This is a genomic window from Bacteroides sp. 3_2_5 (assembly GCF_000159855.2).
GTDB classification, from domain to species: domain Bacteria; phylum Bacteroidota; class Bacteroidia; order Bacteroidales; family Bacteroidaceae; genus Bacteroides; species Bacteroides fragilis.
On the sequence record NZ_JH636044.1, the window covers coordinates 845841 to 961183 of the forward strand.

Consider the following 115343-nt stretch of genomic DNA (forward strand, 5'->3'; position numbering starts at 1 on the left):
CGATATACATCGGAAAACGGGAATTCTGCATTCCGATGAACCAGCCGGCAAAACCGTAAAGGCCGAGCATGGCAGGAGCCCCCCAGATGCAGATACGAAAGTAGAGAGTGGCCAGACGTTCTACTTCGTCGGAAGTCTGTATGAAAGCAAATGCGGCTTTTTGGATGGGATATTGCAGAGTCATCAGACAGAGTGCGATAAACAATCCCACGCCGACTGAACGTAGAAGCAGTTTTGTTACTTCTTCCAGATTACGTTGTCCGAATGCTTGGGAAGTCATGCCGCTGGTGCCCATCCGTAGAAAGCCGAATATCCAGTAAATGATGTTGAACAGCATGCCACCTACAGCAATGGCTCCGATGTAGGCGGCCGATCCCAGATGTCCTACAATAGTGACATCGACCAGTCCCAATAACGGGACTGTGATATTGGAAATAATAGAGGGAACGGCTATTTGCAGAATCCGTTTGTTTCCGTTACTGATGTGCATTTGTTTATTCATTGACATGCAAAGTTACATGAAAAACAGAGAATATGAAAATGATGTGAACAATCATGTAATTATATTGGTTCGCAACGTTCTCGATACAGGAATTAATATTATTTTTGTCTGCATATTGAAAGATATCTTACAGACAATTAACAAACATCGCAGCGAGGTAGCATTATCAATTTGAATTTAATAACTAAATGAAAAACATATGAAGCAATTTATTCTAATAATGATTTGTATATTACTACAAGTCATTCATGTGCATGCAGGGTCTAAGGACATAACGTGGAAATGGGATTATTCCGAAGCGGATGATATTTTTATTGATTTGCTTGGCAAGGCGGCTACTGGATTTATGGAAACGAATACGCCTAACTGTTATGGGGGGAAATTAGTAGTAAAACTTCCCGAGGGATTACATTTTAAGCAAACAGAGGCACCTGCTTTTTTGTTGATTGGCAATGCGGAAGAAATAGCTTTTAACGTTGACGTAAATGATAGTATGGCTATTCTTTCATTAAAGACATCTTCAGTACAAACTGTTCCGTCAGAAGCTATTAATATTACACTTAATCCTAAAGCGATTAAAGGCAAACTCAGAAAAGGTATGAACACAACCGGTAGGTTGAGTTTTCATCCATCAGAGATTCCTACCGTATTTAAATCGCCGATAACGGGTAGAACGTATCATTTAGTGTTTAATGATGAGTTCGATGATGGAGTGATAGATACTTTAAAATGGGATACGAGAAGTAGAAGAAGTCCTTTTACCCGTAGAGGTATGTATCAAGAGAAACCTTACTATGTGCTGTGTCATGAGGATTGGACCAAAGAGTTGCATGGCGAACTTCGTTTGGAAGTCTCTAAATACCCGACACAAAACAATGTTGTGATGACCGGTGGGATTTTATCACTGGGCAGGTTCATGGCACGTTATGGTTATTATGAGACAAAGGCTTCATTTAGAGACTGTATTGGTGAAGGTTACTGGCCTGCTTTTTGGATACATTTTGATGAAGCCGATAAGTATGGAAAAGGAACTGAAATTGATGTTTTTGAATATATTCCTAAAGATAAACAAATCTTTCAGACACTTCATTGGTATAAAAAACAAGCAATGGAGGAGCAGCAATCAGAAGTGCAACATGCAGCTCTGGATTACGATAAAAGTGGGCAATTTAAAGAACACCGTTCGTCTACCAAGTATTTTGTATTGGATGAAGCTCAGAGTAAAGAGCATACATTTGCTGTGGAATGGACCCCCGAAGAACTGATTTTTTACACAGATGGTAAGGTTACCCGTCGGGTGAATCGGAAAGATGATCCCAAACAAGTGCCAAGTGCTTACCAAATGGTTTATTTCTCTTGTTCCGCAGGAGAATGGGGAGGTAATGTGATGGAAAATCAAGTACCTGCCTATGTCTATTTTGATTATTGCAGATGTTATCAGGAAAGTGATCAGGATGCTATTTACACCGTTAAAGGTAATGGGATGAAAGTTCCGGCGAGCCGGCGTGTGGGAAAGCTCTGAATATAACAAAGAGTCAGGCTCACAAATATTGAAAATAATAGTGAGTATGTGACTTGGGAATACACAATATAAATACTATCTTTGTAGGGACCTAACTAAATAAAAATGAAGAAGATGAAAACCTTGACTTTATTTCTTTCCTTGCTCTTTTCTTTCCCGTTTGTGCTTTCGGCTCAGATGGTGGGAGAGACTTTGCAGAAGGTCTCTGCTGCCCTTGATAACAGACAGTGGGACCAAGCTGTTACTTTGTTCCGCCAAGCGGTAAATACCAATGTAGAGAAAGCCGAAATGTTCTATTGGACAGGTGTGGATAAGAGTCTGGAAGTATCATCCAGGATAGGGCGGGAACTGGCTGCTTATTACAAAAAATCACGCAGCTATGACAAAGCGTATCTTTTTTACAAAGAGTTGCTTCAAAAATCTCCGAATGATGTTAATTGTCTTGTGTCATGTGCTGAGATGGAAGTATGCCGTGGGAGGGAGTCTGAAGCTTTGGAGACTTACCGGAAAGTACTGTCATTGGATGCGGATAATCTGGCAGCCAATATTTTTATCGGTAATTATCTTTATTTGAAGGCGGAGAGAGAGAAAAAACAGTTAGAAGCAGATTATAAAAAGATTAGTGCTCCCACTCGGATGCAGTATGCACGCTATCGTGATGGTCTTAGCCGTGTGATGAGTACCGGATACGGAAAGGCAAGGGAATATCTTCAAAAGGTGATCAGTCAATTCCCTTCTACTGAAGCTCAAAAGACATTAGAAAGAATAAAGCTTATAGAAAAAGAGGTGAACAGATAACTGTTCACCTCTTTTTCTATATGTTGTTACCGGGCTGTGCGTATGGGTAAATCAATAGGTCCTTCGACAACGGAACGCGTTTGTGTTTGTCCTTGTTTGGGGCCGGGTATCAGTGGACTGTATGTCAGGACGTGACGGATACGGGAACGTTGGTCGTTGGTAAACCGGTCTGAGTAACTTACGGAATAATCCATAATATTAGTAGAAGTAAATGTCTGATTGGTCTTACAATTTTTACGTTTTACCAGATAGTCAAACGTGAAGTTTGCCGGATCATTCTTCGCGGTGTAGGCGTAATCAGCGTCATACTCCACTTTATTATAAGTAGGGGTGTCGTCACAATAATCCGAATCAAAGCAACCGTCATAAATACCTTCGTCATTTTCAGAAAAAGCATGGTGTAAGCCCAGATAATGACCTAATTCGTGAGCTAATGTTACGGTGATGTCTGCTGTACTATATTGGGTTGAAGTTGACTGGTCATTAATGAATAAACTGTTGATGGAGACACTATATGGAAATTTCAGATTTTGTTTCTCTAAATAAGATTTTTGTGTTTTGCTCAGTCCTTCCAGATAATTGCTTCCTACTGTGGAAAAAGGTATATGTGCAATTCCCAGTGTGGTACTGTTTGTACTCTCATCGTCCTTGAAGTTGTATACCATTACGTTGATATAGTTATTCGGTTCCCAGATGTATTTTACATATTTACCTGTTTCGTCATTCATGAAGACATCACAGTCGATAGGGTAACTTTCCTCCCATAACACATATTCCATTCCCGGAGTTGATAAGGGTTTCCCATCTTCATCAGTAGTAGCCAGCGTAAAAGTCAAGTTCATATCCACACTTTTGGTTTTATCTTTATAAAGCTTGTTGACTGTATCTAGTATTTTGGCTAAACGGTCTTGTTTAACGTATTGTAAAGGATTGTTTTTATCCTTATATAGTACATGGAAAATAACCGGGAGGTTATAGTGATACTCACCTGCTGTTGTACTTCTTCCTTGCTGGCTAATGCTGATGGTTTTCTTGATTCCGCCGGAAGTAACGACAACTGTCATATTTCTTTCGGCTTCATCCAGGTTAGCTTCCACAACAATGCTGAGTGATTGATTGCTCGTTCCTTGATTAGGAACGGGATTACATGCTGTAGAAGAACTTGCTGCTGTCCAGGAGTCACTACTGGTAATGTTTACGGTTAAAGTGGCCCCGTCACTGCTGATGTTTTCAAAAGTTGATTGGGATAATTCAAGTGTAGCATCGGAGGTGGAATCCTCACAACTACTGAAACCAATAAGTACTAAAAGTATAACGAATAAATATTCTGTTTTCCTAAAAGAATGTTTTTTTATAAAGAACACAGGGGCAAAGATAATGGTTTAAACTTTAAATCTCAATTTTAAAGAATGTATTGTACTTCTTTAAATAGATATCGACGGATCTTACCCGTCTCGTCTTGTAGAACTAAATGACCATCGGCTTCTACTTCTACAATTCCGGCATTAAATGTTCCTTCTGAATCTTTATAAAAGTGTATGCCTTCTTTGCGGAAGAGAGCTGCCTGATAACGATCGGTGATAAATTCAATATCTCCTTCCTGTAAGATCTTATAGTATTCTTTTATCCGCTGAAGAACTTGTGCGAGTATTTCCATACGGTCAGACTCCCGGTGGGTGATCTGTATGATTGAGATGGGATTGGGAGCAGAACTGTGAAATTCTTTCTGATTGATATTGATACCTACTCCTGCAATACTCTGGCTGATATGTATTCCCATCAGATCGTTTTCAATCAGCATTCCGCAGATTTTTTTGTCCTTCCAATAGATGTCATTCGGCCATTTTATAGAAACGTCTCCTATATATAGATCAAGTGTCTCTTTAACTGCTAAAGAGGCGATTTGTGAAAGCAGGAATTGCTTACGTGCTTCCAGGAAAGTTGGATACAACACGAAGCTGAACATCAGGTTTTTTCCGTCTTCCGATTCCCAACTGTTTCCGCGCTGTCCTCTGCCTGCAGTCTGGAAGTCTGCCACTACTGTGGTCAGTTCGCTAACTTTCTCCTTTTCGCAGAGGGCATTTAAATAACCGTTGGTGGAGTCTGCTTTTGCAATATGAATAAGGGGGACAGGGAAAGATTCAGGGCAGGGCATCATATTCGGTACGTAATTTTTTGGTAAACTTCTTCATTACTTCATCGTAAGAATGATCTATCAGTTGCTTGATCAGCTTGTCATCCGCATCCCGGTCAAAGTAGACTTGATTCCAATACTTCTTGTGAAAATGATAAGCTCCTTCGATGGCCGAATAGTGCTCACGTAATTCGATGGCATAGTCCGGATCACATTTCAATGAAATCGTATTGGCCCCTTCCAGATCGATCAGGGCGAACATTTTATCCATTACTTTCATGACGAGTGAATATTCGTCGAATGGGAAGCATTCTGTGACTGCTTTTTTCCGGAGGCAGTATTCTCTTGCTGATTCTATATTCATAAAACTCTAAAATAATGGCGGATAAAACGCCTCTTTTATATGTTCAATTCTAAAATTTCCGGTTTTGCCTATCACGGTGATAATATCAAACCGTACAGGTTCATCTATTTGGAATAACTTGATATATGTATCGGCTGCTATTACAGTGCGCCTGATTTTTTGTGGAGTGACGGCGTCTTGAGGAAGTGCGAAGTCCGTATCGCTTCGGGTTTTTACTTCTACAATAATCAGTTCTCCGTTTTTAGCTGCCACAATGTCCAGTTCGAAATGTCCTTTACGCCAGTTACGATGCCGGATTACGTAGTCATGCCGTTCCAGATAGTCGACGGCGGCGTCCTCTCCGGCTTTTCCTAGAAGGTTGTGTTCTGCCATAAAGAAGATTTTTATATTTATAGGTCGATCCGGTGATAAAACATGGATGTGCATCGGCCGACCGGACATATTATTTCTGCAAATTTACTCTTTTTATTCTTTGAAATTACAGAAGTAAAAGTAAATTTGCAAAGAATATGAGAAAGAGGGATAAAAAATGTAATAAGGCAACTCCGGACGAACCTAAGCGGGAACGACGGATGAGCATATTGCTGAGCGAAGATGAGCAGCAGATTGTGGATCGTTATCTAGATAAGTATAAGATAACGAATAAATCACGCTGGCTTCGTGAGACGATTCTCATGTTTATACATAAAAATATGGAGGAGGATTATCCTACTCTTTTTGGTGAACACGATATGAGGCGTTAGACGTATGTTGGATGATTCTTATTTTATGAAGCAGGCCTTGATAGAGGCTGTTAAAGCAGGAGAGAGAGGAGAAGTCCCTGTTGGTGCTGTAGTGGTCTGTAAAGAGCGGATCATTGCCCGTGCGCATAACCTGACTGAAACACTGAATGACGTGACTGCCCATGCTGAAATGCAGGCCATTACTGCCGCTGCCAATGTTCTTGGTGGAAAATATCTGAATGAATGTACTTTATATGTCACAGTGGAACCTTGTGTGATGTGTGCCGGTGCTATTGCTTGGGCTCAAACGGGAAAGCTGGTGTTTGGTGCCGAAGATGATAAGAGAGGCTATCAGAGATATGCTCCGCAAGCACTCCATCCTAAAACAGTTGTTGTCAAAGGAATATTGGCTGATGAGTGCGCCGGGCTGATGAAAGACTTTTTTGCTGCTAAGAGGAGGTGACAGTTCACCACTGCCCCTATTCTTTTATTTCTTCGTAGTCTACGTATTCTCCTTCGTTATCATCAAACAGTTTTTTGTGCTTGGCTCCTGTCCCAGTGATGATTTCTTCTTTATCATTAGCCTGAGTTTGGTGGTAATATCTTCTGCTTCCTGAATTATTATTGGGTCCGTTACGATCTGAACCTGACGAGGGCGAGCGTTTTCCAAGTCCGAAAACGGCTCTTAATACGCTGCCTACAAGGGCCAATCCGATGATTATAACGGCTATGACAATAATGAATAAAAATCCTAAAATGTGAAACATGGGCTATTTGTTTTATGCATTGTTTAAAATTTGTAGTACAACAAACGTGCCAGAAGGATTGTTTATTTATTTTTTCTTGTTAAAAGTGAAAGAATGATATACCACACAATAACTGCTGAGAATCCGCTGATACCCAGAAACAGTAGTAATGGAATGCAGACAATCAGAAATATGAAACTTACCTTATTATCTTTCCAAGAAAGATTTTTGAATTTCAGAGAGAACATGGGAATTTCAGCCACAAGCAACCATGAAAAGAGCATTACCATTATAATAAGGTATATAGCGTTGCAATGTGCCAGCAGAAAATCTTTGCCACCTACGATTAACGCTCCCCAATAGAGGGCATTGGCCGGGACCGGAAGGCCTATGAAAGAACTGGTTTGCCGCTCGTCTACGTTAAAATTAGCCAAACGTAAAGCAGAAAAAATAGAGATAAGGAATGCCAGATAAGGGATATAATCTCTTAATCCTGCCAGAAAGTCGGGGTATATCAATCCGGGTTCTTTCAAAAATGAAAAAACAAGTAAAGAAGGGGCTACTCCAAAACTGACGTCATCCGCCAGTGAGTCGAGTTCTTTTCCTATCGGAGAATATGCATGAAGCAGTCGTGCCAGCATGCCGTCGAAAAAGTCGAAGACAGCACTTAATATAATGAAGATAAAAGCTAGTTCATACTTAGCTTCAAAAGCCATCACGCCGGCAATGCAGCCTGAAAAAAGGTTCAGGCAGGTTACTGTATTGGGTATGTGGCGGGTTATAGCATTTGCCATTATTGTTTCTTATTTTAATTTGGCGATAACAGTTTGGTTACCGGTGGTCAATTGTCCCATGCTGACACAGATTTCTGTGCCTAACGGGAGATATACATCTACACGTGAACCGAATTTTATGAATCCCAAATGCTCGTCGATATAACATTCTTCTCCCGGTTCGGCATATGTTACAATACGTCTTGCCATTGCACCGGCTATTTGCCGTGCCATTACCTCTACTCCCTCAGGAGTTTCGATGACGATCATTGAACGTTCATTTTCTGTACTGGCTTTCGGAAGCCATGCTTTCATGAATTTACCATTATCATGAGTGACTTTCTTGACCACTCCGTCTACCGGATACCAGTTGGCGTGTACATTTAGTATGCTCATGAAAATAGATACCATAATGCGGCGATCGTGGAAGTATTCATGTTCATCTACTTCTTCGATGACTACGATTTTTCCGTCTGCCGGTGCAACTACAATCTTTTCTGTATCCTGTCCGAAAAGCCGGATGGGACAACGGAAAAAGTTAACCATCAACAGATAGACGACGATACTTACCAAAGCCACCAGATAGAATGGTATTTTACAATCAATTCCCCAGTAAAGAGCCAGATTTATGATCAGTAGCAGAAAAAAACTACCCCATAAAATATGTGTTCCTTCACGGTGAATTCTTATCTTTTTTAATTTCTTAAGTCGACCCATTTGCGCTATTTAATGATAATTATCCGCAAAAGTATACTTATTTTAAAAATCCAGCAAGCATTTGCAGGTAGAAATGACTTATGTTGATAACTTTTTGATGTTTATCTTTGTTAGTAGCTGTAGACATTGTAATTTTATGGCTTCAAATTATCAACCTATAACTATGCAGGATTTCGTTCATTTACACGTCCATACGCAATATTCTCTTCTGGATGGTCAGGCCAGTGTCAGTGCATTGGTCGATAAGGCTATGAAAGACGGGATGAAAGGTATTGCCGTTACGGACCATGGAAACATGTTCGCCATTAAAGAGTTTACGAACTATGTTAATAAGAAAAATGGAGGTCCGAAAGGAGAAATAAAGGACCTGAAGAAGCGGATTGCAGCTATTGAAGCCGGTGAAGTGGAGTGTGCGGATAAAGATGCCGAGATTGCTGACTGTAAAGCTAAAATAGCGGATGCGGAAGGGCGATTGTTCAAGCCTATCATAGGCTGTGAGATGTATGTGGCTCGCCGTACAATGGATAAAAAGGAGGGAAAGCCTGACCAGAGCGGGTATCACCTGATTGTGCTCGCCAAAAACGAGAAGGGGTATCATAACCTGATAAAATTGGTTTCGCGGGCATGGACCAAAGGTTACTATATGCGTCCCCGTACAGACCGGAACGAGTTGGAGAAATATCACGAAGGTTTGATTATCTGTTCTGCGTGTTTGGGCGGTGAAGTGCCCAAAAAGATAACTCAGGGATTGTTGGCGGAAGCAGAAGAAGCCATCCAATGGTATAAGAACCTGTTTGGAGACGATTATTATCTGGAAATGCAGCGCCATAAAGCGACAGTGCCTAAAGCAAATCATGAAGCTTATCCGTTGCAGGTGAATGTAAATAAGCATTTGATTGAATACTCCAAAAAGTATAATGTCAAGTTAATCTGTACGAATGATGTTCACTTTGTCAACGAAGAACATGCTGAGGCGCACGATCGGCTGATCTGTTTGAGTACGGGAAAAGATCTCGACGATCCGAACCGGATGTATTATACGAAACAAGAGTGGATGAAGACGAAGGCAGAGATGAATGAACTCTTTGCCGATGTGCCCGAAGCATTGAGTAATACACTTGAGATTCTGGATAAAGTAGAGTATTATTCAATCGATCACGCACCGATTATGCCTACTTTTGCAATCCCCGAGGACTTTGGAACAGAAGAAGGATATCGGCAAAAATATACGGAAAAGGATCTTTTTGATGAGTTCACCCAAGACGAAAACGGCAACGTGGTGTTGAGTGAGGAAGCAGCCAAAGATAAAATAAAACGTTTGGGAGGCTATGATAAACTGTACCGTATCAAACTGGAAGCCGACTATCTGAAAAAGCTGACTTTCGACGGAGCTAAGAAGTTTTATGGCGATCCGTTGTCACCGGAGGTCAAAGAGCGGCTGGTCTTTGAATTACATATTATGAAGACCATGGGTTTCCCGGGATACTTTCTTATAGTACAAGATTTTATTGCCGCCGGGCGTAATATGGGAGTCTCCATTGGTCCGGGACGTGGTTCCGCTGCCGGTTCTGCCGTAGCCTATTGTTTGCAGATCACTAAAATAGACCCGATCAAATACGATTTGCTGTTTGAGCGTTTCTTGAATCCCGATCGTATTTCATTGCCTGATATCGATATTGACTTCGATGATGATGGTCGTGGCGAAGTGTTACGTTGGGTGACGGAGAAATATGGACAGGAAAAGGTGGCGCATATCATTACCTATGGTACTATGGCTACGAAACTGGCTATCAAAGATGTTGCCCGTGTCCAGAAACTTCCGCTTGCCGAATCGGATCGCTTGGCCAAATTGGTTCCGGATAAAATTCCGGATAAGAAACTGAATCTGAAGAATGCCATAGAATATGTGCCCGAATTGCAGGCGGCTGAAGCATCTCCCGATCCTTTGGTGAGGGATACGATGAAATATGCCAAGATGCTTGAGGGGAATGTGCGTGGAACGGGTGTACATGCCTGTGGCACTATTATTTGTCGTGATGATATCACGGATTGGGTACCGGTCAGCACGGCTGATGATAAAGAGACTGGCGAAAAGATGCTGGTTACCCAATATGAAGGTTCGGTGATCGAAGATACCGGATTGATCAAGATGGACTTTCTGGGGCTGAAAACATTGTCTATTATAAAGGAGGCTGTCGAAAATATTCGTTTGAGTAAAGGAATGGAACTGGATATCGATTCCATTTCAATCGAGGATCCGGCTACTTATAAACTTTACAGTGACGGACGAACGATCGGTACTTTCCAGTTTGAGTCTGCCGGTATGCAGAAGTACCTGCGTGAGTTGCAACCTTCTACGTTTGAGGATCTGATTGCGATGAATGCCCTTTACCGTCCGGGTCCGATGGATTATATTCCTGACTTTATTGATCGTAAACATGGACGTAAGCCTATTGAATATGATATTCCTGTCATGGAGAAATACCTGAAGGATACATACGGTATTACGGTCTATCAGGAGCAGGTCATGCTTTTGTCACGTCTGCTGGCCGACTTTACGCGTGGTGAATCGGATGCCCTCCGTAAAGCGATGGGTAAAAAATTGCGTGATAAGTTGGATCACATGAAACCCAAGTTTGTAGAAGGCGGAAGGAAAAACGGACACGACCCGAAAGTTCTTGAAAAGATTTGGGCAGACTGGGAGAAATTTGCATCGTATGCGTTCAATAAATCACATGCCACCTGTTATTCTTGGGTTGCCTATCAGACTGCTTATCTGAAAGCCAATTATCCGGCTGAATATATGGCTGCTGTCATGAGCCGAAGTTTGTCGAATATCACTGATATTACCAAACTGATGGACGAGTGTAAAATGATGGGAGTACAGACGTTGGGACCGGATGTGAATGAAAGTAACCTGAAGTTTACCGTAAACCGGAATGGAAATATACGTTTCGGATTGGGAGCCGTCAAAGGTGTGGGTGAGGCTGCCGTGCAAAGCATCATGGAGGAGCGAAAAGAGAACGGTCCCTTTAAAGGTATCTTCGACTTTGTGCAGCGTGTCAACCTGAATGCTTGTAACAAGAAAAATATGGAATGCCTGGCACTTGCCGGTGGATTCGATAGCTTTCCTGAACTGAAGCGTGAACAGTATTTTGCTGTGAACAGCAAAGGAGAGACTTTTCTTGAGACATTGATGCGTTATGGCAACCGTTACCAAGCTGATAAGGCTGCCGCCGTTAATTCTTTGTTCGGCGGAGATAACGTTATCGATATAGCGACTCCCGAAATTCTACCGGCGGAACGTTGGAACGATTTGGAGAGACTGAATAAGGAACGCGAACTGGTAGGTATTTATTTGTCGGCACATCCGCTTGATGAATATGCCATTGTGTTGGAACATGTTTGCAATACACATATGAGCGAGCTTGATGATAAATCGGCTTTGGCAGGAAGAGAGATTACGATGGGAGGCATTGTTACCAGTGTCCGCCGGGGTATCAGTAAGAATGGAAATCCTTATGGTATAGCTAAAATAGAAGATTATTCCGGTTCGGCAGAGATTCCTTTCTTTGGAAATGACTGGGTTACTTTCCAAGGCTATTTAGGTGAAGGTACTTTCTTGTTTATCAAAGCCCGTTGTCAACCTAAACAATGGCGTCCCGATGAACTTGATGTCAAGATTACTTCGATGGAATTGCTGCCCGATGTCAAGGAACAACTGATAGAGAAGATTACGATTCTGATTCCGCTTGCCGAACTTAATTCGGCTTTGGTAACCGAGCTTGCTTCTTTAACGAAAGAACACCCGGGAAATACGGAACTTTATTTCAAAGTAACGGATACGGAGGGGAAGATGTATGTAGACCTGATTTCCCGTCCTGTGAAACTTTCGGTTGGCAGAGAATTAATTTCCTATTTAAAGGAACGTCCCGAACTTGCGTTTCATATAAATTGATTATCTTTGCCGCATAACAGTGATAGATACTTAATAACTAACAATTAATAATTATAGAAAATGGCTTTAGAGATTACTGACAACAACTTTAAGGAAATCCTCGCAGAAGGATCACCGGTTGTTATTGACTTTTGGGCTCCTTGGTGTGGTCCTTGTAAGATGGTAGGTCCTATCATCGATGAACTGGCTAAAGAATATGAAGGAAAAGTGATCATGGGTAAATGTGATGTAGACGAAAACAGTGATCTACCTGCAGAATTTGGTATCCGCAATATTCCTACTGTTCTATTTTTTAAGAATGGAGAATTGGTAGACAAACAAGTCGGTGCCGTAGGAAAACCTGCATTTGTAGAGAAAGTTGAGAAATTATTATAATATACTTTCATTAAAAATATTTGTTTATGGGACTGGAAGACGATTTTTTGTTAAATGACGCCGATGATGAAAAGACCATCGAGTTCATCCGGAATTATTTGCCTCAGGAATTGAAGGAAAAGTTTTCGGAAGACGAGTTGTACTATTTCCTCGATTTGATTGATGAGTACTACTCTGAAAGCGGAATCCTGGATGTTCAGCCCGATGCTGACGGCTATGTTGACATCGACTTGGAGCAGGTAGTAGAATTCATCGTGAAAGAAGCCAAAAAAGATGAAGTGGGTGAATATGACCCGGAAGATATCTTATTTGTGGTGCAGGGAGAAATGGAATACGGCAACTCTCTGGGACAGGTGGAATAAGCCAGTCTTCGTAAACCAAGAGATAAAAAGCGTGTAGAAACACTTCTGCACGCTTTTTTGTTGCATGTATGTGTGATAGTTTACTTCGTCTTGATTCTTCTCCTCCTACTAAAGTGCATTATGTTTTTTCGAAGCATCAGGTGTGTATAGGAGTCTGGGTATTTGCTTGAAAGTGGGATGAATAAAAGCCCGGTTTAGTCTGTTTTTACGAAATAAGATATACTAAATTTCTTCTAATGCATAGTATTGGTAGTCTCTTACAACGGTCTGAAGAAATTTTTCATCGTTTATATTTGTTTGATCTACAGATAGCAGGGCACGAACTTTGGGTGCCAATTGTGCGATATGTCTTGTCCGATCCTTATGATGTAATTCTAATGCTTTACTGATTACGTTTATTTGTTCCAAAGACAGGTCGGCAGCTGATGGAAAACTGGGATGATATCCTTTAGTCAGATAATCGAACTCGTCAAGACTTACCTGTATTTTGCGATAGTTCTTTTCTTTAATTACCATTGTACCGGCAGCCAGATCTCCCAAACGTTGGCTGTTTTTGGTCAATAGTATGACCAGTACGCCCAATCCTCCGGTAATAGTTACGTCTATCCCATAGAGCAACCACCTTAGCAGATAGGCGCTCAGGCTGGGTGTCGTACCGTCTGCTTTTACCACACGGATATTCATAAGTTTCTTTCCGGCACTCTGTCCTTGGTTAAAAACTTCGCAAAGTAACGAGTAACATAGTACAGGCAGATAGATGAACAGGAACAACAGGAAAAACGTACTTCCGGAAAAAGCATGTATATTGAGTTTCCCCAATATATAAGAAGTGGCAAGAATGTAGATAAACAGCAGAAAATAGTCAATAATACGAGCCAGTATCCGTTCGCCAAGGCTGGCGGGTACCTGACTGATTCGTACGAATTGTCCTGTGATGATAGTCGATTCTGCCATTTCTGATTAAACACATTTGGGTTCCGGCTGCAAATATATCATAATTCTCTTACTTTTGCTTCCGGTTTCGGACAAAACTTATCCGGAACTGCAACCAAGCAGATGTGAAAGGATGCTGGTTGTTTTATTTCGGGTACGTTCAGAGAGAAGGAGTCGCGCAAATAGATTTTTTTTTCGCGTTTTTGCATGAAAAAGATATCTTTATCTCTCTTTTGGTGACAGTCGCTATTCTCAAAATCTTCCTGATAGAGAAGTAAAGTACATAAATAGAGTATTTGTATACGGATTTTCTTGCCTTTTCGGGTAAATATTCCGGTTCTATCATTAAAACATTAGCTTCTTTCGGGAAAAGAAGTTAATGTTTTAATGATAAGAAGTTAGTCTTTTGCCCGTAAGAAGTTAATGTTTTGTCCGTAAGGAGTTAATTTCGTAAAAGACAGAGAAGAAAGTTATGTTTTTCAATGCTAATTGGTACTTTGGCATGGGTATTGGTAATCTGTCTTTGTGTATGTAAAATGAAAAGTATTAAAGCAAAGTGTTTGTGTCGTATGGTGGTTTCCAGGTTCTGTGATCGAGCTAAGGTGAAATGACTGGCATTCCGGTTTTGCCTAATGGCAAAATAAGGGCTTCTTTTGGTACTACTTGCAACCTAGATCGGAAATAGATGCGTATAGTTCCATCAGAAATACAAAATGTCATTATGGGTTACAACTATCAGAATGTAAGATTCTCCATCGGTGATGATGGTCATTCTATTTGTTTTTAAGCAGAGTTAATCCGATTTCTTCTAAAGTGTGACAATCATAGTCGATTCTGTCATTTCCGGTTAAACATTTTTTAGTTTTGGTTGCAAATATATCATAATTCTCTTACTTTTGCTTCCGGTTTCGGACAAAACTTATCCGGAGCCGAACCGGTTGGATGAAAGAGGTAACGTTTATACGTCGGAATATTGAAAAATGGAAAGAGACTGAGAAGGTGGTGGAGCAGGCAGATAAACTGACTCCTGACCGTCTTGCTGACGCTTATACGGAACTTACGGCAGATCTCGCGTTTGCACAAACTCATTATCCGTCTTCCCGCATTACTATTTATCTGAATAATCTGGCTTCGGCTCTTCATAATGTGATTTATCGCAATAAGAAGGAGAAATGGACCCGTATCTTTACTTTCTGGACGCAAGAGGTTCCGCAAACGATGTACCATGCTCGTAAAGAGTTGTTGGTTTCGGTCCTGATTTTTTGGGCCAGCGTATTGGTGGGCATTGTTTCAGCAGCGAATGATGATAACTTCGTCCGCCTGATTCTGGGCAACGGCTATGTGGATATGACACTTGATAACATAGCGCGTGGTGAGCCGATGGCTGTGTACAACGGTTCGGAAGAGGTACCTATGTTTCTGGGCATTACTTTAAATAATATCATGGTTTCTTTCAACGTCTTTGCAATGGGGTTGCTCACCAGCTTTGGAACAGGATGGTTACTGTTTAATAACGGAGTGATGCTCGGTGCTTTTCAGACCTTTTTCTTTAAACATGGTTTGTTGGGCGAATCCATGCTTGCGATCTGGTTGCATGGGACTTTGGAAATATGGGCCATTATCGTAGCCGGTGCTGCAGGGCTGGCTTTAGGAAACGGGTGGCTGTTCCCCGGAACTTATTCCCGTAAAGAGTCTTTTATGAGGGGAGCCAAGAAAGGGCTGAAAATTATAGTAGGTACAGTTCCTATCTTTATAATGGCCGGATTTATCGAAGGTTTTATCACGCGTCATACCGAATTACCCGATGTTTTGCGGTTGGGCATCATTCTATTGTCACTGTCATTTATTATCTATTACTATATTTATTTACCAAACAGAAAAACTCATGGAATCACAAAAACCTAAAATTGCTTTATATGTGAAGCGTCCTTTTGGTGATAAACTGAATGCGACCATGGACTTTATAAAAGAGAACTGGAAACCGATGTTGAAGTTCTGTACCTATTTGATTCTGCCGTTATGTCTGATTCAAGCCATCAGCATGAATGGAATTATGGGAGGAGCAATGGGAATTGCAGCTGCCAAAGAGGCCGGGACCAATTCTTTAGCGGCCATCGGAATGCAATTCTGGGTAAATTACGGACTGATGTTTCTCTGCTATCTGGTAGGTTCTATATTGCTGACTTCTATTATTTACGGACTGATGCAGATTTATAATCAGCGCGAAGAACGGTTGGCCGGTGTGACGTTTGCCGACTTGAAACCTTTTCTGTTCAAGAATATAAGACGGCTGCTGGTTATGGTACTGTTCTGTATAGGCCTTACTATAGTGGTGGGCATTGTTATGGGGATTCTGGTTGTAGCTTCTCCGTTCACGCTTTTGCTTACTGTTCCGTTGCTGATAGCCTGTGCAGTGCCGTTAGCCTTGTTTACTCCGATTTACTTGTTCGAGGAGATCGGCATTCTTGTAGCTTTCTGGAAAACTTTCCGTCTGGGATTTGCCACATGGGGCGGTGTCTTTTTAGTATCTCTGGTCATGGGTTTGATATCCAGTGTATTGCAGGGAGTTACTACGACTCCGTGGTATATTGCCACTATCGTAAAATACTTCTTTATGCTGAGCGATACACAGAATGAACTGACCATCTCTGCCGGATATAGTTTCATGGTCTATCTGTTGGCTATCGTCCAGACTTTTGGTGCCTATCTTTCTATGATATTTTCTTTGATTGGTATGGTATATCAATACGGTCATGCCAGTGAGGTGGTAGATAGCATTTCGGTAGAAAGCGAGATAGATAAATTTGAGCAATTATGATCGACTTTAAATGACGTTGCAAGCTGATACATTGGTCTGCGATACCGCAAGGGTTGCTTTTTGGCAATCCAATCCGGATTATGACTATAACCGTGAACTGATGACTCCTGAGATTGATATCTACGGGTGGCTCAGTATGCAGCTCTCCAAGTTACTTCGTGCCATTTTCGGAAGTCGTTTTGCTGAGGAGTATTCCGGCATTATCCTGATTATTATTGCTATTCTCATCCTGTTGCTGATCCTCTGGTTTCTTTATAAAAAGCGTCCCGAGCTTTTTATGCGTTCACGCAGAGGTCCTGTAAACTATAGTGTCCACGAAGATACCATTTACGGAGTCGATTTTGATGCAGAGATCAGGCGTGCCATAGACCGCAAGGATTACCGGGAGGCCATCCGTCTGCTTTATTTGCAGACCCTTAAACTGTTGAGCGATGACGGCCGGATAGATTGGCAGCTTTATAAGACTCCTACAGAATATATTTATGAGGTAAAGCAAGAGATGCTTCGTACTCCTTTCAGGAATCTGACCCATGGTTTCTTACGGGTACGTTATGGTAATTTTCCCGCTTCCGAGTCTCTTTTTGAAGAGCTGGCAGCTCTGCAAACTCAAATCAGGAAGGGAGGGGATGTATGAGAAGCAGTCGTTGGTTTATTATCGGGATCGTTCTCTTTTTGCTGATCATGTTTGTGGTAGAATCTCATCTGCCGAAGAAATTCGTCTGGAATCCCACCTTTGCACAACATGATCACCAGCCACTGGGGTGTGCCGTGTTTGATGATGTCTTGAAGTCCTCTCTTCCGGATGGATATTCTCTTTCGCGCAAGACGTTCTATCAGTTCGCTGCTGACAGTGACTCCTGCCGGAGTATTCTTGTCATTACTCAACATGTCAATCTGGTGGAGGCGGATCTCAATGCTTTGCTCGATCTGGCCCAAAGGGGAAACAAGATATTGATAGCCGCTTCCTCTTTCAGTACTTCACTGTCTGATACGTTGGGATTCGACAATTCGTATGCTTATTTTAATCCGAGACGGATGAAAGAGTATGCGGGCAATTTATTGGAGCGTGACAGTGTCTGCTGGATTGGGGATTCAGCAGTATATGATAAGCGTACTTTTCGTTTTTATCCTCATTTATGTGGCATTTACTTCACAAAATACGATTTGTTGTCTCTACCCTTAGCTACCAGCCGGATTGATTCGATGCAAATGTTCAATGACAGTTTGCCGGATTGTTTTCCGCCCGTGGCCCTTAGTCGTTCGGTAGGGAGCGGAGAGATTGTTTTGGTCACTACTCCGTTATTGTTTACCAACTATGGAATGCTCGATGGCGACAATGCAGCCTACCTTTTCCGTCTGCTTTCTCATTTGAAAGGTTTACCGGTAGTCCGTACCGAAGCCTATGGGGCGGGAGCACAGGTTGAGGTATCTCCTTTTCGTTACTTCCTTTCCCAGCGTCCTCTGAGGTGGGCGCTTTACCTGACGATGCTGGTATTGGTGCTCTTTATGGTATTTACCGCCCGCAGAAGGCAAAGGGCTATTCCGGTGATTCGTGAGCCTGCAAACCGTAATCTTGAGTTTGCCGAGTTGATCGGTACTTTATATTATCAAAAGAAGAATCATGCTGATCTTGTGCGCAAAAAGTTTATTTACTTTGCTGAGAGCCTGCGGAGGTATATTCAGGTGGATGTGGAAGATGACAGTGATGACAATGCCTTGTCTAGGCGGATTTCCCGGAAAACAGGGACTGATGAAGAAAAAGTCCGGAATCTGTTCCGTAAGCTCCGTCCCGTGATTCGCGGGCAGCAGGAAGTCGGCGAGACGTTGATGAAAGATCTGATTGACGGGATGAACGAGATAGAAAAGCCTCAACCCTGATCTTTTTTCGGAAGAAGAAAGCTGTGGGAGGAATGAAATATGAATTTGATAAATAAAAAGAATATGGAAGAAAATATGAATGATATGCATGGAGAAGAAACTCCGCGTACCGATTTGACTCTTTTTTCAGAGAAGATGCAGGAACTGAAAAGCCGGATCGCTTCCGTTATTGTGGGGCAGGAACGTACTGTCGATTTGGTGTTGACAGCTATTTTGGCTAACGGTCACGTCTTGATAGAAGGAGTGCCGGGAGTAGCCAAGACTTTACTTGCCCGCCTGACAGCCCGTTTGATAGATGCCGACTTCAGCCGTGTACAGTTTACACCCGACCTGATGCCGAGTGACGTCCTGGGTACGACTGTTTTCAATATGAAAACCAATGAATTTGATTTCCATCGGGGACCTGTCTTTGCCAATATCATATTGGTAGACGAAATTAACCGTGCACCCGCCAAAACGCAGTCCGCTCTTTTCGAAGTCATGGAAGAACGTCAGGCCAGTATCGACGGAACAACTTACCGGATGGGAGAACTATATACCATTCTGGCAACCCAGAATCCGGTGGAGCAGGAGGGAACTTATAAGTTGCCTGAGGCCCAACTCGACCGTTTCCTGATGAAGATTACCATGGACTATCCGTCACTTGATGAAGAAATCAATATCCTGGAACGCCATCACACTAATGCCGCCTTGGTAAAACTGGAAGAGATACAACCGGTGATTACCCGTGAAGAACTGCTTTCTCTTCGTCGATTGACGGAAAAGGTATTTGTTGACCGTACTCTGCTTCAGTACATTGCCTTGATTGCCCAACAAACCCGTACCAGTAAAGCTGTGTATCTGGGAGCTTCTCCCCGTGCTTCGGTGGCTATGTTGCAGGCATCCAAAGCCTATGCTCTCTTACAGGGACGTGACTTCGTAACGCCGGAGGATATTAAGTTTGTAGCACCTTATGTGTTGCAGCATCGCCTGATTCTGACTGCGGAAGCAGAGATGGAAGGTTATTCGCCTGTCAAGGTGACTCAGCGGTTGATTGATAAAGTGGAAGTACCCAAATAATTATGTTCCTGACCAAACGTTTCTATATACTCGTCCTTGTCGTCATCCTCTTGTTAGGTGGCGGATACCTGTTCGGTTCTCTGTTTATCATCGGACAGTTAGGGCTGCTTGCGCTGCTGCTTGCTCTGGCTTTCGATGGATATCTGTTGTATCGCACCAAGGGTATCCAGGCTTTCCGTCAGTGTGCCGGACGTTTTTCTAACGGTGATGATAACGAAGTCAGCCTGCGTATAGAGAGCCGTTATTCCTATCCCGTCCGTTTGATCGTGATAGATGAAGTGCCGGTCATATTTCAGCAAAGGAATGTACACTTCGAGCTGTCGCTTTTACCTAATGAGGGAAAGACGCTTACCTATCGGTTGAGGCCGACTCGCAGGGGAGAATACGGTTTCGGATTCATCCGCGTTTTTACGACTACCCGAATCGGATTAATATCCCGCAGGGCTACCTGTGGCAGACCTGAAGCCGTTAAGGTATATCCTTCTTACCTGATGCTCCATCGATACGAGCTGCTGGCTATGAGCGATAACCTGACCGAACTTGGTATCAAGCGTATTCGTCGGGCTGGGCATCAGACTGAGTTTGAACAAATCAAAGAGTATGTAAAGGGAGACGATTATCGCACCATAAACTGGAAGGCCAGTGCACGCCGTCATCAGTTGATGGTCAATGTCTATCAGGACGAGCGCAGTCAACAGATATACAGCGTGATCGATAAAGGGCGTGTGATGCAGCAGGCTTTCCGTGGCATGACATTGCTGGACTATGCCATCAATGCCTCGTTGGTGCTTTCGTATGTAGCTATGCGGAAGGACGATAAAGCCGGGCTGGTTACGTTTAACGAGTATTTCGATACGTTTGTTCCTGCTTCCAAACAAGTCGGTCAGATGCAGACTTTGCTTGAGAACCTCTATAAACAGGAAACAACATTTGGTGAAACGGACTTTTCTGCCTTATGCGGGCACTTGGGCAAGCATGTGAATAAACGTAGCTTTCTGGTGCTTTATACCAATTTTAGTAATATGACCAGCCTGAACCGGCAATTAGTTTACCTGCAACAATTGGCCCGGCAACACAGAGTATTGGTTGTATTCTTTGAGGATGCCGATCTGAAAGAGTATATAGCGGGCAAGTCGGTGACTACCGAGGACTATTACCGTCACGTCATCGCAGAGAAGTTTGCGTTCGAGAAGAGACTGATTGTGTCAACTTTGAAACAGCATGGCATTTACTCGCTGCTGACAACTCCTGATAAGCTGTCGATTGATGTGATCAATAAATATCTGGAAATGAAATCGCGCCAGTTACTCTGATACGGGTTGCGTATTGAGGAAGAAGACAGCCATACCTATCATAATGACTCCCAGTAGTCCGTAGAACAGCCGGGCACGTCCTCTGCCGACATTCCGTACGATCAGTTGTGCATTTTGAGCGGTGAAAAACCAGTTCCAGTTGAGTATAGATGCCAGCAGGGCTATGAGCCCTGCGGTGGCAAATATTCCCTGTACAAAATATTGAGGGGCCATTCTTCGGATGATTAGTCGTTGATCACTATTTTTCTTGTTCCGTCCTCCAGTTCCTCAATGGTTACTTTCACGGCGTCTCCCGGCAATAATTCTTCTACCAGCTCCGGCCATTCGATGAAACAAAGTGCACCGCTATAGAAGTAGTCTTCGTATCCCATATCGTATACTTCGCTCAGCTTCTTGATCCGGTAGAAGTCAAAATGATAGATCAGTTCTCCGTTCTCGTCCGAACGGTATTCGTTTACAATGGCAAAAGTCGGTGAAGTGATGACATCCGATACTCCGAGTTCCTCGCAAAGTGCCTTGACAAAAGTCGTTTTACCTGCTCCCATCTTTCCGTAGAGTGCAAAGACCGTGTTATCGCCCATGGCTGAGATGAACTCGCGGGCAGCTTCGTGAATTTGTTCCAGTGATTGAATCTTGATTTCCATACTTGTATGTTGGTTTATTGTTTCTTTCTGAAAAGGCTCTTTCCTATCTTACAGGCAATATAGATAAGAATAGAAAAGAAGATGATGGATGCTCCCGAAGGAACATTCAGGCGGTAAGAGATCAGCAGACCTCCCAGGCAACTCAGATAGCCGATGGCAATCGATAACCAGATAATGCGTTTAAACTTGTTCGTAAACAGGTTGGCTGTCATTTGCGGAATGGTCAGTAACGAGATTGCCAGTACAATCCCCACCATGCGCAGACAGGAAACGATGGTCAGGGCAATGAACATCATCAGGATATATTCCAGCACTACGACCGGAATGCCTTGCGAACGGGCAAATTCACGATCGAAAGCCACGTATATGATCGGGTGGATAAACAGGGTAAAGAACAGGATCAGCAAGATGGCAAGAATGCCCAGCATGAGTAAGTCCGTCTGTGTGATCGTGAGGATATTGCCAAACAGATAGGCTGAAAGATCGGGAGCGAATCCCGGTGACAAAAAGCTGAACATGATTCCCAGTGCCATACCCAGCGTCCAGAACATGGCTATGGCCGAATCTTCGCGCATGTCTTTCCGTTTACTGAGCCACTCTACCCCGAAAGCCGATAAAACGGAGAAGACAGCAGCCGATAAAATGGGAGATATGCCTGCATACAATCCCAGTCCGATGCCGCCGAAAGAGGCATGGGTGATACCGCCGCTGATGAACACCAACCGGCGAGTCACGATATACGTGCCGATAATGCCGCAGGCAATGCTTGCCAGAAGACTCCCCAGGAGAGCGTGTTGAAAAAATGTATATTGTAGTAAATTCATACGGTTCAGCAGTTAGGAGTGTGGAGGGAACAGACGGATCAGGGATGGATTCTCCGTTCGCCGACTACCAGAAACACTTCGTCTTTTATTTCATCAGGAAGGCTGATCCCCCTCAGTTGCAGGCTACGTACCCATCCGGCTACATCGGTGTCCTGCATTGTATAAAAGACATCGCGGAATTTATCCGCCTCTTCCGGTGTATAATCTTCGGGTGCCCGGCCGATAAATGTATCCAGTTCTTCGTCGTCATAATACTCTATCTGTTTGCTGACGGCAGCCAGCAGGCTGTCACGTTCGCAAACTTCGTGCTGTCCGCAGCACTCTACGTCGACTTCCTTTACTTCCGGAAAACTGTCCAGTTCTCCGTTATCTATTTTCTTCTGCAGTCTTTTGTTGCGGATATACCCGGCAATCATTGCCACGATGGCGAGCAACACCAGACCAACTATAAGTATCCACATAATTACGAATCAAATTTTCGCAAAGGTACTTATTAATTTGTATTATTCCGTATATTTGTCCTTGCAATGTGCTAAATGAACTAAAACAGAAACATCCCGATCATGAAAAGAAAACACCTGATTACTGTCCTTATGTGGTGTGTTGCCACTACCTTATGTGCTCAGACCCCGGTCGAAAAGGGGCTTAAAAGTATTAACCGCCAGGCTGCTGAGGCTTATATCGGATTTTTGGCCGATGATGAACTTCAAGGACGTGAAGCCGGATTTCACGGTTCACGTGTAGCTGCCCGGTATATCGCTTCGCTATTGAAGGAAATGGGTATCCGTCCGTTAGGCGAGAGCTATTATCAGCCGTTTGATGCTTACCGGAAAGAACGCCAGCAGAAAGGACGACTGGAAGTGCACCCTGACTCCATTGCCAAACTGAAACAAGTGGTGCATCAGAAGTTGTCTATGAACAACGTATTGGGTATGATTCCCGGAAAGAAGACGAATGAATATGTGATAGTAGGTGCACATTTCGACCATCTGGGCATTGATCCCGCTTTGGATGGCGACCAGATCTACAATGGTGCCGATGATAATGCTTCCGGAGTATCGGCGGTGTTGCAAATAGCCAAGGCCTTTGTGGTAAGCGGACAGCAACCGGAACGGAATGTAATTTTTGCTTTTTGGGACGGAGAGGAGAAAGGGCTTCTCGGATCGAAATACTTTGTGCAGGAGTGTCCGTTCATTAATCAGGTCAAAGGATATTTGAACTTTGATATGATTGGCCGCAACAATCAGCCGCAAAATCCCAAGCATGTGGTTTATTTCTATACAGAAGCCAATCCGGCTTTCGGGCGTTGGCTGAAAGAAGACATTAAAAAGTACGGCTTGCAGTTAGAACCCAATTACCGCCCTTGGGACAAGCCGGTGGGCGGAAGTGATAACGGCTCGTTTGCCAAAGCCGGTATTCCCATCATTTGGTATCATACCGACGGTCATCCCGATTACCATCAGCCTTCTGACCATGCAGACCGTCTGAATTGGGATAAAGTGGTTGAAATATCTAAGGCCTCTTTCCTTAACGTCTGGAATCTGGCTAACGAAAAGGATTATTAAGAATGAAATGAAAACTAAACTAACTAATTGTGTAAAAACCGTATTACTTTCTTTTATGCTGGGAGTGCTGTTTGCTTGTTGTCAGGGGGCGGCCTCTTCCGGCAATGCAGGAAAAAATGCTTCCCGGGTGAGGATTGCTTCCAATGACTCTGCGAAGCTGGTTCCTGATAAAGCCCTGAATGATGCGTCTTGCGTACTTGCAGGTTTGCCGGTTGATAAAGCAAGCGGAAAGCTTTACGCACTGACTCGGACCAAGGAATGGAAGAACCATGCCCGTTACATGGATCAGATATGGAATGTTTTCCGGCAGACGGCTCCCCGGCTGGTAGCTTTCTCACAGACGGAACTGGAAGACATCAATACTCGTTGCCATACTCTGTTTTATCCTTTTGGCGGTCCTGACTTTCTGTTTGCCAATGCGTTCTTCCCCGAGATGGACACTTATGTACTGATCGGGTTGGAACCTGCCGGCACTGCTCCGAAAGTGAAGCATCCTTCTGCCGAAACTTACCGGTTGTATCAGAATGCCGTATCGAACGTACTCAATCTGAGTTTCTTTAACGATATGGATAAGGAACTGGCCAATGATACCATTGACGGGGTTGTCCCCATCTATTCGTTATTGATGGCCCGGGGGAACCGTAAGATAGTCAGCATTCAGGAAGTGTGGTTATCGGAAACCGGAGATCTTTTCGAAAGAAAAGAGGGGGATACCATCCGGAACACATGCAGTGCAGGGATGGAAGTCCGGTTTTTCCGTCCGGGCGCTTCCCGATTGCAGACCCTCTATTATTTCTGCACAGATATCAGTAACGAGGGGTTGCAAGCCAACCGACCGTTACAGGCGTTTATGGACCGTTTTGATGCGGAGACCACAGCAACATTTGTCAAGTCGGCTTCCTATCTGATGCACGAACCTGCTTTTTCGCGCATACGCGAGACGATTCTTCAGAAATCGTCTGCTATTGTACAAGATGACTCTTCCATTCCGTTGTCCTGTTTTGATCCGGAGGTGTGGTCGGTTACTTTGTACGGTACCTTCTACAAGCCGATCTCCACTTTCTCTCAGTATCTTCAGCCGGAATTGCGCGATGCCTATCAACTGGGTGATCCGAAACCTCTTAATTTCAGGATTGGCTATGCACGGCAATCCAATTTGCAGGTCGCAAGAAGAAAATAGTCCCGGTTAATGACTTTTCGCAAGAAGGTTAACCGGGAATTAACCCTCCTCCTAACCCTTCCTCATTAGTTTTGCGTCCTGAATAAAATGCAAGGGGGATGTGTCGAAACTCTTTTCACCACAGCCTCTGTTAGAAAATAAAATTAAGCTATGAGGAAGAATTTTTCAACTATCCTAATTGTCGGTGCAGCCCTTTTACTGGCTTCGTGTGTACAACAAAAAGAGTCTTTCAGCCCTGTAGACTATGTGAATCCTCTGATGGGGACGGAGTCTACTTATGCTTTTTCACATGGGAATACTTATCCTGCGGTGGCGGTTCCCTGGGGAATGAATTTCTGGAGTCCGCAGACTGGAGAGAACGGTAGCGGCTGGATGTACACGTATACCGACAGCCTGATACGGGGGTTCCGCCAGACCCATCAGCCCAGTCCGTGGATTAACGATTACGGTACTTTCTCTATTATGCCGCTGTCCGGTGTGCTGAAGATGGATCATAAAGAACGGGGAGTACCTTTCTCACATATCCAAGAGGAGGCGGCTCCCTACAGTTACAGCGTTACGTTTGCCAACGGACTCCGGACAGAACTTTCCGCCACTTCACGCGGAGCGGTATTCGAAGTCACCTTTCCGCAGGACTCTGCCCAGTATATCGTTGTGGATGCCTACAACGGTGGAAGTGCGTTGACGATTGACCGGGAGAATCGGTGCGTGACCGGTGTGGCGCGTAATCACAATGGCGGGGTACCGGATAACTTTGCCAACTATTTCCGAATAGAGTTCAGTCATCCCATTGCAGAAGAAGGCGTATATGACGGAGATACACTGATGCGCCATCGGCCGACGTTGGAGAGTGATTATACTTGTGCCTACCTCAGATTTAATGTGCCGGCGGGAGAGAAATTAACCGTCCGTACCGCCTCCTCGTTCATAAGTCCTGCACAGGCGCTTGTCAATTTCAGTCGCGAAGTGGGAGGCAAGAGCCTTGCCCAGGTGAGAGAAGAAGCCCGAAAACAATGGAACAGTTATCTGGGACGAATTGAAGCGGAGGGAGGCAGCGAGGAGCAATTGCGTACCTTTTACTCTTGCCTCTACCGGACCCTGCTCTTCCCCCGCGAATTTTATGAGTTCGACGCTCAGGGGAAACCTGTCTATTACAGTCCTTACAATGGGAAGATACAGGATGGCTATATGTATACCGACAATGGATTCTGGGATACGTTCCGTGCCGTCCATCCCTTGTTTACCTTATTATATCCGGAAGTTTCCGAGCGGGTTACCCAATCCATCCTCAATGCTTACGATGAAAGTGGGTTCATGCCCGAGTGGGCGAGTCCAGGCCACCGGGAATGTATGATTGGTAATAATTCCATCTCCTTGTTGACAGACGCATGGATGAAAGGCATTCGTACCATCTGTCCGGAGAAGGCTCTTGAAGCAATGATTCATCAGACCGAGGCCCGGCATCCCGGAATCAGTTCGGTGGGACGTGACGGATTCGGTTACTATGACCGTTTAGGCTATGTTCCCTATCCCGAAGTGCACGAGGCTACGGCCAAGACCCTTGAATATGCTTACGCCGACTGGTGTGTCGCACGTTTTGCCGACTCCATTGGCCGGAAGGAGATTGCCGATACCTATTACCGGAAAGCCCTCAACTACCGGAACCTTTACTATCCCGACTATGGATTCATGTGGGCAAAAGATGCCAATGGGAAATGGAGAGACGCTTTTGACGCGACGGAATGGGGAGGCCCTTTCACGGAGGGCAGTTCCTGGCACTGGACGTGGAGTGTGCTGCATGATCCCGAAGGCTTGTCTCGATTGATGGGAGGACATACAGCGATGGAAGCCCGTCTCGACTCTATGTTTACAGCTCCCAATACCTATAATTACGGTACTTACGGTTTTGTTATCCACGAGATAGCCGAGATGGTGGCTCTTGACATGGGGCAATATGCACATGGCAACCAACCTGTGCAACATGCCATCTATCTATACGACTATATCGGCCGGCCCTGGAAGACCCAGAAGCACGTCCGCGAAGTGATGGATAAGCTTTATCACTCCGGCAGCAAAGGCTACTGCGGTGACGAAGATAATGGGCAGACTTCCGCCTGGTATGTCTTTTCCGCCATGGGATTCTATCCGGTTTGTCCCGGTGTTCCGGAGTATGCCATGGGATCTCCGCTCTTCCCGAAACTGACATTGCATTTGCCCGACGGAAAGAACTTCACAGTGAAGGCGGAAGGCAATAGCCCGGCGAACCGGTATATCGGGAAAGCCCTGCTCAATGAAAGTGAATTTACCCGTAACTACCTGACGCACCGTGAGCTTACTTCCGGAGGAGAGCTGGTGTTATGGATGGACAGCGTGCCCGATTCCCGGCGCGGCACTCAGAAGGAAGACTTGCCTTACTCTTACTCCAACGGGCACTAATCGGCGCATACGTTTGCCAATTCTATAATTTTTCGTATTTTTGTTGCACTATGAAACGGATGACGCATTTATCGAAGAACAGTATATGAGAAGGTTGGGATGTTTGTTTGCTATCGGAATGATGTGGCTTTGCATAGTCGATTGCTTCTCGCAGGGACTTCTTTTCTATGGGAACGAAAAGCGGATTAGTGAGCGTGCCACCTATTCTGTTTTGCGTGAAGGGCACGAGCGCACTTTCACTAACGCTTTCCGTATCTCCTTTGATTATCTGGTCCGGAATGTGGAGAGTCCCGGTTACATCCTTTATCTGGAAGACCGGGATGCCGGGAAAATTTATAGTTTTACGTATCTGCACAAACCCGGCGACCGTTGTTCTTTCTCCTTCAACGAAGACGGCAAACGTATCTTTTGTACTTTCGAACTGGATAAGGAAGACTATGATCACCGCTGGTTGCCTGTTTCCATAGCTTTGGATATACCCGCAGACTGTGCCCGAATTACGATTGGCAAGCGGAGCAAGGAGATCTCCAACCTGGGACTGGAGCCGACAGGATTCTCACCGCATATTTATTTTGGTAAATGCGAATACATCCTGGATGTGGCTTCGTATGCCATCCGTAACTTGTCTCTTACCGACGGTGAAGAGATCATGATATTTCCTTTGAACGAGAGCAGCGGAGAAGATGTGCACGACAGCCGGGGACATGTTGTGGGACAGGTCACCAATCCTGTGTGGCTGATTAATCAGTCCTACTACTGGAAAGAACTTTTTACGGACTATTCTTCCACGCCTTCCGGTCTTAACTTTGACAAGACGCACCAGAACATCCTCTTCTTTAATCAGGACTCTCTGTCCGCGTTCGACCTTTACACGCACGAATTATCGAAGACACCTTATAAGACCCCTCTTCCGGTTCAGCTTCGCCTGGGTATGAACTTTCTGGATGAGGCATCCCGTGAGCTGTATACTTATGAAGTGGCCGATTCGCATGGCGATGCCATGGTGGCGGCGCTGGATCTTACTACCAAAGAGTGGCGTCCGGCCAGTTCCGACTATCTTTGCCAACAGCTCCATCATCATTGCGGATTCTTTCATCCGGGCGAAAGAAAGTTTTTCCTGTTTGGCGGTTACGGAAGCCGTAGGTACAGCAATACGTTCCTGGCGTACGATTTGAATACCTGTCGTTGGGATACACTGGCCTTCTCCGGCGACCGGGTGATTCCCCGTTACTTTTCGGGCATGGCTGTGAGCAATGATTACAAGCGGGTATACCTCTACGGAGGCATGGGCAACGAAGCCGGTGATCAGAATGTAGGGCGCAACTATCTGTACGATTTATACCGGATAGATATGCAGACCCGTTCGGTGCAGAAACTCTGGGAAACGAAAGCACCGGCGGTCAATCGGGTGGTACCCCGTAATATGATACTCTCTGCCGATGAAAAACACCTGTTCCTCCTGGGATATCCCGAATATCTGCCCAATTCCACTTTGCAGTTGTACCGGTTGTCTGTGCGTGACGGTGAGTGTGAAGCGGTGGGAGACAGTATTCCTATTGTTTCGGAAGAGATTGCTACCAACGCCAATCTATACTTCAATGAAGAATTAAATGAGTTCTATTGTTCCGTCCAAGAGTTCGAGAAGCACGGGCAAGTGACTACCCGTCTATACTCCCTGTCTGCTCCGCCGGTTACATTGGACGATGTGGAATACTATAGCCGGAGGCGGAATGCCCTGAATGCCGGTCTGCTGGGAGCAGTCGTGGGTGGAGTATTATTGTTGGCGGCCTGTGTATGGGGCATCATGCACCATAAGCGGAAGCGGGACAGGATGTCTGCCGAGACCGCATCTGCCGGAGTACGTCCGGAAGAAGTGTCCGATATATCGGAAGTTCCGGCTGTGGAGTCACCGGAAGTGAAAGAAGAAGAAGTTGAGAAAGAGCCTTCCGAGTGGGAAGAATTGCCGGCGGTATTGCCGCCCGACAAGAATGCTATTTTCCTTTTCGGCATGTTTACCATTCTCGATAATGCCGGACGTGACATTACCTATATGCTCAGTCCTAAGCTGCGTACTATCTTTTTGTATATTCTGCTGAACAGTGTAGGCAAGAGGGGAGTGCTTTCGTCTGACATGAATCAGATATTCTGGCCCGATAAGTCCGGCAGCAATGTGAAGAACCTCAAAGGAGTTTCCATGAATCATGTGAGGAAGATATTGCAGGATGTGGACGGCATCGAACTCGTATACCGCAACGGATACTTCTGCATGGTGTTTGGCGAAGAGTTTTATTGCGATTACATTCGTCTGATGAACCTTACCTCTCCGGAGAAAAAGAAGAAAGAGACTCCCGGTGCCATACGTGCAGAATGGTTGGAAATACTTTTGCGGGGTAAGTTCATACCCGCCGCCGAGTCCGACCTTTTCGATTACTACAAACAGAAAGTGGAAACGCTGATCCATTCTCTTCTGCCCGGCCAGTTGGAACTGGCTTACCGGGATGCCCGGTTCAGTATCGTCATCCGTCTTTGTAACATCCTCTTTATAGCCGATCCTTTGTCGGAACTGGCACTTGCTTATACCGTTTGTGCCCTTCGGAAGCAGAACAACCAAGAGGAAGCCATCAGGCGTTATGCCGCGTTTACGAAAGATTATAGACGGGTGATGAACGAGGAGTACGGCATAGCTTTCGCTGACATCAAGGTCTGAGTCTCCCTCCCGATTGTCAGTTTGTCAAAATGATAAAGCAACCTCTCTGCTTTTGGTTTTTTCGGCCGTCGGGCGGGGCATGACCGGAAAAACGCCGCCATTTCGTTTATCGGTTTATCTTTCTGATGGTATAGATACCTGTTTTTGCTAATTAAAGACGGTGACGAGCCTCTTCGCATACCTTGTGTTCGCTTTAGAGAAGAATGCCTGTCCTTTTGATACATCAAACAGGACTTCTTCAACAGACCAACCGGAAGTAGAACGGGCTTCTCAGGGCTTTTGTTCCGGAACAATATATGATAACTGCCAAAACATATAGAGATATTTAGAAAAGAAGTAAGCATTTTCCGAAAATGCTTACTTCTTTCTGACCAAATGCTTCCTTCTTTTTCCGAAAAGTAAGGTACTTTTCATCTCCGATCGAGGCTTTGAAGGTCGGTTACTCCGGTTTTTCGTGTTCAACAACCCGGTTCTTGCCGTATTTCTCTTCCGGTTGAGCTCTTTTGGAAGAAGACCTCGTCAACGGAAAAGGCTTTTTGCTGTCTTTCTGAAACCTTGGTTCTTCTTTGTGCTATCTTTGTGTATTTTTTAATGAGTGGAAGTCAATGTCTGGACTGCTGTAGGGCCGGGTTAACAAGAAATATGAGAGGTTAATCGCTTCGTTAACCCTTATTTAATCCCTCTCTTAAGACCAAGGAGATACCTTTGCTTTCGTCTTTAGTTAAAAAGAGTCAGCAACGCCTTGCTTGATTCCTAATGTTAATTTTAATTCATTATTATTATGAGAGAACGAAAATTAGTAGAAAGAGCCGTAAGGATTTCAGGGATGTTTGTCCTTCTTTCGGGTATGGGACTTCAACCTTGCCTTGCTTCTCACAGCTACAATGCAGCATCTGCCGGAGTGGTGCAGGTAGAACAGCAGAAACAGAAAATAACCGGTTGTGTTCTTGACGTCACGGGTTCTCCGCTTCCCGGGGCTTCTGTATTGGTAAAGGGTGCTCCCGGACGTGGAGCAATCACCGATATGGATGGTAACTTCTCGGTTGAAGCGGAACAGGGAGAGCAACTTGAGATCTCCTTTATTGGAATGGAAACACAAGTCGTGACCGTTTCCGCAAAGACCCGTCTGCAGATCACCCTGAAAGAGGACAGCAAAACCTTGGACGAAGTCGTGGTGGTGGGTTATGGTACACAAAAGAAAGCCAACCTCACCGGAGCCGTAGCCAGTGTTTCGGCAGAGACATTGGAGAGTCGCCCGATCACCAATCTTAGCCAGGGACTACAGGGTATGATCGGTAACCTGAACATTTCCGCCGACAACGGTGCACCGGGCAAAGGATACGGGTTCAACGTTCGTGGTACTACATCTATAAACTCTTCCGGACCCTTGGTACTGGTCGATGGTGTGCAGATGGATCCCAACATGATCAATCCGGCCGATGTGGAAAGCGTATCGGTATTGAAGGATGCGGCTTCGGCTTCTATTTACGGAACACAGGCAGCCTATGGTGTCGTGCTGATTACCACCAAGAAAGGTAAAGACGAGAAAGCCAAGATCTCGTTCTCGTCCAACTGGTCTATCAATTCGCCTACACGCAAACCGGAGTATATGGATTCGTGGACATTTGCCAATTTCCATAATCTGACCAACCGCAACTCGGGTGGAGGCGATTACTACGATAAGAACTATATGGATCATATCTATGCCTATTATACCGACCCGAAACACAATCTGCCGGTATTCATCGATCCGTCCAATCCCAACAAGTATCTGTATTGCGGCAACACCGACTGGATAGATGAAACCATCAAAGATAACACCCTGATGCAGCAGTACACCCTGTCTCTCAACGGAGGTTCGGGCAAGACCGCCTATTACGGTTCGATAGGTTTCCTCGACCAAGGGGGAACACTGAAACATTATGACGATAAGTACCGCCGTTTCAATGTCAACCTGAACCTGACTTCGGACGTCACCAATTGGTTGCAGGTGCGGTTGAAGACCGTCTACAACAACACTTACCGGGATGCTCCTTACGGAAGTAACAACAGTGACGAGACAGCACAGATCAACAGTGCATTCTACGGTGCCGACCTTCGCCCGATGATGCCGGTATACCATCCGGACGGAAACTTTTCCGGCCAGGGCAGTTGGACGAATATGGTGGCTACCCAGTCCATTTCCGGCGAGCGCAAGAATAAGGAGAACGACCTTTGGTTGACCGGCGGTTTAAAAATCACTCCACTGAAGGACTGGACCATCAATGTGGACTATACCTATAATATGTATATCCTCTCGAAGAAGCAGCACGGTAAAGAGATATTGGAGCATACGGCCAATCCGGACATTGTAACCGTATTCCCGCATACCACTCCGAGCCGCGTGAAGTTTACCACCGACGACAACTATTACCAGACGTTCAATGCCTATACCGACTACTCCAAGTCTTTGGGTAAACACAACATTAAACTGTTGCTGGGATATAATTACGAAACCAAGAGCTACCGCTGGTTCAATGCCGAACGCGAGAACCTGATCAGTAATGACCTTGCCGGTCTGGGACAGGCTTATGGAGAGAAGTACAACGGGAGCGGCCAGCACTCCTGGGCCACTATGGGATATTTTGCCCGTATCAATTATAACTACGATGAACGCTATCTTCTGGAGTTGAACGGACGTTATGACGGTTCTTCCAAGTTCCCCAAGGACAAGCGTTTCGTATTCTTCCCCTCCGTATCGGCTGCCTGGAGAATCTCGAGCGAGGCTTTCTTCGAACCTGCCAAGAAGATTGTAGATGAACTCAAGATCAGGGCCTCTTATGGTTCGTTGGGCAATCAGTCGGTTGGCGGCGACTATCCTTATATCGCTACCATGGGCACCAATGGCGAGATGGGATACCTGGTGGACGGAAAGAAAATAGCCAGCGTGAGTCCCGGCGGTATCGTCAGTCCTTACCTGACTTGGGAGACTGTACGCCAGATTGACTTGGGTCTCGACTGGGCATTGCTGAACAGCCGCTTGTATGGAACCTTCGACTGGTACATGCGGAAGACACTCGATATGGTGACCAATGGTACACCGCTTCCTGCCGTACTGGGAACAGGAGCTCCGCAAGCCAATACTGCCGACCTGAAAACAACCGGTTGGGAACTTTCAATGGGATGGAGAGACCGGGTGAACAAAGACTTCTCGTATGACGTAAGTTTCGTATTGTCCGACTATCAGGCAGAAATCACGAAGTTCAATAATCCGCAGAATTTGCTCTCTACCCATTATGTAGGCAAAAAGTGGGGTGAGATCTGGGGATTGGTAACCGAAGGACTTTTCCAGTCGGCAGAAGAGGTAAGTGCCCATGCCGATCAGTCGGAGATCTATGGCGGTGGCTGGTATCCGGGTGATGTGAAGTACAAAGACCTGAACGGTGACGGCAAGATAAACAAGGGAAAGAATACGCTTGACGATCCGGGTGACCAAAAGATTATCGGTAACAGCGAACCGCGTTACAGTTATGGTATTAAAGGCGGATTGCAGTGGCGCGACTTTGACTTTGATGTATTCTTCCAGGGCATCGGCAAGAAGGATGTAGTGTTGGGAGGCAACCAGTTCTGGGGCTTCGGCAACGAATGGCATGTACCTTTCAAACATGCACTCGACTCATGGACCGAAGATAACCGCAATGCTTACTTCCCCCGGTCTACCTACGACAACGTGACCGGTAACCGCGAAACGCAGACCCGTTATCTCCAGAATGCCGCTTATCTGCGCCTGAAGTCTATCACATTGGGATATTCTTTGCCGAAAGCGCTCCTGGCCAAGTGGAAGATAGATCATGTGCGTTTCTACGTAAGCGGACAAAACCTGCTGACGTTCGATCACCTGTTTGACATATACGACCCCGAAACAGTAAGTCTCAGCACTTATCCGCTGACTAAGTCTGTTTCATTCGGATTAAACATTACCCTCTAATACGATAACGATTATGAAAAAGAATAAGATATTACTGATAGCGGCAGTGGCATGTACTTCCATGTTCTCTTCCTGCTCCGATTTACTGGACTTGTATCCCGAAGATTCTCTCTCGGATCCGAAATTCTGGACAAGTGTACAAGACCTTGAACTTTATGCCAACGGCTTTTACGGTATTTTACCGGGGGCGCAGGGACCCGGTGCCGATGATGAATCGGACTGTTACGTGAACGAGAAACCGAAGACCTGGATCTTCAATCTTGAAACGATTCCTACTTCCGGTGGCGGATGGGGAAATGGAGACTGGGGAAACATCCGTTCCTGCAACTATTTTATGGCTCGTTACAAACAGGTGAAAGGGGATGAAAGCCAGATTAACCGTTCGGTAGCCGTGGTCCGCTTCTTCCGTGCCTGGGAGTATGTGTACAAAGTGAAACGCTTTGGCGATGTGCCCTGGTATGAAACCGAGTTGCAGATGGACTCCGAAGAACTGTACAAGGGACGTGATTCCAGAAAAGTCGTGTTCACACACATCCTGGAAGATCTCGATTTTGCCATCGAACACCTTCCGAAGCCTAATGAAACCAAAACCGGCAATATGCATAAGTATGCTGCGCTGGCTTTCAAGTCGAGAGCTTGCCTCTACGAAGCGTCTTTCCGTAAGTATCACGGACTGGGCGACTACGAAGAGTTGTATCGTGAAGCAGCTGATGCAGCCGCACAGGTGATCGAAGAGGGAGGTTACTCCATCTATAAGACCGATAAGCCTTTACAGGATTATTACAACCTGTTTGTACAGGAAGATTTAGCCTCCAATAGCGAGTGTATCATGCCCAGGGTTTATATCACCAAGCTATTGATGCACAACAACACCCGCCAGATGGAAGAATCGTATACAGGTTTGAGCCGTGCCATGTTCGAACAATACCTATGTGCCGATGGTCTGCCTACCGCAGTCAGTCCGGGATACGAGGAGGCCGACATGCCGATGGATGAGTTGATGCAGCGTGATCCGCGCCTGCGCCAGACGATCGATAATCCGGAACTTCCTTTTAAGGTGCTGAGCGACGGTACGAAGCAGTTCAATGCCCTTCCCATAATAGATACCAAATATTGTACTACCGGATATTACGTGATGAAGTATCACTCTACCGATCCCGAACAGTGGAACATCGGGCAGTCTACACTGGATGTGTTTATCTTCCGTTATGCCGAGGTGCTGTTGAACTATGCCGAGGCGAAAGCCGAACTGGGTGAATGTACCCAGGAGGTATTGGACCAGACTGTCAATGAACTGAGAGACCGTGTAGAAATGCCGCATCTGAAAGTAAATGTCGGTTTCACCGATCCGAACTGGCCGGATTATGGTTATGAACTCTCTCCGCTGCTTTACGAAATCCGTCGCGAGCGTGCAGTCGAGTTGGTAGGCGAAGGCTTCCGTTGGGATGACATTGTACGCTGGAAAGCCGGCAAGTTGCTGGAAGCACCGAAGAGTATGCTTGGAATGAAAGTATCGGATAAGCTGAAAGAGCAGTACGACTCCTTCTCCCGTGAATTGACGCAGGACAATCTGCTGATTGTTTATCCGGACAGGACAACCCGCAAATGGGACGATAAACTCTATCTGCATCCGTTGCCTATCGACGAGACAACGATGAATCCGAACTTGTTACCCAATAATCCCGGATGGGAATAAACATTTAAAATGAGAAGAATCATGAAACAGAACATACTGAAGGCAGCCATTCTGGCTACCGGATTCTGCTGCACAGTGGGATGCAGTGACAATGACAGCGACCTGACCATCTACATACCCGATGCGGGAACTGCCGTGAAAGCCAATTTCTACATTGAAGACGAGCCGTATGTGCAGACTTTTAATGTGGCCGTTACTCCCGAAACCTATCCGCAACTGACGGAATACGGACTGCCTAATGATGCTGTGGTACATCTGCAAGCCGATCCGGGCAAGGTAGACGAGTATAACGCGAAGAACGGAACCGAATATGAACTGCTGCCGGAAGCCGCTTACGACCTGACTGAAGAGGTATTGGTAAAAGCCGGGACACCGAAGTCTGAGGAAGCCGTAATTACGGTTCATGCAAAAGGTAACATCGAGGCGTTCAAGGAGTATCTGCTGCCCGTAAGCATTACTTCGGTGGAGGGAGCAGTAGCCGATCATTGCTGTCAGACCATCTACTTCATCTTCAGAGGTTCGATGGATGCCAGCAACATGGAGTTGCTCGACCGCACCGGATGGGAAGCATTGAGTGCTTCGTCCGAAGAGCCGAAAGAGGGCGATTGGGGACACAGCGGACTGAAAGAAGCTTGTCTGGATGGCGATCTGAATACTTTCTGGGGTACCGACTGGAGTACTCAGCATCCGCAACCACCTCACTGGATTGTTATTGACCTGAAGAAAACAACCCATATCCAGGGATTCGCTTGCCAGGCACGTGAAGAGGGGTATGACGGGCCGAAAGAGGTGACTGTGGAAGTGAGCGATGATAATGCCACCTGGACGGTAGCCGCTAAGTTTACGGATATTCCGGCACAGGGTGAGTTCCGATCCTTCCTGCCCGCTGCTGTAGATGGACGCTACCTGAAGGTAACCATCACGGCCGTGAACGGCGGACCGCATGTGACGATAAGCGAACTTAATTTATTCTGATATACAAAACTGCAAAATAGACGAACACATGAATCTAAGAAATTTCTTTTTAGCGGCGGGAATCGCTGCTGTAGCGGTACCTGTATGGGGGCAAAAGGCCCCCGAACCCTACGGGCTGACTCCCAGTGCGAGACAGGTAGAGTGGTATAACCGGGAGATGATCGCTTTCTTTCACTTCGGGATCAATACCTTTGAGGAGTATGTAAACGAAGGGGACGGACGTGCTCCGGCAGCTATATTCAATCCTACGGCCCTCGATTGCGGACAGTGGATGCGTACCCTTCAGTCGGCCGGTATCCCCAGTGCCATCATTACAGCCAAACATGCCGATGGGTTTTGCCTTTGGCCCAGTAAATATACGGATTATGGAGTGAAGAACTCTGCCTGGAAGAATGGAAAGGGAGACGTTGTGCGCGAGTTTGTGGATGCTTGCGAGGAGTATGGCATTAAGGCGGGCATCTATCTGGGTCCGCACGACCGGCACGAGCATCTTTCTCCCCTTTATACTACGGAGAAGTACAAGCAGTATTATGGTCACCAGTTGGAAGAATTGATGGGTGACTATGGAAAAGTCTGGGAAACTTGGTGGGACGGTGCCGGAGCAGACGAACTGACTACTCCCATCTATACCCATTGGTATAAGATTGTGCGAGAGAAGCAACCGGACTGTGTCATTTTCGGTACCAAGAACTCGTATCCTTTTGCCGATGTGCGTTGGATGGGAAATGAGTCCGGCAAAGCCGGTGATCCTTGTTGGTCGACTACCGACTCTGTATGCGTCAGAGATGAATGGAAGAACTATGAAGGGCTGAACGAAGGAGTAAAAGGCGGTGATGCATATATCCCTGCCGAAACCGATGTATCGATCCGTCCCAGTTGGTTTTATCATGCTGAGGAAGACAGCCGCGTGAAAAGCGTAAAGGAACTTTGGGATATTTATTGCACTTCTGTCGGTCACAACAGCGTGTTGCTGCTCAACTTCCCACCTGATCGTCGCGGACTGATTCATCCTACCGATTCACTTCATGCTGCCTTGCTGAAGCAGGGATTGGATGAAACCTTCGGAAACAATCTGTTGGCTAAGGCCAAGGTGAAAGCAACGAACGGACGCGGAGGTAAATTCCGTCCGGAGTTCCTGACGGACAACAATAAGGAAACTTATTTTGCCGGCCGAGACGGAGCCAAAACCTCGGACATCGTTTTCACTCTTCCCCGGCAGACAGAGTTCGACTGCCTGATGATTCAGGAAGTGATCGAATTGGGACACCGCACGACGAAGTGGAGTGTGGAATACTCTAATGATGGCCGTAACTGGACCCCGATACCGGAAGCAACCGATAAGCAGACGGTGGGGTATAAATGGATCGTACGTTTCGCACCGGTAAAAGCCAAACAAGTACGTCTTCGTATCCTCGACGGATTTGCCTGTCCTGCTATCCATACATTCGGAGTGTACAAACAATCGGCTTTATTTCAGTAAAAACAATAGGTAGTTGGGTTGAATATAGGTTTGGGCTGTATCACACAGGCAGACATACGTTTTGTTGGCGGATACAGCCCTTGGTTTTCTTCCCTGCCTTTTCTTAATATCAATAGTATGCTAAATTTTAAACATCTGTTTCTGGTAAGTGTTGCTCTGTGGTCGGCAGTAGGAATGGTTCGTGCCCAGGAGTTCGATCCGAAGCAAAGCTACGAGATCCATACCCAGAACGGACTTGTCCTGGACAATCAGGAGAGTCTGGATTTAGGTAGTAAGATATTTATTTCTAAAAAGGAACCCCATAAAGAGTCGCAGGTCTGGAATCTGATACCTTGCGGTGACGGCTGCTACTCCATTGTCAGTCCGCTCACCGAACTGGGAATCGACAATAGCGGCAATGGAAGCAAGGAGTGTCCGGTCATCCAATGGGACCCCAATAAAGAAAATCCCAATCAGCAATGGCGTATCACGGCTTTACCCAATGGGAATTATTTGTTCACCAGTGTAGCGAGTGGTTATAACCTGGGTTTCCCGGATGCCGGTCTTGTGGCCGAGCCGGTTTACCAGCTCAAACCGGATGCGCAGAAAATAAGCCAGCAATGGAAAATCGTGAAATCGAATCTGAAAGTGGTGGCTGAGGCGTTTAAAACCCGGAGTGATAATGACTGGGAGAATGAACGGATATTTGCCGTTAACAAAGAAGAGGGGCGTTCTACGTTTGTCCCCTTTGCCGATACGGAAGAGATGAAGGGCGATCCTTCGTACACCCGTCCTTGGATACGCAATCAGTCTTCCCGTTATCTGTTGCTGAATGGTGACTGGAAGTTTCATTGGGTGAAGCAACCTTCCGAACGTCCGGTGGATTTCTATAAACCGGGCTATGACGTGTCTGCCTGGAAAGAGATTCCGGTTCCTTCCAATTGGGAGATGCTGGGATACGGAACCCCCATCTATACCAATATCACCTATCCGATACGCAACAATCCGCCCTTTATACAGGGACAGAGAGGATATACGGTAGAGAAAGAGCCTAATGCGGTGGGTTCCTATCGGAGGGAATTCTCTCTGCCGGCCGACTGGAAGAATAAAGAAGTGTTTATCCACTTCGACGGAGTGTACAGCGCTATGTATCTGTGGATCAATGGTAAGAAAGTCGGGTATAGCCAGGGTGCCAACAACGATGCCGAGTTCAACATCACACAGTATGTGAAGCCGGGTAAAAACATATTGGCAGTCGAAGTGTATCGCTGGAGTGACGGCAGCTATCTGGAAGACCAGGATATGTTCCGCCTGAGCGGTATCCACCGGGATGTCTATCTGGTGGCGACTCCGAAACTTCGCCTGCGCGACGTGCATCTTACTTCTGTCATCAGTGACCGTTTCGACAAGGCCGACTTATGTGTCAAAGCAGACGTGAAGAACTATGGCAAGTCTGCTGTGAATGCCTCCGTGCGCATAGCTCTGCTGGATGCCGGTGGCAAAACTTTGCGTACGTTTACAACTGCGGCCGGTAACCTGGCTGCCGGAAAAGAGATCTGTCTGCCTGCAAAAGCAAGTATTCGTGATCCCCAACTCTGGAGCGCCGAAACACCTTATCTGTATACTGTGAATCTGGAATTGCTGGATGCTTCCGGCAAGGTGCTCGAGGCAACTACCCAGCAATATGGTTTCCGCAAAATTGAAATACGTGACAATAAAGTGTATATCAATGATGCATTGGTGTTGTTCAAGGGTGCCAATCGTCACGATATTCATCCCCGTTTCGGTAAAGCGGTACCTGTAGAAAGCATGATAGAGGATATTCTTCTCTTTAAGCGTTTCAACCTGAACACCATTCGTACCAGTCATTATCCGAATGATCCGAAGATGTATGCTCTGTTTGACTACTATGGACTTTACGTAATGGACGAAGCGGATCTGGAATGTCATGGCAACATGATGCTGACCAAGCGGGAAAGTTGGAAAGCAGCCTTTGTCGACCGGGTGGTACGTATGGTGGAACGGGACAAGAACCATCCTTCCGTAATCTTCTGGTCGATGGGGAATGAATCGGGCGGAGGACCCAATTTCGAGGCCGCTTATCAGGCTGCCAGAGAGATTGACGCACGGTTCATCCATTATGAAGGAATGAATGATGTTGCCGATATGGACTCACGGATGTATCCATCCATCGAAAGTATGATAGCTCAGGACAACGAGCCGCGCAATAAACCTTTCTTTCTATGTGAGTATGCACATGCCATGGGAAATGCTGTCGGTAACCTGGAAGAATATTGGGACTATATTGCCAATCAGTCTAAACGCATGATCGGAGGTTGTATCTGGGACTGGGTGGATCAAGGCATCAATAAACCCGGAGAAGCGCCGGACCGTTATTATTTCGGGGGCAGCTTCGGTGATCGTCCCAACGACAATGATTTTTGTTGTAACGGACTGGTGACACCCGACCGTAGAGTTACTCCTAAGTTATGGGAAGTGAAAAAGGTATACCAATATATGACTTTTGAAGAAGTGGGAGAGAACAATGTGGGGTTACGCAATCATTATTCATTCCTGAATATGCGTCATTTCAACCTGCGTTATGTCATCCTCAAAAACGGGGTGCCTGTTGCGGAAGAGGAGTTCGGGTTGCCTGACGGCAAGCCGGGTGAACACCGTACGATCCATATCCCTTATCTCCGTCACTTGACGGAAGATGCCGATTACCACATCAACTTGGAAGTGAAGTTGAAGCATGACTGCGTCTGGGCTAAAGCCGGACATGTAGTGGCAACGGAGCAGTTCTTACTAAGAGAAAGAAAACAGAAAACGGAGGTTCCGGAACTCTCTGCTTCCCTACAGGTGGTAGAAGAACGTCAGTACATCCGTTTCCGTGCTCCGGGTACCGAGATCTCATTTGATTCAAAGACAGGCATGATGATCGGTCTCCGATATGACGGACAAAACATGATACACGGTCAGCAAGGACCGGCGTTGAACTGGTATCGTTCCATCAGTAATGATCCTCGCGAATGGATTCAGCCTGTGATTGCATTGCGTGGTTTTGACTGGAAACTGGCGGAAGACGGAAAGTCGGCGTCTGTTCAGTCTCAGATAGAGGTCAAAGTTGGGCAAGTCAATATACCGTATACAGTCAGATACCGGGTTTACAGTAACGGCAGGGTCGATGTGGCAGCCGACTTTACGACAGAAAATAATTTCGATCTACCTCGTCTGGGCTTGCAAATGTTCCTCAATCCTTCACTGGAACAAGTCGAATGGTATGGCCGCGGTCCGATGGAGAACTATCGTGACCGGAAGAACGCAGCCTACATGGGACGCTACAAAACGACTGTTACGGATATGGCCGAGCATTATGCGCGGGCGCAAACAATGGGCGGACGCACAGATACACACTGGCTGGCGTTGACAGACGGACAAGGGAAAGGACTCAGGATCACCGCAACGGATACGTTGGATTTCAGTGCCCAACATTACACGGATAAAGATTTATGGCAGGTAAAATATGGACATGATTTGTCTGATATCCGCCGTGCGGAGGTTGTTCTCAATTTAGATTGCATTCAGCGTGGATTGGGCAATGCCAGTTGCGGACCGGGACCGCGTCCCCATTATGAAATCCGGAAGGATACGGTTTATAGTTATTCTTTCCGAATGGAACCATTGAGATAAGGATTGTTATCCGGACAAGGAGACCTATGGTTGTTCCGGATGTTGAATCTGTTTGAAGTTTTGCGCCCTGCTCCTCAAAGTCGGAACTTTGAGAGAGCAGGGCGCAATATCTTTCGAAGTGTGTCTCGCAAAGGTCTTGTCTATCTTAATTCCTCTCCGACCTTGATGCCGAAACCGGCTTTGCGCAAATCGTCCCAATATCCGGGGTATGATTTGGAGACTACTTGAGGTTCGTCTATTTGTATTGTCGGATAATGAATTGCTGCCGGAGCAAAAGCCATAGCCATGCGATGATCCTCGTAAGTCTTGATAACGGGACATGTCTGTTGTTCCACGCGTTCACCGTCCCAAGAAAGGATACTGTCGTTTTTGTCATGCAATATATACCCGAGCTTTTTCATCTCTGTTTTAAGGGCTTCGATCCGGTCTGTCTCTTTTATTTTGAGGCTTTGCAGCCCGGTGAAGCGGAAAGGCACATTGAGCAGTGCACAAGTCACAACAAAGGTCTGTGCCAGGTCGGGAATATCAACAAAATCTTCATCCAGCCGTTCGACACATGTGCCATTCTTCTTCAGTCGTATACCTGTTTCCGTATATTCGGTTGCCACTCCCAGGCGGGCAAATACTTCTGCTCCGCGGCTGTCGCCCTGATAACTGTGGCGGAACAGTCCGGTCAGTTCTATATCTGCTTGGGGAGACAGGGCAGCTATCTGATACCAGTAAGAAGCTGCACTCCAGTCGCTTTCGACGGTAAACGGAAGGCAGTGGTAAGGTTGTGGATCAACCTGGATATTCTGGTCGGATGTCCACGAAGCCGAGGCGCCGAAATCTTTCATCAATTGCAAAGTCAGGTTGATGTAAGGTCGTGAAACGATTTCTCCGGTCAACCGGAGTAGCAAACCGTTTTTCAGTACCGGACCGATCATCAACAGGGCTGATATGTATTGTGAACTCACATTGCCCTTTAGGGTGATTTCGCTGCCCGTGAGCTCTGTACCCTCAATCCGTAAGGGGGGAAAACCCTCATTCCGAACATATTCTATATGGGCTCCTAGTTCGCGCAAGGCGTTTACTAATATCTGTATGGGGCGTTGCTGCATCCGTTCCGTTCCGGTGATGGTATGGATACCCGGAGTACTGCTCAGATAAGCCGTCAGAAAGCGCATGGCCGTTCCGGCCGCAAGAATATCAATCACTTCATTACCTTCGGTCAGAGCTTTTATCATCACCTGCGTATCATCGCAGTCGGACAAGTTCGAAAGCACATCGTCTCCTTTTGACAGAGCATGGATGATAAGGGCACGATTGCTGATACTTTTGGACGCCGGAAGCTGGATAGTGGCCTTTATCTGCGAAGGCGCTGAGAGTAGATAACGCATGGTCTTTATTTCTATAGTTATATTCGGTTGCAAAAATAGGAAATCTATTCTTTTTTGCCTCTATCCTCTTCCTAAAATATTAAAGATATGAACGGAATCCAATATACATTAACGAAGCGAACAAACAGCTAAAAAATAGGTTGTTTAAGGTCCTAAGGACATTTTGTTTATAAAAAAATGTCAAGAAGTAGCTCCATATTTCTGTAATATGATACCAAAAGACTTGTGTAGTTACGGGGTTAATGTAGTTATTTTACTTTTGTATCAACAAAGAAAGGATTCTGATGCCAAACAGGGATAGTGAGAAATTGATAACGGATGGTTATACTACGACTTTATTGGGGGATGAACTTATGGTTTGTGAGAACATGAAGCACATTCGTGTGACGTCTGTTCCGTCCTACACCGAAGTTGGGATGATCATTTTGTGTTTGAGAGGTACTGCCAAGATCTGTATCTTTGATAATATTCATATTCTTGCTAAGAATGAACTGGCGGTTATTCTGCCGGGTCAGTTGGTTTCGATAACCGAACTAAGTCATGATTTTCTTTGTAATATAGTTGTGCTGTCGCGTGCACTTTTTGATGATACGTTGAGTGGGTTCAGTCGTTTTTCTCCTCTTTTCTTTGTTTACATGAGAAGCCATTATTGGTATGAATTGACAGGAGAAGAGATTGAGCGGTTCAAACTTTTTTATGGATCACTCTCACAGCGGGCAAAAGACCCTACCCATTTTTTCAGGAGGGAGTCTGTATTGTTGTTACTGAGAATCTTTTATCTGGATATCTATAACGAATATTACAGCAAGTCTCATTTGATAAAAGGGGGATCGGATATGGGTAAGAGTAAGCTGGCGCATGATTTTTTCTGTTTAATTATGCAGCATTACCGGGAACACAAGGATGTCGCTTTCTATGCCGATAAGTTATGCATCACTTCCAAGTATCTGTCAATGGTGATAAAAGAGGCGAGCGGAAAGACAGCAAAAGATTGGATTGTAGAGTATGCCATATTGGAGATCAAAGCCATGTTGAAGAACTCTACCATGAATATACAGGAGATATCTATTAAAACGAACTTTGCGAACCAGTCGTCGCTGGGGCGTTTTTTTAGAAAGCACACAGGAATGACACTTACAGAATATCGTATGCATCGATAAATAGTGGCTTAAATGAAACAAGAAAAACAAACCGAACTGTTGCGGACTCAGCAGATGCTGAATGAAGTGAACCGCAAGTTGTTAATGACGCTTGGGGTCGCGGAAGTTTTTCCATGGAAGTGGGAATTGGCAGAGCATATGGTATGGTTTGATGCCCGTCCGTCGGACGATCCTGCAGGATGGGAGATTTTTCATAATGATTCGTTTCCGGTTTCTATAGCGCGTGTTTATCAAGGTATCTATAAGGAAGACCGCCTTCGGGTGATTGAAGCTTGTCAGGGGATACTGAAAGGCAAAATGAAGAAAGTGGTGGTCGAACTTCGTTTCTGGGCTAAAAAGAGAGAGGGATTCGTATTGGAGTGGTTGGAAATGCATGCCATTCCCGGGAAAGTTGATGAAAATGGCAGACTGTTGACTGTAGAGGGATCGCTGATGTCCATTACCAGGCGAAAGGTTATGGAAGAAGAACTGACCGCAGCTAAAGAGAAAGCAGAAGAAGCCAATCGGTTGAAATCGGCATTGATTGCTAATATGAACCATGAGATACGTACACCGTTGAATGCGATTGTAGGTTTTGCATCTTTGCTCTCTATCATAGATGACGAAAAAGAGCAGCAGGAGTATATCGGATTGATACAGAGTAATACGGAGCATCTTTTGCGATTGATGAACGATGTTATCGATCTCTCCAATATTGAGTCGGGCGTTATGGACATAGTCGGTTCGGATGTAGTCCTCGATTCATTGATGAAAGAGATGGAATTGACGTATGTTCCCAAAGCAGAAACGGACAACCTGGTTTTGGCTTGGGATCGGGAGCAGTCGAATGCTCACATCTATACAGATCGGGACAGGCTGATACAGATATTGGAGCACTTATTGGATAATGCTATTAAATTTACAACAAAGGGGACCGTTCATTGGGGGTATCAAGAGAAAGAGAATGGTCAAATTAGGTTTTATGTGACGGATACCGGATGTGGTATTCCTAACGATAAAAAGGAAGTGATATTTGAACGATTTGTGAAACTTGATAGCTTTACCCAAGGGCTTGGATTGGGATTGTCCCTTTGTAAAATTATTATTGAGCGTATGCACGGAACGATTGGAGTGGAATCGGAAGTTGGAGAAGGATCGACTTTCTGGTTTACTATCCCCAATTTATCCGACAATCATATTTAAAATCTACGGATGAGTGACCGTGAGGTTCCCTGAGAAGGACTTCTGTAGCAAGTTGATGATTCCCATCAGCTTGATGTTTGTTTTGTTTGTGATGAGGTCACCGTTTCAGCGGAAACAATGATCCCACGTTGGCACTTCGGCAGATAGATCTTTTTGTCTGTCGGGGTGCCAACATTCTTTTATTTTAGACAGAATGTTGGAGAATCGGTAGATTTACACTACTTTTGGTACCACAATCGGATGTCCGGTTGAATTAACCCTTTTATAACGACACGATATGAAATTTGTTAACCGATTCTTTATGATTCTTGTGGCACTATGCCTGGTTTGCCCCGGCGTTAGTGCAGTTGTTAATCCCAAACCTTTTGTGATTCCCGAACTGAAAGAGTGGAAAGGTGCCGAAGGGGCATTTGTACCGACTGAAACAACAAAAATAGTCTGTCCTGCCAATCAGCCGGAACTATTGCGCATTGCCCGTATGCTGGCCGATGACTGTGAAACGATGTTCGGTCACAAACCGGAGGTAGTACAAGGCAAAGGCGGAGCCGGTGATGTTATTCTTGCCATTCGTGCAGATAAGAAGTTGGGCAAAGAAGGCTATACTGTGAAAGTTACCGATCGTATCTTGCTGACTGCTCCCGAAAGCATAGGGGTATATTGGGGAACCCGTACGCTGCTTCAGATTGCGGAACAGAGCGAAAATCATCAGTTCCCGAAAGGTACTTTGCGTGACTTTCCGGACTACGCTATGCGTGGCTTTATGATAGATTGCGGTCGAAAGTTTATTCCTCTTTCTTTCCTTCAGGATTATGTGAAGATTATGGCTTATTACAAGATGAATACTTTGCAGATTCACTTGAATGATAATGGCTTTAAACAGTTCTTCGGGCACGATTGGTCGAAAACTTATGCAGCCTTCCGTTTGGAGTCGGATACTTATCCGGGTTTGGCTGCCGAAGACGGCTATTACACCAAGCGTGAATTTATCGATTTACAAAAGTTGGCTGAGAACCTTTACGTAGAAATCATTCCCGAGATTGATGCTCCGGCGCATACTCTTGCCTTTACACATTATAAACCGGAGATCGGCAGTAAAGAGTACGGCATGGACCATCTCGATCTGTTTAATCCTGAAACGTATAAGTTTATGGATGGACTCTTTAAGGAGTATCTGGAAGGGGATGAACCTGTATTCCGTGGAAAGAAAGTGCATATCGGTACTGACGAATACTCAAATAAGAAAAAAGATGTAGTAGAGAAGTTCCGTGCTTTCACCGACCATTATATCCGCTATGTAGAGAGCTTTGGCAAACAGGCTTGTGTATGGGGAGCACTGACGCATGCCAAAGGTGATACACCGGTGAAATCGGAGAATGTGATCATGAGTGCTTGGTACAATGGCTATGCCAACCCGAAAGACATGATAGAGCAAGGCTATAAATTGATTAGTATTCCTGACGGGCTGGTATACATTGTTCCGGCTGCCGGATACTATTATGATTATCTGAACACGAAGTATTTGTACGAAAATTGGACTCCTGTACAGATTGGAAAGGCTGTTTTCCCGGAGAAAGATCCGTCTATCCTCGGTGGTATGTTTGCCGTATGGAACGATCATGTAGGCAATGGCATCTCGACAAAAGATATTCATCACCGCGTTTATCCGGCTTTGCAGACTTTGGCTGTGAAGATGTGGACCGGAAAAGATGTATCTGTTCCGTATGCTGACTTTGATAAACAACGCAATGCCATCAGTGAGGCTCCGGGTGTTAATCAACTCGGCCGTATCGGTACTACACCGGGATTGGTGTATGAACAGGCTTCCGTTGCTCCCAATAGCGAGACTCCTCACCGTGAAATCGGTTACGATTATCTGGTAACATTTGACATTGACGGAGCCAATGAAGCAAAGGGTACGGAACTGTTCCGTTCTCCGGATGCCGTATTTTATCTTTCCGATCCGATCCGTGGCATGTTGGGTTTTGCCCGTGACGGTTATTTGAATACATTTAGTCACCGTATCCACAAAGGTGAGAAAGCAACCATCGGTATCAGTGGTGATAATAAGTCGACCCGTCTACTTATCAATGGACAGGTAGTAGAGGAAATGAATACTCAAAAACTTTACTATAATGCCGGGAAAGATTCTATGAATTATGTTCGCACTTTAGTCTTCCCGCTAGAGAAAGCCGGAAAGTTTGATAGTAAGATTACAAATCTGAAGGTTTATAAGAAATAAGAAAGTAACTCAATAAGATAGAGGGAGTTAAGCTGTGTGCTTAACTCTCTCTTGATTTATACTATATCAGCCTAACGGAAAATGAAAATTTAGAATCTGGTAGGCAAGAAAAGAAATCATAAGAGATTTTCCAATCTAACATTTTAGTTGATGTTTAATGGCAGTACAAGCGGCTTTTCGTTCTTTTTCGGTTGAAAGTGAAAATGCCGTTCTTAATAAAAGTATAAAGAATCCTTTTACTCCTTATTTCTGTATATTGAAGGTGGAACTTTCTTATTTTGTTTAAAGAACTTGCTTAATGCGGCTTGGTCAGGAAACCCCAGATCTTCAGCTATCTGTTGTATCGTCATATCTGTTTCATTTAATAATTTCATGATCTCACCCATGATAGCTTCTTTTATCCACTGATGGACTGTTCTGTTGGAAAACATTTTGACCACACGTTGCAGATATTGAGGGGTCACACATAGTCTGGAGGCATAGAAGTTTACGGAGTATTTTCTATTTATCTCTGTGGAAATCATTTCAAGGAACTGTATATACAGTTTCCGTTTATTGCCTACCTCCTCTGGAGTTTTTTCTTTTTCAAGCAAAGAAAAATTGGCAACTTCTGCCAAAAAATTCCATAGGCAATGTGTCAGTATGGCCGTTCTGAACAGATGTCCTTCGTTTTTAAAAATCTGTTTTATATCTAGTAGATACTTTATAAATATTCCTGTGTTTGAAGGTGTTATTTGTAGTATTGGGTTATTCATTCGTTCACATATATAACGTGTAGAAAATAATCTTCTGTTTCCCACTAGCCTCATTACATACTCTTTGGTCATTATGATATGGTATGCACGAAGATTTTCGGATGCGGAGAGAAGTCTGTAAGTTGGCTTATGTATGGTATTAATATCAGCAAAGCAATTTCTGTTCATGAGAAAGATTTTTCCATTTACCTCAATTTTCAATTCTCCGTCAATGACGAATAATATAGAATGAAGATCTTGTATGGCTGGTATGTTTTTATTTTCGTTGATTAATTTAGGATTGATATACCAAAAAGCAATTTCCTCATTAGATGTAAATGATACATTATAATATTGGATAAATTCTTTTAGATGCATAAGATTTTCCTGTATTTTCTCTACAAAAATACTTCCTTGGAGTCTCAAAACAGAGAATAATAGACAAACAAAGGATTTTTGTCTACAAACTGTTTTTAGTGGTCCATTTGGTTTCTAAATATACAAATTTAAGTGATAAAATAATAAGTTAGTGATCTTGCTTTATTACTTTCTTTGCTGAAAAATTATTAGTTAAACTAAAATCAATTATTATGTTTAAAAAATCAAGTTCTATCTGTTTCCTTTTGTTCTTTTTGAGCAATTCTCCTGGAATGGCTTATGCGTGGACGGTAGGGATTGGTGATGGCACTTATGTCGTTCAGCAAAATGGAAAATGTACTGGCGTTGTTAAAGATGTGACGGGAGAGACTGTAATCGGTGCGTCAGTGGTAGTAAAAGGTACTAGTAATGGCACGATTACTGATATTAATGGTAGTTTTTCTTTGCCTGGAGTAAAAAAGGGAGATATAATCCAGATTTCTTTTATTGGTTATCAAAAGGTGGAAGTAGTATGGAATAACAAACCCTTGAATGTTACTTTGAAAGAAGATGCCCAGGCTTTGGAGGAAGTGGTAGTAGTGGGTTATGGTACTCAGAAGAAAGTAAATGTAACGGGTGCGGTGAGCATGGTCGGGTCAGAAGTCATAGAATCGCGTCCTGTAGCCAATGTTACTCAGGCGTTACAAGGTGCCATTCCCGGTTTGAATTTGACTACTTCCGTAAATGGGGGCGATTTGAACTCAGGTATGAGCATTAACATCCGTGGTACAGGGTCAATCAGTTCCAATGATGATCCATTGGTATTGATTGATGGTATTGAAGGTGATTTGACTCTTGTCAATCCCAATGATATTGAGAGTGTTTCAGTATTGAAGGATGCCGCTTCTGCTTCTATTTATGGCTCTCGGGCGGCTTTTGGTGTCATTCTGATAACGACTAAGAGTGGAAAGGCAGGGAAGGTGAAAGTCACTTACTCGGGCGATGTCCGTTTCAGTACGGCAACTCAGTTACCTGATATGGTAGATTCTTATTCATTTGCGACCTATTTTAATGCGGCCAACTCCAATGCAGGTGCTGGAAATTATTTCTCTGATGAAATTATGCAGAAGATATTGAATTTTCAAGCCGGTATGTATACCGATCCGTCTCAGCCGGAGTATTATGGTACGACGGCAAATACATCAACCAATAAGTGGAATCAATACGGTAGTTCATTTGCCAATACGAATTGGTTTGATGAATTTTATAAAAAGAATGTACCTTCCACACAACATAATTTAAGCTTGAGTGGGGGGACGGAACAGTTCAATTGGTCTGTCAGCGGAAGTTTTTTAAATCAGAATGGTTTGATACGGCATGGACATGACGAACTCAACCGTTATACCATGAATGCTAAGATAGGTGCAATTCTTACCGATTGGGCTCGTATGGATCTCACTACTAAATGGACACGTAAAGATTACACAAAACCTCAGTATTTGGATGGATTGTTTTTCCACAATATAGCCCGTCGTTGGCCTACCTGTTTTGCTGTGGACCCTAATGGACAGTGGTCTGAGGGTATGGAAATTGCTGAACTGGAAGATGGAGGTACTTATGATGAGCACAACGACCTATTTACACAACAAATTAGATTCACCTTTGAACCCATAAAAGATTGGAGAATTTATATGGAAGGTTCAATGCGTGTGGCGAATAATAAGACAACAGAAAATACGATTCCTATATACCATTATTATGTGGATGGTACTGCTTTTTTGCGTGATAGCGGTTATGGTACCGAAACGTATGTTTACGATAATCGGTACAGACAGAATTATTATACCGTGAATGTATATTCAGATTATTCTAAGAGTTTTGGTAAACACAATGGTAAAATAATGGTCGGTATGAATTATGAACGTTATGATCAGGATAATTTATGGGGAAGTGGTACTAATCTGACAACCGAAGAAAAGCCCTACTTGAGTCAGGCACAGAGTAATAAAAAGAATGGAGATTCATATTGGAATCGTGCGACTGCCGGTTATTTCGGACGTTTTAATTATGATTATGACGAACGTTATTTGTTTGAATTCAATTTACGTTACGACGGGTCTTCTCGTTTTGTCGGAGACAAGCGATGGGCGTGGTTCCCTTCTATGTCATTAGGTTGGAACATTGCACGTGAATCTTTTTTTGAAAAGTTATCTGATAAAATCAGCATGTTGAAACTCCGTGCTTCTTGGGGACAGTTAGGGAATACTAGTTCTGATTATAATTCATTTACGGATTGGTATCCTTTCTATCAACAACAGAGTATCAGTTCGTCATCAGGTAGTTGGCTGATTGATGGTGAAAAGCAAAATACGGCATCTATACCTGATATTGTTTCTTCTTTATTGACATGGGAAACCATTGAAACGTGGGATATAGGCGTGGACTGGGCTGCGTTCAACAATCGTTTGACCGGTTCGTTTGACTGGTTTTGCCGTAAGACGAAAGATATGATAGGGCCTGCTCCTACGCTTGGCTCTGCCTTGGGTACATCTGCCCCTCAGATCAACAACTGCGATATGCGTTCAATAGGATGGGAACTTGAAATAGGATGGCGTGATCGGATAGGGCAAGTAAAATATGGAGCACGTTTGAATTTATCTGATGCAACCCAGAAAATATTAAATTATCCAAATGAGACCGGATCTTTAAGTACTTATTATAATGGTAAATCATTGAATGAAATTTGGGGATATGTGACGGAGGGTATCGCCTCTTCACAAGAAGAAATGGATGCATGGCTCGTAAATAACAAGCCTAACTGGGGGTCTGGATGGGGAGCTGGTGATGTGATGTTTAAAGATTTGGATGGTGATGGTATCGTTTCTACAGGTGATAATACAATTGGTGATTCGGGAGACCGGGTAGTGATTGGTAACTCTACTCCTCGTTACCGTATCGGTTTGAATCTGGATGTGGCATGGAAAGGTATTGATTTTTCTGTGTTCTTTCAGGGCGTGCTGAAAAGAGACTATGCGTTTAGCGAAGGTGACCCTTATTTCTGGGGAGCTACGGGTAACGTATGGCAAAGTGCCTGTTTTAAAGAACATTTGGATTACTGGACAGAAAATAACGTAGATGCTTATTACCCGAAACCGTATTTTGGAGGTATTACGAAAAACCAAGTGGTCCAAACTCGATATTTGCAAGATGCTTCCTACATTCGTTGTAAAAATATTCAATTGGGTTATACGTTACCTCAATCGTTAATAAGGAAGATAGGTGTTGATAATTGTCGTGTTTATGTATCTTGTGATAACTTATTTACTCTTACCGGATTGTCGAGTATCTATGATCCGGAAGCGCTCGGGTCTTATAATAGTTATGGTACTTCAGGTAAGACTTATCCATTACAACGTACCGTAGCGTTGGGAGTGACCCTTAATTTTTAATATGATTAAAATGAAGAGTATGAAAATAAATATAAAACATTTAGGATTCTATGCATTATTGGGAATGATGCCTTTTTCCGTGACTTCCTGTAATGATCTGCTTGATTTAGAACCTGTCAGTCAAATTACTTCCGAGGTTTATTATGAAACAGCTGACCAGTTGGCAAGTTACCTGAATAACTATTATAATTCTTTCTTACAGAACCCCTATAATGGTTATATGTATCACGAAGCTGCTTATAATGATGGAATGGCCAGATCGGACAGGAATACGGATATCTTTGTTCAAGGTATAAGTGGCAATACTACATTGTTTGCCGATGATTACTGGGAAGTCCCTACAGATAAAAATATGCAAAGCAGTTATTTTTCTTATATCCGTATTTGTAACTATTTTCTTGAACAAGTGCTTCCTAAATATGAAGCCGGTGAGATCTCTGGCGAAGAAGAGTTAATTAAGAATTATATTGGTGAAGCTTACTTTATGCGTGCGCTTACATATTATCGGGCATTAGTAGTGTTTGGTGATTTTCCGATTGTAACCACTGTACTTGAAGATAATAATGATGAGGTCGTCGAGGCCAGTAAGCGTTCACCTCGTAATGAGGTAGCGCGTTTTATACTGGAAGATTTGGATAAGGCTATTGATCTGTTAGCTTCACGCAGTAAATTTAGCGGGCAACGTCTGAATCGCGAAGCGGCTTTGTTGTTCAAATCAAGAGTGGCTCTGTATGAAGGGACTTTTGAGAAATACCATAGAAACTCCGGTCGTGTACCCGGTGACAGTGAATGGCCGGGGGCAAATGCGGATTACAACAGCGGTAAAATTTTTGGCATTGATGGTGAAATTGAATTTTTCTTGACCGAGGCTATAGCAGCGGCAGAAGAGGTAGCAGGTACTGCACAATTGACATCAAATAACCATGTGATTGAGCCGACCGTAGGTGTTACCACAGGTTGGAATCCTTATTTTGAGATGTATAGCCAACCTTCGTTGGCTAATGTTACTGAAGTCTTGCTTTGGAAAGAGTATAATAGCGAGTTAAGCGTAAAACATAATGCTCCTTATCGTTGTAAGATTGGCTGTGCGGACGGTTATACACGTACGTTCGTAGAGGCCTTTTTGATGAAGAACGGTTTGCCTATTTATGCTGAAAATAGTGGATACCAAGGTGATACAAGTATTGATAATGCAAAGAAAGACCGTGATGAACGTTTACAGTTGTTTGTTTGGGGAGAAAGTACGATTCTGGATACGGACGAGTCAGCGCCGACAGTAGGTACCCTATTTTCTAAAGCGGATATTACCGCTTCGGAAGACGAGAAACGTTGTATAACCGGTTATCAGCCGCGTAAATATTATACTTATGATTATGAACAGACAACCAATGACGAAATTCGTGGGACAAATGCTTGTCCTATTTTCCGTGTCGCTGAAGCTATGTTAAACTATATGGAGGCATCTTATGAGCTAACCGGAACATTGAACTCAACAGCTTTAGGTTACTGGAAAGCTCTGCGTGAACGTGCGGGTGTCAGTACAGATGTCGAAGCGACAATTGCTGCTACGGATTTGAGTAAAGAAGGAGATTTTGGAGTTTATTCGGGTACATCAATGGTGGATAAGACTTTATATAATATCCGTCGTGAACGTATGGCGGAAACATTTAGTGAAGGGTTACGTTATACCGATTTGTTACGTTGGCGTTCATTTGACAATATGTTGTCAGACAAGTGGATACCTGAAGGTGTAAACTTTTGGGATGGAATGTATCGGAATTATATGGTTGACAGTGACGGGAACGAAGTGGAATTAGTTGCTGATGGATCGGACAATGCGATTGTTTCAAGTTCTGAACTTAGCAAATATTTACGCCCTTATAGCCGTACCATGTCTAGTACAAACGCTTTGAAAGATGGATATAATTGGCATAAAGCTTATTACCTATATCCGATTTCTATTGCTGATATGCAATATGCCTCACCGGATGGTTCAAAAGAAAACACATATTTATATCAAAATATATATTGGCCTAATACAGGTGGGGGACATGCAGAGGAGTAATCAGGTATAAGAAAATATATACAGGTTAAGTTTTTTTACATACAGGTTAAGAAGAGATGGTTCGTGAGAATAATTTCTTCTTCATAAATAAAAATCTCAAGAACAGGTTAAATGTAACTATAGCCTCTTTTCACTAAAGTAGTGAAGAGAGGCTATATTCATAGGATCCAAACTTTGATTTAGTAAAACAAAGCAAGATATTCAATCTATGAATGAATTTAAAAGAGTGGAATTTGTTTTTTGACCTGACGAACTCGAACGTATATAATTCCCTGCCATTATCTTCGTTGTCCCCCCCCTTCAATATATATATGGTTAATGGATTGCATAACAGTGAGTTAAATAATGAATGTTCAAATAAATAAAGGATGATATAGCATTATTGTAAGAGAAAAAATATACCTCCTGTCGGGTAACGATTTGGAAAATCGCTCTGCTGTATAACTTTTCATTTTTTTGTGCATTTAGGACGTTGTAAGAGTTTCTGTAGCTTTTGTTGTAATGTTCTAGTAATTAGTTTACTCTACACTATTATTTCGATTTGGTTCGGTTATTCCCATGTTTTTTGTACCTTTGCCTCTCGAATGGAGCATAAAGTTCCACGAAACGAATGAAACAGAAACACAGAAAGTCCCGTTTTGAGTCCTTTCAAGGTATACTGACCAAGCTTGCACTTTTCCATCAGTGGGGAAGAGAAAATTCTGATTAAGTAAGTCTCTTTACTTGATTTCTCCTTTTTACATTTTATTATCTGTGTGAATCAAGATCTAAGAAGTTATTGATTCGCATTATTTCTAAAAATTCATAAGTAACAACGTATGAACAAATTCTCTTTGTTCATAATGATGCTTTGTGCGTCATTATGTCCCTTGGGTGTGTATGCCCAGGAAGTGGCATGGCATATAATGTCTATAGAAGATATGTTTGCGCTTGCCGACCGTAACAGTAAATCATTGCGTCCGTATGCAACCGGTATTTGTGAAGCCCGTGAAGGCGTAAGAATTGCCGGGAATGCCCGTTTGCCGGAAATTGAAGCTGCTCTGTCGTTCAGTTATTTGGGTGATGCTCTGCTGATAGACCGTAATTTTTCGAATGGAACCAATGCACCTATGCCGCATTTGGGTAATAACTTCTCAGTAGAGGCTTCTCAGGTAGTATATGCGGGAGGTAGCATTACAAACAGTATTGCTATTGCACGTTTGCAAGAAAAGATGGCTCGCCTGGGCTTGGATGCCGGGCGTGATAAAGTAGGTTTCCTGCTTATCGGCTATTATCTGGATCTATTCAAACAGCAGAATATGTTGCAAGTATACGAAAAGAATATAGAGCAGACCAAGCAGGTGATTGAGGAACTCCGTGCGAAAGAGTGTGAAGGAATCGTTCTGAAAAACGATATTACCCGCTACGAATTGTTGCTGGCCAATCTGGAATTGACCCGTACACAGATTGAAAATACAATCTCTATCCTGAATAGCAATCTGACTACTACTTTAGGTTTACCGGAGGATGCCAGAATACAGCCGGACACTACTATTCTCTCAAAAGCCCTCCCCATTGAAAATAAAGAGAATTGGACAAATACCGCTTATGCAAACTCTCCTGTACTAAAACAGATGTTACTTACCGTGGAAATGAGTAAGCATCAACAGAAAATTACACGTTCGGAACAAATACCCCAAATAGCTCTATTTGCCGGTAATAAACTGGATGGGCCTATCACCATCGAAGTGCCTCCTATCAATAAGAACCTCAACTATTGGTACGTAGGGGTAGGGGTGAAATATAATTTCTCTTCTCTGTTCAAGGCCAGTAAGTCCATTGCTCGGGATAAATTCACTGTTCGGCGAAATACGGAGCAGTATAATGATGCTAAAGAACAAACCGGCTTGGCTGTCAATGCAGCGCAGGTGAAATATATGGAAACTTATGTGGAGTTGAATACTCAGCAGAAAAGTGTGGAACTGGCCAATCAGAACTATGCCGTCATCCATGACCGCTATAAGAATGATATGGCACTGATCACCGATATGCTGGATGCCAGCAATTCAAAACTTGAGGCAGAACTACAGCTCGTAAATGCCCGAATCAATATTGTTTTTAATTTTTATAAACTTCTGTATATCTCCGGAACTATCTAAAATCAATCGTCATGAATAAGAAAACTAAAAAAATGGTATTCAATCTCTCTGTTATTTTTGTGTTGCTTCTTGCCTTCGGGTGGGTCTGTTCGCGTTTTGTCCATTTGGGTAACGTAGAGTTTACGGACAATGCGCAGGTACGTCAACATATCGTTCCTATCAATTGCCGTATACAAGGCTTTATTAAGAAAATATATTTTACGGAATATCAGGCTGTGCATAAGGGAGACACATTGGCTTTGATAGAAGATGCCGAATTTCGTTTCAGACTGGTGCAGGCAGAAGCCGATTATCAGAATGCTTTATCCGGAAAGAGTGTAGTGACATCGTCTATCCATACCATCCAGAATAATATATCTGTGTCCGATGCCGGTATTCAAGAAGCTAAAGTACGCATGGATAATGCTGAACGCGAATATAAACGCTATCAGAATTTGCTGGAACGGGATGCTGTCACCCGCCAGCAATACGATGCGGTGAAAACAAATTTTGATGCATCAAAAGCACGTTATGAATTGTTATTTCGCCAAAAGAAATCGACGGCCCTCGTCAAACAAGAACAAACTGAACGCTTGGAGCAGACCGAAGCTGGGATTAAACTGGCAGAAGCAACTTTGGAGATAGCCCGGCTAAATCTTTCATATACGGTGATTATAGCTCCGTGTGACGGAACTACCGGGCGGAAAGAGATTCGGGAAGGTGTGTTAGTGCAACCCGGACAGACACTGGTCAACCTGGTGGATGACCATGATAAATGGGTGGTAGCCAATTACAAAGAGACGCAAACTGCCCATATTGGCGAAGGTTATCCGGTGGGTATAGAAGTAGATGCCATCCCAGGAATAATGTTTAAAGGAATAGTAAAATCGGTTTCTCAGGCAACAGGGGCAAGTTTTTCTCTTCTTCCACAGGATAATTCCGCAGGCAATTTTGTGAAGGTGGAACAGCGTATTCCTGTCCGGATAGAATTTACCGGCGAAAATAGGCCCGAAGATATGAAACGCCTGCGTGCCGGAATGAATGTGGAATGTGTAGTAAACTATTAATGTATGCATGAAATAACTCCTTTTACCATTCCGGCGATGCGCGATTTTGTTCCTGAAAAGTGGAGGCCGTGGATTGTTATTCTTTTTGTTATTGTCTTTCAATTTTCCGGAGGCGTTTATTTGGCTGCGGTTAGTGAAATGGTAGGTTCGACAGCTTTGATGCAGGAGGATATTATGATGGCAGGATACGCTTCTTTGGTAGGGATGTCGTTGACATTTGCCATTATGTTTCGGCTGAAGTTTCGTTTCCCTTCGAAAACAGCTTTCCTGACATGTAGTATTGCTATCATTTTGTGTAATCTGATATGCATGTATACTCGTAGTGTGCCGTTATTGGTGACAGCCTGTTTCTTTGGTGGGATATTCAGGATGTGGGCCACTTTTGAGTGTAATTCCACTATTCAACTCTGGCTTACGCCTCAGAGGGACCTTTCTGTCTTCTTTTGTTATATCTATCTTTTGGTACAAGGTTGTCTTCAATTATCCGGATTGATAACTGTTTATACTGCTTTTTGGATAAAATGGGAATATATGCATTGGCTGATTATTGCATTATTGTTGCTTGTGATGATAGCAACTATGATTTTGTTTCGTAATTATCGTTCGATGCCCAAGTTGCCTCTTTTCGGTATTGATTGGTTGGGAGCCTTGATGTGGGGGATAGTGATTTTGTGTATTATCTTTGTTTGTGTATATGGCGAACACTATGATTGGTATGAATCTGTTTATATCCGGATGGTTACCGTGGGCGGAGTAGTAGTCCTATTATTGAATTTGTGGCGTGCTTCTTTTATTCGCCACCCGTTCATAGCATTGGTCACCTGGCGGTTTAAAGCCGTTTACCTTACCTTTTTGCTCTATATGGTTGTCGACATTTTATTGGCACCCTCGCACTTGCTCGAACATATTTATATGGAAGCCGTGCTTGGGTATGACTCTTTAAACGTGATTTCACTCAATTGGGTATTAGTACTGGGAACGATTGTGGGGAGTGTTTTCACATTCTATACATTTTCACGTCGTAAATGGTGTTACCGGACAATGACGGTTATTGCTTTTATTTCCATCACCGGTTATTTGATGATGTTCTATTTTACGATAGATTACAATTTATGTAAAGAGGTTTTGGCTTTTCCTCTCTTTTTACGTAGTTTCGGATATGTGATTATCGCTATATGTTTTATCACCGCACTTTCGCGCGTACCGTTTCAGAACTTTTTTGAGGCGGTTTCTGTTCAGGCATTTGTCAGTGCAAGCTTTGGAGGAGCACTCGGTTCGGCTGTTCTCGGACGAGTCTTGAACGTAGTGATGCAGAAAAATGTGATGTTACTTGGCAGTACATTGGATGCACTTCATCCACAGGCAAGTCATATCCCTTTGGGAGAATTATATGCTGCTTTACAACAACAGGCATTGATGGTTTCTATGAAAGAACTTTATGGATGGCTTACATTAATAAGTCTGTTTTGTCTGATACTATTGGGTGTCGGTCATAACTCTGTCCGTCCGCTTTATGCTTTGCATCCCCGATACCGGGTGATACGCCGCTATATCAGGCATGAATTGAGGATGATCAAGCAATGACCGATTCATATATTTTTCTTTTATATTTAAAGTTGAGCCCCTGGCCGGTATATTCCGATCAGGGGCTCAATTGCTATTTATCTATTTAAAGAGAATTCTGTCAGGTTCAGATTTGTACATGTCTGAATATAAATCGTCTACATGGGACTATTACATATGGGGCGTATCCGATTTTATGGAAGTAGCCATACTCAAATGTTCATCCTATGATCCATTTGCTGCCCGGTATGAATGAAATGAGTTTTGAAGTTATGAAGCAACAGATAAATGTACTGATTGCAATGCATGGTATAGCGGCAACAGTAGGCAGTGCCAGGGTATACTTAAATACTGTTGCCCATAATCCTAGCCAGAAGATATGCATTAGATACATACCGTAGCTGAGCTTTGACATTTCTGTTATGATTCGTGGAGCTTTTGAGCTATTGATACACGTAAACATGAGGAATGTACCCGCTGTGAGCAGTACACAGTTGATTGTACAGAAGGCCCATCCTATTTCTATTACGGGAGTGGAAAGAGTCTCACCGGGTATAGCCTGGCTATAGAATGAATAGATGGTTAATACGGCTCCGATAACCATTAAAATGGTTCCTATGATGAAACGTTTTGAACGACTCCACGTAAGGTGAGTATGTATATAATGTGCCAGCACGAGGTAACCCAGATAGCCTGAGAAGTACCATAGCATGTGATATTCGTTCCAGAAACATTGTCCCCATACTTCACCACACCAACGGTTGAGATATGGGATACATGTTGATAACAGAAACAACCCTATGAAGAAGCGTTCTTCTTTTGCCGAGGCTTTTCTCAGCCATGGAGATATTATAGGTATGAATAGATAAAGACTGATTAGAGGATACATAAACCACAGATGTCCTGCAAGTGTCGGGAAGTTCAAGAAAATTCGTGATAGATCCGTTAATGATGTCTCTCCGTTTATCTGTCCCCACAACATTGGTAAGGTGCTGTATAGTATCATGAATATAAAAAATGGTGGTATGATACGAAGGAATCGCTGGCGATAAAATTGCCATGTAGTTTGTTCTTCTTTCATCGGAGCAAGGAGAAAGGCGGAGACAATCATGAATAATGGTACTGCCATGCGTGAAAAGCCATCGTATACAGCTACCCATAAGCGGTCTGCTTCACTGGCTAAATAAGATTGCGGTCCGGCCATGTCCGTGGATCCGGCGGCACCGTAAAAGTTTTCACTGGAGTGTACAATCATAACGAGAAAGCACGCAAATACGCGTACATAATCTAAAAAAACAATGCGTTTCATTTTCTGTTTGAGTTTTTTATTAATAAGATGTTCTTTGTGTTGTCTTTTTATGTGCAGCATTATTCATAATAGAAATATTTCATTGATTTTCAGGGCGCTGCTTTATTTGACGCAAAGATAGAAAAAAACTTGAGATACTGAGCAACAAACGGAAAGAATCCGTGCAACTGCATTGAATATTCAACATTTTTTTTAATATCCGATATTCCGGTACTGTTTGATAAAACATAAATCCCGGTTAAATATCCTGTTGGGGGAGCATCTACGTCTGCACCGTATGATAGTTCTTAAGTGCTCTAAAAGAAAAAAGCATCGATAATCTTACAATTATCAATGCTTTGTGGTTAGTCGGGGTGACTGGATTCGAACCAGCGACCACACGCCCCCCAGACGCGTACTCTAACCGGGCTGAGCTACACCCCGAATTGCGGATGCAAAAGTAGAATTTTATTTTGAATAAGCAAAATATTCGGATGGTTTATTTCTTTTAATTTGTTTTTTCTTGCTAAGGAAGTGCTCTGGGAAGTAGTAATCTAATTAACATTGTTAATTTGAAAGTTTTAGGTTGAACGTTTTTTTTGCAGATCACTTGTTCTTTATCAACAAAGAACAAGTGATCTGTTTCTAAAAGATTAGTTTTAACAGAACGTTAAAACTAATCTTTTAGAAATAAATAATTAACAATATAATCTTTTGATAAATAAAGTGTTCTGGGATTTTTCCTAATAAATCCCAGAACCGTTGTGGGAGGTGGATATTCTCTGTAGTTGTGGCTTTAGCAAATAGTGGAGCTATTTCTTGAGGAGGAAATCCGGCTATGCCACATCCTATTTCCGTAACCAGAAAAGTCATTTCCGGATGTTTATTTGCAAATTGAATAAATTCGTCTACATAAGGGCGGATTGTTTCTACTCCACCCTGCATGGTCGGTATTCCGTAAGTTTGTCCTTGCAAACCTACACCTTGTCCCCAGATGGCACCCCATTTGTTCATTGCCAAAAGGGCGGCGCCACCGCCATGATGCCCGGACAGATTGCTGCCGAAAACGAATATTTCATTGGGTTGCAATCGTTCGATGTGATTGGAGGTAACTCTTTGTTTCATTTATCTTATTTTCTACATTCCCATACATTCCCGATAGAAGTCGAACATTTCGAAAATGGTATCTTTATCTGCTGTCCGGTTGATACTGATATCGCCGATTTCCTTTAGGAGTGTGAAATTTATGACACCTGCACTGTTTTTCTTATCATGTTGCATGAATTCGTATAAACGGTCGTATTGCTTACAGTCGAAGTGGAAAGCTCCATAATTATCTTTTATAAATTGGATGGTCTGACGCATTTTCTCCTTTGGGAAGCCGGCTTTGAGATGTGATAGATAGAGTTCACAAACAACGCCCCAAGCTACGGCATATCCGTGAAGAACCGGACGATTCTCAGCAAGCGCCAGACTTTCGAAAGCGTGTCCTACGGTATGTCCCAGGTTTAATGCTTTGCGGATGCCGTGTTCGAATGGATCTTGTTCCACTATATCTTCTTTCACTTGTACGGAGTGGCCTACCAATTTTTTCAGATATCCGTAATCCATCTTCTCCGTATCGAATGCAAGCAGTTCAGCCCAGTGAGAGGTGTTGCTGATCAGTCCGTGTTTTAGCATCTCGGCGTATCCCGAAAAGAAATTATGTGCATCGAGTGTACGGAGAAACTCTGTTTCGATTAATACACTGGCTGCCGGTGCAAAGGCACCTATCTCGTTTTTCAATCCATTGAAATTAATGCCGGTTTTCCCGCCAACAGAAGCATCTACCATTGCCAGCAGGGTGGTGGGAATATTGATATAGGCAATGCCGCGTTTGAAGGTTGCGGCTGCAAATCCACCTAAATCAGTGACCATTCCGCCCCCGAGATTGATGAGGAGCGAGTGACGGGTAGCGCCTTTTTCACTTAATACCTGCCAGACAGAGGCCAGGGTTTCGAGTGTTTTATGTACGTCTTCGGCTCCGATGGTGATTTCGACAGCATCTTTCAGGATTGATAAGCCTGCCAGTTGAGAAAGGCAGAGACGGTGAGTATGATCGTCAGTGAGAATGAACAGGCGGTCGTGTGGGCAGTTGTCGATGGCACGTTTAAGACTACTTTCCAGATCTTCACAAAGGATGACTTCTTGTTTACTCATAATGGTTCTATGTTTTTTTATGTACTGCAAAGATAGGAGTTCGGAGATAAATAGTGAAACTTAGCACTTAAAAATGTAAAACATGGGGTTCTGTTTGTGAGAAAAAGCTATCTTTGTGACATTAAATTTAGATAAGATGAAAGCATTATTACCTGTATTCTGCCGTCCTTTAGGATATGTGATTCTTGTTATTTCTATGTTTATTCCATTCCTGTTATTGATGCAGGGAATGGTAACGGACAGTAACTTATTATTTTATAAAGAGTGTATTAAACTGCTGATGATATTGGGAGCAATGATGATTATTTTTGCTTTATCACGTAATGAAGGTCGTGAAACAGAGATTATACGGAACAAAGCTACTCGTAATGCTATTTTTCTGACTGTACTTTTTTTGTTTGGCGGGATGCTTTATCGGGTAGCAACAGGAGATATCATGACCGTAGATACCTCTTCTTTTCTTATTTTTCTTATTATCAATGTACTCTGCCTTGAATTTGGTATGCAAAAAGCGCGAATCGATAAAATCTTTAAAAGATAATTGTGTTTAAATTAAACCTTTTGCTTTGAAGGTTGTCAAACAAACGATTGTTATTATTCAACCTACAGGCAAATGAAGAAACTATTGATCTGGACGGTGTTGCTGCTGACAGCTACCCTATCCACTTATGCGCAAAACAAAATTGTAACCGTATCGGGCCGTGTAATAGAGGCCGGTACGAAGGAACCGGTCGAACTCGCTGCTGTGCAGTTATTATCTCTCCCTGACAGTGCTCAGGTAGCGGGTATGACCACTTCGACACAAGGCTACTTTTCTTTATCCAAGCAGAAACCGGGAAAATATCTGCTTAAAGTATCTTTCATCGGGTATGTCACCAAAATTATTCCTGTGCAGCTAACAGCTAATGTTCCTGCAAAAAAGATGGGGAATATTGAACTGGCAACTGATGCTGTCATGCTGCAAGAAGCGGTTGTGGTAGCAGAAGCTCCGCAAGTGACGGTTGTAGAAGATACGTTAATGTACAATTCCAGTGCTTACCGTACACCTGAGGGGGCTATGTTGGAAGAATTGGTCAAGAAACTTCCGGGTGCTGAAATTGATGATGACGGTAATGTGAAAATCAATGGTAAGGATCTGAAGAAAATTATGGTTGATGGTAAGGAGTTTTTCGGTGGAGACGTGAAAACCGGTTTGAAGAATCTTCCGGTAGACATGGTCGATAAACTGAAAACTTATGATAAAAAGTCGGATCTGGCACGTGTGACGGGGATTGATGACGGTGAAGAAGAAACGGTACTCGACTTGACTGTGAAAAAAGGGATGAATCAGGGATGGTTTGGTAATGCAGATTTGGGAGCCGGTACTAAAGATCGCTATACCGGACGAATGATGCTGAACCGCTTTGTCGATAAAACCCAGTTCTCTATTATAGGCTCGGCGAATAATGTAAATGATCAGGGATTCTCCGGAGGGGGTGGCGGTCCGCGCTGGCGTAGTAACAATGGCTTGAATGCTACTAAAATGTTGGGTGCCAACTTTGCGACCCAGACCAACAAGCTAGAACTGGGAGGTAGTGTACGATATAACTTCCAGGATGCTGATATCTCAAGTATCAATTCTTCCGAACGTTTCCTTCAGAATGGCAATTCATATTCTAATTCGAATAATAAGAACCGGAATAAAGGAACAAACCTGAATGCTGACTTCCGTATGGAATGGAAACCGGATACTTTGACAAATATTATCTTTCGCCCTAATTTCTCCTATGGGAGGACAAATAATGCTTCTCGCTCTGAATCGGGCACTTTCAATGAAGATCCTTTCAATCTGATCGTAAATCCAAATGATTATCTGAATTTTGATAATTTGTCTGACGATCCGTTGAAAGACATTCGTGTGAATGCCACCAATAGTGCTTCGTTGTCTAAAGGCAAAAGTCTTTCGGGAAACGCCACTTTACAGGTTAACCGAAAATTGAATAATAGAGGACGTAACCTGACTTTCCGTGGAGTCTTTGGATATGGTGATAATGATAACGATCAGTATACACAGTCTGAAACACGTTATTACCAATTGCTGAATCATTTGGGAGGTGACTCTATCCTATATCGTAATCAATATATTACAACTCCTACACGCAACTATAACTATACGGCCCAAGTGACTTATAGCGAACCCATTGCCAAGGCCACTTTCTTGCAGTTCAGTTATCAGTTTCAGTATAAATATAGCAAGAGTGACAAGACCACGTTCGATTTGCTCGATTATCCGGACTGGGCTATCGGCGGAGCTCTCCCTTCCGGGTATGAGTCTCATGCAGTGGACAGCTTGAGCAAGAATGCTGAATATCGTTATTATAACCATGACGCTTCAGTGGGGTTGCGTTTCATTCGTCCGAAGTATCAGTTGAATGTGGGTATGTCTTTCCAACCACAGAATTCTACCTTGTCTTATAAAAAAGGAGACTATATGATTGATACAACACGTACTGTATTCAACTTCGCACCGAATATGGACTTGCGTTTCCGTTTCTCAAAAGTTAGTCAGTTGCGTTTCACCTATCGGGGACGTAGCAATCAGCCTACTATGGAGAACTTATTGCCTATAACCGATAACTCCAATCCGTTGAATATACGTATGGGTAATCCCGGATTGAAGCCTTCTTTTGCACATACGATGCGTTTGTTCTATAATACATATAATGCAGAGAAACAGCGTGGAATCATGACTCACTTTAGCTTTACAGCTACACAGAACAGCATCAGTAACAGTACTCGCTATAATGAAGAAACCGGTGGATTGATTACACGACCGGAGAATATCAATGGTAATTGGAATGCGTTTGGTATGTTCGGTTTCAATACAGCTTTAAAGAATAAGAAGTATACGATTAATACTTTCACTAATGTGAACTACCAGAATAATGTGGCGTTCCTTTATAATCAGGATACGAAAAACAATGATAGAAATACAAGTACAGGCCTGACATTAGGTGAGAGAGTAACAGGTTCCTATCGCAATGATTGGTTTGAATTTTCTTTGAACGGTTCGATCAATTACACAGCCGAACGTAATAAACTTCGTCCGGAGAACAATCAGGAACCTTATACATATTCTTATGGAGCAAGTACCAATATTACGATGCCTTGGAAAATGACTTTGGCTACAAACATCGCCAATCAAAGTCGTCGCGGCTATCGTGACTCAAGCATGAACCGTGACGAACTTATCTGGAATGCACAACTTGCCCAGTCATTGCTGAAAGGTGCTGCTACTGTTAGTTTTGAGGTTTATGATATTTTGAGACAACAGAGTAACATCAGCCGTTCATTGTCAGCCGATATGCGTTCGGTATCCGAATATAACGGTATTAATAGTTACTGTATGGTACACTTTATCTACCGTCTGAATATCTTCGGCAGTAAAGCTGCTCGAGAAAAGATGATGAATAGTGGTAGAAGAGGTTTTGGTGGACCCGGTAGAGGTCCCGGCGGTGGCTTTGGTGGCGGACATCCCCGTTTTTAATAAGATATCTTGTTAACACAGGCAACTTCCCTCCGGACCGATGCAAAATCTCTTTAATTTTGTATCGGTCCGGAGGGATTATCGTTTTGAATCGGGACAGTTGTTGTTCGTATCCGATATTTTCCATACATTTGTTCTTTGTATAATCCGCGGAGGGCGAATATGATAGATTGGAACTACATAGCAAGTGTAATAGCTACCGTTGCCTTTGATATTATTTATTTCGGGGCTATTATCGGTACGATTGTCATCGTGATTCTCGACAATCGTAATCCGGTGAAGACAATGGCATGGATTCTGATCCTGATGTTTCTTCCGGTTGTAGGGTTGGTTTTCTATTTCTTTTTTGGGCGTAGCCAAAGGCGTGAGAAGATTATCGGTAAGAAAAGTTATGACCGTTTGCTCAAAAAACCGATGGCAGAGTATTTGGCGCAGAACTGCTGTGAAACGCCGAAGGAATATGCACGGCTGATACAGCTGTTCCAGAATACGAACCAGGCTTTTCCGTTTGAGGGAAATCGGGTCGATATTTACACTGGCGGATATTCTAAACTACAAGCTCTGTTGAGAGAGCTGCAAAAGGCGAGGCTTCATATTCATATGGAATATTACATCTTTGAGGATGATCCTGTGGGACGATTGGTACGTGATGTACTGATCGAGAAAGCGCGGGAGGGAGTCGAGGTGCGTGTGATCTATGACGATGTAGGATGTTGGCATGTTCCTCATCGCTTTTTCGAAGAGATGAGAGATGCAGGAATTGAGGTACGCAGTTTTTTGAAGGTCCGTTTTCCCTTGTTTACGAGTAAAGTGAATTATCGCAATCACCGGAAGATTGTGGTGATTGACGGACGTATTGGATTTATCGGTGGAATGAATCTTGCCGAACGTTATATGCGTGGCTTTTCGTGGGGAATCTGGAGAGATACGCATATATTGCTTGAAGGAAAAGCGGTACATGGTCTTCAGACTGCTTTTTTGCTCGATTGGTATTTCGTGGATCGCACTCTGATCACTGCTTCGCGCTACTTTCCTAAGATAGAAGCTTATGGCAATTCTTTGGTACAGATTGTGACAAGTGAACCGATCGGTCCCTGGAAAGAGATTATGCAAGGGTTGACAGTAGCCATATCCGGTGCTAAGAAATATTTCTATATGCAGACGCCTTACTTCTTACCTACCGAACAAATTTTGGGTGCAATGCAGACTGCTGCATTGGCGGGAGTAGATATCCGGTTAATGTTGCCTGAGCATGCGGATAATCGTGTTACACATTTGGGCTCCTGTTCTTATCTGGCAGATGTATTGCGTGCAGGAGTCAAGGTCTATTTTTATAAAAAGGGTTTCCTGCATTCTAAATTAATGGTTTCGGATGATATGCTTTCGACAGTGGGGTCTACCAATCTCGATTTCCGTAGTTTTGAACATAATTTTGAAGTAAATGCCTTTATGTACGATATGGAGACAGCATTGCAGATGCGGGAGATTTTCTTGCAGGATCAGCGGGAAAGTACTCAGATTTTCCTGAAGAGCTGGGAAAAACGTTCTTCGCGTCAGAAGGCAATGGAGTCTGTAGTTCGATTATTGGCTCCGTTGCTATAAGGAAAACCTTCTTCAATCTATCTGAAGAAGGAAAAATTGACACTTCCGTATACCCTTCTTTCTATAAAGTGGGGATGATCTTCAAAGTTATTCTTTTTGCCATGTTCCAGAACGAACAGGCCATCCTCTTTCAGCAGGTTGTTCTTGAAAATTAAATCCGGAATTGTTTCCAACTCTTTTAGTTCATAGGGAGGATCGGCAAAAATGAAATCAAACCGTTCATGACTGCCATTTATGAATTTAAATACATCTCCACGGATAGGCAGGCATTTGTCTGTTTGCACCTCTTTCATGATTTTGCTGATGAAAGCATGATGGGCTCCGTCTTTCTCCACACTGATGACGCGGTCACACCCACGTGAAACCAGCTCTATACTGATACTGCCTGTACCGGCAAACAGATCGAGAGCAACAATGCCCTCTTCAAAATCCATGTAATTGGATAATACATTAAACAGATTCTCTTTGGCAAAATCTGTTGTCGGACGTGCCTTGAAGGTTCTGGGCACATCAAATCTTCTTCTTTTATATATTCCACTGATTACTCGCATGTTAATAAGGCTTGCATGTCAATATTGCTTGCAGGGTTCATTATGAATACCTGCTGTATGTATTTACGTAACTCCTGCATTAGTTTCTCTTTATCATAAAATGCACCTGTCAGGTGAAGTTCGTCCCGTTCCTGATCAAAATTCAACTGCTTCCAGAGATAGAGCAGATAGTAGATTCGGTCACCTGTTTTGCGACATTCAAATGAATTGGCAAGAAGCAGATGTCCACGTTCATAACAGAAAAAGTCGATGGCATCACGGCGAATAGAAGCATATATCTTTTTACTGTTGCCTAATCTGCTTTTCGCCGAAAAATATTCTGCTAATGGAGCTGCTTGTGAATAAAATCTTGCTTCAGGATACTGATCGGATAAGAACTGGCAAGTACTTTTGTCCATGCCGAAGATGACTACGGCATTATTCTTTTTTAAAATATTATATTTTACCGTTTCATTTTCTTTGGGAGTGTGGTTATGGTAGAATATCATTTCGGACTGATCATCCTCAAACAGTTCAAGGGGGATTAGGGTGAAATGCTTGTCTGCCATCAGAATGTTTACCCGTTTGTAAGTATGATTCAGAAAGTCCAATTCACGGAAAGCCTGTTTGAGATTGGCTGTAAGAGATAATGAAGCCTCGACCTCCTTCTCAAAGAAAGAGAGCGAACTATCGTGAATCGGATTGTAGATAGAAAAAGAAAATCCATCCGTACTAAGACGGATGGACAATGTATATTGTTCCGATTTACCAAAGTCAATCGTTTCTGCAATTGCTCTATCGGGCATATTCGGATTATTCCCAGTTACCTGCGCCGTTGTTAGGAGTATCGATAGAACCTACCATCAAACCGGCATATTTACCCAATTTAACCTGAAGGTCTTTCAAGTTTGCAATTTCTTGCTTGTCAAGTCCGTTCAAGTATACATCATATGGAGTGTTGGCCTGGAACAAGAAGATAGGAGCTCCTGATTTAGTTGTATCGTTTTTAGTGTACATTTCGAACTGTGCACCATTACCGAACGGAACATATCTCAAAGAGTCTGCATTGAATGACTTATCGTAGATCGTATCTGTTACGGCAACCCATATTGTATCACGTTTGAAGCCCATCAGGCCGGCAGCTTCAACTTCTTTCCAGTTGTTAGTCTTTTTAGCCTTGTTGATCAGAGCCATGGCTTTCTTTTCAGTCATACCGTCTTCCAGCTGCTTGTCGCTCAATACGCCTTCTTTAGATACGAAAGGAATCTTTTGTGTCTTAACGAAATCGATCAGTGTGTCAAAGCTTGCAGTATACTGCTTGTAAATGTTACGATATTCTGCCTGAGCTTTACGAATATCAATCAAGCGGGCAACAACTGCTTTGTCTCTGTGCTTTTTAGCTTTTTCGAAGTTGATAGGACCCATGATACTAGCATAGCAAATGTAAACCAAAGCAATGGCGCATACACCTAGTACGATATTAAATACTGTTTTCATGATAAATATGTTTTTTTTAGTTTATATTCGTAGCGCAAAAATAAAATAAATAAATCTAATTAACGATAGTTCTTGTAACTTTTTTCTCGTACAAAAATGATAAATAACTATTTAGAGCGGCAAATTAAGGAAAATTTTTCTTATCAGCCAACTTTTGAGCAAGAAATAGCTGTAAAATCTCTTTCGGAGTTTCTACTTTCTACGGCTAATGATACGGTTTTTGTGCTTCGTGGATATGCGGGAACAGGAAAGACTTCTCTTGTCGGGGCCTTAGTGAAAGCGATGGATAAGTTACAACAGAAATCGGTTTTACTGGCTCCTACGGGAAGAGCGGCTAAAGTATTTTCTGCTTACGCAGGACACCCGGCTTTTACCATTCATAAAAAGATATACAGGCAGCAGTCTTTTTCGAATGAAGTAAGTAATTTTTCAATTAATGATAATCTGACTACTCATACATTATATATTGTAGATGAGGCTTCCATGATTTCGAATGAAGGTTTGTCCGGTTCGATGTTCGGTACCGGACGTCTGTTGGATGATTTGGTGGAGTTTGTCTATTCCGGTGTAGGGTGTCGTTTATTGTTGATGGGAGATACGGCTCAGTTGCCTCCGGTAGGAGAAGAGCAAAGTCCGGCACTTGCTACCGAGGCATTGAAAGGATATGGACTGAATGTCATAGAGGTTGATCTCACACAGGTGGTACGTCAGGTTCAGTCGTCCGGTATTTTATGGAATGCCACTCAGATTCGGCAGTTGATTGCTGAAGACGAGTGTTTTTCGCTGCCTAAGATAAAAGTAAGCGGATTTCCGGATATACAGGTGGTACGTGGCGACGAGTTGATCGATACCCTGACCGGCTGCTACGAAAAAGACGGAATGGACGAGACGATTGTGGTATGCCGTTCCAATAAACGGGCTAATATATATAATAAAGGTATACGTGCTCAGATTCTTTACAGGGAAGATGAACTGAATACGGGTGACTTACTCATGGTAGCGAAGAATAATTACTTCTGGACAGAGAAGTATAAAGAAATGGATTTTATAGCGAACGGAGAGATTGCTGTGGTTCGTCGGGTGAGGCGTACTCGTGAACTGTATGGTTTCAGGTTTGCTGAAGTACTTCTTGCGTTTCCCGATCAAAATGACTTTGAGTTGGAAGCTAATTTGTTGCTTGATACGCTTCATTCGGATGCACCTGCTTTACCCAAAACAGAAAACGACCGGCTTTTTTATTCTGTACTTGAAGACTATGTGGACATCACCGTCAAGCGGGAGCGAATGAAAAAAATGAAAGCTGACCCACACTACAATGCTCTACAGGTGAAATACGCTTATGCGGTGACCTGTCATAAGGCGCAGGGCGGGCAATGGCAAAATGTTTTTCTTGACCAGGGGTATATGTCGGATGAGTATCTGACACCTGATTATTTCCGTTGGCTGTATACAGCTTTTACGCGTGCATCGAAAACTCTCTATCTGGTGAATTATCCGGAAGAGCAAATAGAGTGACCGGACTATAAATAAGACAGGGAACCCATCTCGGGCTCCCTGTTTCTTTTGTGTAACTTAATTTATTGTCAGTGCATGAATATGAATCTCGTTGTTTAGCGGAAGTTGTTTGGGGTAACGTAATTGCCTCCATCATCATTGGTGTCGGCTACGTCCCACCATAAACGAGTTCCCTGTGTATCTACATCTTTCGGACGGTTCGGGTTAGATACTTCACTGTCCGGGTATCTCAGGCGTTTGATGAACTTCCCGTTTGCAACTTCACCCCCTGAGTTGTTGCCTCCTTTAGGTGTTTTCATATAGCGGGGATAGTCTGTACGGCGGAACTCTGCCCATCCTTCGTTACCGTTGGGATATACGGCAATCCATTTCTGGGTGATGATTTGTTCCAACTGTGCTTCTCTGTCACCACTCTTGAAGGCTTGTAAGCCTTTCAATCCTTCCATGTATTTGCTGATCTTTTCTTGTCCTTCCTCGTCAGCACCAATCTGATAGTAGTTGAAGGAAGCTTCAATGCCTTCCTTATAGAAATCTTCAGCGGTACCTTTAGCACCGGCCCATCCTCGGAGAGCGGCTTCTGCCCGGAGGAACAGGCTTTCGGAGTAACCCAGCCATACTATTTCGCGTGCATAACACCACCAATGTTTGCGGTCGAGTTTTTTCTGATCTTGCTTGATGAATACACGGCTCGGAGAATAAGTCGTTGTGTAGCTTCCTCCCAATGAAGTCTCACCGTTTTCGCAACCATTGAAGTCTTTTGTCATGTCTTCTTTGGGTTCGGTTTGGTTCAGGTCCTCAAGAGCGGTCGGTCTCCACCACAATATTTCGCAACGTGGGTCGAGAATGGTCGATTGTTCTTTATAAGCTCGTTCCATTTCTTTGGATAACACTACGTTAGCACTCCAGTTGTACAGAAGTGTGTAGATGTTTTCGTTACCACCCGTGATGTACGAGTATTTGGGAGTCTGCTTCATATTATCATCATCGCTTTGCATCAATCCGGCAGGGTCGGCCATGGCTTTCTCACCCTGTTCTTTAGCAAGTTGGGGATCTACATTCGATACACGTAGTGCCAATCGTAAACGAAGGGTATTGGCAAAACGAAGCCATTTGTCTTTGTCGCCTCCAAAGCACTTGTCGTTTTCACCCAGGCTGTATTGTGCAGTAGAAGGAGTGTTGTGCAGTGCAGTGATGGCCTGATCGAGCATTTTAAAGATAACGTCGTATACATCTTTCTGATCCATGTATTTCACTTTCTCGTCTGTGGGCATTGCACCTTTTACGTAGTATTCCAATGGAATGGCTCCATAAGTGTCTGTTTGCATAGAGATCAGGAATGCGTAGTAGATACGGGTCATATAGAACGCATTGTGATAGCGCTCTTTTCCGCAGAACCAGAATGTTTTGATCAACTGGCTGTATTCTTCTACAGTGCGGTTATCGTAGAAGTGCTCCCAGCGTCTTTTGGACCATCCGTCGTTATAACCGTAGGTAGGCGAGTTGGTCACGAATCCGCTAACGTTGTTGGCAAAGTAAGCAGCGTAGATGTCATGAGTCAGGTTGGTCGTAACCTGATAATCATTATACAGTCCTTCGTAAGTCAGGTTGGCGAACACCGAACCGATGGCGCTTTCCGTGCCTTGAAGGCTTTTCAGTGCACTGGGTGTCAGTTCGTAGTCGATATCGATTCCGTCAGGTGTGGCACCGATTATTTCCGGATCGTATACCGGTGCGTAGGGATCGGTATTCATTTCTTCGAAATCATTACATGCAGCCAGTCCTAACAGGAGAGTGCACATGGCAAGCGATTTGTATATTTTGATTTTCATACTATATCTTTAATTTATAAAATTAGAAACCAAGGTTAACTGAGAATCCGAATGTACGGGTATAAGGTACAGCCATAAAGTCGATGGCTTGAGAGAACATGGTTGTGTCGTAACCACCTTCCGGACTTGTTCCCGGAGTATGTTTCAACAGATAAGCCAGGTTACGTGCTACGAACGAAACATTCAGCGAGTTGATCGGCGTTTTCTTCAGCATGCTTTTGGGGAATGTATAGCCGATGGCCAGTTCCTTCAGCTTGATGAAAGAAGCATCGTATATAAAGTCTTCTGCGTTCTGTGCTCCGTAATAGTTGGATGCTGAGATCTTCTGAGTATTGGGTGTTCCGTCTTCGTATACACCCGGGAAGATCATCATAAAGTTATCGCTTTCTCCACGATTCATAGTACGTTTAGCCATACCCGAGCCTGTTGCATTCATTTCGGAGATAGAGATGATATCGCCACCGAATTTCATATCGAACATGGCAGACAGTGTAAAGCCTTTGTAGGTGAACGACGGAGATACAGACATCAGCAAGTTAGGCTGGATGTTGCCGATAGGTTTAGCCAGGCGTTCGTCAGCATCTGTGGTCGTCATAGGCAAGCCGTTCTCTTTATTTATAATGATGTTGCCCTGTTCGTCACGTTTGTAGAGAGTCTTGGCATAGATTTCACCCAATTTGTGACCCGGGCGTGCACCTACGTTGATCGGGAAGTTAGAGTCGCCATTGAAGTAGATGTAGTCTACACCGTCAGCCAGTTTCTCTACGTTCGATACGTTCTTGGCCAGATTGACATTCAGATCGAAAGAGAAGTCTTTCAATTGTACCGGTGTAGAGTAGATCATCATTTCGAAACCTTTGTTGGTGATCAGACCGGCATTGACCCATTTACCTCCACTCCAGGGAGCAGCGGCGGGCACTTTCATGATCTGGTTCTTCGTGCGGCTATAATAATAGGTAAAGTCAAATCCCAAACGGTTGTTGAGGAACTTCATATCCAAACCTGCTTCGTAAGAAGAAGAGATTTCCGGTTTCAGCTGGTCGTTCATTTTCACGTTCGATTTGCTTGGAATCAGCTCACCTTTTTCAAATTTAAATCCGTACGTATTGTATAACTGATACGGGTCCGTATCTTTACCTACTTGTGCGGCAGACAAACGTACCTTGGCGAAAGTCAGCCAGTTGGGCAGTGTTTTGTCCAGTGAACGGACAAAATCAGAAACGACAAAACTTAAGTTGGCAGACGGGTAGAAGAAAGAGTTGTTCTTCTTCGGCAGTGTAGACGACCAGTCGTTACGGGCAGTCAAGTCCAGTGACAGATATTCTTTCCAAGAGAGTTGCAAAGATCCGAATACTGAATTTGTTGCGCGTTCATGTCCGGTTTCTCCGGCAGTGTTCAGCATATTGGCTGCATTGAAAATCCATTGTCCCTTATCCAGCATATTGCGTACGCCGGCATTCAGTGATTCATAATTCTGGTACATGAAGTTACCACCTACCGTGAATCCCAAACGGAAATTGTCAGTCAGCTGTTTGTCACCCATCAATACGATTTCTGCGTTCGATTCGAAGAAGTTCTGTTCCTCGCGGTTCATTTCGTCATCGGTGATATCTTTGATACTGCTCTCACCGTTGATACCGTCACCTGCGTTCGTTTCTTCGATTCGGATACGATAATAATCGAATGCATATTTGGCAGACAAGTGCAACCAGTCAGTAAAGTTGATTTTCATTCCATAATATCCGAATGCTCTCCAACGTTCGTCAGAGTTGTGGCGCTGGTTCAGGACGTAATAAGGGTTACGGATACCGGCAGTAGGACCTGTCCAGTTTACGTGTGCATTGCCATCTGTCGAATATTGTTTCAGGTCGTTCAGGCGAATATTGTTAGGAATACCCATCAATTGAGCGATTGCTCCGTAAGTACCGAAGTAAGGACGATCTTCTGCTTTGGTACGTGAAAGTGAAATCTTTCCGTCCATAGAGAGATATTTGTTCATTTCCATTCCGGCATTCAGGTCGAGGTTGATTCGGTTGAGCTTCTCGTTCGGGAATACGCCCTTATTGTTCGAGCTGCCGAAAGAAGCACGAAAGTGCGATTTATCTGTTACGTTGCTCACCGATACATTGTGGTTTTGCGCGAAACCGGTATCGAAGTAATCTTTCAGTTTGTTGCCGTATTTAGAGAATGCATAGGTATCGCCGTTCCAGGCTTTCTGCATGCTTCCGTCCAATACCGGTCCCCAACTGGAAGAGTCTGTCGGATCATATTTGGCATAATATTGAGACAGAGGATTCTTGTTTTCATCCTGAGTCACAATGTGGCCCTGTCCGTAACGATCTTGCATTTCAAGAGTTTCGGCTACCTGGCTCCAAGTGAAGTTGCCGCTATAGCGTACTCCGAATCCATCTTTCTTGCTACCTTTTTTGGTTGTGACCAAGATCACACCGTTACCGGCACGCGAACCGTAGAGAGCGGCGGCATTCGGACCTTTCAGTACAGAGATCGATTCAATATCTTCCGGGTTGATATCGACGGACGAACCACCACGGTCGACACCACCGTAATAGGTAGCATCCGAGTTATTATTGTCACTGAACGGTACACCGTCTACAATCCAGAGCGGCTGGTTGTTATCTGCGAGAGAAGAGTTACCGCGGATTGTAATCTTGGTAGAACCACCCAGGCCAGTTCCGGCTGTATTCATTTGCAGACCAGCTACTTTACCTTGCAATGCACTGGTCACTGAAGGATCCCCTGTCTGGTTCAGTTGGTCGCCTTTGATTTCCTGTACGGCATATCCTAACATTTTCTTCTCACGTTTGATGCCCAAAGCGGTTACAACCACTTCACTGATCATCTGGGTATCTTCACTCATCGTTACATTCAGAATGCTTTCTTTAGCGGGCAACACTTGTTGTTTGTATCCGATATAGGAGAATACGATTTCAGCTTTCGGATCATTGACAGTCAGGGTGTATTTACCCTCCAGGTCGGTAATGGCTCCTGTGCTGGTACCCTTAACAGATACATTGACGCCGATCAGCGCCTCACCGTTAGCATCTACAACCGTACCGCTGATCTGACGTTTGGCTGATGCCTGAACCGGATCCTGTTGTTTGGAAGCCTGAGACAGATAAACAATGTTATCCTCGATTTTGTATGTCAGGTTTTTGCCTTTGAGCGCAGTATTCAACAGTTGTTCCAGGCTTACATTCTTTACGTTCAGATTCTCAATCGGCATGTTTGACGATTGGTCATCATAAAAGAATTGATACTTAGACTGAGATTGCACCGTTTTGATGACTTGCCCCAATGTAGTGCGGGAAGTTGAAAATGTGAATTGTGCAAATGACCACTGGATAGGAGCGGCAGCTAAAAGAAGAACCAGCGATGCTTTGAGCAGCCTGGGTCTTTGAAATAGGATTTTGTTTTTCATTGACTATAATTAAATTAATTAGTTAACTTTAAAAACATACAAGGTTTAAGCATTGTATTTATAATATAAGTCAACGGCTTTTGTACCCTTGATGTTAATAAAACAAGTGTCCCGAAAGAAACACTTACTTCAGTTACTAACTTTTTTGAGAATTATTTTATATGTCCCTGAGGATGCGTACGTGTATCCGTATTGGATTCTGGGTATGCACCCTCAGGGGATATGAGTTGTCTAAAGAGAGAGGACTATTTCATCTTGGAGAATGAATAGGGAGCATCATCATCGTTGATGCCTCTGTTGAGGTTGGGGTGTGAACCCATTTTGAATTCAATGGTTCCGCCTTGCAGCAGATCGGCATGTTTCAGATAGTTCCGGGTTGATTCTTGCCCGTTGACCCGGAGGGATTCGATATAAAGATTCTCCTTACTGTTATTCTGTGCATCGATCACAAGATTATTGCCATTTTCAAAGTGTAGCGTTGCCTTTTTGAATAGAGGGGCTCCAATGACATACTCATCTGTTCCTGGACATACCGGATAGAATCCGAGGGCTGAGAATACATACCAGGCAGAGGTCTGTCCGTTGTCCTCGTCGCCACAGTAACCGTCAGGACCCGGAGTATACATGCGGTCCATTACTTGACGAAGCCAGTATTGCGCTTTCCAGGGCTGTCCGGCATAATTGTACAAGTAAATCATGTGCTGTATCGGTTGGTTGCCGTGTGCATAGTTACCCATGTTCATCACGGTCATTTCGCGGATTTCATGGATCACCTGTCCATAATAACTGTCGTCGAATACAGGAGGAACTGCAAATACGGAGTCCAGCATCGTGATAAACATCTTTTTGCCTCCCATCAGATCGATTAATCCTTGCGGGTCGTGAAATACCGACCAGGAGTAATGCCAGCTGTTACCTTCTGTGAATGCATCTCCCCACTTCAACGGAGAGAATGGTGACTGGAACTGGCCGTTTTCATTACGGCCACGCATCAGTTTGCTTTCTTTGTCGAATACATTCCGGTAGTTCATGGCACGTTTGGCAAATAGTTCAATTTCTTTTTTCGGTCGGTTCAGGGCTTTAGCCAGTTGGTAGATGCACCAGTCATCGTAAGCGTATTCTAATGTGCGGGCTGTATTTTCATTGATTTTCACGTCATAGGGTACGTAGCCCAGCTTATTGTAATACTGATACCCCAAGCGTCCGGTAGAAGAGACTTCCGTATGTACATTCTCTATACCGTGAATCAGCCCTTCATACAGAGTTTTCACATCGTCTACCTTTACTCCTTTCATGTAGGCGTCTACCAATACTGAAGCAGAGTTATTGCCTATCATACAACCTCTGTGTCCGGGACTCGCCCATTCCGGAAAGAAACCACTTTCCTTATAAGTATTGATAAGTCCTTCTTGTATTTCTTTGTTTACCGATGGGTACATCAGGTTCAGGAATGGAAACAAACAACGGAATGTATCCCAAAATCCTGTATCGGTGTACATATATCCGGGGAGTACCTGACCGTTGTAAGGACTATAATGAATCGGTTGCCCGTCTGCCGTAAACTCATAGAATTTGCGGGGAAATAGCAGAGAACGGTAGAGGCAGGAGTAGAATGTACGGTACTGGTCCAGATTGCCGCCTTCTACTTCTATTTTACCTAATACATTGTTCCAGGCATCATTCCCTTTTTGTGCAAGTTGCTCAAAAGAGTCGTTACCCAATTCTTTAAGGTTCTGAGCCGCTTGTTCAAAACTAATGAACGAAGAAGCTATACGGGCATGCACGATTTCACCTTTACGGGTACTGAAACCAATGATGGCTCCCGTATGGTCGGCTTTCTGCTCCAAGTTGCCTTCTTCCAGCTTTTTGTCTGCAAAAGTGCCTTTGTAAGTGAAAGGTTTGTCGAACTCGATAACGAAGTAGTTCTTGAAATTCTCGGGCACTCCACCACTGTTACGGGTGGTGTAGCCGATTATCTTGTTCTCTTCCGGAATTACTTTTACGTAGGAACCCTTGTCGAATGCGTCTACTACAATGTACGAGTGTTCGTTTTCGGGAAAGGTGAAACGGAACAGAACCGCACGTTCTGTCGGAGTCATTTCGGTCACTACATCGTGCTCGGCCAAATATACTTTATAGTAGGAAGGAGTTGCTATTTCACCTTTATGACTGAACCAACTGGCACGTTTTTCTTCATCAAACTCAAGTTTGCCTGTGACGGGCATGATGGAGAATTGTCCGTAATCATTGATCCATGGGCTGGGTTGGTGGGTTTGCTTGAATCCCCTGATTTTGTTGGCTGTATACGTGTATTGCCATCCGTCCCCCATCTTGCCCGTTTGCGGTGTCCAGAAGTTCATTCCCCACGGACGTGCAATAGCGGGATAGGTGTTCCCGGTTGATAATTCGAAAGAAGACTGCGTTCCCATCAGTGGGTTTACGTATTGGGTCCAGTCTTTGGCCTCAGCCATTAGTGAGCAAGCTATAAGGCAAGCGGTCAAAAGAATTTTTCTCATGGTGTGGATAAGTGTATTGCTATATGGATATTATATATTTTCTATCATCGGTGCCGTGTAGGCTACATATTCGTATAATCTGTGATGAAACAGAGTACTTTCTTAGGGTTGGGTCCGCCGGTCTGTCATTTCTATTTCCAACGTACTGCCTGCTATGATATCGTCATGCGTAAAGAATGGTTTATCCAATGGTTTTCCGTTCAGTGTCATGCTTTTGATATACTTATTCTTTTTCGAGTTATTCTTAGCTATCACTGTAAACTTTTTGCCATCGGGCAGGTTTACTACGGCTTTATCGAATGCGGGGCGTCCGATAGAATAAACCGGTTTCCCCGGACATACCTGATAGAATCCCATAGAATTGAGTACATACCAAGCCGACATTTGTCCGCAATCTTCATTTCCCGACAGTCCGTCTACGGCATTGGCATATTGGCTACGGTATACGCTGTCTACCAATTCTTGCGTCCTCCACGGACGGTTCACATAGTTGTACATATGAATCACGTGGTGGCTGGGTTCGTTGCCGTGGGCATATTGTCCGATCAGTCCGCTGATGTCCGAGGAGGTTGTTTCGCCTTCCAGTGAAGAGTCGGCGGTAAACAGAGAATCCAGTTTACCGACGAAGGCATCTTCGCCGCCCATTAGTTTTACCAATCCTTCGATGTCGTGTGGAACGAACCAGGTCCATTGCCAGGCAGTCCCTTCACAATAATCATCGTTGCGGTGAGTTGAAGAGCGTGGATTGAAGGGAGTGCGCCATTCGCCCTTACTGTCCAATCCGCGCATAAAGCGGGTTCCCGGATCGAAGTAAAACTCGTAGGCTTTTGCGAAACGTGCGTATTTGTCCCGGGTGTCGTAGTCGTTCAATGCATCGGCAAATACTGAAATACACCAGTCGTCATAAGCGTACTCCAAGGCCTTGGCAACCGATTCGTTTTCGCGGTCACACGGTACGTAGCCGATTGAGTTTTTATAATATTTGGCTTTCGGCATCAGATGGGGTAACACCAGATCGGGGCATTTGATTCCTGTTGTATCATATTCTGCCGCACGCACGCAGGCTCGGTAAGCTTCTTGGATGTCGAAATTACGATCGCCTTTCATATATGCATCTACAATGACGGGAACGGCATGGTAACCAATCATTGTACCGGTATAGTTGGAAGCCATGTCCCACATTGGGAAAATGCCCCCCTCCTGATGCTTTTTGATCAGTGAACGGATGAAAGCATTGTTCAGATCCGGATCTATAATGGTCATTAGCGGATGCAGTGCACGGAAGGTATCCCATAAAGAAAAAATGGTATACATCGGATTCAGTGTATCTCCTTGATGTACTTGCAGATCCATACCCAGATAACGTCCGTCTACGTCCGTAAACAGATTCGGGCTAATGGCAGTGTGGTAGAGTGCGGTATAGAAGATGGTTTTGTCATTTTTATCATTGGTAGTAATATCAATCTTCGATAACGTTTCATTCCACGCTTTGCGTGCGTCTTTACGTATTCCGTCAAAATCCCAGTCTGGTATTTCAGTTTCTACATTTTTGCGTGCACCCTCTATGTCCACAGCAGAGATTCCGACTTTGACAAACACTTGTTCGTCTTTGGTCGTGTCAAAGTGAAGTAATGCTTTACAGGTAGGCAGCAGTCTGCCTCCATCGTCGAGTGCCATCGAATCAGTCACCAACGTGTAGGTGAAAGGTTTCGAGAATTTTGCATAAAAGTTGATATATTGGTCGAAAGCCCAGTACATGGTCTTTTTACGGCCGCAGATTTCAGTGGGGCTGATGACCTCTATTTCCATCTCTTTGTTGGTCTGCCGTTGCAGACTGTAGTCCAAGTCGAGGATGAATCCTGCTTCTTTACTTTCAGGAAAAGTATATCTGTGGATAGCTGCCCGTTTGCTTGCAGTCAGTTCGGCTTTTACTTGATAAGTATCCAGGAAGACTGAGTAATAGCCCGGTTCGGCAGTCTCATTTTGATGTGAAAAGGCAGAAGCATAAGCCATCTGCTGGCTCTGTGAACCTGTGGGGAGGTACTTTTGTTCGCCCACCGTAGGCATCAGTAGTACATCTCCATAGTCGCAACAACCGGTTCCGCTCAAATGGGTGTGTGAGAATCCGTTGATGGTGGAATCTGCGTAATAATATCCCGAGCAGGCATCCCACCCATCTATGCGGGTGTCTGGGCTGGGAGAAATCATGCCATGGGGGACAATGGCGCCCGGAAAAGTATGACCGTGTCCGCCTGTACCGATAAATGGGTTGACGTAGGCTGCGTAATCAGTCATGTCCGGCGAGTTTGTGCAGGAGTTCAGAGACAATAAGCCTCCTAAACATCCCGCCAGGAATGTTTTAAATTTCATGGTACTGTATGTTTATTTTAATTGGTTGCTCACTTGTTACGTGAAGAAATAAAGATATTGTCTCCCACAATCTTATAATTGATAGGTATAGAGTTGTCCAACGATTGGAGTACAGACTCTATATTATCTTTTTTCTTCAATACACCCGAGTAAGTTTTGTCGGACTTAATGTCGGGTGAAAGAATGATTTTCACATCATAAAAGCGTTCTAACGTCCGGGTGATGGCAAAAATGTCCGCCTGTTCAAACGGGATCAGGTCATTGTGCCATACGGCATCCAATTTGGCATCTACTTGCTTCACCACCAGTCTGCGGGTTGTTTTATTCAGTTCGGCCTTTTGTCCGGGCGAAAGAATAATCATTCCTTCATCGTGGTTTCCTCTCACTTCTATTTCTCCTTCGATCAAGGTTGCTTCTGCCAGTTTGTGACTCTTGTCGCACTTGAAATTGAAAGTGGTTCCCAACACTTTGATACGCATAGCCTCACTCTCTACAACGAAAGGACACCGACGGTTTTTAGTGACTTCGAAATAAGCTTCTCCATCGAGATATACATCTCTTTCGGATTCTGAGAATTCCTTGGGATATTTCAGGGTGGCCGATTGATTGAGCCATACTTTTGTGCCATCGGGCAACATCACTTCTTTCACTTTGCCATCCGTGGACGAGGCCGTTATCATATTCCGGGTCGGATCGGCCTGATAGTACAGGTATCCGCCTCCGGTGCCTATCATCAGTGCGAGCACGATGATAGCGGCATATCGTATCCATTGGTGCATTCTGATCACTTTGCGGCTATGTGCATCTTCCTGAGCCAGTTTCTTGTATAGTCGTGCTTCTGTCCGGGCAACTTTTTTCTGATCCGGAAAGCTGTCGTGTCTGCCCAAATGATATACCTCTTCCATTCGGAAAAGTCGGCGGGCATTATCGTCTGATTCTTTGATCCAAGCGTTCACTCTGGCAAAATCTTCGTCAGAACATTCGCCTGTCAGATATCTCATCAATATGTCTTCGCTCAGATTATTCATCTTTTCTTTTTCATTATATAATAGAAACAACTAAATCTTTAAAAACACTTATCTATTTGATAAAAAATAGTAGAAATAAAAACCATAAATGGCCGAGACGGTTTCGTAGGAACTTCAGTGCCTTGTACATGTGGGCTTCTACCGTACGTAAAGAGACTCCCATCACGTCAGCTATTTCTTTATTCTTCATTTCGTGCAGATAGCTCAACTTAAACACTTCCTTGCATTTGTCCGGTAGCTCGTTAATGGCTTGGTAGATTTCGTTTCGCAATTCGCGGTCTTCTATCCGCCGGATTACTTCGTTGTTGTCCGGCTGATAGAATTCCGCTCGTTTTTGGTTGATTTCTTCCACAGCAGCGCAATATCCGTCCTCTATGCTGCGGTGTTTCAGCACATTCAAGGCCCGGGTATATACCGCCCGATAGAGGAAGGCTTGGATCTGGTCGCCTATTACCATGGAATCTCTTCGTTTCCACAGTTCCACGAATACATCCTGTACTACATCCTCTGCTTCTTCATCGCCCACCAGGCGGGTGGCGTAGAACATCAGGTTCGGATAGTACCTCCGGAACAGGGCTTTGTAGGTTATATCAAATGTGTCGTCCATCTTTTTTAGCTGCTGGTTTGGGGGGTGCGGGCTACAAGTTATTGATCACTCGTAACTTTCTCCTTTCCCATTTCAAACTCAAGGGTTGCACCACTCATAATCTGTTCATGAGTAATGTAACTTTTATCATAGGGTTTTCCATTCAGTTTGGTTGATCGGATATAGATATTCTCTTTGCTGACAGCCGGAGCTTTGACAGTGAATGTTTTCCCGTTGTCAAGGTGCAGTTGCACTTCCGGGAAAAGGGGAGTACCTATTTCATATTGACCGCTTATCGGATTTACCGGATAGAATCCCATGGCGCTGAATACATACCAAGCCGACATCTGGCCGCAGTCTTCGTTTCCGCAGAGTCCGGCAGGGCTGTTCAGGTAGAGTTCGTTCATTACTTTTGCCACATACTCCTGGGTTTTCCAGGGTTGGTCTACCGCATTATAAAGGTAGATGACGTGATGGCTCGGTTCGTTTCCGTGAGCATATTGGCCTATCATTCCGGTACTGAAGAGCGGAAGTTCGTCGTCGGCCGAAGGATGGAAGGTGAACATGCTGTCCAGCTTTTGTGCAAAACGTTCTTTTCCGCCTGTCAGACCGATCAGTCCGTCTATGTCATGCTGTACCGACCAGAAATATTGCCAACCGTTACTTTCGCAGATATGCGGTGTATAAGCATCTGCTTTAAAGTCTTTCTGAAATTCTCCCTTGTCATCACGAGGTTGCATGAACGAGGTTGCCGGATTGTATACGTTACGATAGTTTTGCGACCGCTTATAGAATTCGTCCGCAATCTCTTTCTTTCCCAGTTTTTCTGCCATGCGGGCAATGCAGTAATCATCATAAGCGTATTCAAGTGTTTTGGATAACGACCAGTTTTCGGCATTATAACTATCTTTTTCATTGAAAGGAACATATCCCAGTTCTTTATAAGCACCAATTCCGCGGTAATTGTCCAGGTTGGCAGTGGCTACACAAGCTTCCAATGCCTTTTCCGGATCAAAGTTTCCAATACCTTTCAGATAAGCATCCACGATGACCGGAACGGCATGATAGCCAATCATCATATCTGTTTCACTACCGTAGAAATTCCAAACCGGCAGGCGTCCGTTCTGTTCGTAGAAAGCCAGAAATGATTGAACCATATCGTTGGTACGTTCGGGTTCGGTATAGGTAAATAGAGGATGTGCGGCGCGGTATGTATCCCATAAAGAGAAAGTACTGTAGTTTACCCATCCGTCTGTGCGATGAACCTTTTTGTCCGGACCGTAATACGAACCGTCGACATCGCTATAAATGGTAGGAGCAAGCATGGTGTGATAGAGTGCGGTGTAGAAGTTTACCCAATCGTCCTTATGGTCGCCTTTGACTGCGATTTTAGAGAGTTGCCGGTTCCAGTTGTCCCGTGCAGCCTCACGATATTTATCGAAATTATCCTCCGGAACTTCGGCTGCCAGATTTTGAGCTGCTCCTTCCATGCTGACACCGGAAAGGGCTGTGTTGACAAGTATTTGCTCTCCTTTTTGTGTGTCGAAATCGAATCGGGCTATGGTAGCCGTACCCATTCGTTTTCCGTCTTTCAGGATGGCAGTTGTATCCATTTGAACGGCTGTAAAAGGTTTAGAGAAGCGTGTACGGAAATAGACGTGCTGATCACGTGCCCATCCGTCGGAGAAGCGGTATCCCTGAATGGTTACCGAGTCGATAACTTCGATGTGCGAATCATTGGTAAAGTCCCAATTCATAGCTTTTTTCAGGTTGAGGAAGATAGCGGCTTTGGCTTCAGGAAAAGTGTAACGCTGAATGCCGCATCGTTCGGTTGCCGTCAATTCGACGTTGATGCCGTAATCTTTCAGCAGTACCTGGTAATATCCTGCCGTGGCACTTTCGTCCTGATGGGAAAATTTGGAGTAAATACCTAACGGAGCTTCTGCTTCTTTATAAGGCAGGGTGACGGGCATGAAAGAGATGTCATATAAGTCGCCTGCTCCCGTACCAGAAAGGTGGGTATGGCTGAATCCGGCAATAGTGCTATCGGGATAAAAATATCCGGAGATACGGTCCCAGCCGGGAAGTCCGTTGTCCGGACTAAGTTGTACCATGCCGAAAGGGACTTGTGCTCCGGGATAGGTATTACCGGTGAAATCGGTTCCGATAAATGGGTTTACATATTGGGTATAGTCAATAGTTGCCTGTTTAGGGGTAGACGTACAGGCAGTGAAAACAAATAAAAGAATAAATAGTGAATGAAAAAGTACTTTCATGCGGCTTGGGTTAGAGTTTTTTAAGTAATTGATTGATTTAGTGTGCAAAGGTAGAGAATATAAATGTAAAACGAAAGAGCTTGTGTGCTGATTGATTCGTCTTTTTGTATTTCGACTCGTTATCATGAGGGCGGAGGGGGCATTATAAACAGCCGGGGGAGATAATATGCTTTCCGTTTCAGTGATCCCTTCTTAATGTTTTGAAAAACGGGATGTATAGATAAAATACATCTGTTCCCCGGCGTACAATCGAACGTATGAGATGATTTGGATGGAGTTCTTATAGGTTGAAAAGAGGAGAACCGTTGCTTTAAAAGCCAAAGGATTGTTGGTTTTAAAGGCAGGATCCTTTGGTTTTCAATTAACATCTTGAATCTTAAGTATCTGTTTGTTAGTGAATCATGGCTTATGGTATGCTTTGACTTTATCTTTAGTCGGTTGCATTGGATTTTAAATCTCCTTTTAGCGTTTTGTCAGGAAAGAACGCCATAGTAACTTTCAATGATATAGCACTCCGGAGGGTTGAACGGATTGTGACAGTACATATCGGGTGCATGCATAGGCACAGGCAGAACCTGCTAAAAACAATATTCCGGTAGAGGTCATCATATCTCCTAAACTTACCAATGGCGATACAATACCTCCGAATGCAAACCCGGTGGCTCCCAAAAGTGCCGAAGCAATGCCTGCATTCCGTCGCTCACACTCCATGGCCAAGGTGTTGGATGCTGTAAAAGTCATGCCAATCATCGAGAGTAGAGCGAAGATCAATAACTCGTAGATCCAAAAATCACATCCCAAGGACAAGAATACCATCAATAGTGCAGATACTGACAGCATGCCCCGGCTTCCTATATATAAAGCCCGTTCCATGGTAGGTAATTTTATCGATATGGCTGAAAAGATAACCATTGCTATCGCATTGATTCCGAAACAGAGGCTGAAGGATAGAGGAGAGAGTCCGTAGTGTTGTTGCATGATGAATGGTGCAGAAGAGATATTGACAAACAGTATTCCCATAGTGAAACCATATTGCAGGACGTAGCCTACATAGCGGCGGTTGCGGAGGACTTCTCCGAAACTATGGTATAAGTCTTGCCAACTCACAGTCTGTCTGTGTTTTGCCGGAAGTGATTCGTTCAAATGTAAGCTTCCGGATAGGAGAACCACTCCCATAAAGAATAAGCAGATAAAGATGCCTTGCCAGCTTGTTATCTGAGCCAGTATACCTCCTCCGATAGGGGCGATGACTGTAGCTATTCCATTTATTCCGCCGATAACGGCAAGCATGCCGGCCAGTTGCTGTCCCGAATACTCGTCGGTAGCTATGGAGCGGGAAATCACTACACCACCTGCTCCGGCAATGCCTTGTAAGAATCGGGATGTCACAAATTGTGAAATGGTATGTGAAAAGATGCACCCCACCGTAGCGAGCAGGAACAGAATCATGGCCAGAAGTAATGGAGGACGTCGCCCGTACTTGTCACTCAAGGGACCGAAAATTAATTGTCCGGCAGCCAAGCCAATCATGCTGGTGGTGAGTCCCAATTGTACCATAGAAGATGAAGTGTGGAAAAAATCTGCCATAGCCGGTAAGGTAGGCAAATACATGTCCATTATAAAAGGGCCGAAAGCACTTAATACACCTAAAAATAATAATAAGAACCGTCTGGAATTCTGTCTGTCAGTCATTGCTATTCTCTTTGATCAATACGGTTGCAAAATTACTCCATCTGTTAGGAATCGAATATAGGCTAATCTGTACAAAACATGTTGTTTTCAGAACAAAATAGCCTGAATATCAAAAATAAGCCTACATTTGTTGCCTAAAACAGACTTTTATGAAAACAGACCGATTGCTTGCCGATACAAAAACGATCCGATATGAAGAGACCGACCTGGCCTCTTTGATATCGGCCCCATACCATTTCCGGTGTGGTATCTATCTGATTTGTACGCAGGGAGAAGCCGTTGTCTCTACCGGTGTGCAGAAATATATATTCAATGAACAGACAGAATTGATCTTCCTGACCGGCGGTTTGCTGCAAGTGCTCGAAACTTCAGGAGATTTACAGGTGAAAATGTTGATGTTTCCTAAAGAAGCATTTTTAAATGCCATGTTACCTATCGATACACCTTACTTTAATTATACTCACGAACATCCCTGTTACCATCATACTGCTGACGAACGGAGTCAGAAGACCTGGCGGCAGATCAATTTGTGGATGGATATGGCACAAATGTTGTTTACCGAACCGATGCCCCAGTTCAGGGGACAACAAGAGCACAACTTTTTGCAAAGTCTGCTTATGTGGCTGTTTAATACGATTCCGGAAAAATTGGCTGTCAGTAAGCAATATAGTCGTACGCAATTACTTTGCCATCGGTTTATGCAATTGATCCGTGAATATAGTATGCATGAACATCAGGTAGCTTTTTATGCCGAAAAACTTTGTATATCGTCTCGTTACCTGCATAAAATTACAGTTCGGCATTTAGATGGAAAGAAGCCTAAACAGCTTATTGATGAACAGTTGGTGGCCGAAATAAAAGTGCTGTTGAATGAGCCTCGTTTATCTGTAACAGAAATAGCTGAGCAACTGCATTTTCCGGACCAATCCTATTTGACGCATTTCTTTAAAAAGAATACGGGTATCTCTCCAAAAGAGTTTCGGGCGATCAAGAATCTCGGATGAGGCTGAGTCTGTCCACTCTTCTCCGTTACTGTAGTAGAAGGAGTAGAATAAACAAGATCATTCTTGCTCTTTCCGGGGGATAAAGTGAGTTTGTGATATGGACATTCGATGAAGGGGAATAAAATAGAAAGAGTCCGGTGCAGTACCGGACTCTTTACTCGGAGAGTCTATGATGTTTAATCTGACTTCTAACTTTATATGGGAACTTTCGGATAGCGTGGTACCCACTCGTAAGAGTCGGCCCCTTTAGATTCCTGCCAGTTCCAGTACCTTCTCAACAGCAGCGTTCAGTCCGTCCGGATTCTTGCCACCGGCTGTTGCGAAGTGAGGTTGACCGCCACCGCCACCCTGAATCAGTTTGGCAGCTTCTTTCACCAGATTACCTGCTTTCAGTCCGCCGGCAACCAGGTTGTCACTGATCATAACAGTCAGCATTGGTTTATTGGCATCTACTGTTCCGGCTACAAAGAAGAGATTTTCTGTAATTTCACCACGAAGTTGGAAAGCGATGTTCTTCACTACTTCGGCGGGCATCGGCAAGCAGAACTTAATGACTTTAATGCCGTTAATCTCTTGTACATTCTTCAGCAGGCGTTCTTTGACGGCAGCTTCTTTTTCTTTCATGAAGTCTTCCACCTGTTTTTTCAGTCCTGCGTTTTCGTCGATATACTTGCGAATGGCCACACCAAGGTCGGGAGCATTGTTGAAAAGAGCTTTCAAGTCGCTCAAAGTATCCTGGATCGTATCCAGCATTTCTTCTACGCGAGCTCCGGTATATGCTTCGATACGGCGTACACCGGCAGCTACCGAACTCTCAGAGATAATTTTTACCATACCGATATTTCCGGTAGCGGCAACGTGGGTACCTCCACAGAATTCAATGGATGAGCCAAACTGGATAACACGTACGTGGTCACCATATTTCTCGCCGAACAGGGCGATTGCGCCCAGTTCTTTCGCTTCTTCGATAGGGATGTTGCGGTGTTCCTGTAATGGAACATTGGCACGTATCTTGGCGTTTACCAGATGCTCTACTTTGCGGAGTTCTTCGTCTGTCACTTTCTGGAAGTGAGAGAAGTCAAAACGCAGAGAGTCCGGTGTAACCAATGATCCTTTCTGCTCTACATGTTCGCCTAAAACTTCACGGAGCGCTTCGTCCAGCAAGTGGGTAGCCGAGTGATTGGCTGCACAAGCAGCACGTTTGTCTGTGTCTACACATGCCATCATCGGAGCTTCCGGATGTTCGGGCAGTTTCTTTGTAATATGTATCGGAAGATTATTTTCTTTCTTGGTGTCGATTACTTCGATAGTCTCGAATTCGTTTACCAATACACCGGTGTCGCCTACCTGGCCACCGCTCTCTGCATAGAACGGAGTGTAGTCCAGTACGATCTGATACAGAGTTTGGTTTTTCTGTTTCACCTGGCGATAACGCAGGATGGAGGTTTCGTATTCCGTGTAATCGTAACCTACAAATTCAGTAGTTCCTTCTTTCAGTATGATCCAGTCACCTGTCTCTATGGCAGCTGCATTGCGGGCACGTTGTTTCTGCTGTTGCATTTCGGCATCGAACTCTTCGACATTGACTGTCATACCATTTTCACGCAGAATCAACTCTGTCAGGTCGAGTGGGAAACCGAATGTATCGTATAATGTGAAAGCGTCTTTACCGCTGATTTCAGTCTTTCCGTTAGCTTTGGTGTCAGCCATTGTTTTATCGAGCAGGCGGATACCGGTTTCCAAAGTACGGAGGAATGATTCTTCTTCTTCTTTGATAACCTTTTCGATCAACTCTTTTTGAGCAATCAGTTCCGGATAGGCATCTCCCATGCTGTCAATCAGAACCGGAAGCAATTTGTACATAAATGCCTGTTTCTGTCCAAGGAATGTATATCCGTAACGAACGGCACGACGCAGGATACGACGAATCACGTAACCGGCCTTGGCATTCGAAGGCAATTGTCCGTCAGTAATTGAGAACGCAATGGTACGGATGTGGTCGGCAATAACACGCATGGCAATGTCGTTCTGTTCATTTTTGCCATATTCCGTTCCGGCCATTTGGGCGATTGCTTTAATCAACGGCTGGAATACGTCCGTGTCGTAATTGGATGTTTTACCCTGCAAAGCCATGCACAGGCGTTCGAATCCCATACCGGTATCGATCACTTTCGCCGGAAGCGGCTCAAGAGTGCTGTCGGCTTTGCGGTTGTATTGCATGAATACAAGATTCCAGATTTCGATAACCTGGGGATGATCGTGGTTCACCAAGTCGCGTCCTGAAATCTTGGCACGCTCTTCTGCAGGACGGAGGTCGATGTGGATCTCCGAACACGGACCGCAAGGGCCTGTATCACCCATTTCCCAAAAGTTATCATGTTTGTTTCCGTTGATGATATGGTCTTTAGGCAAGTATTGCTCCCAGTAAGAGGCGGCCTCGTTATCACGCTCCAGGCCCTCTTCCGGGCTACCTTCGAATACTGTTGCATACAGGTGTTCCGGATTCAGTTTCAGGACGTCTACCAGATATTCCCATGCCCAACTGATGGCTTCTTTCTTGAAGTAATCACCGAACGACCAGTTACCCAGCATTTCGAACATGGTGTGATGGTAGGTATCGTGTCCTACTTCTTCAAGGTCATTGTGCTTGCCGCTTACACGAAGGCACTTTTGTGAGTCCGCGACTCTGTGGTATTTCGCCGGGTGGTTACCCAAAATAATATCTTTAAACTGGTTCATCCCTGCATTGGTAAACATCAGGGTGGGGTCATCTTTAATCACCATTGGAGCCGAAGGAACAATCTGATGTCCTTTTGACTCGAAGAAATTCTTAAACGAATCTCTGGTTTCTTTTGCAGTCAACATACTTCTATATATCTATTGTTGAGGTTAATATTCTGAAAAAAGCAGTGCAAAGATAGCTTGTTTTTATTATTTTTGCCGTATTAACAAGCGAAATATTTATAAGATGCGCAAAGTTTACTACATCTATAATCCGCAAACGCAGACTTATGACCGGATTTATCCGACTGTCCGACAACGGGCGCTGAGCATTCTCCGCCGTCTTTTTATAGGAATGGGACTGGGAGCCGGCAGTTTCATCATTCTGTTACTGATTTTCGGTTCTCCCTCAGAGAAGGAGTTGCGGAAAGAAAATAGCCAACTCTTGGCGCAATATAACGTACTCTCTCGTCGTCTTGACGAGGCGATGGGGGTGCTTCAGGATATCCAGCAGCGTGATGATAACCTCTATAGAGTGATTTTTATGGCCGATCCTGTTTCACCGGCTATTCGTCAGGCCGGTTATGGTGGTACGAACCGTTACGAACAATTGATGTATATGGCTAACTCAAAGTTGGTGATCAACACTACCCAAAAGATGGATGTACTGAGCAAACAGCTTTATATCCAGTCCAAGTCATTTGACGATGTAGTGGCAATGTGTAAAAATCATGATCAGATGCTGAAATGTATTCCCGCCATCCAGCCTATATCCAATAAGGACCTTCGGAAGACAGCATCCGGTTATGGGACACGGATTGACCCTATCTACGGAACAACGAAATTTCATGCCGGCATGGACTTCTCGGCGCATCCGGGTACGGACGTGTATGCCACGGGTGATGGTACGGTTGTGAAAATGGGATGGGAGACCGGTTATGGCAATACTGTCGAGATTGACCATGGCTTCGGATATCGTACCCGCTACGCCCATTTACAGGAGTTTCGTACTAAACTGGGTAAAAAGGTCGTGCGTGGTGAAGTTATAGCCGGGGTAGGAAGTACTGGAAAGAGTACCGGCCCGCATTTGCATTACGAAGTGCACGTCAAAGGACAGGTGGTCAATCCGGTGAACTATTACTTTATGGATTTGAGTGCGGAAGATTATGAACGGATGATTCAGATTGCCGCCAACCACGGTAAAGTATTTGACTAAAAGAGAAGAAAATCATGCAAAATACGGAGAGAGACCTGAAATTATATTACTCTATCAGTGAAGTTGCCCAAATGTTTGATGTCAACGAATCGTTGCTTCGTTTCTGGGAAAAGGAGTTCCCGCAGATATCCCCAAAGAAAGGGAGTCGTGGCGTGCGCCAGTATAGGAAAGAGGATGTGGAAACCATTCGCCTGATCTATCATTTGGTGAAAGAAAGAGGAATGACTCTGCCCGGAGCTCGCCAGAAACTGAAAGATAACAGGGAAGCGACGATCCGGAATTTTGAAATTATCGACCGTTTGAAGCAGATTCGTCAAGAGTTGATCGGAATGAGGGATGCTTTGGATGGGTTTTCAACAAGACGAGAAGAGGAGCAATGAGTGATTGTTCAAGCACTCATTGCTCCTCTTCCCGTTATTTAATTTATTGTTTTGTTAGTTTTCTACACGTGTCACCGACTTTATATTCGGAATCTTGCGCAGGTTGTTGCAAATAGCTTTTACATCTTCCACATCGTGCACATACAATTGGACCTTTCCTTCGAAAATGCCATCGTCCGTTTCCATATCCAGTTTCCGGATATTCACATTAAGCTGGCGTGAGATAACTTGTGTGATTTCATTCAGCAGCCCTACATTATCTATTCCTTTAATATAAATGTATACCAGGAACGAAAGCTTCTTGTGTGTATCCCATTCAGTGGCAATGATGCGGTTGCCGTAGCTGCTTTTCAGTTTGGCCGCTACCGGACATTGACGCTTGTGGATGATGATGCGGTCATTCTCGTCCATGTATCCCAGTACGTCGTCACCGGGGATGGGATGACAACATTCGGCCATGATATATTTCTTTTGCAGGGCATCTTCCGTCAGTTTGAGAATTTGTTTGGTGTTGATTTTTTCCTTTTCCTGCGGTTCTTTTTCCTCCTGCTGTTTATCCTTATTATTGCCAAAAGAGAAAGTCAGATACTTCATCCAGTTGCTGCTTTGTTTCTCTTTCAGTTCATTTTTGTCGGCATCTCCCAGAACGATGGTTTTGTTACCGATGGCTACAAGAAACTCTTCTTCGTTCTTCATGTTATGCAGTTTGCACAACTTCTCGATGACGGCTGCCTCCGGGCGGATCTCTTCTTTCTTAAAGAATTCATTCAACAATTCTTCTCCTTCTTTCTGGAAGGTTTTTCGTTCCTTACGCAGAATAGCCGCAATCTTAGCCCTTGCACGCGCAGTAGTGGCAAACACTTCCCATTGGGGCTGTACACGCTGTGACTTGGATGTCAGGATTTCCACTTGGTCACCACTTTGCAGCTTATGGCTTAGCGGTACCAGTTTATGATTCACTTTGGCACCTATACAGTGGCTTCCTATATCCGTGTGCAGTGAGAAGGCGAAATCCAGGGCAGTGGAGTTCTGCGGCATGGTTTTGAGCTCTCCTTTCGGGGTGAAGACAAAGATCTCCGAGGCGAATAAGTTTAATTTGATTGTATCGAGAAAGTCGATGGCATCCGGCTGCGGATCGTCGAGTATCTCTTTAATGGTACGCAACCATTTCTCCAGTTCGCCTTCGTCTTCGCTGCCTCCTCCTTCTTTATATTTCCAGTGAGCGGCAAATCCCTGTTCGGCTACATCGTTCATCCGCTCACTGCGTATCTGGACTTCGATCCACTGGCCATTATTGCCCATCAAAGTGACGTGCAGTGCCTGGTATCCGTTAGCTTTGGGGTGGCTCACCCAGTCGCGCAGACGGTCGGGATGCGGTTTATAGATTTTGGAGATAGAAACATAAATATCGAAACAGTCGTTCAGTTCCTCATCCATGTTGCGTGGTTCGAAAATGATCCGTACAGCCAGAAGATCATAAATCTCTTCGAAAGGAACATGCTTGGTCTGCATCTTGTTCCAGATAGAGTAGATGGACTTCACACGTGCCAGGATTCGATATTTTAATCCCATTTTATCCAACTGCTCGCGTATGGGAGCGGTGAATTCGTTGAATACTTTATCGCGTTCGGCGGCTGTTGCGTTCAGCTTTTCTTCAATCTCCTGATATTCTTCAGGATGTTCATATTTGAAACTGAGGTTTTCCAGTTCCGTCTTGATCTTATACAGTCCCAGGCGATTGGCAAGAGGGGCGTAAATATAAAGGGTTTCGCCTGCAATCTTATATTGCTTGTTGGGCAACATGGAACCTAGTGTACGCATGTTGTGCAGGCGGTCGGCAATCTTGATCAGGATCACCCGGATATCATCAGACATGGTGAGCAGGAGTTTCTTGAAGTTTTCTGCTTGTGCCGAAGCCCGGTCACCAAAAATACCTCCGGAGATTTTGGTCAGTCCGTCGACAATCTGTGCAATCTTGGCCCCGAAGATATTTTCGATATCTTCTACTGTATAATCGGTGTCCTCGACAACATCGTGCAGCAAAGCGGCACAAATGGAAGTCGAGCCGAGGCCTATTTCATTACATACGATCTTCGCGACGGCAATGGGGTGCATGATATACGGTTCCCCCGAGCGTCGTTTGATGCCTTTATGTGCCTGGTTGGCGAAATTGAAGGCCTTGGTTATAATCTCAATACGTTTGCGGTGCTTTGTAGCAAGATAATCGTTCAGCAATTCCTGAAACGCTTGTTCAATCATCTGCTCTTCAGCTATTTCTTTCTGGTTCTCAGTGTCCATAATTTAGTCCTTTCGTTCCTTTTCTGCAAAAATAATCAAATTTAAACATCAGGCAAGCGAAAGGCGATTTATTTGTATATTTTCAAACGTTTTCCTGCGGAAATGTTAGTTCCCCGCAATCCGTTCCAGTTTTGAAGATCTTTTACGCGTACACCATATTTTGCTGCAATGGCTCCCAGGGTATCCCCGTTTTTGATTTTATAGTAAGTGGGTGTACCACTGCCGGCTTTGGCAGAGCTGCCTCTCCTCTTGGAGGCTGAACTGTCGTCCCTGATGGCCACTGTACGCCGATTCTTGAACAGTTCGCCGGCACGGTGGGCATAAATCGTATCCTGACGGTCGATGAACGAACTGACCGCGTTTTGTGGAAGGCGCAGTGTGTACGACTTGCTTTCGCCCGGTATGATTTCTTTTTTATATTGTGGATTGAGACTTCTGATTTGGTCCATTGGGACGTTGCATAAGTCGGCTATCTGCTGGAAATGGAGGTTTTTGTTAACTTGAATCGTATCAGTGCTTTCGGGAATATTGGTTTCCATCGGGCAGATGTTGTGATCACAGTAATAGGTCATTACATAGTTAGCGGCGATAAATGCCGGTACGTAACCTCTTGTTTCTTTGGGCAGATAATTATAAATACTCCAATAGTCGGTTTCTCCTCCCGAGCGGCGGATGGCTTTGTTGATAGTGCCCGGTCCGCAGTTGTAAGCCGCAATCACAAGATTCCAGTCATGATAAATGTCATATAGATCCTTCAGGTAGCGTGCTGCTGCCCAGGTTGCTTTTATCGGGTCACGACGGTCGTCCACCAGGCTGTTTGACTCCAGACCGTACATTTTGCCGGTTCCGATCATGAACTGCCACAAGCCTCCTGCACCGGCGCGCGATACTGCCGACGGGTTCAAGGCCGATTCGATAATAGGCAGATATTTCAATTCCAATGGTAAATTATACGCATCGAGGGCCTCCTCAAAGATAGGCATATAGAAGTTGCAGGCACTCAACATAAAAGAGACTTGATTCCGCAGGCGTCCGGCATACATATCAATAAATTTACGTACAATTTCGTTGTATGGCATTTCCATAACGGTCGGCATGCGTGATAGGCGGTCGATGTATACGGAGTCGCTGAACAGCGGGTTGATCTCCGCTGTACTGCAGTCTTTTCCTAAGTCGATATAATTCTTGGCTTTCCAGTCGTTGAGCAGGCTATCGAGAGGATAAGTCATACTTTTGGGAAGCTCGATGCTCTCTTGGCGTTCTTTGCCGTTGTCGCGAATCACTACGTCTACACTCTGTGCGTTTACCTTGGGTGTGGCAAACAAAAATAATAAAATCAGGGGGCAATAGTTTGCTAATTTCTTCATTCTTATTTGTTCAATCTTCATGGGTTAAAATCTGAGGCTGCATTGCACGCCTACCGACTTGCTGCCGGGTTGCAACGGGTTGTTATTTATAATAGTAGGTTCCACCCTCATACTCAGGTCGGGTGATATGTCGAAATTCGATAGTTCCGCATCCACATAGGCGTCGATGATGGAAATCAGATATACACCGATGACGGCGAATATACTGAGATCCCGATAGCGCCGGTATGTGTCCTTTCGTTTGCGGAGCAGGTCTTTCAGTTGCGTATCGGTATAGTTATGATTCGGAGGAAGCAAATCCTGAAAACTGTTGGTATTAGGATTGTTATCCATAATATCCATATACGCCTGAGCATAGTCTTTATACATTTTCCCATTCCAGCTCAATGCGTAAGCACATCCGGCAAATCCACCATATATAATAGGTAACTTCCAGTATTTGCGGTTATAAATTTGTCCTCCGCCCGGAAATACGATGGCATACCAGGTGGCTTTCGTCGGATTAGGTACGAAAAGCTTCTTGGGCATGACGGGTGGCAGGCTATCTGCCTTTACGACCGATGGCATGACGGGTGTTTCTATCCTTTCCAGGTTCTGTCGGTTGACTTCCTCCAGGCTGTCTGCCGTAACGATGGCGGGTTTCAGGTTCTCCAAACTGTCTATCGGTGGGAGGACGACTGCTTTCTCCACTTTCACGCTGTCGGTGGCCGGAGTAGAAACGACCGGCTCGCGATGGCGGCGTGCCCGTGCTTTGGGGGCTTCGCGTACCGGAGAAATGGAGTCTTGGGATACTTTGACAGGCTCCTGTGCATACACATCAATCCCTGCTACCTGAAAGAAACAGAGAAGCAGGGCAATGTATAACGGGTATGTTTTAGTTTTTTTTGCCATTTATTTCTTCAGTGAATCGAAGATTTCCATGATACGTTCCAACTCTTCTTCATTGCTGAAGGGGATGCTTATTTTTCCTTTTCCCTTTTCAGAACAGGTCAGTTGTACCTTGGTGTTAAAGAATCCCGAAAGGTGCTGTTTCAGCATATTGAATTCTTCGGGCAGTTTGGCCCGTTTCGGGGTTATCTTTTTGGTTCCGCTCTTTACGGCTTCTCCCTCGCTCAGCGATTTCACGATCTCTTCTACTTTGCGAACGGAGTATCCGTGTTCCAGAATCTCTTCGAATATTTTAACTTGTAGTTTCGGATCGCCTAATGTGATCAGTGCCCGGGCGTGTCCCATGTCTATCTGCTTGTTTTGCAGGGCCATTTGTATCGGTGCCGGCAGTTTCAGCAGGCGCAGATAGTTGGCAATGGTCGTACGCTTCTTGCCGACACGTTCACTCAGCCGTTCCTGTGTCAGGTCATATTGCTCTATCAGGTGCTGGTAGGCCAGTGCGATTTCCACTGAATTAAGATCCTCACGCTGGATATTCTCTATCAGCGCCATTTCCATCACGTTTTCATCATCGGCTGTCCGGATATATGCGGGAATAGTATCCAGTCCGGCTTTCTGAGAGGCGCGGTAGCGGCGTTCTCCGGCAATAATCTGGTACTCGTCGTCCGAGACTTTACGTAAGGTGATGGGTTGGATAATTCCTATTTCTCTGATCGAATCGGCCAACTCCTCCAGTGCCGTTTCATCAAACTCACGGCGTGGTTGGTTGGGGTTGACGGAGATTTTCGACAGTTCTATTTCGTTAATAGACGAAGAACCTTCGGTTTTCACCTCTTCCATGGAGAGTAGGGCGTCCAGCCCGCGGCCTAATGCATTTCTTCTCTGTGTTGCCATATCTTCGTTTATTTACTGTTTCTGCTTATTAGTTCTTTAGCCAGCGCCAAATGATTTTTCGCTCCGGTGGACTCTGCATCATATAAGATGGTGGGGAGACCGTAGCTGGGGGCTTCACTCAGTTTTACGTTACGCTGGATGACGGTTTTGAACACCAGTTCTTGGAAGTGGCGTTTCACTTCATCATAGATTTGGTTGGCTTGACGCAGACGTGAGTCGTACATGGTCAGCAGAAAACCTTCTATTTCGAGTGCCGGGTTCAGTTTCGATTTGATGATCTTGATGGTATTCAGCAGTTTGCTGATTCCCTCAAGGGCAAAATATTCCGCTTGTACGGGGATAATCACCGAATCGGCCGCCGTGAGGGCGTTGATTGTGATCAGTCCCAGCGAAGGAGAGCAGTCTATCAAAATATAATCATACTCTTCCTTTAACGGAGTCAGCACTTCTTTCAGTATCTTTTCGCGGTTTTTGAGATTTAGCATTTCTATTTCGGCGCCTACGAGATTAATGTGCGATGAAATGACTTTCAACGAATCAATTTCGGTGTCATGAATAGCGTCCTGTACGTTGGCTCTGTCGATAATGCATTCGTAGATAGTACATTCAGATTGCTTGATGTCGACTCCCAATCCGGAAGAGGCATTTGCCTGTGGGTCTGCATCAACAACCAGTACTTTCTTTTCGAGCGTAGCCAGCGAAGCTGCGAGGTTAATCGTAGTCGTTGTTTTTCCTACACCACCTTTTTGATTGGCCAAAGCAATTATTTTTCCCATATTATCTAAATTTATTGGCAGCGAAATAAGTGATAAATCCTCAGAGCGCCTACTAAAAAATAGAAACTTTGCTTAATCTGTTGATAAGTCACCTGTTTTGTTAATAACTGCCAGGTGAGATACGGGCATTTTTTCTCTTTTTAGCTTGCAAATATACGTATTAAAATTGAATATCGATTCCTTTTTTTACTCACTTGCAGAAGATTAAGATTTGTAAACGGGTAGTCTGCATGGCTAAACATCAGACCCTTTCTGGGTTTACATGAAAAGAGAAGTGGAAAAACATCCCCATGTTTTGGATAATAACATCCCCATGTTCTATCTTAAAACATCCGGATGTTGTTGTGTAAAACACCCGGATGTTTTTATTCCTCTCTTTTATAGTTATCATCTATGGAAAATGAAGAGACTTTCGCTTTCCTATTTGGTTCTGTTGTCGATACAAGTTCTTTTTGTTACTTTTGTGCATTTCGAAAACATAAAATAACAGATAAGGTAGATTGTATGGAAAATAAAAGACCTCTGATCCTCGTCTCCAATGACGACGGCATCATGGCAAAAGGTATTAGTGAACTGATAAAATTCCTCCGCCCGCTGGGCGAGATAGTGGTAATGGCCCCGGATGCCCCTCGTTCCGGCAGTGGATGTGCATTGACGGTGACACAGCCGGTGCACTATCAGTTATTAAAGAAAGATGTGGGACTGACTGTTTATAAATGTTCCGGTACACCGACCGACTGCATAAAACTGGCACGGAATCAGATACTCGACCGGAAGCCGGACCTGGTTGTTGGTGGAATCAACCATGGTGACAATTCCGCTACCAATGTGCACTATTCCGGTACGATGGGGATCGTGATCGAAGGTTGTCTCAATGGGATTCCTTCTATCGGTTTCTCTATTTGTGACCATGCCCCCGGAGCTGATTTTGATGCAGCAGGACCTTATGTCCGGAGAATAGCTGCGATGGTGCTTGAGAAAGGACTTCCGCCACTGACTTGCCTCAATGTGAATTTTCCTAATACTCAGGAGATAAAAGGGGTGAGAATCTGCGAACAGGCCAAAGGACATTGGAGCGGAGAATGGCAGGCTTGCCCCCGGAGAGACGATGCGAATTTCTATTGGTTAACCGGAGAATTTATCGATCATGAACCGGAAAACGAAAAGAATGATCACTGGGCACTGGCTAATGGATACGTAGCGATTACACCTACTGTAGTGGATATGACTGCTTATCATTTTATGGATGAACTGAAATCCTGGGAATTATGAAATATTATCTGATTGTTGGCGAGGCTTCGGGCGATTTGCATGCTTCCCACTTGATGGCTGCACTGAAAGAGGAAGACCCGGAAGCTGAATTTCGCTTCTTTGGCGGTGATTTGATGGCTGCCGTGGGAGGAACAATGGTGAAGCATTATAAAGAGTTGGCCTACATGGGGTTTATCCCTGTGCTGCTACATTTGCCGACCATTTTTGCCAACATGAAGAGATGCAAGGAGGACATCGTGGCGTGGTCGCCCGATGTGGTCATTCTGGTGGATTATCCGGGCTTTAATCTCGATATTGCTAAGTTTGTGCATGCGAAAACAAAGATACCGGTTTATTATTATATCTCTCCCAAGATTTGGGCATGGAAAGAGTATCGGATCAAGAATATAAAAAGAGATGTGGACGAGCTTTTTTCCATACTTCCTTTTGAGGTAGGATTTTTCAAGGGACATCGATATCCCATTCATTATGTGGGAAATCCGACGGTAGATGAGGTGACCGCCTTCAAGGCGTCGCATCAGGAGTCCTTTGCCGATTTTATTGCCGATAGTGAATTGGCAGATAAACCTATCATAGCTTTGCTTGCAGGTAGCAGAAAACAGGAGATTAAGGATAATCTGCCCGATATGATCCGGGCTGCTTCAGCTTTTCCCGGTTATCAGCTTGTGCTGGCAGCTGCTCCGGGCATTTCTCCGGAATACTATGCCAAATTTGTAAAAGGAACGGAACTGGCGGTGATTTTTGACCGGACTTATCGTTTGCTCCAACAGGCGGATGTTGCCTTGGTTACTTCCGGTACGGCTACTCTCGAGACAGCTCTTTTCCGTGTTCCTCAGGTGGTTTGTTATCATACTCCGGTGGGCAAATTGGTGTCTTTTCTCCGAAGGCATATTTTGAAGGTGAAGTTTATCTCGTTGGTCAATCTGATTGCCGGACGTGAAGTTGTCAGGGAGTTGGTGGCCGATACGATGACGGTAGAGAATATGCGGGCCGAATTGGAGTGTTTGCTGTTTCGGGAGGATTATCGTCGCAAAATGTTGGACGGTTACGAAGAGATGGCACGGTTACTCGGACCGGCCGGAGCCCCCCGGCATGCAGCTCGTGAAATGGTGAAATTGCTTAAAAAATAGTTTTTTATTCAATAATAAACAGGAGACCGGTGCAGTAAATGCCCGGTTTTTTTATTTATAGGATATAAGGATTAACTAAAAAAAGAGATGAAAAAAATAAAACTACTTTGGATGGCAATGTTGACACTGATGCTGCCGGCATTGCAATCGTGTGACGATAATGATGGCTATTCATTGGGAGATATAGCGGTAGATTGGGCTACGGTACGTGTGGTCGGTGGCGACACTTATTCGCTGAATGCTGACCGTTGGGGAACTCTTTGGCCGGCTGCAACTGCTATTCCATTTTATAAGCCGATAGACGGGCAACGGGTGATTACTTACTTCAACCCACTTTACGATAATTATGAAGGATATGATCATGCTGTGAAGGTAGAGCATAATTATAATGTCCTGACCAAACAGGTAGAAGATTTGACGGCTGAGAATGAATCGGAATTTGGGAATGATCCGGTTTGGGTTAACAAGGATATGATGTGGATCGGCGGGGGATACCTGAATGTCATTTTCCGTCAGAATTTACCGGTTAAGGAGAAGCATCTTGTCAGTCTGGTTCGTGATATGCGGGCTACAGTTGCTGAGGGAGAGGATGATGGATACATCCATTTGGAACTTCGCTATAAAACATACGATGATGTGACCGCTCGCCAGGCGAATGGTGCCGTATCTTTCAACTTGAATTCATTGGATCTGACCGGTAAGAAAGGCATTAAGGTGAAATTGAATTCCGTAAAGGACGGGGAAACGGAAGTGGTCTTTAACTTAAAGGGTCAGTCAATGCCGGAGGAAGCAAAGCAGGTGACGCTTTCGGATGAAGTGCAAATAAAATAAAAGAAGGTTAGTTAAAAGAATAACGGGCTACAAACAATAAGTTTCTGCTATCTTTTGCAGGGTACTTGGTGTTTGTAGCCCGTTATTTTTTTGTGACTTATTTTTTTGTCTGCTTTAGACCAATGTCAGTGCATATAGGTAAATAACGCCTGCCGGTATAGCCATTAGTGAACTGTCGAAGCGATCGAGCATACCTCCATGTCCGGGTAGAATACTTCCTGAATCTTTAATCTGCAATTGGCGTTTCAGCAGAGACTCTGTCAGGTCACCCCAAGTTCCGAAAATGACAACTACCAATGCCAGTCCCGCCCATTCTGCCCATGTCATGATGGGGAAGTAGCAGGCAAAAACAAATGAAGAGGCAATGGCTACAATACCTCCGCCAATGGAACCTTCCCATGATTTTTTAGGTGATATGCGTTCAAACAGGCGGTGTTTGCCGAAAAGTGATCCGAAACAATATGCCCCCGTATCATTCAGCCATAAAAAGACAAAGATGGATAGAGGCAATATCGGATTGTATGATACGCTGCTTGCTTCCGGATCATTCTGGAAAGCAAGCACATTCAGCATGGCAAAGGGAAGCGCGATGTACATCTGGCTCAGCATGGAGTAAGCCCAGTTTAAAACCGGATTCTTCTTTTTGAGATATAACTCGCTTACCATCAGATAAATGATTAATATCAGATAAGGAATAAATATTTTAGAACCGGCAGCGTCGATACAGAAACCCATAATGGCCAGAAACAGATAAGCTCCTCCCAACATGGTGATAGTCCGGTTGATGCTTACCTCTCCCGATTGGTTGACGAGATGTCCGAATTCGCGTATAGTCAGAGCGCTGACAATGACAAAAAGAGTGCCGAAAGCCAGTGGATCATATAGTATACAACCCACTATGATGGCTACGAATAATATTCCTGTTATGGCGCGTTGTAAAAAGTTGTTCTTCAAGGTGTTGCTACGTTTTTAGTTTTGTGATGCCGCTGACTCTTGTTGCGTATTGCCCTCTTGAGACTCTGTTGCTTGCGGAGTAGTTGTGTCTACATCTTCTCCATCTGCAGGATGAACGGCGTTTTCTTGTTTGTTATTGGCTGCCATGATTTCCTCCGAACGAGAAGCCCAAGGACGTTTTCCAAAGATACGTTCTACATCCTCAGCAAAGATGACTTCTTTATCGATCAGTAGCTGTGCCAATTCGTTGTGTTGCTCTTTGTGTTCCGAGAGAATCTGTTTGGCACGTTCATACTGTTCGTTTACCATTCTTTTGACCTCTTCGTCAATCAGTTCGGCAGTTTTTTCACTATATGGACGCTGGAATGAATACTCATCATTATTATAATAGCATAAATTGGGTAGCTTTTCACTCATACCCAAATATGCGATCATGCCATACGCCTGTTTGGTTACGCGCTCAAGATCGTTAGCAGCTCCGCTTGATACACGGCCGATGAAAAGGTCTTCGGCAGCACGCCCGCCCAAAGTAGCACACATCTCGTCGAGCATTTGCTCTTTAGTCGTGATCTGTCTTTCTTCCGGCAGATACCAGGCAGCGCCCAAGGCCCGCCCGCGGGGGACGATAGTTACCTTAATCAATGGATTGGCATATTCCAATAACCAGGAAATGCTGGCGTGTCCGGCCTCGTGCAGGGCAATAGACCGACGTTCGGCTTCCGTAGTAATCTTTGTTTTCTTTTCAAGTCCGCCGATAATACGGTCTACTGCGTCCAGAAAGTCTTGCTTGCCTACGAATTTCTTTCCGTGACGCGCGGCGATCAGAGCAGCTTCATTACATACATTGGCAATGTCTGCACCCGAAAATCCGGGTGTCTGGCGTGCCAGTAAGTCTACATCTACCGTATCGTCTATTTTGATGGGGCGCAAGTGTACGCCAAATACTTCTTTACGTTCGTTCAGATCAGGTAAATCTACATGGATTTGTCGGTCGAAACGTCCGGCACGGAGCAATGCCTTGTCTAGTACATCCACACGGTTGGTGGCTGCCAGGATAATAACACCGCTATTTGAGCCGAAACCATCCATTTCCGTCAGCAACTGGTTCAACGTATTTTCACGTTCATCATTTCCGCCCATTGCAGGATTCTTACCGCGAGCACGTCCTACAGCATCAATCTCGTCGATGAAAACGATACAAGGAGCTTTCTCTTTAGCTTGTTTGAAGAGGTCGCGTACACGGGATGCACCTACACCGACAAACATTTCAACGAAATCGGAACCGGCCAAAGAGAAGAAAGGTACATTGGCTTCACCGGCCACAGCTTTCGCAAGCAACGTTTTACCTGTTCCCGGAGGGCCCACCAATAGAGCGCCTTTAGGAATTTTACCTCCCAGGTCAGTATATTTCTGGGGCTCTTTCAGGAATTCCACAATTTCTTCTACTTCTTGTTTGGCTTCTGCCAGTCCGGCTACATCTTTGAAAGTTACTTTGATGGAACCGCCTTTTTCAAAAAGCTGGGCTTTCGACTTTCCTACATTGAATACTCCGCCTGCACCTCCGCTGGCACCACTGCCCATGCGTCGCATGAAGAATATCCATAAAGCAATCAGGAAAACAATCGGCAGTACATTCCAAAGTATTGCACTGAAATAGTCTTTTTTCTTATCATAGCTGACAGAACCGTCAAAGTGCGTCTCCTCTTTTTCTTTTTGTAGAAAGTTATCCAGGTTCTCGCGTGAAGGGGCTTCCGTAGTGATCATCGGATTCCGGCCTACACGGGTGGAATCTTGTTTGAATACGGTTCCTACATACTGGGGTTTGATATAAATCTCGACCGAATTATCATCATAACCGATCACTTTACTTACATAGCCGTCACGTACGTACTGCTGGAACTCATCGTAAGAGATGTTCTTACTGATAGAACTGCTTCCGTTAGCGAAATACAGCCCTAAAAGCATTAGGGCGATAATCATATACATCCAGTTCAGGTTGAACTTGGGCATATTTACTTTATTGTTGGGTTTCTTGCTGTTATTGTCCATACTGATAGATTAATCAATGTCGGGAATTGTAGTTAACTTGGCATCTGCCCACAGGTGCTCCAAATTATAAAAGTTTCTGGCTTCCGGTAGGAATACATGTACTAATACATCTGAAAAGTCCATAGCTACCCATTCTGCATTTCGCTGTCCGTCGATGGCAGAGGGTTTGGTGCCGGCACCTTTGCGGGTAAATTCTTTTATGGAATCTACAATGGCAATGACCTGGCTGGGAGAGTTCCCCTGACAGATTACAAAGTATTTGCATATCGTGTCGTCTATGTTTGTCAGGTCTGCTATGACAATGTTTTTACCTTTTTTTTCTTGTATACCTTCGGTTATCTTTTCTATTAATACTTTCGTTTCGTTCATTTATAGGTTGAAATTAAATAATCAATGTTCAGTTTCTGTTTATAACAAGGAAAGGGGATTCTTTGTTTTCTTGTCATAAACGTGATATTTTTTACAAATATACGCTGATTTATTGTATCAATGAAAGTAATGTGCTAAATCTATTTCATTTTTTGTTTTTTTTTTAGGGATGCATCTCTTTGGAATCCGGCATATTAGATATTTTTTTAGAAAAAAAGAGCGAAAAGTATTTGTGATTAAAAAAAACTTTGTACCTTTGCAACCGCAAACGAGAAACAAGAGATGTTGATCGTAAGTCACATTGGGCTATGGTGTAATGGTAACACTACAGATTCTGGTCCTGTCATTTCTGGTTCGAGTCCAGATAGCCCAACAAATTTACATTATAAATAAGTAAAATCCCTCTAAAACCGCAGTTTTAGAGGGATTTTTTATCCTTTCAAGTCTTTTCGATAAAACAGTTGTTCGGTAATATCTCCGGTGGCAGAGAACCGTTTCTTGTCGTTCTTTCAAACTGTAGTTTTAGACTTTTTTTCTGTCCGATCCGGTGGTAGGATTGCAAACGAAATAATATAATCTGTTGATATTATGTAGGTAAATGGGGAATGTTTATGCCTGTTTTTAATGTGTAACACTTGAATTTAGAAAAGGCGTATCAAAGAGATTCAAAATCCCTTTGATACGCCTTTTACATAGAACTAAAATTATTTTCCTTTATTCTTCTTTGATTGATTCATCGATTACTTTTATTTTCTGCAATACTAATTCTAAGTCGGATTTTAATTTTTCCACCTTGCGGTTGATTTCTGTCAAAAGACTATTTCCTTTCTTAGAAGAGGTAGTCAGGAAGCCCAAATTATTTTCATAAGTTTGGAGTTCATTTTTCATGTTTTCGTATGTACGGACTAATTTCTCACGTTCACGGTAGAGTGACTGGGAGCCTCCACTTTGAATATTGCCGATAGAAGATTTGAAATTACTCAGTTTCTTGTTCGATGCACTGATATTAAATCGATCGAAAAGTTGGTCAATCAAACCGTGATATTGTTTATAAAGCCTGTCTTTCTCTTTAAACGGTACATGTCCGATACCATTCCATTCTTTCATCAATTCACGAACCTCTTTGCTTGCTTCATCGGCATCCGTCGTTTCGTCAATAGCAGTTAAGCGGGCAATGATTGCCTTTTTCTTTTCTAGATTCTCTTGTTCTACAGAACGTTGAGAAGAAGTGGCCTTGCCTTTTTGCTCAAAGAAATAATCACATGCAGTAATGAAACGTTTCCAAACAGCGTCCGAGTATTTTTTAGAAACAGGGCCAATTGTTTTCCATTCCTTTTGGAGCTTGGTTAAGATTTCAGCCGTTTCTTTCCATTCTGTACTATCTTTCAGAGATTCTGCTTTTTCGCACAATGCCTTTTTCTTTTCCAGATTAGCATTCATACCTTCTTTCAGCAACTTGAAGAATTCTCCTTTCTTTTTAAAGAATTCGTCACAAGCTTTACGGAAACGCTCAAAGATTTTCACGTTCATTTTCTGCGGAGCAAAACCAATTGTTTTCCATTTGTTTTGCAGGGCGATCACCTCTTGTGTCTTGGTTTCCCATGCCGCAAATGTTTTCAATTGGTCAAACTCAATAGCTTCTACTATTTCACAGATAACTGTTTTCTGATCCAAATTATGTTGTTCGGTCTCTTTTAGAGCTTCGAAATGCTGCTGATGGCGACGGTTGACGGCTGTAGAAGCGGCTTTAAAGCGATTCCATATTTCGTCACGTAATTCTTTGGCGACAGGACCGGTGTCACGGAACTCCTGATGTAGTTTCTGTAATTGATGGAAAGCGGAGACTACATCTTGTTCATCGGCCAACTTTTCGGCAGCTTCACAGAGATGTGTTTTAATCTCCAGGTTTTTTCTGAAGTCGTATTCTCTGAATTCATTATTCAGTTTTAATATATCATAGAACTTTTCAACATGCAACTGGTAGTTCTTCCATAACTCGTTCACTTTAGCTTGTGGCACCAATTTCACTTCGTTCCACTGCTGCTGTAGCTTTTTAAATTCGTTGTAGGATTTGTTGGCGTCATCGGGTGATTCCACTAACTCTTTCAACTCTTCGATAATCGATAGTTTAACTTGTAGATTTTCTTCCTTTTGCTTTTCAATCTCAGCTGCCAAGGCACTTCTTTTTTCTTTAATAGCTGCCATCAAACTTTTAAATTCTTCTTCCACGCCACTGGGCTGAGCAATAAATTCTTCTTCGGCACCACCATTCTCTACGAACGTTTTTTTCGCAGCCTCGATTTCGGCATTATGAATTTTATAGAAAGTTTGCTTTAAACCATCCAGTTCTTGCTTGTTTGCATTTTCAGCATCTTGGGCAACTTCTTTTAACCGGAGCAGCACCTCTTCTTTAGTGCTTAGTTTCGAAGCATTTTCTGTCGGTTTTTCCACAATAGTTTCTTCAGCCGGAGTTTCTGTAATTTCTTCAGAAACCTCAACTGCTTTTTTTTCTTCTTCTAATTCCCCTTGTTTCAAAGGTTGGTTAGTGTCATGAGAGTCCATCATTGTATATTCGTTTTTAGGAAAACAGGATTTGTCTTTAAATCCATTAGATCACAAATTAATGAAATAAAATGATTACTTCATACTATTTTCCTTTATTTTTTTTTAATTGAGCCATTTTTTACGATAATAACACCGTAATCCCCATATACATCATCATGCCGATGATATCGTTCGTAATGGCAATAAACGGTCCTGTAGCTATGGCCGGATCTATTTTCATCTTTTCGAGTGTCATTGGAACCAAAGTACCGAAGATGGAGGCAAACATCACTACTGAGAACAGACTGATGGATACCGAATAAGTGACTGTGGCGGTTGCTCCGAAACGGATAAAATTATAGGTATATACCAGTAAAGAGATGATCGTAGCATTGATCAAGGCAACTACGGCTTCTTTGCTGACTTGCTTGAAAGTATTTTTGGCGTCAAGGGAACTGTTGGCCAAGCCTTGTACGACGAGAGCTGACGATTGAGTTCCTACGTTTCCGCCTGTACCACCAATCAATGGAATGTAAAGGGCCATTTCGGGATGCGCGGCAAAAGTGGAATCAAAGTTCCCCAATATCATAGAGTTGCCAATACCTCCAATCATACCGATTAACAACCAAGGTAAGCGGGCAGTAGTCTGGCGGAGTACATTATCGTCTGTTTCTACATCTTGAGAAAGACCGGATGCTAACTGGTAGTCACGTTCTGATTGTTCACGAACTTCGTCCATGACGTCATCTACGGTGATTTGTCCTACTAGTCGGCCTATACTGTCAAGAACAGGAATGGCAACCAAGTCATATTTCTCAATAATTTGTGCCACTTCATCGATAGGGGTGTCTACGTGTACTGAGATAGGATCCTTCTGCATTACATGTTTTACTTTAGATACAGAGGGAGATGTGATCATCTTTTTCAGTGGAAATATTCCGCGAAGGCGTTCATCATCATCTATTACATATACATAGTAGATATCGTCGAGTTCTTCGGCTTGTTGGCGCATCTCTTTCAGACATTCGGGCATACTCCAGTTTTCGTTGACGGTTACCATTTCCGTACCCATCAAACCACCGGCAGTATTTTCATCATACTTCAGCAGGTCGACAATGTCTCCTGCCTGCTCGATGTCTTCAATGTGCGAAAGTATTTCTTCCTGTTTATCTTCATCCAGTTCACGCATCAGGTCTACTGCGTCGTCCGTATCCATATAGTCAACGAAGCGTTTGGCAATAGTTTCTGATGGCAGGATGTCGAGAAACTCTTTACGAACGTCTTCATCCATTTCGACAAGTACATCCGCAGCTGTTTCATTATCAAGTAATCGGTAGACGAAGCGGGCTTCTTCCGGGTTCAACTCGTTACACAATTCCGCTATGTCAGCAGGGTGTAGGTCGATAAGAAGCTCTTTTACCTTATCGGCATCTTTTTCTTCGATAAGTTCTTTTACGTTGTCAATGTATTCTTCGTTCATAATTACAGCCTTACTTAACTTCCTATAATAATAAGGAAGACAAGTTTTGTATATTACATTTCCTACTTTGTTAGTTCAGTCCGATAATCCGGTTGGTTCTTTATGGATTTTCTATCTGAGAAACTGGTTCTATCGGAACTTTCAGTGCTTGTTCCACCTGATTTGTCAGGTGGATAAATTCTTGTACCGACAGTTGTTCCGGTCGTTTATTAAACAGGGCGTCTTCTGTCAACGGGCAATCTTTACCTAAAATCGGTTTGATTGAATTTCGTAATGTCTTTCGACGCTGGTTGAAAGTTGTTTTTACAATTTGTTTAAATAGCTTGGGGTCACAACCGAGCTCTTGTGTCTCGTTGCGTGTCATTCGTATGACTGCGCTTTTCACTTTGGGAGGTGGATTGAACACCTGTTCATTTACTGTAAACAGATATTCTACCCGATACCAGGCCTGTATCAGAACGCTGAGTATACCATACGTTTTACTACCCGGTCCGGCGGCGATGCGTTCGGCTACTTCTTTTTGAATCATTCCAGTACAGCAGGGGATCAGATCCTTGTTATCCAGCATTTTGAAGAAAATTTGGCTGGATATGTTGTAAGGGTAGTTTCCAGTTAAGACGAAAGGATGTCCGTCGAACAAACGTTGTAAGTTCATTTTCAGGAAGTCATCCTCGATGATGTTATCTTCCAATGACGGATAGGCTTCTCGCAAATAGGCTACTGATTCGTAGTCTACCTCTACAACTTTTACCAACCGTTCTTTCTTAACAAGAAACTGAGTGAGCACACCCATTCCCGGTCCGACTTCCAAAATTGGCAAATCGGGGAATGTATCTACTGTATCGGCAATGTCCTGTGCCACTTTCAGGTCTTTCAGGAAATGTTGTCCGAGAAACTTTTTAGGCTTTACTAATTTCATTTATCAACTAAATAACTACTTTTGCAGCAGACAAAGGTAATTCTTTTAAATGAAGAATAAAGAATTAGGGATGAAGAAACTAATAAAAAAGGCGCTGAAACTTATCTTACCATTGGTTTTGGGAGGCTTTATCTTATATTGGGTCTATCGTGACTTCGATTTTGTGAAGGCTATGGAAGTTTTGCAACATGGCACAAACTGGTGGTGGATGGCTTTCTCGCTTCTTTTCGGCATATTTGCACAGGTATTTCGTGGTTGGCGTTGGCGCCAGACGCTGGAGCCTTTGGGAGCATTTCCCCGAAGAAGGGATTGTGTTGATGCCATTTTCATTTCGTATGCAGCTAGTTTGGTTGTACCGAGGGTAGGTGAGGTGAGTCGTTGCGGGGTACTTGCTAAGTATGACAACGTTTCTTTTGCTAAATCTTTAGGGACTGTGGTTACCGAACGTCTGGTAGATACTGTGACTATTCTTTTGATTACCGGCGTCACGGTTCTATTGCAAATGCCTGTGTTTGTTACCTTCCTTGAGCAAACCGGAACGAAAATCCCCTCATTCATGCATTTACTTACTTCTGTCTGGTTTTACATTATTTTATTTTGTACAATCGGAGTTATTGTACTTCTCTACTATCTGATTCGTACGCTTTCTTTCTTTGAGAAAGTGAAAGGAGTTGTGCTTAATGTTTGTGAAGGAATTATGTCACTGCGTAATGTGAAGAATCTTCCGCTTTTTCTACTCTATAGTTTTTTGATATGGCTTAGCTATTTCCTGCATTTTTATTTCACTTTTTATTGTTTTGCTTTTACGGCACATTTGGGCTTACTTGCTGCATTGGTTATGTTTGTTGGAGGTACCTTTGCTGTAATTGTGCCTACTCCGAATGGAGCCGGTCCATGGCATTTTGCCGTTATTACCATGATGATGCTTTACGGGGTAAATGCGACGGATGCAGGGATTTTTGCACTAATTGTTCATGGCATCCAGACTCTACTGGTTATTTTATTGGGTGTTTATGGATTGGTGACTATTTCTTTTTTACACCGGAAGTGACGGGGGCGGATTAAATATTGTATGTACCGAAAGATATATATTTAATCTCTGAATCCGCTTTTTGAACTTTTTTTATTTGAATTTCTTCCGGTAATTCTTTCTTTTCCATTCTTTTTAGTAGCTTTGACCTGTAGAAATTGATTTAAAACCTATAAATAATTCATTTATGAGCACAATTCTTGATTTAGCTCCACAAAATGTATGGAAGCACTTTTATTCTTTGACACAGATTCCCCGCCCATCGGGACATATGGAAAAAATTACCGAATTTCTGGTAAACTTCGGTAATAGTCTTGGATTGAAAACTTTTGTGGATGATGCCGGTAATGTGATTATCCGTAAACCCGCCACTCCGGGGATGGAGAATCGTAAAGGAGTTATCCTTCAGGCACATATGGATATGGTTCCGCAGAAAAATAACGATACAGTTCACGATTTTGAGAAAGATCCGATCGAAACTTATATAGATGGTGAATGGGTAAAAGCGAAAGGTACTACATTGGGGGCCGATAATGGTTTGGGTGTAGCTGCTATCATGGCTGTTCTTGAAGATCAGAATCTAAAACACGGGCCATTGGAGGCTTTGATTACGAAAGATGAAGAAACGGGCATGTATGGTGCTTTTGGCTTAAAACCGGGTACGGTGAATGGCGAAATATTGCTTAATCTTGATTCTGAAGATGAAGGTGAACTTTATATTGGCTGTGCCGGTGGTATGGATGTAACTGCTTCTCTTGAATATAAGGAAGTTGCTCCGGAAGAAGGTGATATCGCTATTAGAGTGAATCTGAAAGGTCTTCGTGGAGGACATTCCGGATTGGAGATTAATCAGGGACGTGCCAATGCCAACAAATTGTTGGTACGTTTTATACGTGAGGCAGTAGCAACTTATGAAGCCCGCCTGGCAAGCTGGGAAGGCGGAAATATGCGGAATGCCATACCTCGCGAGGCACATGCTGTAGTGACTATTCCTGCTGAAAATGAAGAAGAATTGTTGGCTTTGGTGAAATATTGTGAAGATCTTTTCAATGAAGAGTTCAAAGCGATCGAAACTCCTATCAGCTTTACTGCAGAACGGGTAGAATTACCTGCTGGAGAAGTTCCTGAAGAAATCCAGGATAATCTGATCGATGCTATTTTTGCTTGCCAGAATGGTGTGATGCGTATGATTCCTACTATTCCCGATACCGTGGAAACCTCTTCAAATTTAGCTATCATCAATATTGGTGAAGGTAAAGCCTCTTTCAAAATCCTTGCGCGCAGTTCCAGTGACAGTATGAAGGAATGTCTGACTACCAGTTTGGAATGTTGTTTTTCTATGGCAGGTATGAAGGTAGAGATGACCGGAGGCTATTCCGGATGGCAACCCGATATTAATTCTCCGATTTTACATGCTATGAAGGAATCTTACAAGAAGCAGTTTGGTACAGAACCGGCAGTGAAAGTAATTCATGCCGGATTGGAATGTGGCATCATCGGAGCTATTATTCCTGGGTTGGATATGATTTCATTTGGGCCAACACTACGCTCTCCGCATTCTCCCGATGAAAGAGCTTTGATTCCGACAGTTCAAAAATTCTATGACTTTTTAATTGCTACTTTGGAGCAGACTCCAATGAAATAAATAAATTCCATTGATAGTGAAAAGAGGTAAGCGTGGTGTAAACGCTTTCCTCTTTTCTTTTTAGTGTCTTTTCTACTTTTGAAAACTATCTTTCTTCCTGTCTACTTTATGACGGCCTGTCATTCGGATGTGAGATATTGTCAGTTGCAGCCTGTCTTTTTGACTCCCTTATTGTCCTGTTTTGTCTTTTGATTACCATCCGGGACTCTTTTTCTTGATATACATCAAGAAATGTGTTTTAAAACATGTTTTTATCTTGCTTTTGAGTACAACGTATCTGTTTTGGCTTTACTTTTGTGTTGTAAAACATAAAAATTAGGATAACAAAGTTTTTAGGTAACAGTTTTTAAGGTAAAAAGATTATGAAGATTGTAAGAATTTTATTAAAGAATTTGGCTAATGCCAATCCTAACATTTGGGGATATGTGACGCTCTAAGCGTTTTTCCCTTCAGGTTTTCAGTGTGTATTAATTAAGGTAATTATTATTAGTATTTAAAGCAATGAAAAAAGTAGTAATGCATCTGCTGGAAAGATGTTTGAGAGAAGCCGGCAGAAATGAAATGATGAAGTGGGGATACACTAAATAAAAGTGTTCCCCACTTTTTTTATTTTGACTCAAGTTTGTTTCGTGTCGTTGAGTTTTGAGGCCGGGTCATTTTTTTACATGGAAGTTTACCTCGCCTCTGATCAGCTCTCCTTTTAATGTGAAGCCTTCCACTACCACCTTAAATTCTCCTTCAAGGTCAGAAGTATAGAATGAAAGTGTGGTATCTATTCCTGCTTCTGTCTCTACAGAGGGATTCCAGTATAGCGTATGGCGGAAATCCGGTCTACGTGATTTTTTGTCAGTAGCGTCTTTATATTCAGGCATCTTAAATGTAACAGGCAGTTGCGGACACTCGTAAACCGTTAGTCGTGAATCGTCACTAAGCTGTATGGAAGGTAAGTCTCCTCTTTGGGTAGTAAGTGAAATCATGCATTCGAATACTTCACCACCAAATCCATAACGGCCGTTATATATTTCGATTTTCTTCACCAATCTGGGATTATATTTTAAAATATCCTCATGGTCATGAATGGGAACACCGTCCAGCAGTACCAATGTATTTCCGATATTGAATCTTTTTTCTCCTTCTTTGAGTACTCTTAATCTACGTTTTCCATTAACTTTACGTATTATCACACTGCGTACGAATTCCACGAAAGTTTCTGTCATTGTATTGAATCGTGTGTATTCATCCAAATTGTAATTCAGATAAGGTTGAAGTCCATAACAAGATTGCAGAGGAATGGCATGATCCAATGAATCGAGCACTGTGACTTGCTGCAGCTGTATACCTATGCTCCTTTCCAACAGTCGTTTTTTATTCCGATAGAGTTTTAATGATGGCAGGTTTTGGGGTAACTTTTCACTGAAGGGTGATAAGATGTTCATTCTGAACGGTTCCCCGTTAATGTTCCATGCAGCGGCTACTACATCGTTCGTTCCATATACATGGCTTGTGTAGAACAGTGTATTTCCTCCCGATTCCACTTGTCCTTGCACATATCGTATATCTTTTCCTACGAAAGCGATGTCGGCTGATATAGGTTCATTTTGTACTTGCTTCAATGTTTCTCCTGTAGGGCTTTCTATCTGTCCGCAGATGATATGCCCTTCATATTCCGGTATCCATTTTCCGGAAAATGTTCCGGGAGTAGCGGTCACTTGTTTTCTCCAGGTGGATTCTTCAAGAGGCGGGAGGGTTACCAGTGAATCATTACGGCTTACCGAGACAGTAAGATCGGATACTTCATCCGGTAGTCTATTAATGGTCAATTCTACGAGTTGGCGTGTGTTGTAGTTCGACCGGGAAGTTTTTATATGAATATTTTCGGTGGTAGCCGGTTTCCCTTTCGGATATATCTCGGCAGAATCCGCTAGTTCAATAGGATCGGAGTCTGATACTCGGAAAGTGTTAATTACAGCAATGGATTTTCTGAAGAACACTTTTTCTCCTTCATTCCTCATATATCGTGTGTATCCGGTCAATTCATAAATTCCCGAAGGAGCGTCTGTAGGAATCTTGACTTTGCCCGAACCGCTCCCATTGTCAAGTGCCAGTTTAAGTTGTGCTTTAGGCCGTTCAGTATTCGATATTTCTATGTATCCCACTTTGCTGAAAGAAGATGGGCGAAAATGTGTGTCAATAGTATAAAATTTGAGCCATACTTCTTCACCGGCCAAATAACACGTTTTATCCGTATGTA

Annotated in this window: 84 protein-coding genes and 2 tRNA genes (2 of these 86 cut by a window edge); 43 read left to right on the top strand and 43 right to left on the bottom strand. The window is 43.9% G+C overall.

Annotated features, from left to right (window positions below; all coding sequences use genetic code 11):
- Window positions 1–502 carry the 5' end (the start) of an MATE family efflux transporter gene (locus tag BSHG_RS14330; protein ID WP_008658470.1) on the bottom strand. It extends 812 nt beyond the left edge of the window, so 502 of the gene's 1314 nt are visible here — the first part of the coding sequence; its start codon is at window positions 500–502; its stop codon lies beyond the left edge, outside the window.
- Between the two features lie 199 nt (window positions 503–701).
- On the opposite strand from BSHG_RS14330, the gene BSHG_RS14325 reads away from it, so the two are divergent.
- Both BSHG_RS14325 and BSHG_RS14320 read left to right on the top strand, forming a co-directional pair.
- Complete coding sequence (locus tag BSHG_RS14325) at window positions 702–2024, top strand: family 16 glycosylhydrolase (RefSeq protein WP_008658472.1); 1323 nt, start codon at window positions 702–704, stop codon at window positions 2022–2024.
- 114 nt (window positions 2025–2138) lie between these two features.
- Window positions 2139–2822 (top strand): tetratricopeptide repeat protein, encoded by a 684-nt coding sequence (locus BSHG_RS14320; protein WP_008658473.1) that lies wholly within the window; start codon window positions 2139–2141, stop codon window positions 2820–2822.
- A 26-nt stretch (window positions 2823–2848) separates the two neighbouring features.
- Here the strand turns inward: BSHG_RS14320 and BSHG_RS14315 are convergent, their stop codons facing one another.
- Genes BSHG_RS14315 through BSHG_RS14300 form a run of 4 tightly spaced genes read right to left on the bottom strand, consistent with a single transcriptional unit; the run spans window position 2849 to window position 5692 of the window.
- The gene (locus tag BSHG_RS14315; protein WP_008658475.1) at window positions 2849–4186 is read right to left on the bottom strand and encodes a zinc-dependent metalloproteinase lipoprotein; all 1338 of its coding nucleotides are present in this window, start codon (window positions 4184–4186) and stop codon (window positions 2849–2851) included.
- Between the two features lie 38 nt (window positions 4187–4224).
- Entirely contained in the window at window positions 4225–4980 is a 756-nt protein-coding gene (locus tag BSHG_RS14310) for a biotin--[acetyl-CoA-carboxylase] ligase (RefSeq protein ID WP_005784725.1), read from the bottom strand.
- Window positions 4964–5320, bottom strand: a complete 357-nt coding sequence (locus tag BSHG_RS14305) for an MmcQ/YjbR family DNA-binding protein (protein ID WP_005784727.1) — start codon at window positions 5318–5320, stop codon at window positions 4964–4966. The genes BSHG_RS14310 and BSHG_RS14305 overlap by 17 nt, the downstream gene beginning before the upstream one ends.
- A gap of 6 nt (window positions 5321–5326) precedes the next feature.
- Window positions 5327–5692 (bottom strand): YraN family protein, encoded by a 366-nt coding sequence (locus BSHG_RS14300; RefSeq protein ID WP_005784729.1) that lies wholly within the window; start codon window positions 5690–5692, stop codon window positions 5327–5329.
- Window positions 5693–5829: 137 nt separating this feature from the next.
- Here BSHG_RS14300 and BSHG_RS14295 point away from each other — a divergent pair, with 137 nt between their 5' ends.
- Together BSHG_RS14295 and BSHG_RS14290 are read left to right on the top strand one after the other, a co-directional pair.
- Window positions 5830–6063, top strand: coding sequence for a hypothetical protein (locus BSHG_RS14295; protein ID WP_005784731.1), 234 nt, complete (start codon window positions 5830–5832; stop codon window positions 6061–6063).
- Window positions 6064–6067: 4 nt separating this feature from the next.
- Window positions 6068–6505: a nucleoside deaminase gene (locus BSHG_RS14290; RefSeq protein ID WP_005784733.1), complete on the top strand. Its 438-nt coding sequence runs from the start codon at window positions 6068–6070 to the stop codon at window positions 6503–6505.
- A gap of 16 nt (window positions 6506–6521) precedes the next feature.
- Here the strand turns inward: BSHG_RS14290 and BSHG_RS14285 are convergent, their stop codons facing one another.
- The 3 genes from BSHG_RS14285 to BSHG_RS14275 form a co-directional block, all read right to left on the bottom strand.
- The gene (locus BSHG_RS14285; RefSeq protein WP_005784735.1) at window positions 6522–6809 is read right to left on the bottom strand and encodes a DUF4834 family protein; all 288 of its coding nucleotides are present in this window, start codon (window positions 6807–6809) and stop codon (window positions 6522–6524) included.
- A 62-nt stretch (window positions 6810–6871) separates the two neighbouring features.
- Window positions 6872–7582: a CDP-diacylglycerol--serine O-phosphatidyltransferase gene (pssA, locus tag BSHG_RS14280; RefSeq protein WP_008658481.1), complete on the bottom strand. Its 711-nt coding sequence runs from the start codon at window positions 7580–7582 to the stop codon at window positions 6872–6874.
- A 9-nt stretch (window positions 7583–7591) separates the two neighbouring features.
- Window positions 7592–8278 (bottom strand): phosphatidylserine decarboxylase family protein, encoded by a 687-nt coding sequence (locus BSHG_RS14275; RefSeq protein ID WP_005784739.1) that lies wholly within the window; start codon window positions 8276–8278, stop codon window positions 7592–7594.
- Between the two features lie 163 nt (window positions 8279–8441).
- Here BSHG_RS14275 and dnaE point away from each other — a divergent pair, with 163 nt between their 5' ends.
- From dnaE to BSHG_RS14260, 3 genes are read left to right on the top strand one after another with little or no spacing between them, the layout of a single operon-like run.
- Window positions 8442–12236, top strand: a complete 3795-nt coding sequence (gene dnaE, locus BSHG_RS14270; RefSeq protein ID WP_010992125.1) for a DNA polymerase III subunit alpha — start codon at window positions 8442–8444, stop codon at window positions 12234–12236.
- Window positions 12237–12296: 60 nt separating this feature from the next.
- The gene (gene trxA / locus BSHG_RS14265) at window positions 12297–12611 is read left to right on the top strand and encodes a thioredoxin (protein ID WP_005784741.1); all 315 of its coding nucleotides are present in this window, start codon (window positions 12297–12299) and stop codon (window positions 12609–12611) included.
- A 26-nt stretch (window positions 12612–12637) separates the two neighbouring features.
- Entirely contained in the window at window positions 12638–12973 is a 336-nt protein-coding gene (locus tag BSHG_RS14260; protein WP_005784743.1) for a hypothetical protein, read from the top strand.
- 222 nt (window positions 12974–13195) lie between these two features.
- Here the strand turns inward: BSHG_RS14260 and BSHG_RS14255 are convergent, their stop codons facing one another.
- Window positions 13196–13927 (bottom strand): RDD family protein, encoded by a 732-nt coding sequence (locus BSHG_RS14255; RefSeq protein WP_005784744.1) that lies wholly within the window; start codon window positions 13925–13927, stop codon window positions 13196–13198.
- Between the two features lie 921 nt (window positions 13928–14848).
- Here BSHG_RS14255 and BSHG_RS14250 point away from each other — a divergent pair.
- The 6 genes from BSHG_RS14250 (at window position 14849) to BSHG_RS14225 (ending at window position 20974) form a co-directional block, all read left to right on the top strand.
- Complete coding sequence (locus BSHG_RS14250) at window positions 14849–15811, top strand: stage II sporulation protein M (protein WP_008658488.1); 963 nt, start codon at window positions 14849–14851, stop codon at window positions 15809–15811.
- The gene (locus BSHG_RS14245; RefSeq protein ID WP_008658489.1) at window positions 15792–16724 is read left to right on the top strand and encodes a hypothetical protein; all 933 of its coding nucleotides are present in this window, start codon (window positions 15792–15794) and stop codon (window positions 16722–16724) included. Before BSHG_RS14250 ends, BSHG_RS14245 begins: the two co-directional genes overlap by 20 nt.
- A 10-nt stretch (window positions 16725–16734) precedes the next feature.
- Entirely contained in the window at window positions 16735–17358 is a 624-nt protein-coding gene (locus tag BSHG_RS14240; protein WP_005801447.1) for a DUF4129 domain-containing protein, read from the top strand.
- Entirely contained in the window at window positions 17355–18602 is a 1248-nt protein-coding gene (locus BSHG_RS14235) for a DUF4350 domain-containing protein (RefSeq protein ID WP_008658490.1), read from the top strand. Before BSHG_RS14240 ends, BSHG_RS14235 begins: the two co-directional genes overlap by 4 nt.
- Window positions 18603–18665: 63 nt before the next feature.
- On the top strand, window positions 18666–19661 hold the full coding sequence (locus BSHG_RS14230; RefSeq protein WP_005784757.1) for an AAA family ATPase: 996 nt from the start codon (window positions 18666–18668) through the stop codon (window positions 19659–19661).
- A gap of 2 nt (window positions 19662–19663) precedes the next feature.
- A complete protein-coding gene (locus tag BSHG_RS14225; protein ID WP_008658492.1) occupies window positions 19664–20974 on the top strand; it encodes a DUF58 domain-containing protein in 1311 nt (436 codons plus the stop codon).
- Here BSHG_RS14225 and BSHG_RS14220 read toward each other — a convergent pair.
- The 4 genes from BSHG_RS14220 to BSHG_RS14205 are packed head-to-tail and all read right to left on the bottom strand — an operon-like array spanning window position 20966 to window position 22903.
- Window positions 20966–21187 carry an immunity 17 family protein gene (locus BSHG_RS14220; RefSeq protein WP_008658495.1) on the bottom strand — a complete coding sequence of 74 codons (222 nt, stop codon included), beginning with the start codon at window positions 21185–21187 and terminating at the stop codon, window positions 20966–20968. The genes BSHG_RS14225 and BSHG_RS14220 overlap by 9 nt on opposite strands.
- Before the next feature lie 11 nt (window positions 21188–21198).
- The gene (tsaE, locus tag BSHG_RS14215) at window positions 21199–21618 is read right to left on the bottom strand and encodes a tRNA (adenosine(37)-N6)-threonylcarbamoyltransferase complex ATPase subunit type 1 TsaE (RefSeq protein ID WP_005784762.1); all 420 of its coding nucleotides are present in this window, start codon (window positions 21616–21618) and stop codon (window positions 21199–21201) included.
- A gap of 14 nt (window positions 21619–21632) precedes the next feature.
- Window positions 21633–22442, bottom strand: coding sequence for a metal ABC transporter permease (locus BSHG_RS14210; protein ID WP_005784764.1), 810 nt, complete (start codon window positions 22440–22442; stop codon window positions 21633–21635).
- Between the two features lie 38 nt (window positions 22443–22480).
- Window positions 22481–22903 (bottom strand): hypothetical protein, encoded by a 423-nt coding sequence (locus BSHG_RS14205; protein WP_005784767.1) that lies wholly within the window; start codon window positions 22901–22903, stop codon window positions 22481–22483.
- Between the two features lie 102 nt (window positions 22904–23005).
- Here BSHG_RS14205 and BSHG_RS14200 point away from each other — a divergent pair, with 102 nt between their 5' ends.
- From BSHG_RS14200 to BSHG_RS14160, 9 genes are all read left to right on the top strand, one after another.
- Window positions 23006–24007: a M28 family metallopeptidase gene (locus BSHG_RS14200; RefSeq protein ID WP_005796268.1), complete on the top strand. Its 1002-nt coding sequence runs from the start codon at window positions 23006–23008 to the stop codon at window positions 24005–24007.
- A 7-nt stretch (window positions 24008–24014) separates the two neighbouring features.
- Window positions 24015–25187: a hypothetical protein gene (locus BSHG_RS14195; protein WP_005784772.1), complete on the top strand. Its 1173-nt coding sequence runs from the start codon at window positions 24015–24017 to the stop codon at window positions 25185–25187.
- A 150-nt stretch (window positions 25188–25337) separates the two neighbouring features.
- Window positions 25338–27623, top strand: a complete 2286-nt coding sequence (locus tag BSHG_RS14190; RefSeq protein ID WP_008658504.1) for a GH92 family glycosyl hydrolase — start codon at window positions 25338–25340, stop codon at window positions 27621–27623.
- Between the two features lie 40 nt (window positions 27624–27663).
- Window positions 27664–30330 carry a kelch repeat-containing protein gene (locus BSHG_RS14185; RefSeq protein ID WP_008658506.1) on the top strand — a complete coding sequence of 889 codons (2667 nt, stop codon included), beginning with the start codon at window positions 27664–27666 and terminating at the stop codon, window positions 30328–30330.
- A 781-nt stretch (window positions 30331–31111) separates the two neighbouring features.
- A complete protein-coding gene (locus BSHG_RS14180; protein WP_005796261.1) occupies window positions 31112–34297 on the top strand; it encodes a SusC/RagA family TonB-linked outer membrane protein in 3186 nt (1061 codons plus the stop codon).
- 13 nt (window positions 34298–34310) lie between these two features.
- The gene (locus BSHG_RS14175; RefSeq protein ID WP_005784783.1) at window positions 34311–35993 is read left to right on the top strand and encodes a RagB/SusD family nutrient uptake outer membrane protein; all 1683 of its coding nucleotides are present in this window, start codon (window positions 34311–34313) and stop codon (window positions 35991–35993) included.
- Window positions 35994–36014: 21 nt separating this feature from the next.
- On the top strand, window positions 36015–36968 hold the full coding sequence (locus BSHG_RS14170; protein WP_008658511.1) for a discoidin domain-containing protein: 954 nt from the start codon (window positions 36015–36017) through the stop codon (window positions 36966–36968).
- A gap of 28 nt (window positions 36969–36996) precedes the next feature.
- On the top strand, window positions 36997–38448 hold the full coding sequence (locus tag BSHG_RS14165) for an alpha-L-fucosidase (RefSeq protein WP_008658513.1): 1452 nt from the start codon (window positions 36997–36999) through the stop codon (window positions 38446–38448).
- An 18-nt stretch (window positions 38449–38466) separates the two neighbouring features.
- Window positions 38467–42120 (top strand): glycoside hydrolase family 2 TIM barrel-domain containing protein, encoded by a 3654-nt coding sequence (locus BSHG_RS14160; RefSeq protein WP_008658514.1) that lies wholly within the window; start codon window positions 38467–38469, stop codon window positions 42118–42120.
- 140 nt (window positions 42121–42260) lie between these two features.
- On the opposite strand, the gene aroA is transcribed toward BSHG_RS14160, so the two are convergent.
- On the bottom strand, window positions 42261–43499 hold the full coding sequence (gene aroA, locus BSHG_RS14155; protein WP_008658516.1) for a 3-phosphoshikimate 1-carboxyvinyltransferase: 1239 nt from the start codon (window positions 43497–43499) through the stop codon (window positions 42261–42263).
- A gap of 284 nt (window positions 43500–43783) precedes the next feature.
- Between aroA and BSHG_RS14150 the strand changes: the two genes are divergently transcribed.
- The 3 genes from BSHG_RS14150 to BSHG_RS14140 all read left to right on the top strand — a co-directional run bounded on the left by BSHG_RS14150 (window position 43784) and on the right by BSHG_RS14140 (window position 48080).
- On the top strand, window positions 43784–44659 hold the full coding sequence (locus BSHG_RS14150; RefSeq protein WP_008658518.1) for an AraC family transcriptional regulator: 876 nt from the start codon (window positions 43784–43786) through the stop codon (window positions 44657–44659).
- 12 nt (window positions 44660–44671) lie between these two features.
- Window positions 44672–45841 (top strand): sensor histidine kinase, encoded by a 1170-nt coding sequence (locus BSHG_RS14145; protein WP_008658520.1) that lies wholly within the window; start codon window positions 44672–44674, stop codon window positions 45839–45841.
- Window positions 45842–46118: 277 nt separating this feature from the next.
- On the top strand, window positions 46119–48080 hold the full coding sequence (locus tag BSHG_RS14140) for a family 20 glycosylhydrolase (RefSeq protein ID WP_008658523.1): 1962 nt from the start codon (window positions 46119–46121) through the stop codon (window positions 48078–48080).
- A 236-nt stretch (window positions 48081–48316) separates the two neighbouring features.
- Here BSHG_RS14140 and BSHG_RS14135 read toward each other — a convergent pair whose 3' ends face one another.
- The gene (locus BSHG_RS14135) at window positions 48317–49192 is read right to left on the bottom strand and encodes a helix-turn-helix domain-containing protein (protein ID WP_008658524.1); all 876 of its coding nucleotides are present in this window, start codon (window positions 49190–49192) and stop codon (window positions 48317–48319) included.
- A 272-nt stretch (window positions 49193–49464) separates the two neighbouring features.
- Here BSHG_RS14135 and BSHG_RS14130 point away from each other — a divergent pair, with 272 nt between their 5' ends.
- From BSHG_RS14130 to BSHG_RS14110, 5 genes are all read left to right on the top strand, one after another.
- Entirely contained in the window at window positions 49465–52620 is a 3156-nt protein-coding gene (locus tag BSHG_RS14130; protein ID WP_050444628.1) for a SusC/RagA family TonB-linked outer membrane protein, read from the top strand.
- 19 nt (window positions 52621–52639) lie between these two features.
- A complete protein-coding gene (locus tag BSHG_RS14125; RefSeq protein ID WP_008658528.1) occupies window positions 52640–54685 on the top strand; it encodes a RagB/SusD family nutrient uptake outer membrane protein in 2046 nt (681 codons plus the stop codon).
- Between the two features lie 818 nt (window positions 54686–55503).
- The gene (locus BSHG_RS14120; RefSeq protein WP_008658530.1) at window positions 55504–56823 is read left to right on the top strand and encodes a TolC family protein; all 1320 of its coding nucleotides are present in this window, start codon (window positions 55504–55506) and stop codon (window positions 56821–56823) included.
- A gap of 11 nt (window positions 56824–56834) precedes the next feature.
- A complete protein-coding gene (locus tag BSHG_RS14115; protein WP_008658531.1) occupies window positions 56835–57869 on the top strand; it encodes an HlyD family secretion protein in 1035 nt (344 codons plus the stop codon).
- Between the two features lie 3 nt (window positions 57870–57872).
- Window positions 57873–59453 carry a hypothetical protein gene (locus tag BSHG_RS14110; RefSeq protein WP_008658532.1) on the top strand — a complete coding sequence of 527 codons (1581 nt, stop codon included), beginning with the start codon at window positions 57873–57875 and terminating at the stop codon, window positions 59451–59453.
- 199 nt (window positions 59454–59652) lie between these two features.
- Here BSHG_RS14110 and BSHG_RS14105 read toward each other — a convergent pair whose 3' ends face one another.
- The 4 genes from BSHG_RS14105 to aroB all read right to left on the bottom strand — a co-directional run bounded on the left by BSHG_RS14105 (window position 59653) and on the right by aroB (window position 62919).
- Complete coding sequence (locus BSHG_RS14105) at window positions 59653–60741, bottom strand: acyltransferase (protein WP_008658534.1); 1089 nt, start codon at window positions 60739–60741, stop codon at window positions 59653–59655.
- Between the two features lie 348 nt (window positions 60742–61089).
- A tRNA-Pro gene (locus BSHG_RS14100) sits at window positions 61090–61164 on the bottom strand.
- Window positions 61165–61404: 240 nt separating this feature from the next.
- Window positions 61405–61845 carry a hypothetical protein gene (locus BSHG_RS14095; protein WP_008658535.1) on the bottom strand — a complete coding sequence of 147 codons (441 nt, stop codon included), beginning with the start codon at window positions 61843–61845 and terminating at the stop codon, window positions 61405–61407.
- A gap of 12 nt (window positions 61846–61857) precedes the next feature.
- Window positions 61858–62919, bottom strand: a complete 1062-nt coding sequence (aroB, locus tag BSHG_RS14090) for a 3-dehydroquinate synthase (protein WP_008658536.1) — start codon at window positions 62917–62919, stop codon at window positions 61858–61860.
- Window positions 62920–63055: 136 nt separating this feature from the next.
- Between aroB and BSHG_RS14085 the strand changes: the two genes are divergently transcribed.
- The 3 genes from BSHG_RS14085 (at window position 63056) to cls (ending at window position 68047) form a co-directional block, all read left to right on the top strand.
- Window positions 63056–63460 (top strand): hypothetical protein, encoded by a 405-nt coding sequence (locus tag BSHG_RS14085; RefSeq protein WP_005784807.1) that lies wholly within the window; start codon window positions 63056–63058, stop codon window positions 63458–63460.
- 72 nt (window positions 63461–63532) lie between these two features.
- Window positions 63533–66445 carry a TonB-dependent receptor gene (locus tag BSHG_RS14080; protein WP_005796251.1) on the top strand — a complete coding sequence of 971 codons (2913 nt, stop codon included), beginning with the start codon at window positions 63533–63535 and terminating at the stop codon, window positions 66443–66445.
- 162 nt (window positions 66446–66607) lie between these two features.
- On the top strand, window positions 66608–68047 hold the full coding sequence (gene cls, locus BSHG_RS14075) for a cardiolipin synthase (RefSeq protein ID WP_005796243.1): 1440 nt from the start codon (window positions 66608–66610) through the stop codon (window positions 68045–68047).
- 17 nt (window positions 68048–68064) lie between these two features.
- Here the strand turns inward: cls and BSHG_RS14070 are convergent, their stop codons facing one another.
- From BSHG_RS14070 to BSHG_RS14060, 3 genes are read right to left on the bottom strand one after another with little or no spacing between them, the layout of a single operon-like run.
- Window positions 68065–68598 carry an RsmD family RNA methyltransferase gene (locus BSHG_RS14070; protein WP_010992136.1) on the bottom strand — a complete coding sequence of 178 codons (534 nt, stop codon included), beginning with the start codon at window positions 68596–68598 and terminating at the stop codon, window positions 68065–68067.
- Window positions 68589–69383: a DUF3822 family protein gene (locus tag BSHG_RS14065; protein WP_008658537.1), complete on the bottom strand. Its 795-nt coding sequence runs from the start codon at window positions 69381–69383 to the stop codon at window positions 68589–68591. Before BSHG_RS14065 ends, BSHG_RS14070 begins: the two co-directional genes overlap by 10 nt.
- Before the next feature lie 7 nt (window positions 69384–69390).
- Window positions 69391–70074, bottom strand: coding sequence for a hypothetical protein (locus tag BSHG_RS14060; protein WP_005784817.1), 684 nt, complete (start codon window positions 70072–70074; stop codon window positions 69391–69393).
- A gap of 96 nt (window positions 70075–70170) precedes the next feature.
- Here BSHG_RS14060 and BSHG_RS14055 point away from each other — a divergent pair, with 96 nt between their 5' ends.
- On the top strand, window positions 70171–71589 hold the full coding sequence (locus BSHG_RS14055) for an ATP-dependent RecD-like DNA helicase (RefSeq protein WP_008658538.1): 1419 nt from the start codon (window positions 70171–70173) through the stop codon (window positions 71587–71589).
- A gap of 95 nt (window positions 71590–71684) precedes the next feature.
- Here the strand turns inward: BSHG_RS14055 and BSHG_RS14050 are convergent, their stop codons facing one another.
- From BSHG_RS14050 to BSHG_RS14015, 8 genes are all read right to left on the bottom strand, one after another.
- Window positions 71685–73418: a SusD/RagB family nutrient-binding outer membrane lipoprotein gene (locus BSHG_RS14050; protein ID WP_008658539.1), complete on the bottom strand. Its 1734-nt coding sequence runs from the start codon at window positions 73416–73418 to the stop codon at window positions 71685–71687.
- Window positions 73419–73440: 22 nt separating this feature from the next.
- A complete protein-coding gene (locus BSHG_RS14045; RefSeq protein ID WP_008658541.1) occupies window positions 73441–76857 on the bottom strand; it encodes a SusC/RagA family TonB-linked outer membrane protein in 3417 nt (1138 codons plus the stop codon).
- A gap of 245 nt (window positions 76858–77102) precedes the next feature.
- On the bottom strand, window positions 77103–79373 hold the full coding sequence (locus tag BSHG_RS14040) for a GH92 family glycosyl hydrolase (RefSeq protein ID WP_008658542.1): 2271 nt from the start codon (window positions 79371–79373) through the stop codon (window positions 77103–77105).
- 102 nt (window positions 79374–79475) lie between these two features.
- Window positions 79476–81743 carry a GH92 family glycosyl hydrolase gene (locus BSHG_RS14035; protein WP_008658544.1) on the bottom strand — a complete coding sequence of 756 codons (2268 nt, stop codon included), beginning with the start codon at window positions 81741–81743 and terminating at the stop codon, window positions 79476–79478.
- Between the two features lie 29 nt (window positions 81744–81772).
- The gene (locus BSHG_RS14030) at window positions 81773–82771 is read right to left on the bottom strand and encodes a FecR family protein (RefSeq protein WP_008658546.1); all 999 of its coding nucleotides are present in this window, start codon (window positions 82769–82771) and stop codon (window positions 81773–81775) included.
- Between the two features lie 52 nt (window positions 82772–82823).
- Window positions 82824–83378: an RNA polymerase sigma-70 factor gene (locus tag BSHG_RS14025; protein WP_005784829.1), complete on the bottom strand. Its 555-nt coding sequence runs from the start codon at window positions 83376–83378 to the stop codon at window positions 82824–82826.
- A gap of 38 nt (window positions 83379–83416) precedes the next feature.
- Window positions 83417–85633, bottom strand: coding sequence for a GH92 family glycosyl hydrolase (locus tag BSHG_RS14020; RefSeq protein ID WP_008658550.1), 2217 nt, complete (start codon window positions 85631–85633; stop codon window positions 83417–83419).
- A 498-nt stretch (window positions 85634–86131) separates the two neighbouring features.
- Window positions 86132–87325 carry a multidrug effflux MFS transporter gene (locus tag BSHG_RS14015; protein ID WP_008658551.1) on the bottom strand — a complete coding sequence of 398 codons (1194 nt, stop codon included), beginning with the start codon at window positions 87323–87325 and terminating at the stop codon, window positions 86132–86134.
- Between the two features lie 149 nt (window positions 87326–87474).
- On the opposite strand from BSHG_RS14015, the gene BSHG_RS14010 reads away from it, so the two are divergent.
- A complete protein-coding gene (locus BSHG_RS14010; protein ID WP_005784835.1) occupies window positions 87475–88329 on the top strand; it encodes a helix-turn-helix domain-containing protein in 855 nt (284 codons plus the stop codon).
- Window positions 88330–88575: 246 nt separating this feature from the next.
- Here the strand turns inward: BSHG_RS14010 and alaS are convergent, their stop codons facing one another.
- Window positions 88576–91194 (bottom strand): alanine--tRNA ligase, encoded by a 2619-nt coding sequence (gene alaS / locus BSHG_RS14005; RefSeq protein WP_005796226.1) that lies wholly within the window; start codon window positions 91192–91194, stop codon window positions 88576–88578.
- Between the two features lie 103 nt (window positions 91195–91297).
- Between alaS and BSHG_RS14000 the strand changes: the two genes are divergently transcribed.
- Both BSHG_RS14000 and BSHG_RS13995 read left to right on the top strand, forming a co-directional pair.
- A complete protein-coding gene (locus BSHG_RS14000) occupies window positions 91298–92266 on the top strand; it encodes a M23 family metallopeptidase (protein ID WP_008658558.1) in 969 nt (322 codons plus the stop codon).
- A 14-nt stretch (window positions 92267–92280) separates the two neighbouring features.
- Complete coding sequence (locus BSHG_RS13995; RefSeq protein ID WP_005784840.1) at window positions 92281–92646, top strand: MerR family transcriptional regulator; 366 nt, start codon at window positions 92281–92283, stop codon at window positions 92644–92646.
- 54 nt (window positions 92647–92700) lie between these two features.
- On the opposite strand, the gene BSHG_RS13990 is transcribed toward BSHG_RS13995, so the two are convergent.
- The 5 genes from BSHG_RS13990 to BSHG_RS0220195 all read right to left on the bottom strand — a co-directional run bounded on the left by BSHG_RS13990 (window position 92701) and on the right by BSHG_RS0220195 (window position 98869).
- On the bottom strand, window positions 92701–94944 hold the full coding sequence (locus BSHG_RS13990) for a RelA/SpoT family protein (RefSeq protein ID WP_005796220.1): 2244 nt from the start codon (window positions 94942–94944) through the stop codon (window positions 92701–92703).
- Window positions 94945–95012: 68 nt separating this feature from the next.
- On the bottom strand, window positions 95013–96311 hold the full coding sequence (locus tag BSHG_RS13985) for a lytic transglycosylase domain-containing protein (RefSeq protein ID WP_005784844.1): 1299 nt from the start codon (window positions 96309–96311) through the stop codon (window positions 95013–95015).
- A 24-nt stretch (window positions 96312–96335) separates the two neighbouring features.
- Window positions 96336–97202 (bottom strand): DUF5683 domain-containing protein, encoded by an 867-nt coding sequence (locus BSHG_RS13980; protein WP_005784846.1) that lies wholly within the window; start codon window positions 97200–97202, stop codon window positions 96336–96338.
- Complete coding sequence (locus BSHG_RS13975; RefSeq protein ID WP_005775476.1) at window positions 97203–98093, bottom strand: ParB/RepB/Spo0J family partition protein; 891 nt, start codon at window positions 98091–98093, stop codon at window positions 97203–97205. It abuts the gene before it with no gap.
- A gap of 8 nt (window positions 98094–98101) precedes the next feature.
- Window positions 98102–98869, bottom strand: a complete 768-nt coding sequence (locus tag BSHG_RS0220195) for a ParA family protein (protein WP_005784850.1) — start codon at window positions 98867–98869, stop codon at window positions 98102–98104.
- 504 nt (window positions 98870–99373) lie between these two features.
- On the opposite strand from BSHG_RS0220195, the gene surE reads away from it, so the two are divergent.
- The 3 genes from surE to BSHG_RS13960 all read left to right on the top strand — a co-directional run bounded on the left by surE (window position 99374) and on the right by BSHG_RS13960 (window position 102102).
- Window positions 99374–100141: a 5'/3'-nucleotidase SurE gene (gene surE / locus BSHG_RS13970; protein WP_005784852.1), complete on the top strand. Its 768-nt coding sequence runs from the start codon at window positions 99374–99376 to the stop codon at window positions 100139–100141.
- Complete coding sequence (gene lpxB, locus BSHG_RS13965; RefSeq protein WP_005784854.1) at window positions 100138–101271, top strand: lipid-A-disaccharide synthase; 1134 nt, start codon at window positions 100138–100140, stop codon at window positions 101269–101271. Before surE ends, lpxB begins: the two co-directional genes overlap by 4 nt.
- Before the next feature lie 87 nt (window positions 101272–101358).
- Window positions 101359–102102, top strand: a complete 744-nt coding sequence (locus BSHG_RS13960) for a NigD-like protein (protein WP_032497346.1) — start codon at window positions 101359–101361, stop codon at window positions 102100–102102.
- A gap of 114 nt (window positions 102103–102216) precedes the next feature.
- Here BSHG_RS13960 and BSHG_RS13955 read toward each other — a convergent pair whose 3' ends face one another.
- Genes BSHG_RS13955 through rsfS form a run of 3 tightly spaced genes read right to left on the bottom strand, consistent with a single transcriptional unit; the run spans window position 102217 to window position 105474 of the window.
- Entirely contained in the window at window positions 102217–103056 is an 840-nt protein-coding gene (locus tag BSHG_RS13955; RefSeq protein WP_005796208.1) for a phosphatidate cytidylyltransferase, read from the bottom strand.
- Between the two features lie 15 nt (window positions 103057–103071).
- Window positions 103072–105066, bottom strand: a complete 1995-nt coding sequence (gene ftsH, locus BSHG_RS13950) for an ATP-dependent zinc metalloprotease FtsH (protein ID WP_008658560.1) — start codon at window positions 105064–105066, stop codon at window positions 103072–103074.
- 48 nt (window positions 105067–105114) lie between these two features.
- Entirely contained in the window at window positions 105115–105474 is a 360-nt protein-coding gene (gene rsfS / locus BSHG_RS13945) for a ribosome silencing factor (protein ID WP_005784862.1), read from the bottom strand.
- 302 nt (window positions 105475–105776) lie between these two features.
- On the opposite strand from rsfS, the gene BSHG_RS13940 reads away from it, so the two are divergent.
- Window positions 105777–105847 (top strand) — tRNA-Gln (locus tag BSHG_RS13940).
- 341 nt (window positions 105848–106188) lie between these two features.
- Here BSHG_RS13940 and BSHG_RS13935 read toward each other — a convergent pair.
- The 3 genes from BSHG_RS13935 to rsmA form a co-directional block, all read right to left on the bottom strand.
- Window positions 106189–108039 carry a DUF349 domain-containing protein gene (locus BSHG_RS13935; protein WP_005784863.1) on the bottom strand — a complete coding sequence of 617 codons (1851 nt, stop codon included), beginning with the start codon at window positions 108037–108039 and terminating at the stop codon, window positions 106189–106191.
- A 118-nt stretch (window positions 108040–108157) separates the two neighbouring features.
- Entirely contained in the window at window positions 108158–109498 is a 1341-nt protein-coding gene (gene mgtE / locus BSHG_RS13930; RefSeq protein ID WP_005784864.1) for a magnesium transporter, read from the bottom strand.
- Between the two features lie 100 nt (window positions 109499–109598).
- Window positions 109599–110417, bottom strand: coding sequence for a 16S rRNA (adenine(1518)-N(6)/adenine(1519)-N(6))-dimethyltransferase RsmA (gene rsmA, locus BSHG_RS13925; RefSeq protein ID WP_005784867.1), 819 nt, complete (start codon window positions 110415–110417; stop codon window positions 109599–109601).
- 49 nt (window positions 110418–110466) lie between these two features.
- Between rsmA and BSHG_RS13920 the strand changes: the two genes are divergently transcribed.
- Both BSHG_RS13920 and BSHG_RS13915 read left to right on the top strand, forming a co-directional pair.
- Window positions 110467–111468: a lysylphosphatidylglycerol synthase transmembrane domain-containing protein gene (locus tag BSHG_RS13920; RefSeq protein WP_008658564.1), complete on the top strand. Its 1002-nt coding sequence runs from the start codon at window positions 110467–110469 to the stop codon at window positions 111466–111468.
- A gap of 166 nt (window positions 111469–111634) precedes the next feature.
- Complete coding sequence (locus BSHG_RS13915) at window positions 111635–113092, top strand: aminoacyl-histidine dipeptidase (RefSeq protein WP_005784872.1); 1458 nt, start codon at window positions 111635–111637, stop codon at window positions 113090–113092.
- Between the two features lie 653 nt (window positions 113093–113745).
- Here BSHG_RS13915 and BSHG_RS13910 read toward each other — a convergent pair.
- Window positions 113746–115343 carry the 3' portion of a hypothetical protein gene (locus BSHG_RS13910; protein ID WP_005784874.1) on the bottom strand. It continues 85 nt past the right edge of the window, so only the last 1598 of its 1683 coding nucleotides appear in the window; its start codon lies beyond the right edge, outside the window; it ends in the stop codon at window positions 113746–113748.

What these genes read in the sequence shown, in the direction of transcription:
- BSHG_RS13975 (WP_005775476.1), bottom strand. Translation starts at nt 98,093, where the DNA reads ATGGCAACACAGAGAAGAAATGCATTAGGCCGCGGGCTGGACGCCCTA.
- BSHG_RS14015 (WP_008658551.1), bottom strand. Translation starts at nt 87,325, where the DNA reads ATGACTGACAGACAGAATTCCAGACGGTTCTTATTATTATTTTTAGGT.
- aroB (WP_008658536.1), bottom strand. Translation starts at nt 62,919, where the DNA reads ATGAGTAAACAAGAAGTCATCCTTTGTGAAGATCTGGAAAGTAGTCTT.
- BSHG_RS14250 (WP_008658488.1), top strand. Translation starts at nt 14,849, where the DNA reads ATGAAAGAGGTAACGTTTATACGTCGGAATATTGAAAAATGGAAAGAG.
- BSHG_RS13985 (WP_005784844.1), bottom strand. Translation starts at nt 96,311, where the DNA reads ATGAAGAAATTAGCAAACTATTGCCCCCTGATTTTATTATTTTTGTTT.
- lpxB (WP_005784854.1), top strand. Translation starts at nt 100,138, where the DNA reads ATGAAATATTATCTGATTGTTGGCGAGGCTTCGGGCGATTTGCATGCT.
- BSHG_RS13920 (WP_008658564.1), top strand. Translation starts at nt 110,467, where the DNA reads ATGAAGAATAAAGAATTAGGGATGAAGAAACTAATAAAAAAGGCGCTG.
- dnaE (WP_010992125.1), top strand. Translation starts at nt 8,442, where the DNA reads ATGCAGGATTTCGTTCATTTACACGTCCATACGCAATATTCTCTTCTG.
- tsaE (WP_005784762.1), bottom strand. Translation starts at nt 21,618, where the DNA reads ATGGAAATCAAGATTCAATCACTGGAACAAATTCACGAAGCTGCCCGC.
- BSHG_RS13990 (WP_005796220.1), bottom strand. Translation starts at nt 94,944, where the DNA reads ATGGACACTGAGAACCAGAAAGAAATAGCTGAAGAGCAGATGATTGAA.
- trxA (WP_005784741.1), top strand. Translation starts at nt 12,297, where the DNA reads ATGGCTTTAGAGATTACTGACAACAACTTTAAGGAAATCCTCGCAGAA.
- BSHG_RS14175 (WP_005784783.1), top strand. Translation starts at nt 34,311, where the DNA reads ATGAAAAAGAATAAGATATTACTGATAGCGGCAGTGGCATGTACTTCC.
- BSHG_RS14255 (WP_005784744.1), bottom strand. Translation starts at nt 13,927, where the DNA reads ATGGCAGAATCGACTATCATCACAGGACAATTCGTACGAATCAGTCAG.
- BSHG_RS13995 (WP_005784840.1), top strand. Translation starts at nt 92,281, where the DNA reads ATGCAAAATACGGAGAGAGACCTGAAATTATATTACTCTATCAGTGAA.
- BSHG_RS14150 (WP_008658518.1), top strand. Translation starts at nt 43,784, where the DNA reads ATGCCAAACAGGGATAGTGAGAAATTGATAACGGATGGTTATACTACG.
- ftsH (WP_008658560.1), bottom strand. Translation starts at nt 105,066, where the DNA reads ATGCCCAAGTTCAACCTGAACTGGATGTATATGATTATCGCCCTAATG.
- BSHG_RS14020 (WP_008658550.1), bottom strand. Translation starts at nt 85,633, where the DNA reads ATGAAAGTACTTTTTCATTCACTATTTATTCTTTTATTTGTTTTCACT.
- BSHG_RS14010 (WP_005784835.1), top strand. Translation starts at nt 87,475, where the DNA reads ATGAAAACAGACCGATTGCTTGCCGATACAAAAACGATCCGATATGAA.
- BSHG_RS14245 (WP_008658489.1), top strand. Translation starts at nt 15,792, where the DNA reads ATGGAATCACAAAAACCTAAAATTGCTTTATATGTGAAGCGTCCTTTT.
- BSHG_RS14145 (WP_008658520.1), top strand. Translation starts at nt 44,672, where the DNA reads ATGAAACAAGAAAAACAAACCGAACTGTTGCGGACTCAGCAGATGCTG.
- BSHG_RS14305 (WP_005784727.1), bottom strand. Translation starts at nt 5,320, where the DNA reads ATGAATATAGAATCAGCAAGAGAATACTGCCTCCGGAAAAAAGCAGTC.
- BSHG_RS14285 (WP_005784735.1), bottom strand. Translation starts at nt 6,809, where the DNA reads ATGTTTCACATTTTAGGATTTTTATTCATTATTGTCATAGCCGTTATA.
- BSHG_RS14200 (WP_005796268.1), top strand. Translation starts at nt 23,006, where the DNA reads ATGAAAAGAAAACACCTGATTACTGTCCTTATGTGGTGTGTTGCCACT.
- cls (WP_005796243.1), top strand. Translation starts at nt 66,608, where the DNA reads ATGATAGATTGGAACTACATAGCAAGTGTAATAGCTACCGTTGCCTTT.
- aroA (WP_008658516.1), bottom strand. Translation starts at nt 43,499, where the DNA reads ATGCGTTATCTACTCTCAGCGCCTTCGCAGATAAAGGCCACTATCCAG.
- rsmA (WP_005784867.1), bottom strand. Translation starts at nt 110,417, where the DNA reads ATGAAATTAGTAAAGCCTAAAAAGTTTCTCGGACAACATTTCCTGAAA.
- BSHG_RS14130 (WP_050444628.1), top strand. Translation starts at nt 49,465, where the DNA reads ATGGCTTATGCGTGGACGGTAGGGATTGGTGATGGCACTTATGTCGTT.
- surE (WP_005784852.1), top strand. Translation starts at nt 99,374, where the DNA reads ATGGAAAATAAAAGACCTCTGATCCTCGTCTCCAATGACGACGGCATC.
- BSHG_RS14035 (WP_008658544.1), bottom strand. Translation starts at nt 81,743, where the DNA reads ATGAAATTTAAAACATTCCTGGCGGGATGTTTAGGAGGCTTATTGTCT.
- BSHG_RS14040 (WP_008658542.1), bottom strand. Translation starts at nt 79,373, where the DNA reads ATGAGAAAAATTCTTTTGACCGCTTGCCTTATAGCTTGCTCACTAATG.
- BSHG_RS14300 (WP_005784729.1), bottom strand. Translation starts at nt 5,692, where the DNA reads ATGGCAGAACACAACCTTCTAGGAAAAGCCGGAGAGGACGCCGCCGTC.
- mgtE (WP_005784864.1), bottom strand. Translation starts at nt 109,498, where the DNA reads ATGAACGAAGAATACATTGACAACGTAAAAGAACTTATCGAAGAAAAA.
- BSHG_RS14030 (WP_008658546.1), bottom strand. Translation starts at nt 82,771, where the DNA reads ATGAATAATCTGAGCGAAGACATATTGATGAGATATCTGACAGGCGAA.
- BSHG_RS14320 (WP_008658473.1), top strand. Translation starts at nt 2,139, where the DNA reads ATGAAAACCTTGACTTTATTTCTTTCCTTGCTCTTTTCTTTCCCGTTT.
- BSHG_RS14180 (WP_005796261.1), top strand. Translation starts at nt 31,112, where the DNA reads ATGAGAGAACGAAAATTAGTAGAAAGAGCCGTAAGGATTTCAGGGATG.
- alaS (WP_005796226.1), bottom strand. Translation starts at nt 91,194, where the DNA reads ATGTTGACTGCAAAAGAAACCAGAGATTCGTTTAAGAATTTCTTCGAG.
- BSHG_RS14165 (WP_008658513.1), top strand. Translation starts at nt 36,997, where the DNA reads ATGAATCTAAGAAATTTCTTTTTAGCGGCGGGAATCGCTGCTGTAGCG.
- BSHG_RS14205 (WP_005784767.1), bottom strand. Translation starts at nt 22,903, where the DNA reads ATGTGGATACTTATAGTTGGTCTGGTGTTGCTCGCCATCGTGGCAATG.
- BSHG_RS13935 (WP_005784863.1), bottom strand. Translation starts at nt 108,039, where the DNA reads ATGATGGACTCTCATGACACTAACCAACCTTTGAAACAAGGGGAATTA.
- BSHG_RS14085 (WP_005784807.1), top strand. Translation starts at nt 63,056, where the DNA reads ATGAAAGCATTATTACCTGTATTCTGCCGTCCTTTAGGATATGTGATT.
- BSHG_RS0220195 (WP_005784850.1), bottom strand. Translation starts at nt 98,869, where the DNA reads ATGGGAAAAATAATTGCTTTGGCCAATCAAAAAGGTGGTGTAGGAAAA.
- BSHG_RS14120 (WP_008658530.1), top strand. Translation starts at nt 55,504, where the DNA reads ATGAACAAATTCTCTTTGTTCATAATGATGCTTTGTGCGTCATTATGT.
- BSHG_RS14210 (WP_005784764.1), bottom strand. Translation starts at nt 22,442, where the DNA reads ATGAATTTACTACAATATACATTTTTTCAACACGCTCTCCTGGGGAGT.
- BSHG_RS14000 (WP_008658558.1), top strand. Translation starts at nt 91,298, where the DNA reads ATGCGCAAAGTTTACTACATCTATAATCCGCAAACGCAGACTTATGAC.
- BSHG_RS14310 (WP_005784725.1), bottom strand. Translation starts at nt 4,980, where the DNA reads ATGATGCCCTGCCCTGAATCTTTCCCTGTCCCCCTTATTCATATTGCA.
- BSHG_RS14105 (WP_008658534.1), bottom strand. Translation starts at nt 60,741, where the DNA reads ATGAAACGCATTGTTTTTTTAGATTATGTACGCGTATTTGCGTGCTTT.
- BSHG_RS14225 (WP_008658492.1), top strand. Translation starts at nt 19,664, where the DNA reads ATGTTCCTGACCAAACGTTTCTATATACTCGTCCTTGTCGTCATCCTC.
- BSHG_RS13960 (WP_032497346.1), top strand. Translation starts at nt 101,359, where the DNA reads ATGAAAAAAATAAAACTACTTTGGATGGCAATGTTGACACTGATGCTG.
- BSHG_RS14080 (WP_005796251.1), top strand. Translation starts at nt 63,533, where the DNA reads ATGAAGAAACTATTGATCTGGACGGTGTTGCTGCTGACAGCTACCCTA.
- BSHG_RS14195 (WP_005784772.1), top strand. Translation starts at nt 24,015, where the DNA reads ATGAAAACTAAACTAACTAATTGTGTAAAAACCGTATTACTTTCTTTT.
- rsfS (WP_005784862.1), bottom strand. Translation starts at nt 105,474, where the DNA reads ATGAACGAAACGAAAGTATTAATAGAAAAGATAACCGAAGGTATACAA.
- BSHG_RS14025 (WP_005784829.1), bottom strand. Translation starts at nt 83,378, where the DNA reads ATGGACGACACATTTGATATAACCTACAAAGCCCTGTTCCGGAGGTAC.
- BSHG_RS14070 (WP_010992136.1), bottom strand. Translation starts at nt 68,598, where the DNA reads ATGCGAGTAATCAGTGGAATATATAAAAGAAGAAGATTTGATGTGCCC.
- BSHG_RS14240 (WP_005801447.1), top strand. Translation starts at nt 16,735, where the DNA reads ATGACGTTGCAAGCTGATACATTGGTCTGCGATACCGCAAGGGTTGCT.
- BSHG_RS14045 (WP_008658541.1), bottom strand. Translation starts at nt 76,857, where the DNA reads ATGAAAAACAAAATCCTATTTCAAAGACCCAGGCTGCTCAAAGCATCG.
- BSHG_RS14220 (WP_008658495.1), bottom strand. Translation starts at nt 21,187, where the DNA reads ATGGCCCCTCAATATTTTGTACAGGGAATATTTGCCACCGCAGGGCTC.
- BSHG_RS14230 (WP_005784757.1), top strand. Translation starts at nt 18,666, where the DNA reads ATGGAAGAAAATATGAATGATATGCATGGAGAAGAAACTCCGCGTACC.
- BSHG_RS14140 (WP_008658523.1), top strand. Translation starts at nt 46,119, where the DNA reads ATGAAATTTGTTAACCGATTCTTTATGATTCTTGTGGCACTATGCCTG.
- BSHG_RS14065 (WP_008658537.1), bottom strand. Translation starts at nt 69,383, where the DNA reads ATGCCCGATAGAGCAATTGCAGAAACGATTGACTTTGGTAAATCGGAA.
- BSHG_RS14055 (WP_008658538.1), top strand. Translation starts at nt 70,171, where the DNA reads ATGATAAATAACTATTTAGAGCGGCAAATTAAGGAAAATTTTTCTTAT.
- BSHG_RS13915 (WP_005784872.1), top strand. Translation starts at nt 111,635, where the DNA reads ATGAGCACAATTCTTGATTTAGCTCCACAAAATGTATGGAAGCACTTT.
- BSHG_RS14290 (WP_005784733.1), top strand. Translation starts at nt 6,068, where the DNA reads ATGTTGGATGATTCTTATTTTATGAAGCAGGCCTTGATAGAGGCTGTT.
- BSHG_RS13980 (WP_005784846.1), bottom strand. Translation starts at nt 97,202, where the DNA reads ATGGCAAAAAAAACTAAAACATACCCGTTATACATTGCCCTGCTTCTC.
- BSHG_RS14095 (WP_008658535.1), bottom strand. Translation starts at nt 61,845, where the DNA reads ATGAAACAAAGAGTTACCTCCAATCACATCGAACGATTGCAACCCAAT.
- BSHG_RS14135 (WP_008658524.1), bottom strand. Translation starts at nt 49,192, where the DNA reads ATGCATCTAAAAGAATTTATCCAATATTATAATGTATCATTTACATCT.
- BSHG_RS14295 (WP_005784731.1), top strand. Translation starts at nt 5,830, where the DNA reads ATGAGAAAGAGGGATAAAAAATGTAATAAGGCAACTCCGGACGAACCT.
- BSHG_RS14115 (WP_008658531.1), top strand. Translation starts at nt 56,835, where the DNA reads ATGAATAAGAAAACTAAAAAAATGGTATTCAATCTCTCTGTTATTTTT.
- BSHG_RS14170 (WP_008658511.1), top strand. Translation starts at nt 36,015, where the DNA reads ATGAAACAGAACATACTGAAGGCAGCCATTCTGGCTACCGGATTCTGC.
- BSHG_RS14275 (WP_005784739.1), bottom strand. Translation starts at nt 8,278, where the DNA reads ATGGGTCGACTTAAGAAATTAAAAAAGATAAGAATTCACCGTGAAGGA.
- BSHG_RS14325 (WP_008658472.1), top strand. Translation starts at nt 702, where the DNA reads ATGAAGCAATTTATTCTAATAATGATTTGTATATTACTACAAGTCATT.
- BSHG_RS14125 (WP_008658528.1), top strand. Translation starts at nt 52,640, where the DNA reads ATGAAAATAAATATAAAACATTTAGGATTCTATGCATTATTGGGAATG.
- BSHG_RS14235 (WP_008658490.1), top strand. Translation starts at nt 17,355, where the DNA reads ATGAGAAGCAGTCGTTGGTTTATTATCGGGATCGTTCTCTTTTTGCTG.
- BSHG_RS14190 (WP_008658504.1), top strand. Translation starts at nt 25,338, where the DNA reads ATGAGGAAGAATTTTTCAACTATCCTAATTGTCGGTGCAGCCCTTTTA.
- BSHG_RS14050 (WP_008658539.1), bottom strand. Translation starts at nt 73,418, where the DNA reads ATGAAAATCAAAATATACAAATCGCTTGCCATGTGCACTCTCCTGTTA.
- BSHG_RS14060 (WP_005784817.1), bottom strand. Translation starts at nt 70,074, where the DNA reads ATGAAAACAGTATTTAATATCGTACTAGGTGTATGCGCCATTGCTTTG.
- BSHG_RS14260 (WP_005784743.1), top strand. Translation starts at nt 12,638, where the DNA reads ATGGGACTGGAAGACGATTTTTTGTTAAATGACGCCGATGATGAAAAG.
- pssA (WP_008658481.1), bottom strand. Translation starts at nt 7,582, where the DNA reads ATGGCAAATGCTATAACCCGCCACATACCCAATACAGTAACCTGCCTG.
- BSHG_RS14110 (WP_008658532.1), top strand. Translation starts at nt 57,873, where the DNA reads ATGCATGAAATAACTCCTTTTACCATTCCGGCGATGCGCGATTTTGTT.